This window comes from Phyllobacterium sp. YR620 (assembly GCF_900104165.1).
GTDB lineage: Bacteria > Pseudomonadota > Alphaproteobacteria > Rhizobiales > Rhizobiaceae > Phyllobacterium > Phyllobacterium pellucidum.
In genome coordinates this window covers 338310-427203 of sequence record NZ_FNJP01000004.1, presented here as the reverse complement: position 1 = coordinate 427203, position 88894 = coordinate 338310, and the positions used below count along the sequence as shown (strand labels likewise).

Here is an 88894-nt window from a genome sequence, read left to right as displayed (position 1 = left end):
ATCAGGAAGTTCATGGAAAATTTGAGTTCGAAGATTCCCATGTTTAAGGAGAAAATATCATCGATCCTTTCTCTCTGGAGTCCTTCGGGCAATTGGCCCTCAACTTCGTCCCAAATAATGCCCCCACTCACTGCGCGCAGGGTTTTGATCCGCATTGTTACTCTGCGATTTATAGCCGCCTGGATGAGCGGAACAAAGATCAGTTGCGGCGTTATCATCAGGAGAGCCACAACAGCCATGGAAGGCTGAATGTAAACCATATATCCGGCGACAGTAAGAAGCAGTCCGCCCTGCAGCAGGGGCTCCGACGTGTAAATACCAACGAAGCCACCAATGGCTTCGGCTTCGGCAAGCATCATCGAGTTCTCAATGCCCACGTCCTCGGCCCCAGCGCGGTCTACTGGCATACGACCGGTTAGCGTTTGAACCGTCAATCGCAAACTTCGGACGGCCTTCTCGCCCACCCAGCTGCGATAAATATTCATCAGGAGTTTAACAAAGCCTTGGGTAAGTGCGAGCCCGATATAGATGAGCGATAGCACCAATATCGGACGATAGTCGCCCCCTTTGACAGCCCCATTGATTATGCGGCGCTGGATTTCGAGTGGCGCGGCATCCATGAGGAAAATCAATACCGACATTACCGAGAGCGCAATTTGATGCCAAAGACTGAAGCGACTGACGAATAACAGGAGGGTTTCAGGCATCAACTTTGCCGGGAAGACAGTGGTAAGCCATAATCCATTTCTGGAGACAGGCATTTTCATCCCGCCACACCTTGATTCCCACAGGATATGTCTGATGCGCGACGATCGCGGATCATCTCAACAAAACGGCGATCAGCGTTGCGTGGAAGAGCCATCATGAGAAATTCCCAAAGCGCGCTTCGCCCACAGGCCTTGGGCAGGAGGAGCGTGGCGCCTGCAATGACGCACTCGATAAGAGTTTCTGCATTGGCTGGCTCCAGGAAATTAGCTTCTTCGCCTTTTTGTTGACCCTACTCCCTAAACGGTTCGGCGTCTTGCGCAGATCAAGACGATGGCCTTATGTTTCGCATGCGAACTCAGCCCTTTATGCCGACCCGGGATTCAAGCGACGAAAGCCGAAGTCGTTGACAAAGACGACTACCCAAGTCTGGAGCAATGGCACAGGCTACCACGTCACATGGATTGTTGGCTGCCGGTGCTGTAACCGCTGCGCCCTCCCAGGTTCTCCCCTCACGTTATTGCTATCTGAACACTGGTCAATCCACCCCCACCTCGAAGATATGTGCGTGAGGTGGACCCGAACGACCCAGAATACGATCCAGCGGGGCTGAGACTTTCGACGCTCTTGCTGTCGCTGAATTCCGCGCCCGTGAGGCGTTGTTCTCACACCGGTGCGAGACGCTAGATGCGGCTCAGCAAAAGCTGGCCTATATGATGAAGCGGGGCGTCGTGCATTAAATGATGACCGAAGACGACGTGCAATCGCTCTTGAGTTCGTTCGCATGAGCGATGACGTAACGGTAGCCCGTAGCGACTTAATGTTGCTGAAGGAAGCCGCCAGCTACTTGCACAAATGCTTCAGATGCCGCAATGAGCCCTTCGCGCAAGTTTCTTTCGCGTGCCACTGCCGCGAAAAACGCATCCGGCAACACTTCGCGAGCCGGGCGCAGGCTTGCCAATTCTTCGGCGGTGAGGGCGCGTCGTCGTTATCGCCGTCAATCGGCGGTGTCCCCATGGATTTCAATATTTCTCCATCCGTATCCAAGCCCATCGCTAGGGCACCCGGTAGGGCACGCTAATAGGAACGACATAAAATACAATAAAAACAATGCCAAGTGGCGGAGAAGAAGGGATTCGAACCCTCGAGAGCCTTTTGAGCCCTACTCCCTTAGCAGGGGAGCGCCTTCGACCACTCGGCCACCTCTCCGAGGACGCTGACTAAAGATGAAACCCCTTGTTTGCAAGGGCTTTGTTGGCTTTTCCGTAAAAAATGCCGCAGGCGAGCCGGCGCGTGATCCTGGCAAATCCATCGCCGATAATATTCATGCGAGGTGACCTAGTTCTGACAATTTCCCGGCCTAGCCGCTATTCACCGGGCCATTGTTGCTGATCGTGCCCGCGTCGAATCAAACCTGTGGGTTGTGTGATTTCGGGGACTTGGCGAGCAACTCCCCCTTCTCGTAGTCTCGCGCATCGCTCGCACCGCAGAAAATTGGATGGGTCTCGAATGAAAACAGTCTTTGTTGCGGTCGCGCTTGCCGTTGTGGCATCCCAGCCGGTCTTCGCCATGGATGCGCGCGAAGAGACAGGCCTGCGCAAACTCGATCCGCAAACCCGGCTCGAACAACGTTGCGATGTCGAAGCAATGGAGCGCATTCGCAAAGACGAAGGCAAATTCAACCCGGACAAGGTTCTGGCCTATGCCTTTGCCGAGCCACGCATGCAGGCGCACGGCATCCAGACCCGCGGCGCAGCTTTTCGCAGCGGCGGTGCGTGGTACCACCTCAAATACAAGTGCGAGACGAGCGCCGACAACATGCAGATCGTCGCGTTCAAATATAAGATCGGCGATCTCGTGCCCGAAAAAGACTGGACCACGCATTTCCTCGTTCCCTGATGCTCGACACCACGGCGCTGGTTGACTAGCCTTCATTCGAGAAATGGGGGAATTCGCATGCAACTCAGATCATTAGGCTGCTGCACGTTGGCTATATTCGTGGCGGCTTGCACGACCATGAACGGCAAGACCGCTGGCACGGATCAAGTCGTGGCAGATGCAAGGACCCTGGTTATCGCCTCATATCAATGCCAGGACGCCTTGGGGCGCGAACCGCATTACTCGGCTATCGAGAGCAGCGAAACCGTGTTGAAGGCGCTGGGCAAATCCGCCGATCAAGCAGATCAGACTGTGCGTGGCTGGCTGCGCGAGGTAAACGCGGGGCCGAAGCAACCAGGCGATTTCGACGCGAAGACCTGCAAGGACCGATTGTTGACGCTCGCTGAAAAAGTGCGCGTTGGCTACGAGGCAATCAAACGAACCGGGAATTAGTCCGGATATGAAAAGGGCGGCTTGCGCCGCCCTCGGTGTCAATTACTGATGGCTGCGGCCGCTGCCACCCATCTGGTTTTCGCGCCACCTGCGGTCGCGATAGGTGCGAACATTGCGGCGCTCCCAATCCGACCGGCCCCAATGGGACCTGCCCCAGTTTCGGTTGTAGCGGTGATATGATCTGTTCCAGTTACGGCGATTGTCCCAACCGTGACGATAGTACGGACGGTACCTGTCGCGCGAACGTACCTGCTCAATATTGGACGTTACCTGCACGGGCTGGGAAGGAACCGGCGCGGCAAACGATGATATGGCCGAGCCCAGCAACATCGCCAAACCGACGATTGCGGCCGACAAGGCGGAAAGTGTTCTTTGCATATAAATGCCTCCTGATAAAAGCGGTACAGTTCTCAAATGCACCTCGAAGCATGAACTTGTCGTGAACGGATTGGTTCCCTGTTCACGCAATTGCTACCGCAGATCGCAGACATGCGCGGATCTGTAAATGCCGGTTGCAATTCTTGAATGGCACAGGCGGAACCGAGACCTTATTTGATCGTTATCCGCGAGGCCTAAGGATCACACCCAATCGAATACTGGAGGTTGCAGAATGACGACACCGACCGTTCCGCAGGATGTTTATCAACGCCACGAAAGAGAATGGCAAATGCTGCGCGAGGCGATCGCCAAGTCTCAGGAGTTGCCCGAAAAGGCTGAGAAAAAGCCAGCGGAGATCAAAACCGTTGCGGATACTTACCGCTGGCCGCCCATTCAGATGCATCAATGAGCGGAACGCAGCGCCGAGGCTGTAGCCTCGAGCCCCGCCATGGCAAATCTTTGAAAATGCTCGACGATTTCATTCTGGGTCTGGGGTTCGGCAGGGTTTAGCCCCGGTAGGACGCGCGTGAAGATCTGCTTGTTGCCGACGACCAGCATGGCAAAGGGCGAAATGATGTTGAGTGCACAGCGCGTCACTGCGGGATCGTCATGCGGCAATCCGAGGATCTCACCGACAATCGTCGTAACCACGAGCTTCTTCGGCAAAATTTCCTTGTCGAGAAGCACAGAAAACGCCGGTGAGGGCGAAAGAATCTCACGTCCGAGCACGCCGAGCGCCCATGACGATCGAGCCGAACCCGTCACCGCTCGTGCGAGCAATTCGATGAGGCTACGCAGCTTTTCCCTGGGGTCACCCGGACCTTCCGCTACAGTCACAAGACTTTCATAGGTCAGGAGGCGGCGGTGTGCCTCGAGCAGCACTTGCCCGTAGAGACCGTCGATACCACCGTAATAGTAATTGACGGCGGCAGAGTTGCTGCCTGCCAGTTCGGCAATTTCCTTGCCGGTGGCGCGATCGAAGCCCTTTTCGGCAAAGACTTCCCCTGCAGCCTCCAGAATCTGAGCTTTGGTGGTGGCGCCATCCTCGCGCCTGCCGGGAAGTTTTCGAGTGCTCTGTTTCGCCATGGAATCATTGTAGCGGAGTTTACCGGTTTTTCAAAGTTGAAATTCAAATTGTAATTTGACATAAACGTGCAAGTTGAATATGATCTGCGGCCATGGGCAAAAAAATCCGCATATTGATCATCCTAGTCGTTCTTGCTGCGCTTGGCGTTGGCGCATGGTGGTACTGGCACCGTCCGGCAACCGCCGACGCGCTGACACTCTATGGCAATGTCGACCTGAGGCAGGCCTCCCTCGCCTTCAATGGCTCGGAACGCATCGATCAGGTCCTTGTCGAGGAAGGCGATGTCGTGAAAAAGGGACAGGTGCTGGCCCGCCTTGATACCGGCCGGCTTGCGCCGCAGGTCCGGGAGGCTGACGCGACCGTTGCCTCACAGCGCGCCATGGTCCTGAAACTGCGCAATGGCAGCAGGCCGGAGGAGATCGCGCAGGCCCGCGCCAATCTCACGTCGGCGAAGGCCGATGCGGACAACGCCAACATACAGCTCGAACGGCGGATGAGCCTGACGGTCAATTCCACGATCAGCAAACAGGAACTCGACACCACCAAGGCAGCCGCGGCCGTTGCCGATGCCAAGGTCGAAGTGGCCCAGAGCGCGCTGGAGCTCGCCATCGCCGGTCCCCGCGCCGAGGATCTGCTGCAGGCCGAAGCACAGCTGCGCGGCAGCGAAGCGCAATTGGCGCTAATACGGGAACAACTCAACGATGCGGAATTGATTGCGCCCGTCGATGCCGTGGTGCGCTCGCGCCTGATGGAGCCGGGCGAAATGGCTGCGCCAATGAAACCGGTGCTTGCGCTCGCAGTGATCAAGACGAAATGGGTACGGGCCTATGTCTCCGAGCCCAATCTCGGACATGTGAAACCCGGCATGCGGGCGCGGATCACCACTGACAGCTTCCCGGACAAACCGCAGGATGGCTGGGTCGGATTCATATCACCGGTGGCGGAGTTTACGCCGAAAACCGTGGAGACTGCTGATTTGCGATCGAGCCTCGTCTATGAGGTCCGGGTTTTTGTCGACGACAAGGATGATCTTCTACGGCTTGGCATGCCGGCAACTGTCACGCTTCTGCCGAACGAACCGCTGAAGCCACTGCCGGCCGGCGGCCAGGAGACCGACACCAAGGCAAAGTCATGACAGAAGCCGCGCCTTCCGCACCGGTTGTCGCAAGAAACCTCTTCAAGACGTTTCAGCGCGAAACCGGCGAGACGGTCAAGGCGCTGGAGGACGTCTCATTCGAGGCACGGCACGGCACGTTGACCGCGCTCGTTGGGCCGGACGGCGCCGGCAAGACAACGATCCTGCGCCTGATCGCCGGGTTGATGACCGCTGAAAAGGGCGAGCTTTCCGTGCTTGGCGTCGATGTCGCCGCGGACCGGCAGAACATTCAGAACCGTATCGGTTACATGCCGCAGAAATTCGGCCTCTATGAGGACCTGACCGTTCAACAGAATCTCGATCTCTATGCCGATCTGCACGGTATCGGCCACGACGCGCGCAAGGAAATCTACCCTCGCCTGATGGAAATGACCGACCTCGGCCGCTTCACGGATCGGCTGGCAGGAAAGCTTTCCGGCGGCATGAAGCAGAAGCTCGGCCTTGCCTGTACCCTCGTTCGCGCGCCGGAGCTACTTCTTCTCGATGAACCGACGGTCGGCGTCGATCCCCTGTCGCGGCGTGAACTCTGGGAAATTGTCACCAGACTTGTGCGGGAAGACGGGCTGACAGTCGTCGTCAGCACTTCCTACCTCGACGAGGCGGAGCTTTGCGATCATGCCGTGGTCATGCATCTCGGCAAGGTATTGGCGCAAGGCAAGCCCGAGGAAATCACCGCCAGGGCAAAGGACCAGGTGTTCATCGCAACGCCCGACGCCGGCACGACCGCCAGGTCCCTGCAGGCGCGGCTGTTTCGCCAGGAAGGCGTCGCCGACGCCGTGCCGGAAGCCGGCAGGGTACGCGTCGTGAAGCAGCCGGGTTTCGGCGGCGATATCCGCATCGAAGACAAGCCTGTCGAGCTCGAACCAGTGAAGCCGCGCTTCGAGGACGGCTTCATGATCCTCTTCAGCGCCGTGGCCAGGAAAAGCCAGTCGAGCGCGGTCACTCTCGACAGGCCGAAGCCGGCTGGGGGCAGCGAGATCTCCGTCGAAGTCCATGATCTCGTGCGCAAGTTCGGTGACTTCACTGCCGTCGATCACGTCACGTTCGAGGTAAGGCGCGGCGAAATTTACGGTTTGCTCGGCCCGAACGGCGCGGGCAAGAGCACGACCTTCCGCATGCTGTGCGGCCTGATGCCGGCAACGAGCGGCACCTTGCGCGTCGCTGGGGCGGATCTGCGGACGTCCCGCGCCGAGGCCCGCGAAAATCTCGGCTATGTGGCGCAAAAGTTTTCGCTCTACGGCGATCTCTCCGTGGACGAAAACCTTGATTTCTTTGCCAGCGCCTATGGGCTGCGCGGGGCGAAAAAGCGCCAGCGCATCGAATGGTCAAAAGATCAATTCGAACTCGGCAGCCTGTCGACACTGCCAAGCGGACAATTGCCCGGCGGCTTCAAGCAGCGTCTCGCCATGGCGGCGGCGCTGTTGCACGAGCCGGATATCCTTTTCCTCGATGAGGCGACCAGCGGCGCCGATCCGTTGGCGCGGCGCGAATTCTGGGGCCGCATCACTGCGCTGTCCGAACAGGGCGTTACCGTGATCGTCACCACCCATTTCATGGAAGAAGCCGAGTATTGCGATCGCATCATCATTCTCGATGCCGGACGCAATCTTGCCGAGGGAACGCCCGCCGAAATCCGCGCCCATGCCAAGCCGAAGAAGGGCGAAGAGGCCAACATGGAAGACGCCTTCATCGCCATCGTCGAGGAATCGCGCCGCGAAACGCGCGAAAAGGCAGCGTGATGGCCAAGCAAACCAGCGAGGGCTCGGCCACGAACGCGACCGCTTCGCATCCCGCCAGGAACAGCCTGCGCCGCATCCTGGCGCTGGTGCGCAAGGAATCCTGGCAAGTCGTGCGCGATCCGAGCAGCATCGCCGTCGGCATCGTCATGCCCATGATCCTCCTGATCCTCTTTGGCTACGGTCTTTCCTTCGACCTGAAGAACCTGCCCGTGGCGATGGTGATCGAAGATTCGTCCGCCGAGGCCCGCAATGCCGTCTCCGGCTTCGAACTCTCGCCCTATTTTCAGACGCATCGGGTGATGACCATGGCCGAGGCGCAGCGTCTTCTGATGAACAAGACCGTCAACGGTATCGTTCGTATACCGCCGCAGTTTGCGCGCGATGTCGAGGCTGGGACGGCGGAGATCCAGTTCGTGGTCAATGGCAGTGACGCCAATACCGCCCGGATTGCACTCGGCTATGCGCAGGGTGCCGTCGGTATTGCAGCTGCCCGGCAGATGGCCGAGGGCAAGATGGTCAGCAACGGCGCGACGATCGAACTTGAACCGCGCCTCTGGTTCAACGCGGCCAATGACAGCACCTATTTCCTCGTCCCCGGGCTCATCGTGTTGGTCATGACGCTCATTGGCGCCCTGCTGACGGCGCTGGTCATCGCACGCGAATGGGAACGCGGCACGTTTGAAGCGCTCTTCGTCACCCCCGCCCTGCCAAGCGAGATCCTCCTCGGCAAGACGGTGCCCTATTTCGTGCTCGGCATGCTCGGACTTGCGCTTTCGGTCATCGGCAGCCAGGTTCTGTTCGGCGTTCCGCTGCGCGGATCGCTATGGATCCTGGTCGTGGTTTCGACGCTCTATCTGCTGGTTGCGCTCGGCATCGGGCTCTTGATTTCGTCGCTGACCAAGAACCAGTTTGTAGCAAGCCAGATCACGCTGATCGTCACATTCCTGCCGGCAATGATGCTCTCGGGGTTCATGTTCGACATCAGGAGCATGCCCTACGCGATCCAGGTCATTACCCATATTTTCCCGGCGCGCTATTTCGTCAGCGTGTTGCAGACGCTGTTTCTGGCCGGCGATATCTGGCCGGTCATCCTGCCAAACGCGGCTGTGCTGGCCGCGATGGCGGCGGTGCTGATGACCGCCTCGGTCTTTGCAACACGCAAGAAACTCGGGTGAACCGGTCATGAAGGAATCGTTCTTCCGCATCATCGCGCTGATCCGCAAGGAATTGCTCGCGATCTTCAAGGATCCGAAGAGCCGAATCGTGCTTGTGCTGCCGCCCATCCTGCAGTGCCTGATCTTCGGCTACGCTGCGAGCTATGACCTCAACAATGTTCCCTATGCTATCCTCGACCACGATCACAGCGCGGCCTCCATCGAATTCATCGCAAAGCTCGACGGATCGGGAACGTTCACGCGCGTGGCAACGCTGCAGCGGACCTCGGACATCGCGAAATTCATCGATGAGGGGCGCGTGCTCCTCGTCATCGTCGTCGACGAGGATTTCGAAAAGCGGCTGATGGCGGGGATGCCGGCCAAGCTGCAGGTGATCGCCGATGGCCGCAACTCCAATACGGCGGGCACCGCGCAAAGCTATATCAGCACGATCGCAACGGACTTCGCCACGCGCTGGCGGGCAGATAATGGTCAGGATCCGCCCGGCGGGATGAAGCTCACCACCCGGGCCTGGTACAATCCAAGCCTTGAAACGCGCTGGTATATGATCCCTTCGCTGATCGGCACGATCACGATGATGATGACGTTGATGCTCACCGCAATGTCCGTGGCGCGGGAGCGCGAGGCGGGGACGTTCGACCAATTGCTGGTCACGCCATTTCGGCCCTCCGAGATCATGATCGGCAAGGCCCTGCCCTCGATGCTGGTCGGGCTCAGCCAGGCAACGACGATTCTTCTCGTTGCCCAATTATGGTTCCAGATCCCGTTTACCGGGTCCTATTTCATGCTGTATCTCGGATTGATACTGTTTCTCGCCGCGGCCGTCGGCATCGGACTGTTCATCTCATCGCTTGCCGCCAACATGCAGCAGGCCATGATCTATTCCTTCGTGCTGCTTATGCCGTTCATGCTGCTTTCCGGCCTGACGGCGCCTATCGGCAACATGCCCGAGATCCTGCAGTATATGACGCTCATCAATCCACTGCGCTATGCGATCAGCATCACGCATCAGGTCTATCTGGAGGATGCAGGCGTAAGGGAGCTCTATCCGGAAATGCTGGCGCTGGTCGCGATCGCTGCGGTCACCCTGCCCTTTTCGGCATGGCTGTTCCGCAACCGGCTGACCTGAAACGGTGGCTATTTGCCAGGAAAAGACTTCATCGCGATATCGACGAGCCTGTAGACGTCTTCACGGCTCGCGCCGCTCGACGCCTGCACGGCGGTACCTTGCGCAACCGTCAAAATGTACCGGGCAAGGTCCTCGGGATTACTGTCCTCAGGCAGGTCGCCCTCGCGCTTGGCGCGCTCGAACCGACGCGCCAGCGCCTTCTGACCGACCTGAATACGCTCGACAATGGTCTTGTGGATCTCGAGCGCGGCATCGCTGCAGGAACTTGCGGCGTTGACGACGAGGCAGCCGCCGGGATTGCACGCTTCGGTCTGCGCCCGAACGAATCCGCGCAAAATGTCCAAGGCAACCGTACGCGCCTCCGGCTGTTCGAGAGCGCTCCAGAAGAACGCCATATAGTGCTCTTCGTAACGCTGCAGGGCCATGCGGAAGAGTTCTTCCTTGTTGCCGAATGTGCCGTAGAGGCTTGGTTTTGTTATGCCCATGCCGTCAGTAAGGTCAGTGATGGACGTGCCTTCGTAGCCCTTGCGCCAGAACAGCTCCAAAGCAGTCTGCAAGGCATCGTCCGCATCAAATTCCCTCGGCCGTCCCATGGACAAGACTCCCTAAAAGAATTATACCGCTCGGTATAAAATCGGTTGACAGCTGCTGTACCGCAGCCTTATATCACCGCTTCTATACCGATCGGTATAGAACGTCAATGATCGAGTTCCGATCTGCCATCCTCCCAAGTGGCATATATTTTCAAAGCAGGTGACCACGATGTCAATCAGCACTTTTAAGAAGAGCCTCCTCGTCAGCGGCATTGTTCTAACGCTTGCAACCGTAGGTGGCACAAAAGTTTTTGAATTCTCCAAAGGTCATGCAGAAGTTGAAAAGCAGCAGGCTCCCGCTCAGGCAATGCCGGTGTCGGTAGCGCTCGTCCAGCCGAAAAACGTGACGCAGTGGAACGAATTTTCCGGCCGTCTTGAAGCAATCGATTCGGTGGAAGTGCGCTCGCGCGTTGCCGGCGCTGTCCAGTCGATCCATTTCAAGGAAGGCGCGATCGTCAAGCAGGGCGACCTTCTGGTGAAGATAGACCCGGCGCCGTTCGAAGCAGAGGTTGCGCGGGCGCGCGCCGAGGTGAGCGCTGCACAATCGAAGCTCGCCTTTGCCAAGAACGAGCTTGAGCGCGGCAAGCGCCTGATCGATTCCCGCACCGTATCGCAGAGCGATTACGACCAGCGCATGAACGTGCAGACCGGCGCGCAGGCTGACCTCCAGGCAGCTGAGGCCGTTCTCAAGACGGCCATGCTCAATCTCGACTATACGGATATCCGCGCACCGATCACCGGACGCGTCGGGCGCATCGAGATCACACCCGGCAACCTGATCGCTGCCGGCCCGAGTTCGCCGCTTCTGACGTCGCTCGTCTCGATCAGCCCGATCTATGCAAGCTTCGAGGCCGACGAGAACGTCGTCGCCAAGGCGCTCGCCGATCTGCCGAGCGGTCTCAACGGCCGTGACTTCGTGGATCGCATTCCCGTGCAGATGGATGTGCAGGGGTCGAACGGCGTTGCCGGAAAACTCCAGCTCATCAACAACAGCGTCGATGTGTCGAGCGGCACGGTCAAGGTGCGTGCGGTCTTCGATAATGCCGACGGCAGGCTGATGCCGGGCCAATTCGCCAAGGTGCGCATGGGCCAGGCCAATGAGCGCCAGGAACTGCTCGTCGATGAAAAGGCTGTCGGTACCGACCAGAACAAGAAGTTCGTCATGGTCGTCAATCCGCAGAACATCGTCGAATATCGCGAGATCACGCTGGGCGCGCGGGCCGAAGGCCTTCGCATCGTGACGGCGGGCCTGCAGGCTGATGAAAAGATCGTCGTCAACGGCTTGCAGCGCATCCGTCCCGGTTCACTCGTCGCACCGCAAATGGTGGCGATGGGAGCAACGGCGGCGGCTAACCAGCAAGCGCTTGCGGAACCCGCAAAGCAATAATCCAGAGCCCCTCCGGGCAGGTGGAATGACATGAACATTTCCAACTTCTTCATCGATCGCCCGATTTTTGCGGGCGTTCTTTCTTTCGTCATCTTTCTCGGCGGCCTGATTGCCCTGACGGCGATGCCCGTCTCGGAATATCCGGACGTCGTGCCGCCTTCGATCGTGGTGCGCGCACAGTATCCGGGCGCCAATCCCAAGGTCATTGCGGAAACGGTGGCGACGCCGATCGAGGAATCGATCAACGGCGTCGAAGGCATGCTCTACATGGGCAGCCAGGCGACTGCCGACGGCCAGATGACACTGACCGTCACCTTCGCGCTTGGTACCGATCCAGACAAGGCGCAGCAGCTAGTACAGAACCGCGTCTCGCAGGCAGAACCGCGCCTGCCCGAGGAGGTGCGCAGTCTCGGCATCACCACGGTCAAAAGTTCGCCGGACCTGATGCTGGTCGTGAACCTCATCTCCCCCAACAACCGCTATGACATCACCTATCTGCGCAACTATGCCCTGATCAACATCAAGGACCGGCTTGCCCGCATCACTGGTGTCGGCGATGTGCAATTGTTTGGCTCGGGCGACTATTCGATGCGCATCTGGCTCGATCCGCAGAAGACCGCCGAGCTTGGTCTCTCGGCAACCGACGTTCTTAGCGAAATCCGCGCCCAGAACGTGCAGGCGGCTGCGGGCGTGATCGGTGCTTCACCGAGCCCCAACGACGTCAATCTGCAGCTGTCGGTCAACGCGCAAGGGCGGCTTCAGTCTGAAGAGGAATTCGGACAGATCATCGTCAAGACGGCGGCCAACGGGGCGATCACCCGCCTGAAGGACATTGCCCGCGTCGAGCTTGGCGCGGCGCAGTACTCGTTACGCTCGCTGCTCGACAACAAGCCTGCGGTGGCAATCCCGGTTTTCCAGGCGCCCGGTTCCAATGCGATCCAGATCGCGGACCAAGTCCGCAGCGTCATGGACGAGATGAAGCTGACCATGCCGGAGGGCGTCGATTACGAAATCGTCTACGATACGACGCAGTTCGTGCGCGCCTCGATCGAGGCCGTGGTTCATACGCTGCTTGAAGCTGTCGTTCTCGTCGTCCTCGTGGTCATTCTCTTCCTGCAGACGTGGCGCGCCTCGATCATTCCCCTGATCGCCGTGCCGATCTCGATCATCGGCACATTTGCGGTGATGCATCTTTTCGGCTTTTCGGTGAACGCGCTCAGTCTCTTCGGTCTCGTCCTTGCCATTGGCATTGTCGTCGACGATGCGATCGTCGTCGTGGAAAATGTCGAGCGCAATATCGAAAACGGGCTTGCGCCCCGGCAGGCGACCATCCAGGCCATGCGCGAAGTTTCGGGACCGATCATCGCCATTGCGCTTGTGCTGGTCGCCGTGTTCGTGCCGCTCGCGTTCATCACCGGACTGACCGGCCAGTTCTACCGGCAGTTCGCGCTGACGATCGCCATTTCGACCGTGATCTCGGCGTTCAACTCGCTGACCCTGTCGCCTGCCCTCGCCGCCCTGCTTCTCAAGGGACATGACGCGCCGAAGGACCGGCTGACACGGTTTATGGACGCGTCGCTCGGCTGGCTGTTCCGTGGCTTCAATGCCGTCTTCACACGCGGCGCCAACGGCTATAGCCGGGGCGTGCGCGGTGTCATTTCGCGCAAGACGTTGATGATGGCGATCTATCTCGTCCTCATCGGCGCGACGGCGTTCATGTTCAAAAGCGTTCCCGGTGGCTTCGTTCCGCCGCAGGACAAGCAATATCTGGTCGGCTTCACCCAGCTGCCGGATGGCGCCACCCTTGACCGGACCGAGGCGGTCGTCCGCCGCATCGGCGACATCGCGCTGAAGATCCCAGGCGTCCAGAGCACTATTGCTTTCCCGGGCCTCTCGATCAACGGCTTCACTAACAGCGCCAATGCCGGCATCGTCTTCGTCTCGCTCAAGCCCTTCGAAGAGCGCAAGACGCCGGAACTCAGCGCCGGAGCGATTGCGATGCAGCTCAACCAGCAACTGTTCGGCATCCAGGAGTCGTTCAGCGCCGTGTTCCCGCCTCCGCCGGTGCAGGGTCTCGGTGCGATCGGCGGCTTCAAGTTGCAGATCGAAGACCGTAACGGCCTCGGCTACCAGGCGCTCGACGACGCAACCAAGGCATTCCTCGGCAAGGCGGCAGCGGCTCCGGAGCTGACAGGCCTCTTCTCCAGCTACCAGATCAACGTTCCGCAGCTTTACGCAGATGTCGATCGCGCCAAGGCGCGCCAACTCAACGTATCGCTGCCGGAGATCTTCAACACGCTGCAGATCTATCTCGGTTCCGTCTACGTCAACGACTTCAACAAGTTCGGCCGTACCTATTCCGTGCGGATGCAGGCGGAGTCGAATTTCCGGGCGAAGGCCGAGGATATCGGCGACCTGAAGGTACGGTCGGGAACTGGCGAGATGATCCCACTTTCCGCCCTGATCAAGGTCGATTCCAGTGCGGGTCCCGACCGGGTGATGCGGTATAACGGCTTCCTCTCCGCCGATGTGAACGGCAATGCCGCGCCAGGATATTCGTCCGGCCAGGCACGCGCGGCCGTCGAGAAGATCGCCGCCGAGACGCTTCCGGCAGGCATCGGTTTCGAATGGACCGAACTGACATACCAGGAGATCATTGCCGGCAACTCCGCCTATCTGATCTTTCCGCTGTCTATCCTTCTCGTATTCCTTGTGCTTGCGGCCCAGTATGAGAGCATGGCCTTGCCGCTGTCGATCATCATGATCGTGCCGCTCGGGCTCCTCGCTGCCTTGACCGGCGTCTGGCTGACGGCTGGCGACAACAACGTGTTCACGCAGATCGGGTTGATCGTTCTGGTCGGTCTGTCGGCCAAGAACGCGATCCTGATTGTCGAATTCGCGCGCGAGCTCGAGTTTGCGGGGGCGACACCCTTCAAGGCCGTCGTCGAAGCGAGCAGGTTGCGCCTGCGCCCGATCCTGATGACGTCCCTCGCCTTCATCATGGGCGTCGTACCGCTGGTTACCTCGACCGGGGCGGGCGCTGAAATGCGCAGCGCCATGGGCGTCGCCGTCTTTGCCGGCATGATTGGCGTGACCCTGTTCGGACTGTTCATGACCCCGGTCTTCTACGTTCTGGTCCGGGCGCTCAGCGGGAATCGGCCTTTGCGTCATGCGACGCATGGCAGCCATTTCGAAGCAACATCAGGCCATAATTCGGACGTGATTCGTCCGGCCCCGTCGCCGGCAGAGTAAAAAAACGCGGCGGCGCGGGCTTTTTCGCCACCCGCGCCGCTCGAATCAAAGCATTGATCCAGCATCGATTTTTCCGCCAGAAGGCGACCAGCGCTTATTTCAACTTGGTTATGGAACTTTTTGGGTGACAAAAGGTTTCAAACTGTTACAGTTATGTGACCGCCGAATTCGGCACTGACGATCATGATCCTACCGCCTGTTGCGGGGGTCGTTAAAATCAGGAGAACGCCTTGAGCAGCTTTGCCGCAGCCAATGATAATCGGAAGGTCAGCGACGGATTTATTCCTTTCGTTGTCTTTGTGTTTCTGACCGAAGTCGCAGCAACTTTCCTGCTGACCGTGCCCAATTGGTATTGAGGCCGCAAAACACGTCCCAAGGTTTTTCCATACTGCCGATCCTGGCGGGCGCCATCGTGCTTTTGATGATTGGCGGCTTGTTATTTATCTGAAGACGCCCTCCCCCATCTTATTTCATATGCCCAAAGTCTGACTGTTCAACCTGCCAGCCAAGCGACATAATGGCGGCGGGCCGACAAGTTCGTATTCTGGTGGCCTAGGAGGGACAGATGAGATTTACGGTGTTGTTCGCGCTCTTGCTGCCGCTGTTCGTTGCCGCATGTCAGACCATCACCCCCGAACAGCAGCGGGCCATGGACAACCAGAAGTGTGCCTCCTTCGGCTTCAAGCGCGGTACGACCGCCTTCTCAAACTGCCTGCTCCGCCTCGATCTCGACCGGCGTGCCGATCGTCGTGCGCAGATGCAGTTCAACCAGCCCGTGTTCATTTACGGGCCGCCCTATTAAGGCCCGGGCTGGTGGTAGGAGCGATGGCGAAAGCCAATCAAAACCTCTCCTGAGTCTGTCATCGGACTGAGGCACCAGCAATTCCGGCCATCACGATCTTATGACTCGCGCGTGTGCTTGTACCGCCAAAGCCCGGGGCATAACTTGGCTGTTGAACACGCCGCCGATAACGTGCAGCCTGCATGCAAATTACTCTGACCTGGGAGATTTAAAATGCAGCTTGGCATGATTGGGCTGGGGCGCATGGGCAGCAACATGACGCAGCGCCTGTTGAAACACGGCCACGAGCTGGTGGTCTACGATACAAGAGCCGAGAGCGTAGCCGAACTGCAGCGGCTCGGAGCGGATGGCTCGACCGTGCTCGAGGAATTCGTGGCAAAGCTGTCGCGTCCGCGTGCGGTATGGCTGATGCTGCCCGCAGCTGTGGTGGATACGGTGCTCGCCAAGCTGGTACCGCTGCTCGAGAAGGATGATATCGTCATCGACGGCGGCAATTCCTATTACCACGACGACATACGGCGCGGCGCGGCGCTTAAATCATCCGCCATCCATTATGTGGATGTCGGGACGAGTGGCGGCGTGTTCGGCCTTGAACGGGGCTACTGCCTGATGATTGGCGGGGAACCGGACATCGTGCAGCACCTTTCGCCGATTTTCGCAGCGCTCGCGCCGGGCAAGGGTGATCTGCCCGAGACCGAGAGCCGCCGTGCCATGCCGGCGGGCGAAAGCACGGCGGATCAGGGTTTTCTCCATTGCGGCCCGCACGGCGCCGGTCACTTCGTCAAGATGGTGCATAATGGCATCGAATACGGCCTGATGGCCGCCTATTCGGAGGGGCTGAACATCCTGCGCAATGCCGATATTGGCCTGCGCTCGCACGAGGCGGATGCCGAGACGACACCGCTCAAGAACCCTGAACATTATCAGTATCAATTCAATCTTCCCGACATTGCTGAAGTCTGGCGGCGGGGCAGCGTGATAAGTTCATGGCTGCTCGACCTCACGGCCGACGCGCTTTACGAAGATCCGGGCCTCGCCGGATATGCGGGGCATGTGTCGGATTCCGGCGAAGGCCGCTGGACGCTGATTGCCGCCATCGACGAGGCGGTGCCCGCCCCTGTGCTCGGCGCCGCGCTGATCGAGCGCTTCAGTTCACGTGGCAATGCCGATTTCGCCAACAAGGTTCTGTCCGCCATGCGCCGAGAATTTGGCGGACACGTGGAAAAGCAGGCCAAGCCCGGCGGGCAATAGGGTTGCGCCGGCTGCCTGTCTGACAGGAGCAGAAACATGGCTAGGATATCATCGAGATTTGGCTTCCCGGCAGCGCTGTTGGGAGGATTGCTTTCGCTCGCCTTCCCGCTCGCGGTTCATGCAGAGAACACAATGTCCAAGCAGACGGCAGCAACGCCAGCCACCAAACGCGTCAACGTTCGCGGCGCGATCGAAAGCTTGAGCGACACTGCGATCGTGGTGAAAACTCGCGAAGGACCCGATGCGACCGTTGCCTTGAGTGACGGCTGGCAGGTCGGCGGCGTCGCCAAGGCTTCGATCGACGATATCAAGAAGGGCGATTTCGTCGGCATAACCAATGTGCCGAAAAGCGAAGGTGTTGCGAGCGCCGTCGAGGTCGTGATCTTCCCGGCCGCTCTCAAAGGCACGGGCGAAGGCGACCGGCCCTGGGATCTGAAGCCGAACAGCAGCATGACCAACGCGACGGTCGCCGATGCGGTCAAGGACATCGACGGACGGACGCTGACGGTTGTCTATCACGGTACGGAAAAGAAGATCGCCATTCCTGATGGAACGCCCATCGTTACCCTGGCCAAAGCCAGCAAGGATGACCTGAAGCCCGGCGCCACGGTGTTCATCTCAGCCGAGCGCGGCAATGGCGACAGCCTTTCGACAAAGCGCATCGTCGTCGGGACCAACGGTATCGTTCCGCCGATGTAATGAATGGGATCGCGCGCGTGCGTGGCCCATTATCCGCGGCCGGACAGACTTGTGACTGTCCGTTGCGGGGCTGACCGCGGATGCTCGCGAAAAGCCGCGGTGATGGCCCGAAGCGCTTCCCGGCTCTTCGGATCCGTCAGGGAAGAGTGCAAGACAATCGACAGGGAAGGCAGCGGCGGCAGCGCAAATCTTTCGCTGACGTCCACGACATCGGCCGGCGCCAGCCTGTGTGGAAATGCGGCGACGGCAAGCCCTGCCGAGAGGGCGGCGACAATTGCGGACGTGCTTCCAATGAAAACCTCCGTCCACGAAATCGCCGCCCGATCCAGCAGGCTGGTCGAAACGTCGCGAACGACGCAGCTAGGAGAGATCCCGGCAATGCGCAAGGGTTCACCCTTGCAGTGAACGAAACCCGGCGCGGCGAACCACCCGAAATGCTCGGGCCCCAGGGTTTCGCCATCGCGCCTGTCATCATCGCTGCGGATTATGACCGCATCGAGTGAACCGGCATCGTACAAATCCAAAAGCGACCGCGAACTGTCGACACGAACCTCGATTATCAGCGTCGGATCCAGCGACTTCAGCTTTGCCAATAACGATGATACCTCCGGTCCCATTACATGGCTCGCTATGCCAAGCGCGAAACGCCGGCGGGAGGCGGTCAGATCGGCCACCGCCCTTTCATGCGCAGTAAGAAAGGCCCGCGCCGATTGAATGAACATCTCGCCCTGGGCCGAGAGCCTGACCTGGCGCGGCGTTCGCTCCAGCAATTTTTGCCCCAGCCGGTCCTCCAGCCGTTTCAGCTTCACGCTGATTGCGCCCTGAGTCGTTCCCAGCACCTCCGCAGCACGCGTGAAGCTTTGAAAATCGGCGATGGTTACGAAGGCTCGTACGGCATCCACTTCAAGTGAAATCACTTCAATCATCCAGATTTGTTATCACTGATATGAGTTATCATACGATTGTGTTGTCATCAACTTCGCGACATTTTGCTGGTCGATTTTCCCGCACATTCGATGAAGGCAATCATGACAACCGACGTTTCAAGAAATACGATGGCGCTGGCCGCCGTCTGCTTGTCCGCGCTTATGCTCGGGCTCGAAATCTCCAGCATTCCCTCCATCCTGCCGACGCTCCAGAGCGTTCTGCCGGCAAGCTTCAAGGAGCTTCAATGGATAATGAATGCCTATACGATCGCCATGTGCACGGTGTTGATGGCGATGGGCGCGCTGGCGGATCGTTTTGGCCGCAAGCGTATTTTCCTGATCGGCATATTTGTCTTTGGCGCGGCATCTTTCGTTTGCGGTCTGGCTAACACCCCGTCGCTGCTCATCGGTGCACGCTTTCTGCAAGGTGCAAGCGGCGCCGCAATGCTGGCGTGTCAGGTCGCGGTTCTTTCGGACCAGTTTCGCAGCGGCAAGGAAAGGGCACGCGCATTTGGCTGGTGGGGAATCATTTTCGGTGTCGGGCTCGGCTTTGGTCCCATTATCGGAAGCCTGATCGCGAGCTTTGCAGGCTGGCAGTGGGTATTCCTGATCCATGCGGTGCTTGCGGTCGGCACCGCATTTCTCACGCTCGCAGGCGTGGTCGAGTCCCGCGATCCGCACGCGACGCGGATCGACTTTGCCGGCATGGCGACCCTCTCGCTGTCCGTGTTCTGCCTTGTCTACTTCATCACTCAGGGTCAAGCCATTGGATTGACCAGTCTGCACGGGTTGGCAATTCTGGCAGCGAGCGGCATCAGCCTGCTGGCATTCATCGTCATCGAGAACTCGATTGCCCGGCCGATGTTCGACTTCCGCGTTTTTAAAGTGCGCCTCTTCTCCGGTGCACTCTTGGGATCGAGCGGCATGAACTTCAGCTTCTGGCCATTCGTCATCTACTTGCCGATCTTCCTGCAGGCGGTCCTAGGCTACGACAGTATCGAAGCAGGGTTCATTCTGCTTGCCTACACGGTTCCCAGCCTTGTCGTTCCCCCGCTTGCCGAGCGCCTGCTCCTGCAGCGGGGACCGCGCTTCGTCATTCCTCTCGGCCTCTTTACGATCGGTACGGGCTTTCTGCTGATGCGCTTTGCGACGTTCGGTGATCAAGCTGGCATTGCGATTGTGCCCAGCTGCATTGTTGCCGGGATCGGATTGGGATTGACGAATACGCCCGTCACCAACACCGCCACCGGCGCACTGCCCGTCGAACGCGCGGGCATGGCATCGGGAATGGACATGAGCGCCCGCATGATCTCGCTGGCGGTCAACATCGCTTTGATGGGCTTCATACTCGTTCTGGGCATTTCCGGCGCCCTCGCCCCGAATTTTCCCGCATCTGCGGCCCTGATCGATGCCATAGCCGCCGGCAATTTCTCCGAGGCAGGCGCCGCAGGCGTTTCACACGTAAAAGCGATAAGCGCGTTGAACGATGGTTTTGGCTGGGTGATGCTCTATGGCGCAGCTGCCGCCTGGATTATGGGCGCATTCAGTTTAACGGTTCTCCCCCGACGCTGCGACAAAGTCGGGTTGGCTGCGGCGTCGGGGAGCTAGGTGCGGGCCCGCCTTGCAAGGCGGGCCTCAGGATCTCGTAGACCTTATCGATGTGCCGACGCCTCGCTGTCGAGATGAGCCATCTGGACCGCAGCATAGCGGTCGCCGGCTGCGGCACCCTTCGGCACGGCCTTTTCGATAGCCGCAAGGTCATCGCGGCTGAGGCTTGCATCGAGAGCACCAAGCGTTTCAGCCAGACGCTCGCGGCGGCGCGCGCCAATGACGGGGAAAATATCGCTCCCCTGCGCTACGACCCAGGCAATGGCGATCTGCGCGACTGACACGCCCTTTGCCTCCGCGATCTTCTTCAGCGCTTCGACGAGCGCCAGGTTGGCGTCAACATTTTCCGCCTGGAAACGGGGATTATGGGCGCGCCAGTCACCGGTCTGCGCGCTCTCCTTCGTCCAGTGGCCACTGATCAATCCGCGCGACAGCACGCCATAGGCTGTGATGGCGATGCCAAGTGAGCGGCAGGTCTCAAGGATATTGTCCTCGATACCACGCGAAATCAGTGAATACTCGATCTGCAAATCGACGACCGGATGGACCGCGGCAGCACGGCGGATCGTCTCCGAGCCCACCTCGGAAAGCCCGATATGCCTGACGTAACCAGCTTTCACGAGATCGGCAATTGCGCCTATCGTTTCTTCAATCGGTACGGCCGGGTCGAGCCGTGCGGGGCGGTAAATGTCGATATAGTCGACACCGAGGCGCTGCAGCGAATAGGCTGCGAAGTTCTTGACCGCCTGCGGCCGCCCGTCAAAACCGGTCCAGCCGCCTGCTGGGTCGCGCAGCCCGCCGAACTTGACGCTGAGCACCGCATCCTGACGCCTGACACCCTTAAGCGCCTCGGCAATCAGCAATTCGTTGTGACCCATTCCGTAGAAATCGCCGGTGTCGATGAGGTTGATACCCGCATCGAGCGCGGCGTGGATGGTGGCAATGCTTTCAGCGCGATCGGACGGCCCATACATGCCCGACATGCCCATGCAGCCGAGCCCGATCTGCGATACGCGCGGCCCGGTCTTTCCAAGTTGATGATGTTGCATTTCGTTCAATTCCTTTGCCTCGGTTGAAAGCAATATAGGCTCTCTGCATTTGTGCGATAATCCGCTATATTGTGCATGGGTTGTTCGGAAAATTGCACAATGTCGGATCCTGATCTTTCTGATCTCAGCGCGCTGGTTGCGGTGGCGCAGACGCGGAATTTCCGCGCCGCAGCGACGATGCGCGGCGTGTCCGCCTCCGCGCTGAGCGAAGCCATACGTCGCCTTGAGGCCCGTATCGGCGTGCGGCTTCTCAACCGCACCACGCGGAGCGTTACCCCGACCGAGGCCGGCAAACTCCTCATCGAACGATTAACGCCGGCCCTTGGCGAGATCGCCGGCGCGCTCGACAGCATGAACAGTTTCCGCGACAGTCCGACGGGGACGCTCAAGCTCAATGTTCCGGTCATCGTAGCGGAACGGATCTTGCCGCCAATCATCAACGCTTTTCTTGCGGCCCATCCAGGTATCACGCTCGAGATCACCGCCTCCGACACATTCATCGACGTGCTCGCCGCTGGGTTCGACGCCGGCATCCGTTATGATGAACGTATCGAGCGCGACATGATCGCAATCCCAATCGGGGCCCCGACCCAGCGTTTCGTCGCGGCGGCGGCGCCCTCCTACCTTTCGGCTCACGGCCTCCCCGCCCATCCGCGCGACCTGGTGAACCATGCCTGCATCCGTCACCGCTTTAGCAGTGGCTACATTCCGCATTGGGAATTCGAACGGAATGGTCAAGTCATCAAGGTGACGCCCAAGGGCCCGCTCATCGCGTCGACAGCCGAAATGGAGGTCAAAGCAGCGATCGATGGTCTGGGGCTGGTCTATACATTTGAGGAATTTCTTGCCGAAGCGCTCGCCAGCGGCGCGCTGGTCGCGGTCCTCAGCGCATATTGGCAGAGCTTTACCGGCCCGCGCCTTTACTATCCAAGCCGCAAACACATGCCGGCACCGTTGCGCGCATTCGTCGACTTCATAAAGGCATCCGCTAAATCGCCGTCAAAATAAGGCGGCTTGCCTTGCATCGCAGCGGCGACTATGCCATGACGCGCCTCCCTTGCCGGGTGCGCATTTCGCATCCGCTAAATTCCGACCTTAATGACATCACGCGATAGAAGGAGCGCTGCCATGGCACACGCGCTGGGCTTTGATTTCGGCACGACCAATACGGTCATGGCGCTCGCGGAGGGCCGTACGACGCGGTCCCTTGCCTTCACCAGCACGGCCGGCACCGCCGACAGCATGCGCACCGCCCTCTCCTTCATGAAGGACCCGCGCGCCGGCGCCGCGGCCCTGAAAGTCGAGGCCGGCCACGCCGCCATCCGCCAGTTCATCGATCATCCCGGCGAATGCCGTTTCCTGCAGTCGATCAAGACATTTGCCGCAAGCCCACTGTTTCAGGGCACGCTGATCTTCGCCAAGCGCCAGACCTTCGAAGACCTGATGGAGATTTTCCTGCGTCGGCTCAGGACTTATGCCGGCGATCACTGGCCGGCCGATATATCGCGGATCGTCACCGGACGGCCCGTGCATTTCGCCGGCGCCAATCCCGATCCGCAATTGGCAGTCGAGCGTTACAACACGGCGCTGACCCGCTTCGGCTTTCCAGAAATTCATTTCGTCTACGAGCCTGTAGCCGCGGCCTTCTACTTCGCCCAGAACCTGAAATCCGACGCGACAGTGCTCGTTGCCGATTTCGGCGGCGGCACGACCGACTATTCGATCATCCGCTTCGAAACGACCGGCGGCAAGCTCAGCGCCACTCCAGTCGGACATTCAGGCGTCGGCATTGCCGGCGACCATTTCGACTATCGAATGATCGACCAGATCGTCGCGCCGCAGATCGGAAAAGGCAGCTTCTTCAAGAGCTTCGACAAGACACTGGAAGTACCCGCCTCCTGGTATGCCAATTTCGGCCGCTGGAACCAGCTTTCGATCTTCAAGACCTCGAAGGAATTTTCGGCGCTGAAGAAACTTGTCCGGGATAGCCTCGATCCGGAACGGCTCGAACTTTTCGTCGATCTCGTCGAACATGACGAGGGCTACCCGCTCTACCAGGCAGTCTCCGCCACCAAGATCGCGCTTTCGTCCGGCGATGAAGCGGCGTTCGATTTCGCACCGCTTGGTCGCGGCGGCCACAAGACGATCCGGCGCGCCGACTTCGAGTCGTGGATCGCGGGCGACCTTGCCCGCATTGAAGGCGCGCTCGACGACGTTCTCGAAAAGACGGCGACGCCTGCCGGGGCAATCGACAAGGTATTCCTGACCGGCGGGACCTCGTTCGTGCCCGCCGTGCGGCGCATCTTTACCGAGCGCTTCGATCACAGCCTCATTGAGACCGGCGGTGAACTCCTGTCTATCGCCCATGGGCTCGCACTCATTGGAGAGCGCGACGACGTCAGGCAGTGGGCCGTCTAGACCGCTTTTCGCTCGGTCGCAAAGATCAGCAGAACCAAAAGGCCAAGGGCCGCACCTGACGCTGCCGTCGCCCACCAGCCGCCATAGAAATAGGTTGCCGCCGCAAGCGCGGATCCCGCCGAGCCAAGCAGAAAAACGATCGTCATATAGACGGCATTCAAGCGTCCGCGCGCATGGTCGTTCAGCGAGAAGATGATGCGCTGGCTGAGGATCTGGTTGGTCTGCACGGCGCTGTCGATGAAGATCGCCGAAAGCACCAGCGCAGCGATGGAAATAGCGGTGCCCGCCCAACCTGCCACAAGAAACCAGATCGTCAGCGTGACCATGGCGATCGCAGTCCCGCGTTGCGTGTGGCCGCGATCGGCAAGCCGCCCGGCGATCGGGGCCGCTGCCGCGCCCGCTGCTCCGGCGAGGGCGAAGAGAGCGATCTGACGCTGGCTGTAACCAAATCTTTCAGTCAGCAGCAGCGGGATCGCCGTCCAGAACAGGTTGAAGCTCGCAAAGATAATGCCCTGGTAGATTGCCCGGCGCTGCAGGGCGGGTGTGGTCACCAGCAGATGCGCCATGGATTTCAGGATTGCGCCGTAGCCAATTGAACCGTGGGGACGGCGGAGCGGGAGCGCAATGCGCAGTAGGGCGAGGACGACGAGCATGGCCCCCGCGGAAATCCAGAATATAGCCCGCCAGCCGAACTCCGAGGCAACAAGGTTGGCAAGCGGTCGCGCCAGCATGATGCCGGTCAGCAGACCGGCCATGACGTTGCCGATGGTGCGCCCGCGCGATGCCGCCGGCACCAGATGCGACGCGAAGGGTACGAGCACCTGCGCGCCGCAGGCAAAAAAGCCGATGGCAAAGGAAAAGAACAGAAATGTCGTTGCCGATCCGGACATGGCAGCGCCGGCAAGCCCGATCGCCGTGCCAGCCAGAGTTAGAAGGACGAGGAGGCGATTTTCAACAAGATCGGCAAGGGAGACGAGGAAGAGCAGTCCGGCACCATAACCGAGCTGAGTCACCGTGACGATGAAGCCAGCCATGCCGCCATGCATGTCGAGGTCGGTGCTGATCAGGCCGATCAAGGCCTGCGCATAGTAGATATTGCCTACCATCGCCCCGCAGGCGAAAGCGAACAGAAACGTAAGAGCCGGCGAAAGTCCCGGCAATTCGGGCGTGTCCGTGATGGCAGTTTCAATTTGGGCGGCGTCGCGGGAATGGGGCATCAAAATCGATCTTTCGAGACCGGCGCTCCACCTTCGCCGGTTGTGTGTGGCTTATAGATGTGGCTCGATCAGGGAAAGATCGGCCTGCGACAGGCGATCGGACGCGGTGCGCGCCTGATGCCAATAGGGATAGATCAACGGCAGAAGGCTCACCTTGTCGAGCCTTTCCCGCTCCTCGGAAGTCAGGCTGATTTCAGCGGCCCTGAGATTGTCCGCAAGTTGCTCGTCCGTGCGCGCGCCGACTATCACGGACGTGATGCCCGAGCGCCCGAGCAGCCAGGCTAGCGCGATCTGCGCCGCAGACACATCGCGGCTTTCTGCGATTTCAACCAGCACGTCGACAATATCGTAGAGCCGCTCCTGGTCGCGGATAGGCGGTTCGCCCCAATTGGCGAGTTGCCGCGTGCCTTCGGGCGCGTCCTTGTCGCGGCGATATTTGCCGGAAAGCAGGCCACCGGCGAGCGGGCTCCAGACAAGCACGCCGAGCTGCTGGTCGAGCGTTGCCGGAATGAGCTCATACTCGGCTTCGCGGGCTTCGAGACTGTAGTGAATCTGCTGGCTGATCGGCGCTATGTAGTTCTTGAGCGCCGCGGTGCCGATTGCCTTCATGAGGTGCCATGCCGAGAAATTCGAAACGCCGGCATAGCGCACTTTTCCGGATCGGATAAGCGTGTCGAGCGCCTCAAGCGTTTCATCGATCGGCGTCAGCCCGTCCCACTGGTGCAATTGGTAAAGGTCGATATGGTCGGTGCCAAGCCGCTTCAGGCTGGCCTCGGCCGCGCGGATAATGTGGTAGCGCGACAGGCCGGCATCGTTGATTTCGGAGCCCATCCGGAACCGCGCTTTGGTGGCGATCAGGACGCTGTCGCGCTTGCCTTTCAGGGCCTGGCCCACGATCTCCTCCGAGGCGCCGGCCGAATAGATATCCGCCGTATCGAAAAGGTTGACGCCGGCGTCGAGGGCCATGCCGATCTGACGCTTCGCGCCTTCAAGGTCCGTGTCGCCGGTCTTGGCGAAATTGCCCTTGCCGCCCATGGTCATCGTACCGAGGCTCAAGCAAGACACGATGAGGCCGGAGCGGCCAAGCTGACGATACTCCATGTCGGACTCCCTGATGATGCAGATGGGCTGCGCCGGAACGTGACGAAGGGCCTATCTATAATTGGCGGGCGCGCAGATGTCGCCCCCAGATTGAACCGGATGACGCAAATGTGCACCGTGAGCAACTGCCAAACACGACGAAGCCGGCTGCAGGCGCAACCGGCTTCGGGCCGTGATCGAGAGCTATCGGTTTAACGCACCCAAACGACGCGTCTCGTGCTCCGGTCGATGAGCGCGGGCCTCTGGTCGACATAGACGTAGGAATAGCGCGGCTGGTCCGGGATATCGGTGAGCATCACATCTCCCGGAATGACCGTGCCGCTCGAAACGGGACCATCGATCATCACTGTGTCGACCGGATGTCGCTCAATATAGGTTATCGCATCGTCCGGCACGGCTTTTGAACTTTCGGACAGGTAGACCACCTGGCGGTTGCGCATCGATACGATCACCGGGCGGCCGTTGACGTAGACATAGCCAAAATCGGGATTATCCGGAATTTCATGGATGACGATCCTCTCCGGCACGACATAGCCCTGCGAAACACTGTCGTCGAGCACCACCGGATCGGACGGATTCGCGATCACGTAGTCACGGGCGCCCTGCGGCACTTCCACGAGCACGTCCTGCGCAAGGGCGAAACCGGTCGTTGCAAACAACGCGGCTGCCGTCAGTGTGAGAACCTTGTTCATTGTGACCTCTCCTGTTTCATTCGGAGGGAAAACCCGGCGGGGGCCGATATGGTTCCGAGAAAATGGCAGGCGCATTGGCGCTTTCACGGCTTGTTGTGTTGAACCTTCGGGTCGGTTATGGCCGTAAATGACGCAGACGAAACGCCAAAACAGGATCGCCATGAAGTATCCGTGGAATGATCGAGCCGGTAAGCCATCGGTCATCAAGATCGCAGCGCTGGCGGTCGCTTTTCTGCCTCTGTTGTGGATTGCTGCAAGCTACAAGACCAACATTCTGGGGCCACGGCCAATTACCCAGGCGATCCACGAGACGGGCGATTGGGCCATCCGTTTCTTTCTGGTCTCGCTGACGATTTCACCGCTTCGCGCCATTACGCGTTGGTCGAAGCTCATTCTTGTCCGGCGCATATTGGGGCTGACGGCCCTTGCCTACGCGCTCCTGCATTTCTCGCTCTACATCGTCGATCAGAACTTCAACCTTTCAAGGGTCGCCACCGAAATCTGGCTGCGCATCTACCTCCTCATCGGATTTGTCACCCTCCTCGGATTGGTAGCGCTCGGCGTCACTTCGACGGATGCCACGATCCGGCGCATGGGGAAAAACTGGAACAGGCTGCACCGTCTGGCTTATCCGCTGGCCGCCCTCGGTATCCTGCATTTCTTCATGCAGTCGAAGGCCGATGTGACGGAGCCCACCTTAATGGCGGGGCTTTTGCTCGCGCTTATCGCCTATCGCGTGGCCAAGGTGTGGGATTTTGATATAGCGGCAGTACCGACGCTCATCGCCGTTGCCGTCATCGCGGCGTTTGGAACAGTCCTTATCGAATATGCCTGGTTCGCCATTGCGACGCGGATCCCCCCGTCCCGCGTCCTCCTCGCCAATCTCAGTTTCAGCCACTCGATCCGGCCATCATGGTGGGTCCTGATGGCCTGTCTGATACCCGCGTTCTGGGCGGCGATAAAACCGATGATTGGCAATGACGGCCGCAAGATCAATCCGCTGTCGGCCAAGTAAACGCAGAAGTTTTGCTTTTCACGCACGCAAAAACTGCTATCGCTTTTGCCATGGAACCGCAATTTACCCCCCTCATCGATTCCCTGCCCTCGACAGTGCCATTCGTCGGCCCTGAGGCGCTCGAGCGCAAACGCAACCGCGTTTTCCGGGCGCGCCTTGGTGCCAATGAAAACAGTTTCGGTCCGGCGCCGTCAGTCATTGCCGCCATGCAGGAAAATGCAGCGGATGCCTGGAAATATGCCGATCCGGAGAACTTCGATCTGAAGCAGGCGCTGGCTGCCCATCTCGGTGTCGCGCCGGGCAACGTCGTCGTCGGCGAAGGCGTCGATACGCTGCTCGGGCTTGCGGTGCGCCAATATGTTCAGCAGGGTACGCCCGTCGTCACCTCCCTCGGCGCCTATCCGACATTCAATTTCCATGTCGCGGGATTTGGCGGACGACTGGTCACGGTGCCTTATCGCGATGACAGGGAAGACCTTGACGCTCTGCTTGACGCCGTCGAGCGCGACAACGCACCGCTGATCTATTTCTCCAATCCAGACAACCCGATGGGAACGTGGTGGGCAGCGGCGGATATTGAGCGTTTCATCGCAAGGCTGCCTACCACGACGATGCTGATCCTCGACGAGGCCTATGGCGAAACCGCGCCTGCCTCTGCCATGCCGCCGATCGACGTTTCGCGCCCCAACGTGTTGCGCATGCGCACATTCTCCAAGGCATATGGCCTTGCCGGCATGCGCTGTGGCTATGCCATCGGCGCTGAGCGGCAAATCCTTGCCTTCGACAAGATACGCAACCATTTTGGCATGAACCGGCTGACCCAGGCGGCAGCGCTCGCCGCGTTGAAGGATCAGGATTACCTGACATCGGTCATCGCGCGGATCATAGCCGGTCGCGACCGTATCGCGCAGATCGCCGCCGGAAATGGCTTGAGTGCCATCCCGTCCGCCACGAATTTCGTCACTATCGATTGCGGCCGTGATGGGCCCTTCGCGCTCTCCGTCCTCAACGCGCTGATCGAGCGCGACGTCTTTGTGCGCAAGCCCATGGCGCCCGGGCTCGACCGCTGCATTCGGGTGAGTGTGGGGCTGGAACACGAACTCGATTATTTCGCCGAGCAGCTTCCGCTCGCCCTTGCCTCACTTGCCTGAGCCTCAAAATCACGGAGAAACCCCGGTGGATATCAATCGCGCCTTTGTTGGCCTTGGCGGTCTTTTCGGAGCGGCCGGTATCGCCGCCTATGCGGCCGCCGCTCATAGCGCAAGCGGACATATGGCGACGATTGCGCCGATCCTTTCCATCCATGCGCCGGCGTTTCTTGCCCTCGCTATTCTCGCGAGGACGAGCAAGGCCGCCTATTTCGGCGGTCTGGTGCTGGTGCTCGGGCTCCTGTTCTTTATCGGCGATCTTGCTGCACGCGATTATACCGGCGACCGGCTCTTCGCCTTTGCAGCGCCGCTTGGCGGCTCACTGCTTATTCTTGGATGGCTGATCGTTGCGGCGACGGCTTTTCGCGGGCTGGATTTCAAAAGCCAAAGGTAAACGGCTTCAAACACGATCCTCTGTTCAGGGAGATCGACTGTCCCGCCGCCGAATTTCAAGGAATGCATCGGCAGCAGTTCTGCGGCATCAGTTGCCCTTGAGCCTCGCATTGCACGTCGAGTAATAACCGCCGCCCTGCTGGATCCAGCGCATGCCGCCCAAAGTGCCCTTCTCCTTGTTGGCGTGATATTGCTCGAGACAGGTGTGCATCCTCGCCTTGGCCGGCGTTTCTGAAGCAAATTTCGCCGCCACCGATGAGGGGTACGTCGCCTTGCCGGAGTTCAATGTCGCCGTGGTGTCGGTCTTCTTTGGCGACTTTTTCGGCTTTGCGACAGGTTCCTCCGCTGCGGTGGCATCGGATGGCTGGGCATCGCTTTCAGCTGCCGCTGCCGGCGTCTTTGCGGCATCGGTTGCACAATTGGCCTTGCGAAAATCATTCCACGACACACCAGCTGCTTGACCTGCCGCCTGCGCAGCTTTGTATTTGACGCTGCATTCTTTCATGCTGAGAGCGCTGGCGGGCAAGGCGTAGTTCAAAGGAACGAGGACGGCGACGAGGGCAATAGTTTTGCGGGCGATTCGGTAATCGATCATGAAAACCTGCTCTGAAAATGAATCATCAAAAAGCTCTAACAGTGTGATCCTACATGCACCTTTCGCTCCTTGCCATGCAGACTTTCGTATAGGAAAAGTAGGGTTGAATTAATCGAACGATCGTTTTATTAACCCGCCATGGCACGAACCACAGGATCTGAAGGCGTTAAGACACGCAGCGCGATTGACGCGGCTGCGAAGCGTCTTATTGCGCGCGTCGGCTATGAGGCGATGTCGATGCGCCAGCTTGCTGATGAGGTTGGCGTCCAGTCGGCGGCCTTCTATCACTATTATCCCAACAAGCAGCAATTGCTGTTCTCGCTCATGCGGGCGCACATGGTCCGGCTGATCGACGCATGGGAGGAGACCAGCTCTGGCGTGGAAGAGCCCGTCGAGCGATTCGCCGCTTTCATACGATTCCACATCACTTATCATGCCGATCGACGCGATGACGTGCATATCGGCAATATGGAATTGCGCAGCCTCAGCGCCGACAATCGCGCCGTGATCGTCGCCTTGCGCGGGCGATACGAGAACAGCTTGCGCGAAATTCTCGACGACGGGCTCGATGCCCGGCAGTTCGTCATCGATGACATTGCGCTGATGACACGCGCGATCATTGGAATGACGACCGGTATCAATCTCTGGTTCCGTAGCGATGACAGGCTTACTGTCACCGAGGTTGCGGAAAAATACGTTCAGATGGGATTGCGCCTTGTTGGCGCCAAGAAGATCGAGACAGCTACCACGGGAGGACGCAATGTATCAGTCAGGACTAAGGTTCGGAGTATCTGAAGAGATCGAGGCGCTGCGCGACACCGTACATCGTTTCGCCCAGGAGAAGATTGCGCCGCTCGCGTCGGAGATCGACCGCACCAACCAGTTTCCCATGCAGCTGTGGCAGGAGATGGGTGCGCTTGGCCTTCTTGGCATGACTGCCAATCCTGAATTTGGTGGTTCCGGGCTCGGTTACCTCGCCCATGTGGTGGCGATGGAAGAACTGTCGCGCGCATCGGCTTCGGTCGCCCTTTCCTATGGCGCGCATTCAAACCTCTGCGTCAACCAGATCAATCGCTGGGGCACCGACAAGCAAAAGGCAAAATTCCTGCCGAAACTCTGTACCGGCGAGAATGTAGGCGCACTTGCGATGTCGGAGCCTGGTTCCGGGTCAGACGTCGTTTCGATGAAGCTCCGGGCCGACAAGAAGAACGACCGCTACGTGCTTAATGGCAACAAGATGTGGATCACCAATGGTCCGGACGCCAATACACTCGTCGTGTATGCCAAGACGGATGCTGCTGCCGGTTCGCGCGGCGTCACGGCTTTCCTGATCGAGAAGGAATTCAGGGGGTTCAGCACGGCGCAGAAGCTCGACAAGCTCGGCATGCGCGGTTCGAACACCTGCGAACTCGTGTTCGAGGATTGTGAGGTCCCCTTCGAGAACGTCCTTGGCGAGGAAGGCAAGGGCGTCAAAATCCTGATGTCCGGCCTCGACTATGAGCGCGTCGTTCTTGCCGGCGGTCCGCTCGGCATCATGGCGGCCTGCCTCGATGTGGTCGTTCCATATGTGCATGAGCGCAAGCAGTTCGGCCAGCCGATCGGCGAGTTCCAGCTCATGCAGGGCAAGCTCGCCGATATGTATACGACGATGAACGCCTGCCGCGCCTATGTCTACGCGGTGGCGGCGGCCTGCGATCGCGCCGAAACCACGCGCAAGGACGCCGCCGGCTGTATTCTCTACGCCGCCGAAAAGGCAACGTGGTGTGCGCTCGAGGCCATCCAGGCGCTCGGCGGCAACGGCTACATCAACGACTATCCGACCGGCAGACTTCTGCGCGATGCAAAGCTTTACGAAATCGGAGCCGGCACCAGCGAAATTCGCCGCATGCTGATCGGCAGGGAGATGTTTGCAGAGTCACAATAGCTGCCTGTCGCGTTTCGAGTCCCCGCTGCCAATCAATTGATCCCACAGGAGACCGCATGACGATTCTTTCATCCGAGGTCAGCACCACGTCCGACGTCTTTATCGCGAATCGGGCGCGGATGCAGGCGCTGGTCAGCGAAATCGAGACTAAGGCAGCAAAGGTCAATCTTGGCGGCACCGAAGAGGCGCGCAAGCGCCATACGTCGCGCGGCAAGCTTCTGCCGCGCGACCGCCTGGCCCAACTCCTGGATGCAGGCTCGCCCTTTCTCGAAATCGGTCAGTTTGCCGCTTGGGGCATGTATGACGACGACATTTCGTCTGCCGGGCTTATCGCAGGTATTGGGCGGGTATCGGGCAAGGAAGTCGTGATCGTTGTCAACGATGCCACGGTCAAAGGCGGCACCTACTACCCGCTCACTGTGAAGAAGCATCTGCGCGCCCAGGAAATCGCGCTCCAGAACAACCTGCCTTGCATTTACCTCGTCGATTCCGGCGGCGCAAACCTGCCGAACCAGGATGAAGTGTTTCCAGACCGCGAGCATTTCGGCCGTATCTTTTACAATCAGGCCAATTTGTCGGCGGCGGGCATTCCGCAAATTGCCGTCGTCATGGGTTCGTGCACCGCGGGCGGCGCCTACGTTCCGGCGATGTCGGAAGAAACGATCATGGTGAAGGGGCAGGCAACGATTTTCCTCGGTGGTCCGCCGCTGGTCAAGGCGGCGACGGGCGAGGACGTGTCGGCTGAGGACCTTGGCGGCGCCGATCTTCACACACGCGAATCCGGTGTGGCCGATCACTACGCGATGGATGACGCACATGCGCTCGCCATTGCCCGCCGCATTGTCGCAAATCTCAATCGAAAGAAGACGATAGGGCTCGATCTTCGCAAAGTGAGTCCGCCGCTGTATGACCCGGCCGAACTCTACGGCATCGTTCCGACCGATTTGCGCCAGCCATACGATGTGCGCGAACTGATCGCCCGCATCGTTGACGGCTCGGAGTTCGACGAGTTCAAGCAGAACTACGGCACGACGCTGGTCACGGGCTTTGCCCATCTTTACGGCATGCCTGTCGGCATCATCGCCAATAATGGCGTGCTCTTTTCGGAAAGCGCACTCAAGGGTACGCATTTTATCGAGCTATGCACCCAGCGCGGCATTCCCCTCGTCTTCCTGCAAAATATCACAGGCTTCATGGTCGGCCGCTCCTACGAGGCGCGCGGCATTGCCAAGGACGGAGCCAAGCTCGTCACGGCCGTTGCAACGGCGCGGGTACCCAAGGTCACGATGATTGTCGGCGGCTCGTTCGGCGCCGGCAATTACGGCATGTGCGGACGGGCCTTTTCGCCGCGCTTCCTGTGGATGTGGCCGAACGCCCGCATTTCAGTGATGGGGGGCGAACAGGCCGCTACGGTGCTTGCCCTGGTCAAGCGCGAAGGCATCGAACGCAAGGGCGGTGAATGGACCACGCCTGAAGAGGCTGCGTTCCGCGCGCCGATTCTCGAAAAATACGAGCGCGAGGGTCATCCGCTCTATTCGTCGGCACGGCTTTGGGATGACGGGATCATCGACCCCGCCAAGAGCCGCGATGTGTTGGCGCTGTCGCTCTCTGCCGCGCTGAACGCGCCGGTGGAAGAAACCCGCTTCGGCGTGTTCAGGATGTAGGGGAAAAAGACCATGACGAAAATGTTCTCCAAAATCCTGATCGCCAATCGCGGTGAGATCGCCTGCCGTGTCATTCGCACGGCGCAGAAGCTCGGCATAAGTACGGTGGCGGTCTATTCCGATGCGGACGCCCATGCGCTGCATGTCAGCATGGCCGATGAGGCCGTGAATATCGGTCCGGCGCCGGTCACCGACAGTTATCTTCGCGCCGACCACATCATCAAGGCGGCGCTCGATACGGGAGCCGAAGCAATCCACCCCGGCTACGGTTTCCTTTCGGAAAATCCCGGTTTCGTTGATGCCGTGGTCAAGGCCGGCTTCGTCTTCATCGGGCCCTCGGCGGATTCGATCCGCGCGATGGGTCTGAAGGACGCGGCGAAGCGTCTGATGGAAAAGGCCGGCGTCCCCGTCGTCCCGGGCTATCACGGCGAGGCGCAGGAACTCGTCGTGCTCGCATCCAAAGCGCGTGAAATCGGTTATCCGGTGCTGATCAAGGCCCGCGCTGGCGGCGGCGGCAAGGGCATGCGCAAGGTCGACAGTCCCGACGACTTCGCCGAAGCCCTCGGTAGCGCCCGCCGCGAGGCCAAGAGTGCCTTCGGCGACGACCGGGTTCTCGTCGAAAAATACATCGCGAAGCCCCGGCATATCGAAGTGCAGGTCTTCGGCGACAATCATGGCAATGCCGTTCACCTTTACGAGCGCGATTGCTCGCTGCAACGCCGACATCAGAAAGTGATCGAGGAGGCTCCTGCCCCCGGAATAACCGCGGAAATGCGCGAGGCGATGACCGGCGCCGCGGTCAAGGCGGCGCAGGCGATCAAATATTCCGGTGCAGGCACGATTGAGTTCATCGTCGACGCAACGGAAGGCCTGCGGCCCGACCGCTTCTGGTTCATGGAGATGAACACGCGCCTTCAGGTCGAACATCCCGTGACGGAAATGATCACCGGTCTCGACCTTGTGGAATGGCAATTGCGTGTGGCTGCCGGCGAGAAGCTGCCATTGGCTCAAGAGAATATCCCTCTTAACGGCCATTCCATCGAGGTTCGCCTCTATGCCGAGGATCCGGCAAAGAGCTTCCTGCCTGCCACCGGGACGCTTTATCATCTCGCTTTCCCCAATGCCGTCAAGGACGGCGCGGTACGGGTCGAGACCGGGGTTCGCAGCGGCGACGAGATTTCGCCGTTCTATGATCCGATGATCGCCAAGCTTGTGGTTCACGGCGCGGATCGGGCTGCCGCGCTCCGTGCGATGCAAAACGCGCTGAGCGAGACGGAAGTCGCCGGGACGGTCACGAACACGGCCTTTCTCGCGGCGCTGGTGCGACATCCCGGATTTGCCGCAGGCGATGTCGATACGGGGCTGATCGACCGCGATCTTGCCGGGCTTATCGCGCCAGTCGCGATTGAAGCAGGGGCGAAGGAACTCGCCATCCTCTTTGCAAGCGGCCTGTTCAAGCGCCCGGTTTCCACCGATCCCTGGACCGCCCTGCGCGGCTACAGCCATCATGCGGCCCTCGCCTATCCTGTGATGCTTGAGGAAAACGGAGCGATCACTCGTTACGAGGTGTCGGTTCTCGGCGATGAGCGATACGGGATTTCCAGTCCCGCCGGTACGGAGGAACTGCGCGTTCGCCATGGACCGGCCACGTGGCATGTCACCGGCAAGGGCATAAATCTTCACGCCAAGGCCATGACGATACCGCATGGGGTCGCGGTGCTTGCCAAGGGCGCGGCGGCGGCGTTCAGCGTTGCCGACCCGTTCCTCCTTGCCGAAGCGGCGGGCGGTGGCGGCGATCGCCTTGCCGCGCCAATGCCGGGTCTCGTGAAATCTGTGCGCTTTGCCGCGGGCGATCAGGTCAAGAAGGGGCAGGTTTTGCTCGTCCTCGAAGCCATGAAAATGGAGCACTCGATTACCGCACCGCATGATGGCCGGATTGCCGAAATTGCCAGCGAAGGCACGCAGGTCAAAGAGAAGTCGTCGCTCGTGCGGTTTGAAGACGCGGGCAATGATTCTTCAAAGATTTGAGGCAGCAAGCACGCCTTCGGCATGCTAGGAAAGTGGCGCGGGGCCCGCAGCAGCGGGCGCCGGGCTATGTTCCCGCCTTTAATTCAGGAGATTACCTATGGCCACAAAATCCCTCCAGACGATAAAGCGCGCGCCCCTCGCCACCCCTACCGACCTTGGGGAAAAGGCGACGCGCGATATTTCCGCCGCCGTCAATGCGCTGCTTGCCGATACATTCGCGCTTTACATGAAAACCAAGAATTTTCACTGGCACATGAGCGGCCCGCATTTTCGCGACTATCATCTGATGCTCGACGAACAGGGCGAACAGATCTTCGCCATGACCGACGTTCTTGCTGAACGCGTCCGCAAGATCGGCGGCACCACGCTCAAGTCCATCGGGCAGATTTCGTCGAAACAGCGCCTTCTCGACAATGACGCGAATTTCGTGACGCCTGAAGACATGATCGCCGAGCTGCGCGACGATACAAAGAGCTTCATCGGCTATCTGCGCCAGGTGCATGAGCTTTGCAGCGAATACAATGACAGCGCCACGACCAGCATCATAGAGAACTATATCGACGAGTCCGAGCGGCGCCATTGGTTCCTGTTTGAAGCATCGCGCGTCGGCCCGGCTGGCGTCTGATCGATCCGTTGTGGATAACCCGGCCGTCCCGGCGGCCGGTTTGTTTCTATGATCTCCCCCGGCAGACCGATACTATCTAAACAAGACGTGCTCTAATCGTTTGCCTTGGCCAGCCTTGCCAGCTGCGCGCGGCCTTGCGTCTCAACAATCATGGTCTCGACCGATGAAATGTTGAGGGCCAGCGTTGCGATCTTCTGCAAAGTATTGTTGTCAGGAAATGTCTTGGTCTTGGCTGAGCTCGTTATCAGCTGCCTTTGGGCAGCCGTGAGCCTAGCGAGCAATTCTTCGAGTTCATCCATGAATGTCCGTCCGCCGTGGTTGCAATAAATACAATACCTATAGTTGTAGCGTAGCAGTATGGGTAACTTATACTGTAATCACAATCTTGCGTCCATCCACGGCTGGCAATCTATCCATAGAGTGCAGACGAGAGAATTTTCTACACGCTAAGGTTGTGTCCATTCCGACAGATCAGTGTGCCGTCATCCATTCGCGGGCTTCGCGCAGGGCGGTTGCGAGATCAATCTTGGACATTGTCTTGCCAAGTTCGGCCCGCAGTTCCGCGGCGCGATCGCAGCCCTTGATGGCGGCAATGTTGAACCATTTGTGCGCAGCCACCAGGTCGATGGCGCAATCTCGACCGGTCGCATACATAATGCCCATTTCGAAGAGGATGTCGGTCTGGGCGGAGCCACCGGCGTCGCCGGTTTCGACAGTCTGAAGATCAAAGCGTGCCATTTCAGTCAAACCCCTTGTTGAACCAAATTCGCGTCGAACGAAAAGCCCTGTTAGACTTCTGAGAACCGCCATTCGTTTGTTTCGGCGTGCTCTTTCGATGCTTTCGAGAATGAACGATAGGCTTGAAATTGCTGTTAAAAGCCATGATTAACCGCGCACAAACAAAACAAAAACAACTCGTAAACTTCGCAATTCATTAAATATAGCACGCCAGCAATTGCAGGCATTTGCCGCAAATTTGCCTAAAATCGGATCTGCCGGGCTGAAGGGTTTGATAACCAAACGCGCGGTTTGCGAATTTGAACTTGGCAATTCACCCGCGCGCCACGCGGCTTGAAAACAGGCGGATTTCTGGCTGGGACTGCTTTCTTTCCCTGATTTTTTGAATTACGTTTACGTTTGCGTAAGAAAGGCGATGCTGGAGAGATCGCCGCGTATCGGGAGGAAATTCATGAAGCGCAATATAGTTTTGGCCTGCACCGGCCTTGTCCTTATGGCTGGCCCTGCCCTTGCAGAAGAGGCGATCGTCGGATCGTGGAAGCGGCCAAACGGCACCATCATTCAGTATTCGTCCTGTGGGACAGATACCTATTGCGGCACGGTGATGACCGGCGAATACAAGGGAAAGTCGATCGGCTCGATGTCCGGCAAGAGCGGTTCCTACAAGGGAACGGTCAACAAGCTCGATGAGGGCAAGACCTATAATGGCAAGGCGACGGCGACGGGGGCGACCCTTTCGCTTTCAGGCTGTGTCATGGGCGGCCTCATTTGCAAGAGCGAGAGCCTGACGCGCCAGTAGCAGGTCGGGTGGGGTAGGCAGACCCTTCGGAGGCCGGGTGGCGGCGCTCCTCGCGTGCGTTTACATTATCCACCCTCTCCGAGCTCTTGACCCGAGGACCCATTCTTCCTTCGCGGGGCAAACAGCGTCGACGATGGATCCTCGGGACAAGGGCCCGAGGATGACGGAAGCGAGGGGAGCCAGAGGACGTTCTCCCTCCGTGGCCAAACAGCGTCCGCGGTGACGGCAGTGCAGACTGCTGGAGGATGGAGGAAGCGGAACAGGCCCAAGGTGACGGCAGTGGGGCGGTCTGCCGTCTGCACCTCCCGTCCTACGTTTATCCATCGGACGAAGTCGAACGAGCGGACTTCGATGGCTGAATGGCGGAGCTTCTCGCATAAGTTCCCATTATCCACCCTCTCCGCCGTCATCCTCGGGCGTTAGCCCCGAGGACCCACTCTTCCCTTCGCGGCGCAAACAGCGTCGACGATGGATCCTCGGGACAAGGGCCCGAGGATGACGGAAGTGAGGGGAGTCAGAGGGACGTCCTCCCTCCGTGGCCGAACAGCGCCCGCGGTGACGGCAGTGCAGACTGCCGAAGGATGGAGGAAGTGAGCACGGCCACTGGGGACGGTAGTGGGTCAGTCCGCCGTCTGCACTCCCCCGTCCGATGTTTATCCGTAGGACGGAGTCGAACGAGCGGACTTCGGTGGCTGAGTGGCGGCAGTCCTCGCATAAATTCCCATCATCCATCCTCTCCGCCGTCATCCTCGGGCGTTAGACCCGAGGACCCACTCTTCCCTTCGCGGCGCAAACTTATGCCGGAGGGCCATTCTTCCTCGCGGGGCAAACAAGGCCCAAGAAAGACGGAGGGAGGATCCCGCGGATGACGGAAGTGAGAGAGCCCGTGGATGGCGGAAACGACGGCCCGAGGCGACGCAGTGCAGACGACCTTTAGATGACGCAAGAGGGGACCGCCCAGGGCAACCGCCGTGGGAACTGTGCGGCACACTTGGAACTGATAACAACAGGGGACCACTCTGCCCGCGTTCTGTTTGGACGGCGACCGGATCGCCGCGCGGCAAATCTCAAATGTTCTCAGCGACCAGGCTTGCCACCTTCCGGTGAATTTCATTCCGGCTATCCGCGGTTCCCTTCGGATCGTAGAGATAGACGGCCAGCAGGATCGGCTTGCGGCTTGGAGGCCAGATCACGGCGATATCATTGGCCATGCCGCTGTCGCTGGTACCGGTTTTGTCGCCGACGCTCCAGCCCTTGGGCAAGCCGCCGCGCAGACGTTTGTCGCCGGTCTTGTTCGCAAGCAGCCACTCGATGAGCTGATCGCGTGAGGATTTCGAGAGCGCGTTGCCGAGAACCGTCTTCTGCAGGTCTTTCAAAATGTGTGCTGGCGTGATCGTGTCACGCGGATCGCCAGGCGTCGCCTCGTTCAGTTCTGTCTCGCGCCGGTCCAGTCGAAACGTCGCATCGCCGAGGCTGCGCGCATATTGTGTCAGGCCCTTCGGTCCGCCGAGATTATCCAGCAGGAGATTGCCGGCGGTATTGTCACTCAACGTGATCGCAGCTTCGCAGAGTGCAGCAAGGGTCATGCCCTCGTCGACATGCTTTCCCGTGGCGGGCGAGCCGGCAACAAGGTCGCCCTTGCCATATTTAATGACCCGATCAAGTTTTTCTTCCTTGCGATCGACTTTCGCCAGTACCGCTGCCGCGGCCAGGAACTTGAACGTGCTGCACATCGCAAAGCGCTCATGCGCGCGGTATTCGATCTTGCTGTCGCTCGCCGTGTCGAGTGCTGCAACCCCAAGGCGTGCTCCGGTCTTTTCCTCGAGCCCCTTGAACGCCGCATCGAGATCAACCCTTTCGGCCGGCGCGGCATAGGCCAAAGCCCTCGGCAACGCCAATGCCGGTATCGCCAGCATCGATCCGAGCAATGCTCCGCGGCGGGTAATTGAACCACTCATTTCATATCTCCATGTCTTACGAACTGACTGCGCGATTCACGCGTGGCGAAGCTGCGATCCGAACTGGCAAATTCCGTGGAGAAACTGTGACGAAAAAGAGCGTCTGAACTTGACCAATAGTGAACCTTTAGGTTATTTAACTCCTTGGTAATTTAGAACGCGGGAGTGAACGATGCGAAAGACCTATCATGGGAGCTGTCATTGCGGAGCGGTTCGTTTCGAGGCCGACATCGACCTCACCCAGGGCACCAGCAAGTGCAATTGTTCGATCTGTGCCAAAGGCCGTTTCTGGAAGGTGATCGTCGGCGGCGATGAGCTCCGTGTCGTTACGGGGTCAGAAAAATTGATCGCGTATCGTTTTGGCGGCGGCGCAATTACCCATTTCTTTTGCGACACATGCGGCATGAAACCGTTCGGTCAGGGCGAGATGGAAAGCATGGGAAAGTTCTATGGCGTCAATGTCGCCTGCCTCGATGATATGCCTGTCAAAGACCTGGTAGCGGCGCCCTTGGAGTATCAGGATGGGCTCCACGACCACTGGGAACGGCGGCCGCAGGAAGTGCGCCATCTTTAGATGGAATTTTGAGTTCTAAAAAATGAACGAGCAAAAACAACACTCTACGCCGTGAAAAGCCCTTTATTTACAGCATATTAGACTAATGTCTAATTGTTTCGAACAATTCCCCCGGCTATAAAGAAATCGATTTTAGCGTGTAGTTGTTTTCGAAATGCACTGTTGTTGACGACCTTTATCCTGCGGTTGCTGGTGTCTTAAGTATCCAGTCGTTTATGTGCAAACCCTCCCTGCACATAAAGCCGAAATTTCGGGAGGATCAGGGATAGAATGGTGCGTAGGCCATTCCTTTCTTGAGGCATGTGCCCGAACTTTTGTCGGGCAGGCAACCGCAGGACCAATGCGCTCGAGCAGCTCCTTCGCTGGTTACGGGCAATAAGACAGGCAGCCATGGAAGTCCCCCCATGGCTGCCTTTTTCTTGTGGTGGATGAGTTTCCCGTGCCTGGTCGCAGCGATTTTAGCGGCCGCAAGTTGCCGAGCGCTGGCCGACGCCTTGGCCGAGCCCTGTAGGCGGCAGCAAGTTGCTGAGCACTGCTGGTTGCGGACTTTGTCCAATGTTGGTTGCGACAGCGATCTGCCGAGCACTGGCCGAGCCCTGTAGGCGGCAGCGAGTCGCCCGGCCCTGTTGGTTGGGAAACTTGGCCGAGCCCAGGCGGCGGAAGTGAATTTGCTACGCGAGTTGGCTGAGACGAGTTTGCCTAGCTTTGGTGACGGCACGGCATTCGCCAAACCCTGTCGTTTGCAGACTTCGCCGTGCCTTGGTAGGGGGAGTAAATTTGCTGCGCGAGTTGGTTGCGACGAGTTTACCGAGCCTTCGCAGCGGCAGCGAGCTTGCAGCGCCGTGTTGGCTCAGGACTTTGAGCCTTGATGGCTGAAGTGAATTGGCTATGCACGTTGATTGAGACGAGTTTGCCGAGCCTTGTCAACGGCAGCGAGCTTGCAGCGCCGTGTTGGCTAAGGACTTTAAGCCTTGGTGTCGGAAGTGAATTTGCTACACGAGTTGGTTGAGACGAGTTTGCAGAGCCTCTTAGCTGAGTGCCCGCCGGGACAGCTCCCCGCCTTCGCTCTTGTTGACATAATCCTGTTTCGTGACAATCATAACCTTATGGGGATTGCGATCTCCCCACGAGGCGTCATGCCCAAGTATCGCGTCCAACAACCCCACTTTAGCGGAGGGACGCGAAATGTCTTCGACGACACGAATTTCACACGAAAAACTGGCACGGCTTATCGGAACGCCGGCATGCCCTGTCCTTATCGACGTCCGTACGGACGAGGACTTTGCCCTCGATGAGCGATTGATTCCCGGCTCACGCCGCCGTTCATATGCGGCAATCGAAACCTGGCGCGATGAACTCGTCGGCAAACGGGCGATCGTCATCTGCCAGCAAGGCAGGAAGCTCAGCGAGGGGACCGCGGCGCTGCTGCGCTATCACGGCGTGCCGGCCGAATCGCTCGACGGCGGTTACGAGGCGTGGGTGACGGCATCTCTGCCGCTGGTTCGCGTGTTGCGACTGCCGACGGCAGACCCGAATGGACGAACAATCTGGGTCACGCGGGCTCGGCCGAAGATCGACAGGATTGCCTGTCCCTGGCTGATCCGGCGGTTTGTCGACCCTGATGCCGTGTTCCTGTTCGTCACGCCTGCGGAGGTCGAGGCGGTCGCCGAGCGTTTCGGCGCGACGCCCTTTGATATCGAAGACGTGTTCTGGAGCCATCGCGGCGAACTTTGCACGTTCGACGTGATGATTGAGGAATTCGGCTTGACGTCAGCACCGTTGACGCGCCTTGCAACGATTGTGCGCGGTGCGGATACCGCCCGGCCGGACCTTGCACCCGAGGCACCGGGATTGCTTGCCGCATCGCTCGGCCTGTCGCGGATGTATTCTGACGATCTGGCACAGTTGGAAGCTGGCATGACGCTCTACGACGCATTCTATCGCTGGTGCCGTGATGCGACGGGCGAAACGCATAACTGGCCTAATCGCAAGCTTGGTGCATGAATTGACCGTTTCAGCACCCGATGGCGTGAACGCCGTATCCCAAGGGCGAACGGGCAATGACATCTCGTTCAGCGAAGCCCTGCGCGTCTGGATGCGTGTCGCATCATTGAGCTTCGGCGGGCCCGCCGGGCAAATCGCGGTGATGCATCGCATTCTGGTCGATGAGAAGCGCTGGATCGGCGAGAACAGGTTTCTGCATGCCCTCAATTATTGCATGCTCTTGCCCGGACCCGAGGCGCAACAGCTGGCGATCTATATTGGCTGGCTGCTGCACCGGACCAAAGGCGGACTTGTTGCCGGCACGCTGTTTGTCCTTCCCGGCTTTCTGTCGATCCTCGGCCTCAGCATTATCTACGTCCTGTTTGGCAATGTCGGGATGGTGGCGGGGCTGTTCTTCGGCCTCAAAGCAGCCGTGCTTGCCATCGTGCTGCAGGCGGTGGTGCGGATTGGCGGGCGCGCGCTCAAGAATTGGGTCATGTTGTCAATCGCCATTGCCGCTTTCGTGGCAATTTTCGTCCTGCACGTGCCTTTTCCACTCATCGTTCTCATCGCGGCATTGATCGGCTTCATCGGAGGAAAAACCGGATCGACGCTGTTTCAATTAGGCGGAGGTCATGGCGATGCGGCCTCCGGTCTTGCGGACAGGGACTCGGCGCTCGGCGAAGACACGCCCGAACACGCCAGGCCAAATCTCGCCTGGTCGCTGAAGATAGGCGCCGTCCTTCTCGTTCTTTGGCTTGCGCCGGTCGGTGCCATAGTCCTCGCTCTCGGACCGGACAATGTGTTCAGCCAAATCGGCATTTTCTTCAGTAAAATGGCGATGGTAACGTTCGGCGGCGCCTACGCGGTTCTCTCATACGTCGCCCAGCAGGCGGTCCAGCATTATGGATGGCTGCAGCCCGGGGAAATGCTGGACGGGCTTGGCATGGCGGAGACGACGCCGGGACCGCTGATCATGGTGGTACAGTTCGTCGGTTTCCTCGGCGCCTATCGAGCGCCCGGCTCGTTGCCGCCGCTCACGGCAGCCGTGCTCGCTTCGATCCTGACGACATGGGTGACGTTCGTGCCGTGTTTTCTGTGGATTTTCCTTGGGGCTCCCTTCATAGAGCGCCTTCGCAACAACCGGGCGCTGACAGGAGCGATGACCGCGATTACCGCCGCCATCGTCGGCGTGATCACCAATCTTGCCGTGTGGTTCGCGCTTCACGTGATGTTCACCAGCATCGTTCGCTGGGAGGCATTGGGCATCACGATCGACGTGCCGGTGCTCTCTTCTGTCAACCTCGCTTCCGTCGCGCTGACCGCCAGCGCGATCGCCGCCATTTTCTGGCTGAGATGGGGAATGTTGCCGACACTTCTTGCCACGTCATTGGCCGGCATGGCGTGGTATCTCTTCCACGGGCTGAATTGAAGCCCTGCCCCGTCAGGGCTTCAATTTGTGCAGGGTTCAGCGGGCCCGCTGGCCGAAGAGCACCTTCTTGGCTTCCTCGTCGTCGGCGAGATTGCGCCGCTCTTCTTTGCCGAGTTCGAGCCCCCGCTGCACGGCCGGCCGCGCACCGATCGCTTCGAACCAGCGCTTCAGATTTGGAAACTCGTTCAAATCCTGACCCTGATTGGCATGCGGCACGACCCAGCCATAGGCAGCCATGTCGGCGATGGAATAATCACCGGCAAGATAGTCATGCTCGGCAAGCCGTCGGTTCATCACGCCATAGAGGCGGTTTACTTCGTTGGTATAGCGATTGACCGCATATTCGATCTTCTCGGGGGCATATTGACGGAAATGATGCGCCTGGCCGGCCATCGGGCCGAGACCGCCAACCTGCCAGAACAGCCATTCTTCAACCGCGACGCGGCTGCGTTCCTCCTGCGGATAGAAATTTCCGAATTTCCGGCCGAGATATTGCAGGATCGCGCCGGATTCGAATACCGAGATTGGCTTTCCGCCCGGTCCCTCTGGGTCGATGATGGCCGGCATACGGTTGTTGGGGGCGATCTTCAGGAAAGAAGGCTCGAACTGTTCACCCTTGCCGATGTTGACAAGTTTCAGATCGTAGGGAACGCCGAGCTCCTCGAGCATGATGGATATTTTCCAGCCGTTGGGCGTCGGCCAGTAATAGAGTTCGATCGGTTTGGTTTGGGAGGTCATCGCAGTCTCCATGCGTGGGGGAATGTTCAAGAGAAATAGAACTTCCATGGCCGCGCGCAAGATGGCCCATGCAATTCCGTTGAACGCCAGATGAACAGCGGTCTCAGCTTTGGTTCAGCACGCCTCGCCTAATTTGCGCTCGATACGATGGGTGCCGAAGCGGGCCGAGGAGATTCCGGGACATGATGCGGTCGACAGCAAACTTTTCGCTGATTTTCCTGCGGGCGCTTGTCTTTTCGGCGATCCTCGTCGGGCCGGTCATCGCCTTTGCGGCAAGCTATGAAAGCCGTTCGCCATCCAATGGCGGCGTTGGGCTCGTACTCCTCGTTGCCTTGCAGCGCGTTTGAGACAGGTGCATTTCAACTGTCACCCGGAGCGACTATATTGCGGGGATGGATAAACGAATCGGAACAAGAAAGCCTGTCACGATCAGCATGCCGCCGCATGTTGACCCCGAAGAGTTCATGGATGAGCATGCGGCTGTCGAGGCGCTTCGCCGGATCTATGAGCGCAATACGCAATTCCTGCGCGATGCCTTTGACAAGGTCGCGAAAGGCGAAGCCAAGGACACGCTGCATTTCCGCGCCTTTTACCCCGAGGTGCAGCTTTCCACGTCAAGCTATGCGCAGATCGACTCGCGCCTTGCCTTCGGCCATGTGTCTTCGCCCGGCCAGTATGCGGCGACCATTACCCGCCCGGACCTCTTTGCAAGTTACCTCGAGGAACAGATAAAGCTCTTGATCCGCAACCACGGCGGACCGGTGACAGTGCAGGAATCGACGACGCCCATCCCGATCCACTTCGCCTTCCTCGAAGGAACGCATGTCGAATCCTCGATCGCCGATGCGTTCACCCGGCCGCTGCGCGATCTATTCGATGTGCCGGACCTCAATGCAACCGACGACCGCATCGTCAATGGCGAATACGAGGCGGACGACCTCGACGGCATCATGCCGCTCTCGCCTTTCACGGCACAGCGCGTCGATTATTCCCTGCACCGGCTGTCGCACTATACGGCCACGCATCCGGTGCATTTCCAGAACTATGTGCTGTTTACCAACTATCAGTTCTATATCGATGAGTTCTGCGTGTGGGCGCGCAAGCTCATGGCAGCCGGCGGTGGCGGCTATGAGCGTTTCATCGAGCCTGGCAACCTGATCACCGAGGCAGGCAGCAGCGCGCCGACGTCGGGCGTTCCGGCAGGCCGCATGCCGCAAATGCCGGCATATCACCTCGAACGCCGCAATGGTTCGGGAATCACCATGGTCAATATCGGCGTCGGCCCCTCCAATGCGAAGACGATCACAGACCACATCGCGGTCTTGCGTCCGCATGCATGGCTGATGCTCGGGCATTGTGCGGGCCTGCGCAATACGCAGGCGCTCGGAGACTATGTGCTGGCCCATGCCTATGTGCGCGAAGACCATGTGCTTGACGATGATCTGCCCGTATGGGTGCCGATCCCTGCCCTTGCCGAAGTTCAGGTGGCGCTGGAACAGGCTGTCGCCGAAATTACCGGGCTGGAGGGCTATGATCTGAAGCGCATCATGCGCACCGGCACGGTGGCGACGATCGACAACCGCAATTGGGAATTGCGCGACCAGCGCGGTCCGGTGAAACGCCTGTCACAGTCGCGGGCCATTGCGCTCGATATGGAATCGGCGACGATCGCTGCGAATGGCTTCCGCTTCCGCGTTCCTTACGGCACGCTGCTCTGTGTTTCCGACAAGCCGCTGCATGGCGAACTCAAGCTGCCGGGCATGGCGACGGAGTTCTACAAGCGCCAGGTGGCCCAACATTTGCAGATCGGCATTCGCGCGCTGGAGAAGCTGGCTGAAATGCCACCCGAGAAACTGCACTCGCGCAAGCTGCGCAGTTTCTACGAGATGGCATTTCAGTAGCACCTCAAGCGATCTGGCTCAGCTGCGCATGCCTACCAGGCAGAACATCGCGCCCTGCGGATCAAGGCATTGGAGGATAAAGGCGCCGCCCGGTACCTCCTGCGGCCCGAACAGGACCTTGCCGCCCTTGCTCGTCACCCGTTCCTGCGCCGCATCGATGTTGTCGACGCAGAAATAGAAATTCCACATTGGCGGGACCGACTTGTCCATCCGGTTCATCATCCCGCCGACAGCTTCGGCACCGGCGGCGAAGAGCTGGTAAGTGCCCATATCGCCCATATCAATCGCCTGGTCCTTGGTCCAGCCGAAGAGTTTCGAATAGAAGTCGAACGCGCCCTGCCAGTTCTCGGTGTTAAGCTCATGCCAGCCGATCGTGCCCTGCGTTGGCGGTTTCGGCATATCGCCCTGATCCGTCATGCTTGGCGCAAATAGCTGAAACGTTGCGCCCTGCGGGTCGGCGACAACTGCAAAGCGGCCAACATTGGGGATATCCGCCGGCGCGCGATAGACCTTGCCGCCGAGTTGCTCGACTTCCTTCGCCTTCGCATCGACGTCCTGCGCCCAGATATAGCCAGTCCACGCTGGCTTCATGTCCGGGCCGCAGTCGTCCGGTATCGTCATCAGGCCTGCCACTGGCGCGGCGCCCAGGTTAAGCAACGTATAGCGCATGTCGGGATGTCCGGAATCCTTTGGGTCCCAGCCGACGACATCGCTATAGAAAGCCTCTGCCGCCTCGGCGTCGGTGGTCATTAATTCATACCAAATGAAATTGCCGGGTGTGGTCATGTTAGTACCTCCTCCATGATGGGCCGGACTATATCGGGATCTCGTGATTAAATATTGACATTTAGGTTGATATCAACATATATAGGCCATGTCAAAGCCGATTTCCGTTCCTTTCGAAACCACCCTCTATGTCCGTGATACCTGCATGTGTCTTGCCGTGCAGCGGACGGCGCGCGCCCTTGCCCGTCGCTTCGACGAGGCGATGCGCCCCTACGATGTCACCAACGGGCAGTTCTCCTTGCTCATGTCGCTGAATCGTCCGCAGCCGCCGAACCTGCGTTCGGTGGCATCGCTCCTTGCCATGGACCGCACCACACTGACCGCAGCGCTGAAACCTTTGGAGCGTCGCGGCCTCGTGAAAGTGGAGATCGACCCTGCGGACAAGCGCAGCCGATTATTGGCGCTCACGCCGGCCGGGAGCAAGCTCCTGTCCCACGTTTTGCCGGTATGGACCAGCACGCATAAGGACATTCAGGCGCTTCTCGGCAATGACGAACATGATCGCCTTCTCAGCAATCTGGCAAAGTTGCTTTGATCTTCAAGCATGCGCGAGAATGTTGACGATCCTGCCCGACGGATCGCGTACGTAGAAGCGACGCACGCCCCACGGCTCGTCTGCGATGCCATAGGTGATCTCGTAGCCTGCCGCCACCGCCCGCGCATAGAGAGCATCGACATCATCGACCTCGATGGAAAGGTCGGGCACGGGCGTTCCTGAACCGCCTACGCTGGCAATACTGAGCTCAGGTCTGGTCGTAGCGTCGGACGCGAAGGTCAGGATCCAGCCATGATCCATGACCACATTTAGACCGAGCAAATCTTCATAAAATGCCCGAACGGCGGCAGGATCGGAAACAGCGAGATTGGCGACGATGCGCTTGACGGTCATTAAGTGCTCCGGTTCGACTATACCAGTTGGCTCATGGATATCTAGCTTCGCGAATGATGCAGTGAAAGACCCAATGCGATTCCCGTGCGCCGAAAGTCCAACGCGCTGCATCTTGGAAACCGAGCAGAGGATGCTATACTGTTTTTGGAGTGGGAACGGACTTTCGCCCGTCCCCTTTCTCTGGTTATGTAAAATGAACCCGGACACAGACTTGCCAGCCTGTCCGGGTTCTTTTCACTTCCAGAGTGATGCTAAGTGGTCTGAACCACATAACTTCACCTCCAAGTTTGACAGCAAGGCTGTTGCCTCAGTCGGGGAGCCAATCTTCCCGATGCACCGGCTGGCGTGGTGCCTGCTGCTTTGCCTGCGAACAGTGCAAAACATCGCGGGAAAGGGGCCGCGCGGCAACGAATTCAGGGTTGCAAATGCTGCGCGAAAAAGTTGACACCGATTGCAGGCACGGACGTAACACCCTCTTGGAGTCATCATCTTGATTGCGTCGCAATTGCCGGTTTAATGCGTCCAATGACGACTCCATCATCGCATTCGCGGCTCAGGCTCGCTGCAGTCCTCATACCGAGCCTGATCTCGGTGCCGCTGGTTCTTGGCTTTTTTGGATCGGCGCATCCGCTCTTCGATGCCTTTGCGCATTTTCGCATGCATCTCGCCGTACTGATGGCCATCTCGGCAATTCCTGCACTCATCCTTGGGCTATGGCGCGAGGGGCTGATGTCGATCGTCTTCGCGCTGACGGCGCTGGGGACGGTGTTGATCCCCACACCTGCTCCTTCGGCGGAAGGCGGAAAAGAGCCCGCATCGAATGTCGGGCTGCCCGAATTCAAGCTGATGCAGCTCAACCTTCGCTACGACAATCGCAATCAGTCGGAAGTCATTCGAACGATCGCGCGCGAAACGCCCGATGTCATCACCTTGCAAGAGGTATCCGACGACTGGCGATCCCGACTCAAAGCTGTTGAAGGACGATATCCTCACAAGATCGTCTGCCCAAGCACGAAGCGCGTCGGCGGCGTTGCCATCCTTTCGCGGCGGCCTTTCGCGCTCGGTACGACACCGCAATGCGTTGGAAACAGTTTGATGGCGCTGGCGCGCATCGATTTCGGCGGGCGCAGCGCACTCATAGCCTCCGTGCACCTTGGCTGGCCCTGGCCTTTCGAGCAGGCGGAAAATGTCGAGGAGATGCAGCCCTATCTCGTGCGCCTTGGCGGTCCGATGATCCTTGCCGGTGATTTCAACGCTGCACCGTGGAGCCAGACCATCAGGAACCTCCTCGACGCCAGCAACACGCATCCAGTCGACGGCTTGCGTCCAAGTTGGCTGATCAACGGCACTTTTGCCCATGCCGCGCACTGGATCGGCTTGCCGATCGACCATGTGCTGGTATCAGAGCGCATCGCGGCAAAATCGGTGGATTCGCTTCAGCCGGTCGGCTCCGACCATCTGCCGCTGCTGCTGCGATTTTCAATAGACGGCGTGGATGACAATGGACCGGACGAGCAGACCGTCATGCTCCGCAATCAGGAGCCCGGCACGATGGCCGGGCTTTGAGAACTACATGTTCGTATAGACGGGCCCCTCGCCGCCCTGCGGCGGCACCCAATTGATATTCTGATTGGGGTCTTTGATATCGCAGGTTTTGCAGTGAACGCAGTTCTGGGCGTTTATGACGAATTTCGGACCCGACGCCTCCTCGACCCACTCATATACACCCGCCGGGCAATATCGGGTCGATGGCCCGGCAAAGACATCATGTTCCGAAGACTTCTGCAGCGCGGGGTCCTTGACGATGAGGTGAACCGGCTCGTTCTCCTCGTGGTTGGTGTTCGACAGGAACACTGACGAAAGGCGGTCAAATGTGAGAATGCCATCCGGCTTCGGGTAGGCGACCGGGGTGTATTTGCTCGCGGGCTCGAGCGAGGCAGCGTCGGTCTTGCCGTGCTTCCAGGTTCCGAACGGCGACCAGCCGCCAAAGATCGTGTTGAGCCACATGTCGAGACCGCCGAGCATGACGCCGCCAATGGTGCCGAGCTTGGACCACATCGGCTTGACGTTGCGCACGCGCTTCAGGTCCTTGCCGATTTCACTGGAGCGCCAGGCATTCTCGTAAGCGATAAGTTCATCATTGGCGCGGCCTGCCGCAAGCGCCTCGGCGACATGCTCGGCTGCCAGCATGCCGGACAGCATGGCGTTATGGGAGCCCTTGATACGCGGAACATTGACAAAGCCTGCCGAGCAACCAATCAGCGCGCCGCCCGGGAACGACAGTTTCGGCACCGATTGCCAGCCGCCCTCGGTGATGGCGCGCGCACCATAGGAAAGGCGTTTGCCGCCTTCAAACGTACCGCGAATGGCCGGATGCGTCTTGAAACGCTGGAATTCCTCGAAGGGCGACAGGTAGGGATTCTTGTAGTTGAGGTGCATGACGAAGCCGACGGCGACGGTATTGTCCTCAAGGTGATAGAGGAACGAGCCGCCCCCCGTCTTCATGTCGAGCGGCCAGCCGAAGGAGTGCTGCACGAGCCCGAGCTTGTGCTTGGAGGGATCGACTTGCCAGAGTTCCTTCAGACCGATGCCGTACTTCGCCGGCTCCTTGCCCTCGCTGAGCTTGAAATTGTTGATCAACACTTTGGCGAGCGACCCGCGCGCCCCTTCGGCGATGAGGACATACTTGCCAAGAAGAGCCATGCCGCGCGTATAGGCGGGACCATGCGTGCCATCTTTTTCAATGCCCATGTCGCCGGTGGCTACGCCGATGACTGCGCCGTTATCATCGTAAAGAACCTCAGTGCCGGCGAACCCGGGATAGATTTCAACGCCGAGTTCTTCCGCCTTGGTGCCGAGCCAGCGGCAGACATTGCCGAGCGAAACGATGAAATTGCCATGATTGTTCATCAGCGGCGGCATGGCGAAATTGGGCAGGCGGATAGAGCCCGAATGTCCCAGCACCAGGAAATGATCGGCCGTTACTGGCGTCTTGAAGGGGTGGCCCTCCTCGTCGCGCCAGCCGGGCAGCAGTTTGTCTATGCCGATGGGATCGACGACGGCGCCGGAAAGGATATGGGCTCCGATCTCGCCGCCCTTTTCGAGAACGACGACGGAAAGTTCAGGATTGATCTGCTTGAGCCTGATGGCAGCCGAGAGGCCCGACGGTCCGCCCCCGACGATCACGACATCAAACTCCATGCTCTCGCGCTCTGGAAGTTCTGGTGTCTCGCTCATGCTTTCCTCCTGAATACCTGGTATGTGCCCCGTAACACGATTCCTGCCCGTGTTTTTCCGATTTGTAACGCAACAATAGCCGCAAGACAGTGCCTAGAAAGCATTCCAGATGCGGCCAATTGCCCTCATGTTACGACGAGCGCGGCGATTCATAATTTACCTTGACGTAAACGTCAATCAACTGCCGCCCTGTGACAGTTGCGCGATGCGGCAATTCGTTCATACTTAGCCACGAACATAGCCGAAGCTGGTGCCCATCGTTTGATGATTGGAGACCGGATGACACGACCCCGGGCAATATGGATGCTCAAAGGCCTCCTCGCCGCCGCTTTGCTGTTCGCCGCCGCCGTTTCCACTGCAATCGCAGCCGAGGAACCCGAACTTTGGGTGGCGGGGCCTTATTCATTTTCCGACGAACTCGGCGGCTTTACGATCCGGTCGATCAGCGGAACGGGTACGCTGAAAGACCCCATCATCCTCACCGAGGAGTTTCCTTCCGCAACGCCGACAACCCTTGTCATCCGAACCGACAGGGTCGCTCTTGCAAATCCCAGCGAGGATGCCGGCATTCTCTTCTACTTGCAGGTTCGGGCGATCAACGGCAGCGGCCATCCGTGGATCGAGTTCGAATTCGAACTGCAGGAGCAGCTGAACGTGCCGAGCGACTATGGCGACGGCCTGTCGTTCTATCAACCGGGCGACAAGACCGACCTCGTAAAGTCGCGGGGCTTTGCGCATTACAGCGACGATTTTGAGCCATACGACCGCCTCGTGTTCAGTGGCGGCAAACTCGATCCCGGCCAGAATGCTACGTTCCAGTTTCCAATCGCTGATTTTACGCCGAAGCGTGTGTTCTATCTGGTGCAGGACCCGCGCATTCCATCCTCTTGAACTTGCAATCGCCCGCACAATTTGCGACTTCAGAGTAAAAGGATTGCCCATTGCCCAACCTGCGCGAGCTCTTGCACTTTTATGCCGAGGCCGGTGTCGACACGCCGCTCGAGGATGTGCCCGTCGACAGGTTTTCGCAGATCGAGGCGAAGCGTGCCTCGTCAGTCGCGCCCAATTCCCCTCCTGCGAAGTCCGCATCCGCGCCGGCCCCTGAACGCCCTCAAGCCAATGTAGCCGCGCCGGCGCTCGCCAAGGCGTCCGTGCCTGACGACGCGAAGATCGCAATGGCGCGCCAGCTTGCATTAGGGGCAGGCTCGCTCGAAGAACTGCGCGAGCAGCTCGGCGCCTTCGACGGGTGCAACCTGAAGTTCACAGCCAAGAACCTCGTCTTTTCCGACGGCAATCCAGCCGCACCCGTCATGTTCGTAGGCGAGGCGCCCGGGCGCGAAGAGGATCTGGAGGGCGTGCCCTTCATCGGCCGCTCCGGGCAATTGCTTGACCGCATGTTTGCCGCCATCGGCCTTGATCGCAGCAGTGTCTATATCGCCAATACAATCCCTTGGCGGCCACCGGGCAACCGGACGCCGACGCCGCTCGAAACGGAAATCTGCCGTCCGTTCTTCGAGCGCCAGGTGGAACTCGCCAACCCAAAGATTTTGGTGGCACTCGGCGGCCCTGCTGCCAAGGCATTGACCAATGCCAGCGAGGGCATTTTGCGGCTGCGCGGCAATTGGAAGACCCATCTCACGCCGTCCGGCATCGAGATACCGGTGATGCCAACGCTTCACCCGGCCTATCTCCTGCGCAACCCGGCGCAGAAGCGCTTTGCCTGGCGCGATTTCCTCAATGTCAAAATGCGGTTGCGCAGCCTGGCCGAATAATCCAATGGCTTGGCGCAAAACTGGAAAGGCAGTGTCGTAATTATCGGCTTGCGGACCGAACGAAACTTGTAGCTTTCCAGGCTGACACGCAGGATCCTTCGATGTTTCTCCAGCTCTTGCCGATTACGGCGCTATTGACCAGCACGTTTCTGATGCTGACGGCGGGGGGCCTCGCGGGAATTCTGTTGCCGCTGCGCGCCGGCATGGAGGGCTGGTCGCCTACGACGATCGGCTGGCTCGGAACCGGTTACGCGCTTGCCTTCACCGGAGGCTGCATCGTCGTGCCACGACTTGTGCGGCGTGTCGGCCATGTCCGGGTCTTCGCAGTTCTCCTGACGCTGCTCAGCATGTCGATGCTCCTGCATGGTTTGATCGTCGATCCCTGGGCCTGGACCGTTTTTCGCGCCCTGGCCGGTTTTTCGCTCGCGGGGAGCTACATGGTCATCGAGAGCTGGCTCAACGAGCGCGTCACCAATTCGACGCGCGGCATGGTGTTCTCGATCTATATGATCGTGTCGATGATCGGCCTCCTTGCCGGCCAATATATCCTGCCATTCGGCAATCCCATGACACAGGCGCTGTTCATGATCGGGGCCCTTATCTACGCCGCTGCCCTCATACCGACGGGCCTTTCCAATGCGCAGTCGCCGCGTCCGCTCACTCAGGTCTCGCTGGATTTGCCCGGCCTCTTTCGCAAGTCGCCTGCGGCGCTGGTCGGCTCGCTGCTTGCCGGTATCATCGCGGGTGCATGGAATTTCTTGTCGGCGGTCTACGGCCGCGATATCGGGCTTTCCACCTTCGGCATCGCCACGATGATTGCCACATCGATGATCGGCGGGGCGATTTTCCAGTACCCCATCGGCCGCATGTCGGATTTCATCGACCGTCGCTACGTCATGGTCGTCGCCGGGATTGGCGGTGTCGCCATATCCTTGACGATGATCCTGCTGCAGCCAACGACCCCATGGGTCATCTATACGCTGATGTTCGCTTTCGGCACCGTGCTCTTCCCCATCTATTCGCTGAACGTGGCCCATGCCAACGACTTCGCCGAGCCGAGCGAATTCGTCAAGGTGTCAAGCGGACTGCTCATTGTCTACGGTGTTGGCAGCATGATCGGGCCGCAGATCGCGGGCCGGCTCATGGACTTGAATGGCCCGTCCGGATTCTTCGTGACGATGGCGATTACCTACGCCGCCTACGGATCCTACGCGTTTTGGCGCAGCCTGCGCCGTGCCGCGCAGGCCCCCTCGACGCGTCCGGATTTCGCCATTCGCCCACATGACCGCCCGCAAACGCCCGAAACCTTGCAATTGCACCCGTTGAGCGAAGCGGCTCAGGGCGAGCAGCAGTAGGGCAATCAACCCTGCGGCGTCGATGCCTTGCGAGCCCTTGCGCGGGCAAGGCCGAGCCGGTGCTCGCGGTAGATGATAAAGATGCCGGCACTGATGACGATGACCGCGCCGGTGATCATTTCGGCGGTCGGGATATCACCGAAGAGGAGATAGCCGATAGTAATCCCGAGCAACATGGATGTGTATTCGAACGGCGCAATCGTCGACATGTCGGCGTGACGGTAGCTTTCAGTCAGCAGGATCTGCGCGACGCCGCCGGCGATCCCGGCCATGATCAGATAGGTCGCCTGCAAGCCCGTCGGCCACACCCAGCCGAATGGAAAACTTACGAGCGCGATAAGGCTCGACGCGATCGAGAAATAGACGACGATTGTGGGTGTACGCTCCGTCTGCACGAGCTTGCGCACGAGCAGCATGGCAACGGCAGCAAGCCCGGCGCCGCCGAGCGTGGCAAGCGCGCCGATCGCCTCGCCGCCGCCAAATTCCGTCGCCCCGGTAAAGAAGGACATGCGCGGCCAAAGGATGATCAGGACACCAACGAGCCCGAAGCATACCGCCGACCAGCGGTAAAGGCGGACCGTCTCGCGCAGAAATATCGCGCTGCAGACAACGGTCAGGAGCGGCGTCGCGTAAGAGATCGCAATCGATTCCGGCAGCGGCAGTTTGGTAAGGCCGTAGAAACTGAGGCTCATGGCGCTGACGCCGACGAAGCCGCGCCAGAAATGGCTGAAGGGTTCGCTCGTCTTGAAAGCGACGGACATCTGTCCCTGCCAGGCGATAAAGGCAATGACCGGAAAGATTGCGAAGAAGGAGCGGAAAAAGACGAGCTGGCCGGCGGGAATGCCATCCGATGCCTTGAGCAGGCTCGACATGCAGACGAAGACACAGACGGAGGCGACTTTCAGACCAATCCCGAGCATCGCATTGGTCGTACGCAATTTGTCTGCAACGGGCGGTTCACCTTCTTGCGGGTGAACGATAGTGGTCACAACGGGAATTCCTTGGCGGTAGGCGGCGAGCGATATGATGAGGACTGGAAACTGATATATCTATATGCTTGTTTTCACAGGCACACCAGATGGAATTCCGATCACGTTGCGTTTGGCGCTCAAACAATCGGGTGATCGCTGCCCCCAGGGTTTCCTACCGACGCAACTTGCTCTAGGTTCCGGCACCACACAAAGGATTTTTCGACTATGCGTACCGATACCGGCAAGGTTTTTCATCTGGAAGACTACAAGCCGACCGATTTCCTCATTCCCGAAACACATCTGGATTTCACGCTCGATCCGGAGCGCACGATTGTCAGATCGAAGCTCATCGTCGAACGCCGCGCCGGCGTTGGCGCCGATGCACCGCTCATTCTCGATGGTGACGAACTCAAGCTCGTCGATATCCGCATCGACGGCGCCCCGCTCGGCGACAATGCCTACATGGCCTCGCCGGAGCGACTCGAGATCCGCGGCCTGCCGGAAAGCGGCAGGTTCACGCTTGAAATTACCACGGAGATCAATCCTACTCTCAACCGGCAATTGACCGGCCTCTACCGCTCGAGCGGCGTGTACTGCACCCAGTGCGAGGCTGAAGGCTTTCGCCGGATCACCTATTTCCTCGACCGGCCGGACCTTCTTTCCGTCTATACGGTCCGCATCGAAGCGGCGCCCAGCGAGGCGCCTCTCCTGCTTTCAAACGGCAACCCCAAGGATAAGGGAGCGCTTACGGACGGGCGCCACTTTGCAGTCTGGCACGATCCGCATCCCAAGCCCGCCTATCTCTTTGCGCTCGTCGCCGGCGATCTCGGCGTCATCACCGACAGCTTCACGACGGCTTCCGGCCGCCATGTCGATCTCGGCATCTATGTCGAACATGGCAAGGAAGCGCGCGCGCTTTATGCGATGGACGCACTGAAACGTTCGATGAAGTGGGACGAGGAGGCATTCGGCCGCGAATACGATCTCGACATCTTCAACGTCGTCGCCGTTTCCGATTTCAACATGGGCGCGATGGAGAACAAAGGTCTCAACGTCTTCAACGACAAATATGTCCTTGCCGATCCCGAGACTGCCACCGACGCCGACTATGCCGGCATCGAGGCCGTCATCGCCCACGAATATTTCCACAATTGGACAGGCAATAGAATCACTTGCCGGGATTGGTTCCAGCTTTGCCTCAAGGAAGGTCTGACCGTCTACCGCGATCACGAGTTTTCGGCCGACATGCGTTCGCGGCCGGTCAAGCGTATTGCCGAGGTCAAGGCGCTCAAGGCGCATCAGTTCCCGGAAGACGCAGGTCCCCTCGCCCATCCGGTGCGCCCGCGCCAGTTTCGCGAGATCAACAATTTCTACACCTCGACGGTTTATGAAAAAGGTTCGGAAGTCGTGCGCATGATCCGCACGATCCTTGGACCCGACCTTTTTCGCAAGGGCATGGATCTTTATTTCGAACGCCATGACGGCGATGCAGCGACCATTGAAGATTTCATCAAGGTCTTCGAAGATGCCTCCGGCGAGGATCTCAGCCAGTTCGGCCTCTGGTACGATCAGGCAGGAACACCCAATCTCGCCGTCACTTACGACTATGACCAGGCAACCAAGACATTCGAGATCGAAATCGAACAGTCGCTGAAGCCGACGCCCGGACAGGCGTCGAAGAAGCCGATGCACATTCCCATCAAGTTCGGCCTGCTCGGTGCCAAGGGCCGCGAACTCAAGCCGCGATCGGCGAAGGGCGGGCTCGTTGATGGCGACGTGATCCATCTGCGCAAGCGCAAGGAACGTTTCACCCTTTCGGGCATCGCCGAGCGCCCGGTGCCATCGCTGCTGCGCGGCTTCTCCGCGCCGGTGACGATGACGAGTGAGCTGACCCGGACTGACCTCATCTTTCTTGCACGCAACGATGGCGACGAGGTCAATCGCTGGCAGGCATTGACCGAGCTTCTCAACAGCAAGCTCACCAGCAACGCCAAACGTATTCGCGGCGGCAAGCCGGCGACCATCGAAAGCTCATCGATCAAACTTCTCGGGGAGATCGCGGCCAATGTTGCACTGGACGAGGCTTTCCGCGCGCTTTGCCTGAGCGTTCCATCCGAGAGCGATATTGCGCGCGAGCTCGGCGCCAATATCGACCCCGACGCGATCCTCGCGAGCCGCGACGCGCTGATCAAGACTGTTGCCGAAGCCAATGAGGAAAAGTTCACCCAGATTTACGAGCAACTTGCCGATGACGGGCCGTTCCAGCCCGATGCCGCAAGTGCGGGGCGGCGTGCGCTGCGCAACGTCCTCCTCGATTATCTGAGTGTCGCGGAAGCGGATCCGAAGCGGGCGGCTGCTCAATTCAACGGCGCCGACAACATGTCGGACCGTGCAGCGGCGTTGCATGTGCTTGTCCAGCGCTTCAGCGGCAGCGATGCGACAAGCCAGGCGCTCAAGGCGTTCGAGGAACGCTTCGGCAATGACGCGCTGGTCATGGACAAATGGTTCATCGTCCAGGCGATGCAACCCGGCGTCGGAGCGCTTCAGCGGGTGCAGCGCCTGATGAAGCACAAGCTGTTCTCTCTCGACAACCCCAACCGCGCGCGTGCGCTCATCGGCGCATTTTCGAGCGGCAACCAGACCGGTTTCAACCGAGCTGATGGCAATGGCTATGTCTTCTTTGCCGAAACGATTCTGACGATCGAAAAGAAGAACCCGCAGCTTGCCGCGCGCCTGCTGACGGCAATGCGCTCTTGGCGCTCCTTCGAGCCGGTACGACGCGAACATGCGCGCGAAGCGCTGGCAAATATCGCCAAAGTCGGCGGTCTTTCGGCGGATGTTCGCGATATTGTGGAGCGAACGCTGGCTTAGGCCGGGTCTCTCGGCAACCTGCGATCAGGGAATTCGAGTCATTTCAAGGTGTTACGATCCGTCGTTCATCGGAGGCCTCGAATTGCCTAAACTATTGATAAATATTTAATAAAGGGACTAGACACAAAGAATCAGTTTTGATTCACTGTAGCTGCTTCGGATGTGCGGCGTGCCGGAGCAAATCACGGGACACAACGACAATTCGAGGGGGCCATTCAATGGCAAATGCGGACGCGTATCGCGCGCCGACGGGGAAGGTTTACGCCAAGGAGCGGACGACTGCGCGGGGACGCAACCGGCTCTCGGGCCACGTAAAGCTTCTTGCTGACCCCGCCTATGGCAAGCTTCTCGCCACCGAACCCTACCTGCGCCGCGCCATTCCGCCGCTCATCGTCGTCTTTCTCATCGTGCTCGCCGTCATCCGCTCGATGTCACTGCTCGCCTGGCGCGACGATGCCGAACGGACGGCCCGCGCTACCCTTTCGATGGCTGCCATCCATATGGCGAGCATCATCGACAATCGGATGAACGGCGGCCAGAAACTCGGCCGCGGCGATCTTCAGAACATCATCGCCGAGACCCGCGCCAGCGACCTCATCCCTCAGGGCATGTGGTTTGCAATTGCCGATGCGGATGCGCGCATTATCGCCTCGTCCGAAGGCGGCGAGCGCTGGCGCGAACGCAATCTCGAAACCTTCGTCACCGAGGGGCAGCCGCTGTTCTTGTTTGGCGAGCGTGCCGGCACCATGCCCGTCAAGGTCGAGGGAACGCCTGCCTTTGCCGCCTATAGCCGAACAGCCAATGCGGCGCATTCTGTCTTCGCCATGCAGCCGGTCGGGGACGTCTTTGCCGAGTGGCGGCGCACCGTCTCAGTCAATGTGACGATGTTCGCAGGAACAGCGACGATCATGCTGATCGTGCTCTACGCCTATTTCAGCCAGTCGGCGCGGGCCCAGGATGCAGACGAGCTCTACCAGCACACGCAGGCACGGGTCGATACAGCCCTCGCCCGCGGGCGTTGCGGTTTGTGGGACTGGGACATGGCACGCGGGCGGGTCTACTGGTCACGTTCCATGTATGAAATGCTGGGTTATGAGGCGCATGATGCGATCCTCTCGCTCGGCGACATTTCGTCGATCATCCATCCGGACGACGACAAGCTCTATCATGTCGCCTCGCAGGTCGCGGCCGGCGAAATCAACCAGATGGATCGCGTCTTCCGCATGCGCCATGCCGAGGGCCATTGGGTATGGATGCGGGTGCGCGCCCAGGTGGCGGGCGAAGGCGACCTGCATCTCGTTGGCGTCGCCGTGGATGTGAGCGAGCAGCATCGCTTTGCCCAGGCGACGGCGCAGGCCGACCAGCGCATCCGTGAAGCGATCGAAAGCATCTCCGAGACCTTCGTTCTCTGGGACGCCGACAACCGGCTCGTCATGTCGAACGGCAAGTTCAACGAGTATTCGGGACTTGCGAATGAGTGTCTTTTGCCCGGTATCGGCCGTGACGAGCTGGAGCCGCGCATCCGCGCCGTCGCCTTCGAAAAACGCATGGCCAATGAGAATGGTCGCAACGGCGCGCTGACCTTCGAAAGGCAGCTTGCCGACGGACGCTGGCTGCAAGTTAACGAGCGCCGGACACAGGATGGCGGGCTTGTCTCAGTCGGCACAGACATCACTCAATTGAAGGTGCACGAGGAACGGCTGGTCGACAGCGAGCGCCGCCTCATGGCGACCATTCACGACCTCAGCCTCGCCCGCAAATCCGAAGTCGAGCGTACGCTCGAGCTTACGGAGCTCAACAGCAAATACGTGGTCGAAAAGGAACGTGCCGAGGCGGCCAACCGCGCCAAATCCGAGTTCCTCGCCAACATGTCACACGAACTGCGCACGCCGCTCAACGCCATTATCGGCTTTTCCGAGATCATGCATTCGGGTACCTTCGGCGAACTCGGCTCCGATCGCTATGTCGAATACGTGCACGACATCCACACCAGCGGCAATTATCTGCTCAATGTCATCAACGACATCCTCGACATGTCGAAGATCGAAGCGGGACATTTCTCGCTCGACCGCGAGGAAATCGATCTCTGCCCGCTCATCCACGAGACCGTCCGGGTCATCTCGCTGCAGGCGCAGGAGAAGGACATCAAGGTCGATACGCGCATCGCCGACAGTGTCACGATCGACGCCGACCGCCGCGCGATCAAGCAGGTGCTGCTCAATCTTCTCTCCAACGCCGTGAAATTCACCGATACGGGCGGGCGCATAGCGGTGCGTGCGCGCAAAGTTTCTGGCGCGTTAGTCTTCACAGTGGAGGATACGGGCTGCGGCATCCCGAAATCGGCGCTGAAGAAAATCGGCCAGCCCTTCGAGCAGGTGGAAAACCAGTTCACCAAGTCGCATGCGGGCTCCGGACTTGGCCTCGCCATCTCGCGTTCGCTCACGGAGCTTCACGGCGGCGCGCTGAAGATCCGTTCGACCGAGGGCGTCGGCACCATTGTCTCGGTGCGCATCCCGACGCGGGCACTGGAAACCTAATTCACCATCCTAATATAAAAAATTCTCTCCAAATCCGCTTGCTAAGTCGATACTTGCATGTTTCAAACGATCATATTGTTTTTGCATATTTCAACATGGTGATGTTTATGACACTTTCAACGAACGAACAGATTTTGATTGAACAGCGCATTTCCAATGACGCCAAGTCGATGTTTGCCGCCTATTTGCTTTGGTTTTTTTTGGGCGGTTTTGGAATTCACCGCTTCTACCTTGGAAGAGGCGGCAGCGGTGCCCTCATGTGCTTCATGTGCATTGCCGGGATCGTAACTTACTTGGTGGTTATTGGCATTTTTCTGCTTATTTTTGTCGGCATCTGGTGGTTGATCGACATTTTCCTGATACCAGGCATGATTTCCAAGCAAAAAGGGGATATTCGCGCTCGCCTTACAGCCGAAGCTCTGGCGAGACAGAGTCCAATAGAAACCCGTAGCGAAGACATAGTACGCTAGATCTTTTTCACCCGAGCACTCCCCAGCAGACCCTCGAAAGTATGCCTGACGGTTTGCGCTGTCTCCTGAAGTTGCGCCTCCACGCGATCAAGATCGGGAAGGTCGGAGGCCTTGCAGAGAAGATCGCCAAGCCCCGGCGGGAAATCCTCGCGCTTGACATCACCGTCGAGGCACAGGCGGATGATCTGGGTAACGCCGGTATAGAGGTTCGCGGCCTCGACAAGACGGTCCGCTGTTGCGGGATCGACGAACTCGGGCTTCAGCTTGCGCAGCACTTCTGCCGTGGAAAGGGCCACGACGGGCCCTTCGACATTGCCGGTGAGCACCGCAAACTGGGCGATGAATTCGAGATCGATGATGCCGCCGGCGACAAGTTTCAGGTCCCAGGCGTCGCTCGGGGGTTTCTCAGCTTCAATCAGAGCCCGCATTTCGGCGGCATCCTTGGCGATTTTCGCCGCGTCGCGTGACATCGCAAGGATGCCGGCCACGTCTTCCTGAATCTCGGGGAAGAAAGAGGCATCGCCGGCGACCGGGCGCGCCCGGGTCAGGGCCATATGCTCCCACGTCCAGGCATCATTGCGCTGGTATTTGCGGAAGGCGTCGATGTGCGTGGCGACCGGGCCCTTGTTTCCGGACGGCCGCAGACGGAAATCGACTTCATAGAGAACGCCTTCCGCCGTCGGCGCCGAAAGAGCCGCTATGAGGCGTTGCGTCAGGCGCATGTAGTATTGCGATGGCGCCAGGCCTTTTTCGCCATCTGACTCGTCCGCGTCCTCGTCATGGTCGTAGAGCAGGATGAGATCGACATCGGAGCCGGCGGTCAATTCGCGGCTGCCGAGCTTGCCCATGCCAAGAATGGCGATGCGTCCACCTTTGATCGAACCATGTCTTACGGCGAATTCGTCCATCACCGCCTGCAGGGCGCGGTCGATAACGAGATCGGCGAGGTCCGAAAATGCCTTGCCAGCGCGCGCGCCGTCGATCGCGCCGGTGAGCAGGCGGATGCCGATGAGAAAACGGTGCTCGGCGGCGAAGATGCGCAGCCGGTCGAGAATATCCTCGTAAACCTTGGAGGGCCCGAGAAAGTTCTCCAGCCGCTCCGCAAGATAGCTGCGCGTTGGAACATCGGCGAAGATCGCCGGGTCGAGCATGCCGTCGAAAATATGCGGCTTGCGGGTGATGATCCCGGCAAGTCTTGGCGCCGCGCCCATGATCAACACCAGAAGGTCGAGGAGGCGCGGATTTGACTGCAGCAGGCTGAAGAGCTGTATTCCCGCCGGCAAGCCCTTGATCATTTCGTCAAAGCGCATCAGCGCCTCGTCGGCACGGCTCGTCGCGCCGAAGGCCTTCAGCAGGACCGGCGTCAATTCGGTGAGGCGCTCGCGCGATTCCGCCGACTGCGTGGCACGGTAGCGGCCGAAATGCCAGGTGCGGATGACGCGGCAAATATCGCTCGGGCGCTCGAAACCAAAATTGGCGAGCGTCTTCAATGTGTCCGGATCATCTACATCGCCGGTGAACACGAGGTTTCCGGCCTCGCCGGTAAGTTCCTGCGCCTGTTCGAACAGCGCGGCATAGTGGGTCTCGACGGTCGTGAGCGCCGCGCGGAAATCCGCCGCAAAGCTTTCGCCATCGCGATAGCCCATCAGATGCGCAACGCGCAGGAACTCCTCGTCGTCTTCCGGCAGCATATGCGTCTGCTCGTCGGCAATCATCTGGATGCGATGCTCGACATCGCGCAGGAACCAGTACTCTCGCGTAAGCGTGTCGCGCGCTTCCTCGCCGATCCAGCCGAGATCCTCCAGCGCCGCAAGCATATCGACGGTGCGCGAGCCTCTGAGCTTGGGAAAACGGCCGCCAGCGATGAGTTGCTGCGTCTGGACGAAGAATTCGATCTCGCGAATACCACCGCGGCCGAGCTTCACATTGTGGCCACGCACGGCAATTTCACCGTGGCCCTTATGCGCGTGGATCTGCCGCTTGATCGAATGCACATCGGCAATCGCGGCATAATCGAGATATTTTCGCCAGACATAGGGTGCAAGTTCCGCAATCACCCGCTCGCCGGCGGCGATATCGCCGGCGACGGGCCGCGCCTTGATCATTGCAGCGCGTTCCCAGTTCTGACCCCGACCCTCGTAGTAATTGAGGGCGGCGCCGACGGGAATTGCCAGCGGCGTCGAACCCGGGTCGGGACGCAGCCGCAAGTCGGTGCGAAAAACGTAACCGTCCGCCGTACGGTCCTGAAGGATGCGCACCAGGCGGCGCGTCAGTCGCGAGAACGTTTCAACGCAGTCATAGGGGTCGGGAATGGCCGGGCTGTGCTCGTCGATGAAGACGATGAGATCGATATCGGAGGAATAGTTCAGTTCGAACGCGCCGAATTTCCCCATGGCGAGGATGATCCAACCCGAATCAACCTCCGGATGCTTCAGATCGGAGAGCTTCAATTTGCCGGCGGCATGGGCGTCGCGAAGGAGGAAGCGCGCGGCCGCTCCAACACTCTCTTCGGCCAGGCGCGAAAGCCAGAACGTGGCATCATTGGCCGAAAACACGCCTGACAGATCGCCGAGTGCGATAAGCAGATGCCCTTCGAGCTTGTGCTGCCGCAGTGCCGTCATCAGATCGGCTTCGGTGAGGTCTTCCGCATCGCTGCCCGCCGCGATCTCATGCAACAGCGCTTCAAGCCGCTGGGGGAGCGAACGCTCGAACAGTGGATCGAGCAATTGCGGACGCTGCAGGAGCGTACCGCGCAGATAGGGCGAAAGATCAAGAACGGCAGACAGAAAACCGGCAGCGGGCTTGTTGTCGTTCAGCGCGCTGCTGAAGCCGCAGCCTTTTTCCGCGGCATGGGCAAGAAACTCGCGCAAGAGAGCCGCAGCATTCTTCTTATCCAAGGGCGCCAGTTCCCGCAGTACCTGCGAAAAGAATGGCGCATCAGCATTCGCCGCCTTGGATATTCCGCTCATCCGCTTTCCTCTCCCGCCGGAAATGTCAGGACCGCCCGTAACCCCGGCGCGTTGTCTGCTAGTTCCAGGGAACCACCGTGCAATTTCATGACCGCCTTGGCAAGGCTGAGACCAAGACCGGAACCGGGCTGCGAACGGCTTTCCTCGAGTCGCACAAAGCGTTCTGTCGCGCGCTCCATCTGATCGGTGGGAATGCCTGTTCCATTGTCCGCAACGATGACTTTCACCTTGTCATCCGCTCTCACGACGGAAAGCGAAACCTCGACGGGACGGTCGATGCCGCTGGCATATTTGATCGCGTTGTCGACAAGATTGGACACGGTCTGCGCGACAAGTTCGCGGTTGGCCCTGACAGGCGTTGCATCAACGGGTCCGAGCAAGAGCTGGACACCGGCTTCCTCGGCGGAAGGCTCATATAGCTCGAACACGTCCTCGGCGATCACCGAGAGCGGGATTTGTTCGAGCGCTTCCGTGGAATATCCGGATTCCAGGCGCGAGATCATCAGGATCGCATTGAAGGTGCGGATAAGCTGATCGGAGTCGCTGATCATGCCTTCCATGGCTGCACGCCATTGTTTCGTCGTCCTCGCGCTGGCGAGGGCAGATTCGGCGCGATTGTGCATGCGCGTCAGCGGCGTCTTCAGATCGTGGGCGATGTTGTCGGAGACATGCCGAACGCCTTCATTGAGTTCCTGAATGCGCGCGAGCATGCCGTTGAGATTCTCGGACAAGCGGTCGAACTCGTCACCGGACCCGCTGACCGGCAGGCGGCCGGCGAGATCGCCGCCCATGATCCGCTGCGATGCGACGGAAACCTTGTCGATGCGCTGCAACGCGCGGCGGCCGACGAAGAACCAGATCAGGAACGCGCCAATGCCCATGGTACCGAGAGCGGCCATGAGCGCGCGGCGTACAACAAGGCGAACCTGCTCGGGCTCCCCGAGGTCACGCCCGACCATGACGCGAATCCCGTTCGGCATAACGATGACGCGGGCAATGGCGGTGTGGGTCTTTGCCTCGTTGCCCTCGCCGTAACGCTCATAGGTGATGGGACGTTCGATCCAGCCTTCCGTCTGGAGGACGCCGATTTCAATGCTCTGGACGTTTCCGGCGACAATCCGCCCGGCGGGGTCGGTCACCAGATAGAGATAGGCGCCCGGCTGGCGGCCACGACGGTCGATCGAGCGGACAAGCCCGGCAATGCCGCCGCGCTCATAGGACTGGCCGATGCTTTCGATCTCTTCGTTGACGGCGGTCTCAGTTTGCGTGGTCAGAAGACGCACGGAAAGGCTGGTCATGTAGAATACGAGGCCCAGCGCGCAAACGGTAAAGAGCAGGAGGTAAAGTGCCGACAGCCGGACGGCCGTCATCTTCATCATGGCGGAGAAACGGCTCATGCACCGGTCTCGGCTGCCTTGAGCATGTAGCCGGCACCGCGCACCGTATGCAGGAGCGGCGTACCGAAATCCTTCTCGATCTTGCCGCGCAGGCGCGAGACATGGACATCGATTACATTGGTCTGCGGATCGAAATGGTAGTCCCATACATGTTCAAGCAGCATGGTACGGGTGACGACCTGCCCGGCATGGCGCATCAGATATTCGAGCAGGCGAAATTCTCGCGGCTGCAGGATGATGACCTGGCCGGCGCGCTTGGCCGTATGGGAAAGACGGTCGAGTTCGAGATCGCCAACCCGGTAAACGGTCTCTGCCTCTTTTGGGCTCGAGCGGCGCTGAAGCACCTCGATCCGTGCGAGAAGTTCGGAGAAAGCATAGGGCTTGGTGAGATAATCGTCGCCGCCGGCGCGAAGACCGGTAACGCGATCATCGACCTGGCCGAGGGCAGAGAGGATCAGGGCCGGCGTGTCATTGCCGCGCGCCCGAAGCGCCGCCACAACGGAAAGCCCATCGCGACGCGGCAGCATCCGGTCGACGACGAGCGCATCATAGCTGCCCTGCTCCGCCAGCGCGTAACCGGTTTCGCCATCGCCGGCGACATCGGCCGTGTGGCCAGCCTCAGCAAAGGCCTTTTCCAGATATCGGGCCGCTTCGCGGTCATCTTCAATGACGAGAATCTTCATGGCGCAATTCTAAGCCGGTTTTGGTGAATGCGTTAAGTGGTGCCCCAAAAGAAGTGGGCGGCAGATTAATCGAAGGAGATCTGCCGCCCTTGTTTGCGTTGGCGCTTGCGGGGTGGGGGGTGTGAAGCGCCGCCGCAACCTTTAGATCAGGATCAACCCTGATTGATCGGCAGCGCCACGAAGCGCGACTGATCGTTGGTCTGGACCTGCAGGAGGACCGCCTTGCGGCCGGCCTTCGTTGCAGAGGTGATCGCCGTCTCAATGTCCGCGCCGCTCTTTACCGGTAGGTTGTTGACCGAAACGATGATGTCACCCGTGGTGATGCCCTTGTCGGCTGCGTCGCCCTGGCGGTCTACGTCGGTAACCACGACACCCTTGCCGTCGTCGGAAGGCATGACGGTCAGGCCGTAGTCATCAAGAGCCGAAGGCTTTGCAGTCTCCTGGTCCGGCTGCGTGTTCTTCGAGGCCAGCTGATCGTCGCCCGGCATCGCCTTGATCGCAACGTTCAGGGACTTTGCTTCACCCTTGCGCCATACAGTCAGCTCGACATCCTTGCCCGGATTGATCGCAGCGATCTTCTTGGCAAGATCACGTGGGTCGGAGACGGTCTCGCCGTTCACGGCCGTGATCACGTCGCCTGCCGATACGCCAGCCTTTGCGGCGGGGCCATCAGCCTGCGGTTCGGCAACGAGAGCGCCCTTCTCTTCGGCTAGGCCAAGGGACTCAGCGATCTCCTTGTTGACCGGCTGAATCTGTACGCCAATCCAGCCACGCGAAACCGATCCGGTCTTGATGAGCTGATCGACAACGTTCTTTGCTGTCGTCGAGGGGATGGCGAAGGCAATGCCGACGCTGCCGCCCGACGGGGAGAAGATAGCGGTGTTGATGCCGACGACTTCACCGTTGAGATTGAAGGCCGGGCCACCGGAGTTGCCGCGGTTGACGGCAGCATCGATCTGCAGGAAGTCGTCATAAGGGCCTGCGCCGATATCACGGCCGCGAGCAGAGACGATGCCCGCCGTAACGGTACCGCCGAGGCCGAACGGATTGCCCACAGCAACGACCCACTGGCCGACGCGGATCTTGTTGTCGTCGCCGAACGAGACATAGGTGAACTTGCGCTTGTCATCGACCTTGAGGACGGCGAGATCGGTACGCTTGTCCTTGCCGATCAGCTTGGCGTCGAGTTCGGTGCCGTCATTGAGCACGACCGAATAGGCGCTGCCGTCTTCAACAACGTGGTTGTTCGTGACGAGATAGCCGTCTTCAGAGATGAAGAAACCGGAACCCTGGGCAGTCGGACGGATGCGGTCCGGACGGCTGTGATCACGTGGGCCACCCTTGCGCGGCTCCATGCGCTGGCCGCCCTGGCCACCGAAATCATAGAAGAAGCGCTTCAACGGATGGTCGTCCGGCAGCTGATCAAGGCCCGGCATGCCCCCCGAACCATCGTCGGCGGTCTGGTGAACGGCGCTCTTGACGCGGACGCTCACAACCGCGGGGCTGACCTTCTCGACAACGTCGGCAAAGCCGGGCTGCTGGGGAGCATCGACACGCACGGCTTCAGCCTGAGCCGGAACGATAGCGGCGAGCGGACCCGTTGCCAGAAAGCCCCCGACGAGCGCCGAGGACAACATTGCGGCAGCGATGCCCTTGCGGAAGTGTGAGGACTTGCGAATATTCGGCATGAATGTATCTCCTTGAAAGTCCGATCGTGAGGAGGACGATCGCTTTATAGCAGTAGTGATACAGATAGGAACGTTACCCCGCTATTTCCGCAACATGACAAATTTGTAAGATTGACGTTGGACGACATGTGGAAAGCTGGCTACAAACCGCAGGCGCTTCCACTTCTGTTACATGGAGACACCCATGCCGCCGCTTGGCTCAACGCTGCGTATCCATAAGCCTTACGAAGGCGTTTATGCCTTCTATGATGGACGGATTGACGGGGTGCGCGCCTATTCCGAACGTCCCAACTGGCTGGATGACGGCGCTTATTCGCTTGGCGTATGTTCCTATGCACTGCTGTCCGGAGATGAGGCGCTTGTCTATGACACGAGCATTTCTCTTCCCCACGCCCGAATAATTCGCAAGACCCTCAAAGATGCCGGAGCACGCAGGATTACAGTCGTGCTGAGCCACTGGCATGTGGATCACGTTGCCGGCAACGAAATTTTCGCCGATTGCGAGATCATCGCCAATAGCCTGACGGAAAAGGCGTTGCGCAATCATCGCGACAATCTGGAAAACAGGGAACCGCCAATCCGGCCGCTGGTCATGCCCAACCGCATTTTCGAGGGTGAATTGAGCTTGAAGATCGGTGCGCTCGACATCGATTTGCGCGTCGTCGATATTCACAGCCACGATGGCACGATGATGCTGCTGCCGGCAATGGAACTATTGTTTGCCGGCGATGCGCTCGAGGATCCGATAACCTATGTCGCTGAACCCACCCGGCTGAAAGAGCATCTTGCCGATCTCGCCCGCATGGCGGCCTGGGATTTCTCGAAGATCCTGCCCAATCATGGCGCAGAGGATATCATTGTCGCGGGCGGTTATGGGCGGGGCCTGATCGATGCAACAAGAAACTATGTCGAGAAGCTGATCACGGTGCGCCAAAACAGGGATCTCCCGAGCGGCGACCTAAAGGCATTTGCAGAAGAGGATTTTCGTTCGGGCGCGATCAATTATTTCGCTCCCTACGAGGTCGTGCACCGCGAGAACATCAAGGCAGTTCTCTCCGGAGAGGCGGAAGAATAGTCCGCCTTATTCCTTCGGAGCGGCGAAGATCTTTTTCAACTCGCGTTTTTCGCCATCCGTAAGCGGTGCGATCTGCGCGGGATTAGCCCGGCGCCGCCGTATCGAAATGAGAATGGCAAATCCTCCGGCAATAAGCGCAGCGATGGGAAAGCCCCAAAGCAGGAGCGTTGAGAACTGCAGCCGCGGCTTCAGGAGCACGAACTCCCCATAGCGCGCGACAAGAAAGTCGAGCACCTGCTGGTCAGTATCGCCGGCGACCAGCCGCTCGCGCACCAGCAGCCGCAAGTCCTTGGCAAGATCGGCGTTCGAATCGTCGATCGACTCGTTCTGGCAAACCATGCAGCGCAATTCTGCCGAGATGGTACGCGCACGTTTCTCCAGGGCCGGATTGCTCAACATTTCGTCAGGCGACACCGCCTGCGCTGCGCCAGCCAGGCACAGTGAGAGGCCGAGGATAATTAAGGCAAGCAGGCGCTTCATGCCGTAGCCCGCGCCTTCGATATCTTCGCTTTCGCGGGAGCACCAATGCGAAGACGCCGGTCGAACAGCGAGAGACAGCCGCCAGCCATCATCGCAACGCCGCCGAGCCAGATCAGAGTGACCAACGGTTTCCACCACACCCTCACAACGACGCCGCCATCCTTGGCCGCATCGCCGAGCGAAACATAGAGCTGGCTGAACCAGAACGTCTTGATGCCCGCCTCCGTCGTCTGCATCTTGCGGACGGGGAAGAAACGCTTTGACGAAAGGAGATCCGTCACTTGCGCACCCGAACTGTTAAGGACCGTAAAGTGATCCTGATCTTCGGTGTAGTTGGACGATTTCACGGACTCGGTCCGGTCAAAACGCAACGTATAACCGCCCGCGGCGATGGTATCGCCGGGCTTCATCACGAGAACGCTTTCCGTTGCAAAAGTCGACACCGCCACAATGCCGAGCAGAGTGACGCCGAGTCCGAAATGCGCGAGCGTCGTGCCGAAAACCGAACGCGGCAGACCGACGAGGCGCTGGAAGGCAGTGCTTGCAGAGGTCTTGCCGAAACCGGTCTTGAGAACGAGATCGGTGATCGCGCCAAGCATCAGCCACACTGCAAGACCGATACCAAACGCCGCGAGAACGCCGGACGCCGACGTCTGGTAGAGCACGAGACCAACGGCAATGAGCGCGATAAAGAACGCGGCCATCAATCGTTGCGCTACGGCGAGAATATCTCCGCGCTTCCAGGCAAGGAGCGGTCCGAACGGCACCGCGGCCAGCAACGGTAGCATCAGCGGGCCGAAGGTGAGATTGAAGAAGGGCGCACCCACCGAAATCTTCTCGCCGGTCAGCGATTCGAGCAGTAGCGGATAAAGGGTGCCGATCAGAACAGTTGCCGCTGCCGTTGTCAGGAAGAGGTTGTTGAAGACGAGCGCCCCTTCGCGCGAAATCGGCTGGAACAGGCCGCCGGGTTCCAGCGTCTGCGCCCTCCAGGCGAAAAGCGCCAGCGATCCGCCGATGAAGAGCACAAGGATCGCCAGGATGAACAGGCCGCGTCCCGGATCGGTCGCAAAAGTGTGAACCGACGTCAGCACGCCGGAGCGAACAAGGAATGTGCCCAGCAATGACAGCGAGAACGTGAGGATCGCGAGCAGTATCGTCCAGATTTTCAGCGCCGAGCGCTTCTCCATGACGAGCGCCGAGTGCAGCAGTGCCGTTCCCGCGAGCCACGGCATGAACGAAGCGTTCTCGACCGGATCCCAGAACCACCAGCCGCCCCAGCCAAGTTCGTAATAGGCCCAGTAGGAGCCCATGGCGATGCCGCCGGTCAGGAATAACCAGGCGGTCAAGGCCCATGGGCGCACCCAGCGCGCCCAGGCGGCGTCGATCCGGCCGTCGATCAGGGCCGCAACGGCGAAGGAAAAGCAGACCGAGAACCCGACATAGCCGAGATAAAGCATGGGCGGATGAATGGCGAGGCCGATATCCTGCAGGATCGGATTGAGATCCTGGCCTTCGATCGGCGCAGGATTGATGCGGGTGAAGGGGTTGGAAGTTGCCACGATAAACAGCAGGAAGGCACTGCCGATCCAGGCTTGCACACCCAGAACGTTGGCTTTGAGCGCCGGCGGCAAATTATTGCCGAAGAAAGCGACGAGCGCGCTGAAGAAGCTGAGGATCAGAACCCAAAGCAGCATGGAGCCTTCGTGGTTGCCCCATACGCCGGTGAATTTGTAGAGCAGCGGCTTTTGCGAATGGGAATTCTCAAAGACGTTCTGCACCGAGAAATCGGAAAGGACATAGGCTGTCGTCAACGCAACGAAGGAGAGCGCGATCAGGGCGAAGACCGTGAAGGCCGCGGGAACTGCGACCGCCATCATCCGCTCGTCGTTGCGGCGCGCGCCCAGAACAGGCAGGACCGCCTGCACTATCGACAAGGCAAGGGCGAGTACCAGCGCGAAATGTCCAAGTTCCACTGTCATTGCTGCTTTGCCTCCCCTTGCCAGACACCCTTGGCTTTCAGACTGTCTGCAACCTCCTTGGGCATGTAGTTCTCATCATGCTTGGCGAGGACGCTATCGGCAACGAATGCACCGCCCGGCGTGAACCTGCCCTCGATCACCACCCCCTGGTCCTCTCGGAAGAGGTCCGGCAAAATGCCCTCAAACGTCACAGGCACGCTTTTGATGTGATCGGTAACGGCGAAACTTACTTTCGCGCCCTCACCGCGCACGACGGTGCCCTTTTCGACGAGCCCGCCCAGCCGGAAGCGCGACTCCGACTGCATATCGGTTGCCTGAATATCCGACGGCATGCGAAAGAAGGCGATCTTCTGCTGAAGCGCAAACAGCACGAGCGCTGCCGCGACGCCGAGAACGAGCAGCCCGCCGCCGATCACCGAAAGCCGTTTCTGTTTGCGCGTCATCAATTTTTCTCCGGCGTCCCGGGCTCGTCTTCAAGCCCGAGGTCCTTGGCAACCGCATCGAGCTGAGCGACCTTGTCGGCACTCAGTACCAACTTTGCACGCCCAAGCGCTTCAATCGCATCGTTTGGGCGGTTGAGAACCACGTAGGAGCGAACCAGCCGTTCCCAGCCCTCCACATCATCAGGCGATTGTTTCAATTTTTCGGCAAGCCCGGCGACCATCGTTTCGATCATCTCGGCACGATCCTGGCTGCTCATGCCGGCTGCCGCTTCGACCTGCGAGGCATCGGGGCCCGTCTTTTCCACATTGCTGACGTCGGGCGCATCACCGGAGATTTCCTGGTCCAACCTGGTCAACGCGGCCTGCGCCTGATCGCGCCATGGAACGTCCGCGGGTGCTTCGACCAAAAGCTTCCTGATCAGATCGCGGGCTTCCGTGAGGCGACCCTGCTGCATCCACCCGTCAATGATGAAGAATTGCGGACGCATGTCCTTTGGATCGAGTTCAAGCGCGTGCTTGAAGACGGCCTCCGCCTCAGGCGTGACCTTGCCGTCGGCGGCAGCCGTCATCGCCTGCCCGAGGCCCAGTTGCCGCGTCGCGGTGTCGCCATTGAGGCGGATTGCGTTCTGGAACGCGGTTATCGCATCGGCAGGCCGGCCAATGCGAAGATAGATTGGCGCCAGCACCTCCCAGCCCTGCCCATCGTCCGGATTGAGCGTGAGGTGAGCCTCGGCGCGCGCTATTAGCTCGGCGGGCGTGCTTTGATCCGGCGGGCGCGACAGACGCTCGGCCAGCGGCTGTGCCGGAAGATCAGGCGAGCCCGTCTTCGTATAAATGCCCCAGGAAATCAATGGAATGGCAATTACGGTTGCGAGCGTGAGCCATTCGCGCAACGCGCTTTTCTGCGGACGAATGCTTGTCCTGTCGACTTCGACGGCCTTTGCAGATTTCAGCAGGCGACGGCCGATCTCGGCCCGCGCCTGTTCGCTGCTCACATGGTCGATGAGCCCTCGCCGCTCGTCCGCGTCAAGTTCAAGCAGCTGATCGCGGTAGACTTCGACATCATATTGACTGTCCGATGCCGATGGCTTGACGCGGCGCGTCAAGGGCAGAAGCACGAGCAACGTCGCGCCCACGGTTAAAATTGCAGCGGATATCCAGAAAACCATGGGTTGAGACATAGACTCCCATCCGCCTAAAATCCAAGGGATTTCGCAGATAGGGCATTTCGCCGCAAAACTAAAATGTGATCAGATTACTGCTATGTAAGCGGTGTCCAGCTGCCGTCTTCATTTCGGCAAGCCGTCCCGCGCGCTGATTGCGGCGTGCCATCTATCCTCACGGTATGCGTGTACTGGCGGCAATTTTGCGATCCCACCTGATAGGGCTGCGCGGCAACGACCTCCCCGGAGCGAGTGCCAGTGCTGTTCTTCCACTCGACGGTCTTGCCGGCGGGAGAATACTCCAATGCCTGGTACTCGGCTTGCAGGGCGCGCTTGCGATCGGAGGCATCGAGCGACGCATTACCGACCAGCCCGTTGCCGAGAGCGGCAATCACGCCGGAGGCCGGCGCCTTTGCGCCTCCTGTGAGGCCGCTGATCGTTCCGCCGCCGCTTTTCGATGCTGAGGTCGTCGAGCAGCCGGCGAGGAGTGCGACCACTAGGAGGGAAATGGCAATCTCGAGTTTCATCATCTGTCCGTCTACAAATACATCAAATACATGGGCAGCAATCGTTTATGGCCTGATTGAGCGCCGTCTTGCAAGCCTCATTCAGGTTCCGGCGACGGGCAGTGTCAAACGGGCGCTCAAGCCGCCAAGATCGGCACTGCGTTCCAGCCGAAGCGTGCCGCCGTATTCACGCACGGTGTCGTGAACGATGGAAAGCCCAAGACCGGTGCCCGGCTTGCTCTCGTCAAGACGCTTGCCTCGCGTCAGGGCATCCTTGATCTGTTCGGGGGCGAGCCCCGATCCATCGTCATCGACGCTGATCTCGAATCCGGCATCTACCTGGCTGAGCCTAAGCCTGATGACGCTATTTCCCCATTTGCCGGCGTTCTCAAGCAGATTGCCGACCATTTCTTCAAGGTCTTCCTGTTCGCCTGCAAAGATGACATCGTCCATGTAGTTGTCGAAGCGTACCTCCTTGTCGGGATTGAGCTTCGCAGTTACGCGCACCAACCGTTCGAGAATCGGCGTCACCGGCGCTCGAAACACCACGCTGTCGCGCTGCGCCGCGACGCGGGCGCGTTGCAGATAGTGCTGGACCTGTACCTGCATAGCCGCGCTCTGCTCGGCGATGAGGCGCCCCTCGGTGCCGCCGATCGTGCGGCTTTCATTGACGAGGACGGAAAGCGGCGTCTTCAGCGAATGGGCGAGGTTTCCGACCTGGGTTCGCGACCGTTCCATGATGCGGCGATTGTTGTCGATCAGCGCATTCATCTCGCGGGCAAGCGGCGCAATTTCATCGGGCAGGTTCTCATTGAGGCGTGTTACCTTGCCCTCGCGAATGTCGGTAAGGCTCCTTCGTACACGGTCGAGGGGTCTCAGGCCGAATAGGATGACGGCAGCGTTGATCAGCGTGCCGCCCAAGCCGAAGATACCGAGGTAAAAATACAGCGTATGGCGAAAATTGGCGATTTCGCCTTCGACTTCGCTGAGATTGCCCATGACGCGGAACCGGGCGACACGGTTCTCCGCGTCGAGGACGACCTCGGTTTCGACAACAGAGAGCTGTTGCCCATTTGGCCCCTCTTCCGTGTATGAGCGCTGAAACGAGGTGTCGAAGGGAACGAGGAGCGTGGACGGCGAGTCGATGCTCTTGTCGCCAAGCGAAATTGAGCGGAGCGAGCCCTTGAGGTTGTCACCCACTGGCTCGACCGACCAGTACCAGCCCGACATGGGGCTCGAATAGCGCACTTCTCCAGGATCGGGACGACCTGCAAGGGTGCCGTCGTTGACGCTGACCGACGCGATGACGCTGAAGAGATGGGCCGAAAGCAATTGCTTGAAGCTTTGCAGGCGCGCCTCGCCATAGAGCGCCGAGATGATCGTGGCGATCGCGAAAAACGAAATGATGGTCCAGAGCGTCGACAGGGTGATGACGCGCAGGGAAAGCGAACGCAGGCTGGGAAGAAAGCTGCTCAGGCGGATGTTCACGCGTCGCCCTTTGTCCTAGTGGTGATCGAAAAGTGGTCGGCAGCCGGCCGGCGGGACACGATCAGGACTTGCTGTCCTGCGATTTGATCCGGTAACCCATGCCGCGGATCGTTTCGATCAGATCCATGCCCATCTTCTTGCGCAGACGTCCAACAAAGACTTCGATCGTGTTGGAATCGCGGTCAAAATCCTGGTCGTAAAGATGCTCGACGAGTTCGGTGCGCGAGACCACTTCGTCCATATGATGCATCAGGTAGGATAGAAGGCGAAACTCGTGCGAGGTCAATTTCAGTGGCGTACCGTTGACCGTGGCTTTCGATGTCTTCGTGTCCAGCCGCAACGGTCCGCATGTAATCTCTGACGAAGCATGTCCTGCGGCGCGGCGGATAAGGGCACGCAGGCGCGCTAGAACTTCCTCGATGTGAAAGGGCTTGGCCACATAATCGTCCGCGCCGGCATCGATGCCGGCAACCTTGTCGCTCCAGCGATCGCGCGCAGTGAGCAACAGCACCGGCATGCTGCGGTTGTCCCGCCGCCACTTTTCAAGAACCGTCAGGCCGTCCATCTGCGGCAGACCGATATCCAGCACTGCCGCGTCATAGGGCTCCGTATCCCCCAGGAAGTGCCCCTCCTCGCCGTCAAAAGCCTTGTCGACCACATAACCGGCCTCGGTCAGCGCTTCGACCAATTGGCGATTGAGGTCACGATCATCTTCGACGACGAGTATTCTCATCCATTGTTTCCCAAGCGCAAACTCAGTTTGCCGGTACGGCCACTTCGACGCGGCGTGGCCGTTCGCCATCCCGGCCTGGAATGAGCACCACGACAACGCATACTTCCTTGCCGTTCTGCACAACGGACGTGGCGCGCGCAAGGGTGCCGCCTTGCGAGTCCGCGACCTGTTGGCCGACAGACGAACAATCCGCGGCTTGGGCGCTGCCGGCCCCAAGGACGCCAGCGACCGATATAAGGCCCGCAAGGGGCAGGGAGAAAATCAGGTGTTTCATCATGGCGTTATTAGTATCGCTTGGTGTCTGAACGATGCATGAACAGTTGGGATGCAAAGGGCAGGATTGCCACTACGTCACGCCTTTTAACACTATATTTCTTTACGTGAAATGAGCGACGTCGCACTTATGCGGCCAAATAGCGCTGCGATTCCGCTGAGCGCGGTCATGAACTGTACGATGGTTTCGGTGAGCTCGGCCGGTTGGACATGCTCAACGGAAATGTTGAAGAAGCCCGAGCAGGACAGCAAAACCGTAACGATCGATGCCCATATCGTCTTCGAAAGGTACCAGGGTTTTTCATTGGTCATAATCAAATCCCTTTTAAAAATGGCTATATTTCAATAGTTTATGGCGAATTGCCAGATGAGCCTGCCGGCTGGGTCCCGTGACGGCCGAAATCATCGCGACGTAGAAGTCAAAGTCTGCATCAGGATTGCCCAAGTCGTCCCGGCGCTGCGGCAAGCCATAAAGCCAGCTCGGACCAGCAACCTCCACGGAACGCACCACGCGCTCGCCAAGGCGAATCTCGATGCGGTAGGCCTCTCGTTCCTCGCCGAGTGGTATGTCGGCGGCCAGCCAACTGTCTGCATCGATTCGGCCGCGCCTGATCCAGCGGAACCGCAATTCGCCATTGGCCTCAAGGCTTGCTTGCAAGTGCACGGGTTCAAGCGGTTGCAGAGCGCGCAGACCAGCCGTCGCCGCGACGGTCGTATAGAATTGGTCGGTAAATTCCTCGCCGGACGCTCCGATGCGCCAATTCAGGGTAAGCCCCGCCTCCTGCGGTTTCAGTCCGATCGGCGCGACGGCACGGTCGAGCAGGATCAATGTCGTTCCTGCCGGCCTTGCTTCGCGCGCTTCCCGCTCAGTTCCGCACTGCCCACGCAACAGCCCGGACAGCCGCCAGCGATCGCTCTCAACCTCTTCGGCGTTCTGAAACTGCAGCATTTCCCAATGGCCGTCGGCGGTCGCCAGCAAAGCAGTGTTGCCGCCGTTGAGCATTTGGGAAAGGGAAATTGACCGCAGTTCGCTGGAGTGGAGATGAACTTCGAGGAATTGGCCGAAAATGAGCCGCCCGCTTGCGCCACTGCCGGGGAGAGGAACAGTCAGTTCGCCCATTATGGCCTGGTCTGCCAGTTTGGCCCGGGCTTCGAAGCCCGACATTTCCGGTGACGCGAAGGCGCTGACCCCACGCCAGGGCTTGGCGAGAGCCGCAATCCGGAATTGATCCGCAGGCTTTTCAATCCCAGGCCACATCGGCAGATCGATGAGTTCGAAATGCGGCTTCCCGACAATCATGACGCTACCGGCAACTGGGGCCGCAGGAAGGTCTGCCTTGACGGGGTAGCGGACGTGGCGCGACATGGCTCTCGCGGCAACGCGGCGTGTTCCGCCATCCTCGATGGAGGTGACCACGAAAACCGATCCGGCATTCTCGCCGGCGAGCCTGATCTTGTCGCCGGGTTTCAGCGCCGCGTGCTTCCAAGGGAGTTCGCATACGAGCGAACGGCGTGCGGCGCGGCGCGCTTGCAGCCGTTCCTCGGCCAGCGAAACGGCCTGTCCCTCATCGATCATTCCTGCAAAGGTGAGGTTTTCCGTGCCTTTGCCGTCGGGTCGTTCGGCGAAGGCCACTGCCCCCTGAAAGTCGAGCAAGGGATCGCGATAGGCAATTTCGACGCGTGACGGCTGGTCCATCAACTCGTCCAACCGCCATTTGACCGGGCCGGAATCCTCCTGTTCCACTAACTCGTCGATGAGACCCGCTTCGCCGCTGAGCCGCGAACTGCTTCTGAAGATGAGCCGCCCGCCATCCTCGAAAGCGTCGATCCCGAAAAGCGTCAACAACGGTTCGATCGCCGCCCGCACGCTTGTGGGCTCATCAATGACGTAGCCACCGACGAAGCCATCGACGGCGCTTGTGTCAAAATTTGTCGCCCCAAAATCGCTGAGGATCGCCGAGAGGAGCTCGTCGAGCGCCACGCCCGAGAGCCGTCCGTTCAACCAGTGACCGGTGGTCCAGTTGCCTCCGTCTGCCCACAGCTTGCGATTGAGCGGGAACTCCGGAAACGGCCGCGTGTCCCAGGCCCAGACATAGAGGCGCTCCTTGTCCAGCATCTGGCCACCGCCGCCGGCAATCCAATGACTGAAGTGTGCGCGCAAATAGCGGTTCTGGGCAAGATCATTGCGCCCGTGTTCCGAGAAATAGGGAAATGCGCCTTCAGAAGATTTCATGTCCGGAAAGACATTCGGCTGGTTCGGCCCCTTGTCGACAGCCGGACATCCGAGCTCCGTAAGCCAGACCGGCTTCATCATCGGCCGCCAGGCGGTCGGTGTGGCGCTTTCAACCCCGCCAATGCGGTTGAAATGCAGGTTCTGCCACCAGTTCGGAATGTCCTTGTAGCGGTAGATCCATGGCTTGCCTCGCCCATCGGTGATCGGCGTCCGCTTTCGCGTCGTCCGGTCGGCGCTGGATGCATAGTACCAATCAAACCCTTCACCGGAAGCAATCTGCGATCGCAAGGCGGCGACGTCGTAAGGTGCCGCGAAACCGTCCGGCCCTGGCACGCTATAGTCCTCGTCGCGCCAATCGCTGAGCGGCATATAATTATCTATGCCAACGGCATTGATGTCGGGATGCGCCCAAAGAGGGTCCAGATGGAAATAGACATCGCCGGACCCGTCCTGCGGATGGTGGCCGAAATACTCGGTCCAGTCGGCGGCATAGGTCAGTTTGCAGCCGGCGCCGACCACCTGACGGACATCGGAAGCGAGTTGGCGCAGCCCGTCGACAAAGGGAAAGCCGTTCGACTGGTCCCTGACGATGGTCAGTCCGCACAATTCCGAGCCGATGAGGAAGGCGTCGACACCGCCCGCCAGTTCAGCGAGATGCGCCATGTGTAATATCATGCGGCGATAACCCCAGTCGTCTGCATCTCCCTTGAACTCAACCTGCCCCTTCTTTACGCTGAAGTCTTTTGCCTTGCCGAGAAATGCCGCGATCTGGGCCGCCGCGTTGGCCGTCCGATTGGCGGTGGCGGGCCGCAACGGCGCCGGGTGGCAGGTTATGCGGCCCCGCCACGGAAAGGTCGCTTGACGGCTGCCCCCGTAGGGATCGGGCAGTTGGTTACTGTCCAAAATATCAAGCATGATGAAGGGGTAAAGCGTCACCCCGAGCCCCCTCGCCTTCGCACCCATAATCGCGGCGATCACGCTCGCATCGGACGGCGTGCCGCCGTAGGCCGCGCCCTCAGCAGTCCGCGAGATCAGATGAGCATCGGATCGAGCGATGCCGCCGGCGTGCCAAGGTTTGCTTTCGCCACGCGCCTTGCGCTCCATCACGCCCGGCTTGATCCGGCACTCACCGGCGCGCAGGTCCGTCCCGAACCACGGGACCACGATCGCGACATGCTTCAGCGAGGGGCAAAGCGCCTGTAGCTCGTCCATCGAGGCCTGCCAGTCGCTATGTGCGCGCAGGCAATTGCGATTGAGCGATCGCGTCTCGCCCTTGCTCGGCTCGTCTGTCACAGGTTGCGGCGATAATCCAAACTCGGTCGCGCCAGGTATCAAGGCGACTGCCGGTAGATCACGAGCGGCAGCACCGACGGCGCGCACCACCTCAAACTGGAACTGCGGAATACGCCCGCCAAACTCATCGACAGGCATGCGCTCGAAGACCACATAGGCCGTGCCGCGATAGGCGGGGGCATTGCCGGCTCCCTGCTTGGCTTCGATCAAGGGATCGGGCGGCTGTATCTCGCTGCCCTTATAGACGCGCATCGTGCATTTCGTCTGGTCGAATTCCTTGCCGTCGGCCCACATGCGGCGGATCAGGCTGATCTCGCCACTGGCCACAGCAATGGCAAAATTGGCGAAATAGGAATATTCCGTGACTTTCGGGCCGCCCTTGGAGCCGCGCCGATCGCTCTTGACCTCTTCGAAACGTGTCGCCCAGATCAGCGTGCCAGGCAGACGCGCCGTTCCGTAGAGACGCGGCAGCCCGGCACCTTCTTCTGCAACGGTCGGCCGCATCGACGACATCCGCCCTGTCTCGATGCGCTCACCAAACAGGGCCTGATCGATGAGGTAGCCACCGAGCGAGGCGGCCGCGGTCCCGATTGCGGCTGCCACCGTACCCTGGCCCAGCAGCCATCCCGCCGCAGTTGTCAGAACAATTGTTGCCATCTAATTGGATCTTTCAGCAATCTTCTGCCGGTTCAGGAAATGCGAAGGCGCCGGCAATCCGGCGGCGCCATTGCGGCACGAGCGTCGATTCCAGTACCGCATGTCCTTCATAGGCGTGGATGAAGCGCTCAGGACCGGCCAGGATACCGAGATGCTTCGCAGCGACATTGTCTCGCCAGCGAAAGACGAGCAGATCGCCGGTGCCTGCTTCGCAAGGCGGCTTTTCGATCATGTGCCGCTGCGCGGCTTCAAGCAGCGGATCGCCACCGCCCGCGTCTGCCCAATCCGCCGAATAGGGTGAGACCTGTTGCGGCTCGCTGCCATATAGCGCACGCCAGATGCCGCGTACGAGGCCCAGGCAGTCGCATCCGACCTGGCAACGTGATCCCGCATGGCGGTAGGGTGTGCCGATCCAGCGGCGCGCTTCGGCAACAGCAAGGTCAGCAGCCGTCATGGTACCAACGGCCCGCCATCAAAATTGCCCTTGCCGTCGGCGTAATTGTAGGCGGCATCGTTGCCCGGCAGATGCGGGAAGCCGCGAAAGTTGACGCTGTTGCCAAACTTCGCCTTACATTGGGCAAAACTCTTGTCGCATCCCGGCAAAAGTTCGAACCGGTCGCCGACCTTCGGATCCGGAAACTGGGCGTCGCGCAGGCCGAGCCGTATTCCGCCGCCATATTGCCCGCTGCTTAGAACAATATTTGACGTGCCGTTCATCCAAGTGAGCGCTCCATTGTCAAACCACTGGCCAGTCGGCGGCTGCAAACCCGAGACCACGATTTCGCGATCAGATAAAATCTGGATGACTACGCCGGCCTGTTTATCCGCACCGTGGCCGCAACGACGGTCTCCGAGTTGGGCGTCGCATCGACGCGTGACGCGCCTGCCGCTGATCTTATCGAGGTCGGCGGCGCTGCTTTTCAGTTCCGCCACAAAACGCCCGCCGGAGCGGGTAATCGCGCCAATTCGAGAACTTCGCAGAAGGGTGCACTGGTCGGGAGCGCTCCAGTTGACGAGCCAGGTTTCTACCACCGCAAGATCGAACGCCCCGCGTTCGATGTCCGCATCCGCAATGCTCAAGGACGAAAGCGCGCCCTCCACTTCCGCGCTGTCGACGCTGAGCCCCAATGAGGTCGTTGCCTCGCTGCCGCTGAGGCCCGTCTGGGGCTCGCAGGCAACGCCGGCGACGGAGAGTGTCTGGTCGTGATCTGTGAAGCCGAAGACCACTGCATCGCGCCGGCGGATAATCCAGCAGAAACAATGCGTTGTAATCTCACCTGCAAGATGTGATTCCAGCAATGGCGAAATTTGCGTCATGCCTTCACCTCAATGATCGGTATGGAAGGAATTTCGCCCGCCTTGAATGATCTCAGGCTGATCGCCAGACGATCCGTATCGAAGCGGGCCGGCACGTCGAAGCTGAAACCGGCGGTGATGCTTGCTCCCGCAGGCGGGACCTTTCCCTGCTGGAAACTGACGCGTCCGCTCATGGTATCGACGGCGAAATCGCCGCTACTTCGCTCTACCCCATTGACCGCGACGCGCACGCTGCCGGGCTCTGGCTTGGTAATGGGCCTCGCATATTCACCGTATCGCTTGGTCAACTGGAATATGGGGTTAACGCCATCGCCATGCCCAAGCCACTGATCGGCAGGCGAAACCGACTGTCCAGACTTGCATGACAAATGATCGAAAGGATCGCGAAACCGGAAAGCGTAAAGCGAGCCGCGGCGCGCCTCGAAAAATGTCATTACGCTTCCGAGATCGGCGAGCGACCGAACGCCGGTGCCCGCATCATAGTGACGCCGCGATTGGGCCCAGCGCGCATTGCGCTGTTCGAAACCGGAGGTCAGCGGAACGATCTCATTGCGCCATTCGGGGCCGCCCGTCGCGCCGAACGACACGCCGGTTGGAAAACGCACGTCATGGAAACCAGTCATGGTTGACCGCCTTTAAAGGGTTCGCGCCCCGCGTTGAACCGCACGCGCCAGCATGCCGGTCATCTGCGCTTCCGATTTGCGGAAGGAGGCGGCATCCGGCGTCGTCACATTGAAGGTGACATGGAGGGGTGCGCCGCCACCCTGGGATACGACACCAAGCTTGCCGTCGGCACCGCGCGCCAGCGGCATGATCGCCTCGGCGCCGGCTTCGCCCATCAATCCCAATGCACCGCCATCGTTGAAGTAAGTAGGACTGTTGACGACACCGCCCTTCGCATGCGGCTTTGCCCCCTGGAGACCGTTGAACAGCCCTTCAAACCAGCCGGACGCCATTTTCTGCAAGGGTGCAAGACCGGCGCCGAGGGCCATGTTGGCAAGGCTCATTCCGAGGTTGCGCAAGACATCCTCAAAACTCCTGCCGCTGACGGCCGCACCCTTCAGCGCGTCGCTTATGGAGCGGCCGAATTGCTTTGACCTCGCTTCAAGGTTGGAGAGAACGTTTTCAACGGACTTCGCATCGGCCGTAATTTTCAACGGCACGGCAAATTCTTCGGTGGCCATTCATTGCTCCACATCATCGGGAAACATGCGCATAAGTTGTTCAATTTCGGATCGTGTAGGTGCCAGGAGCGCGCGCGGCCGCGCGAAGGCGGCGTTGAGCTCGCGCAAGGTCATGGCCCAGAACGCCGATGGCGTCAGCCGCAGCAGGCCCAATCCCGCCTTCATGATGGCGTCCCATGGAAAGGCGTCGACCGGCTGATCTGCTGCGGCTTTCAAGGGTTTGGCGGCACTTGCTCCGATTTTGAATCACCGAAGGTCGCGCTCAGCAGTTCGCTCACGATGGTTGCAAAGCCGGCGGCTGCGCCCTCCGTGCGCATCAGAGCCACTGCCTCTGGCCCTACGTCGTTCCCGCCGCCTCTAAGTCCAGCAGCGATGATCTTTATGAGATCGCCGGCAGAAAGCGCGCCGCCGGCAAAGCGTCTCAGCAATGCGCCAAGGTCCTGCGCCCCAAAGGCGTCCTCGAGCTCGGCAAGGGCGCCAAGCGTCAGGCAAAGCGTAAAGTCGCGTCCGTCGAGATTGGCGCTGATCTCACCACGGCGGCGGTTAGGCATGGGCCGCCTCCGTGAATTCTACCGGACCCGCGGATTCCAGCGCGATCTCGAAGGTCACCTCGCCGTCATGCGCGCCACCATATTCCAGCGCGATGATCTGGAACAGTCCGCGCAGGATGCCGAAATCCGGCAGGACGACCTGCCAATTGGCGATGGTGCCGTCGAAGAAGGCCTGGCGGATAAGCGCGTCGGACTGTGCATCCTTGAACAGCCCGGAGCCGCCGATCGAGGCGCGCTGCACACCGCTTCCGCCGAGCAGTTCGCGCCAGCGGCCGATGGCGTCGGCATCCGTCACGTCGACGGCTTCGGCGTTGAAGGCGATGCGCTTGGAGCGCATGCCGGCAACGGTGATATAGCTGCCGGCGGCGTTGGCGATCTTCAACAGAATGTCTTTGCCTCTTTGGGCACCCATCTCGTGTCCTTTCTTATGGCTGTTCTTCGGTGACGGCGCGGTAGCGGAGCACACCGAGGTAGCCGTCTCGATTGTCTTCGGGCCGCGCCAGCGACGATTGCGGAATCAGGTTGATCAGCCGGTGGCCGGTGAGCGTCAGTTGCGTCCCGGTCAAAAGCCGATCGATTGCATGCATGATCTGCATCACGGATTTGCGGCCGCTCGCCCGATCCCAGACATTCAGCGTGAAGATATGTTCGCTGCCACGCTCGCTCGCCGTGCTCCAGTCGTAAGTCGTCGAGGCGCCAAGCGTCACATAGGGAAATTCCGTCTGCGCCGGCACGCGGTCGTAGACACGGGAATCTATCAAGTTCTTTAGTGACGGATCTGCTTTCAAGAGTATTAGAACCGCCTTCTGGAGTTCCAGTCCGGCGCTCGTCATCGCTTCGGCTCCGGCTTGGGCTGGCTTGAGACGCGCACCGGTGTCTCAGGCTTCGGTGCTGCGATTTCCTTCTCGGATAAAGCGATAGCTTGCCAGCGCAGGGTCCTTATGAGATCGGCGACCGTCAGCTCCATGGTGATTTTCATTGAACCTCCTCGCGCACGCGGCAGACAAGATAGCGGCCGCTCTCATCCGGATCGTGCAGTGTCAAAATCTGGAAAATGCGGTTGCCTTTGCGCAGGCGCATGGCGCTCGTGATATCGCGGCGCATGCGCAGGGTTATGCGATGCGTCGCCTCGGGAAGCGCCTGTTCGCCCAGCCAGCGCACCCCTGCGTCTATGGGCTCGACCTGCGCCCAAAGCGTGCCGATTTCGGTCCAGGCGACGAGAAGGCTGCCGGTATCGTCCGTGTCGTACCCGGGCTCCTGAAGCGACAGTTCCTGCGACAATCGTCCAGGATCGATGAACAGCGTCGGCATCAAAGGGATATCCTGCGCCAAAGTCCGACCGTACGCTCGAAGGCTGGCGGATAGGAGACTGGCTGCTGCGAGACATCGAAGACGCCGCGAAACTCATACCAGTGCGCGACAAGGGTCATGATTGCGTGGCGCAAGGCATCGGGGACGTCCGTGCCGGCCTCCCCGAAACCGGCCTCGAAATCGATCTCGAGGCCGGAGAGCGCCGCATGGCTCGGTGCAGCAAGGTAAAACCGCGCTGGACGGGTCGAACCGTTCAAGTGAATAGAGTCTTGTGCAAGAGCGACCGGCGTCCCGTCGTCCTGGTATGCTGTGACCGAAACAATGGAGCGCAGGGGATATTTGGCAATCTTGATCAAGCCATGCCTCGGCCAGCGATCGGCATAAAGTCGCCAGGTCTGGGTGACGAGCGCAAGACCAGTCTGTTGCTCCAGCGTTTCGCGCGCCGCCTTGATCAGACCAATCAGGAGCGCGTCCTCGCTGCCATTGTCGAGACGCAAAAACTGGCGCAGTTCCGCCAGCGTCACCGGCTCGAGCGCCGGCGCCGTCAAAATTGCAAGAGTCATGGAAGTGTCCTGATTGGAATGGGTTTTTGGTGCCACACGGCACCCTTCCGCGCGGGAAGAGTGCCGCCGTGCCGGGGTTCCTTATGAGGCCGCGAACTTCAGCAGCTTGATCGCTGCAAAATCCTGAACCCCGCCGCCGACGCGCTTGGTCGTATAGAAAAGCACGTAGGGCTTGGCTGAGTAAGGATCGCGGAGAACACGCACGCCCATGCGATCCACGACCAGATAACCGCGCGCGAAATCGCCAAAGGCGATGGCAAAGCCGCTGCTGGAGATATCCGGCATGTCCTCGGCCTCAGTCAAACCAAAGCCGAGCAGAGACGCCTGCTGGCCCGGTGCGGCAGGCGGTACCCAGAGATAGTTGCCGTCATTATCCTTGAGCTTGCGCACTTCCGCTTGCGTCTTGCGGTTCATCACCCAATTCGCATTCTGGCGATAGCCGGCCTTTATCGAATAGATCGTATCGAGAAGAATGTCGGAGGCGGCAGTTGCCGGAAACTTCGCGGCGACGCCAGTCGCGAGGAAGCCGATCTTGCCCCAGGCCCAGGCATTTTCCGCCACCGTGTCGTAGTTCAGAAACCCGCGCGGCTTGTTGACGCCGTCGCCGGAGACAAATGCCTTGCCCTCCTGCTCGGCAAAGGCGGTTTCCACCTCCGCCGAGATCCACTGTTCGACGTCGACCGCGCCATCGTCAAGCAGCGATGCAGTCGCCGCCGGCATGGCGTAGAGTTCCATGGTCGGGAACTGCAGTTCTGCCAGCTTGGAGGCATCGGTCTGCGGCCTCGCATCGGTTTCGCCAACCCAGCCTACTGCCGGCCCCTTGATCGAGAAAGGCTTCTTCAGCAGCGAGCTCGAAACCTGCCGCACCGAGGCAAGGTTGCGGATTGGCGAGATTGCGGCCAGCCGTGTGCCGATCTCGCGTTCCATCTCCGGGGGCACTAGGTAGCCACCATCGGTGGCGGAGCCGATCGACAGCGCCTTGGCTTCGATCGGGCGCAGACCGCTTTCGTCGCCGCGCCGGACATAGTTGTCAAAAGCCGTCTTGTGCTCGAGCGAGACCAGAGGGGCAAAACCACCATCGAGGTGGGGCCGTGCCCGCTTCAGCAGCATGTGGTCGATGACCCGCTTTTGCTCGTCAAGCGCGTCATTGATGCGGTCGAGCTTCTCATTCGTCAGCACGTCCGTGCCGCCCCGGCGCTCTATTTCCGCAAGCCGGTACTCGTTGGTGCTTTTATACTCGTCGAACGAGCGCATGAACGCATCGAAGGAATCGTCCACACTGCTCGCGTTTTTCGTCTCAAGATCAGGCATTGATGTCTGTTGCGTCATCGTTTTTCCTTTGGTCATTGAAATGGCGTTGCGGCTCTGATGTATCTGGCAGCGGCACGAAGCTTGGCCGAGAGGCGCTCCGCTTCGGTATGAGCCTGCCGGGCGAGGCTCTTCACCTGCCCGACGCGGGCCGAGGGCAGCATCGGGAATGTCACCACCGAGATCTCCCAGAGGTCGGCTTCCTGGATATGGCGGATGCCGGCCCTGCCGGATCTGGCGCGCACCGTTCGAAATCCGATGGAAAGGCCATCGATCGCCCCCGTTCGCATCAGTTCGAGGATTTCCCCGGCACGGGCGACTCCCTTGGTCAGCCGGCCCTCTACATAAAGACCGCGGCTGTCTTCCCTTATCTCGGTCCATACCCCTATCGGCTGGTTGGGATCATGCTGCCAGAGCATGCGGATGCCGAGCGCGCCGCGTTCGCGTACGGATTTGGCAAAGGCGCCGGGTTCTATGGCGTCCTTGCCTAGATCGACCTCGCCAAAGAGGCTGGCGTAACCGGAGAAGCTGCCATCGGGCGTAACCTTTTCGATGGAAAGCCCGGCAAATTTCTTCTCGATCACTGGAGATATCGCTTTAGCGCGCATCCGCGATATCCTTTTTGTTTCCATTGCTTGCGTGACAATGCGGAGTTTTCGATTCACCCGTGCGGGCGGCAAGCCGCGCAAACAGGCCGAGCGCCGTCCAGGCCGCGAGACTTGCGGCCGTTGCGCCCATCAGCATCAGTTCGCCGTCACCGAGCTGACCGCGAATATCGAGCTCCACCGCGATCTTGACGCCTGCGGCACCGCCGAAAGCGAGCCCGCAGACAATACCGACGATAAAGCGGATCGCAGCTTCGCTCTTGTCCTTCGGCAACATGTAGGCAAGCGAAACAGCCGATCCTGCTACGGCGCCGACCGCTTTCGCCGCGAGTATCCAGGCGGCGTCCGACCAATGTGTCATAGTCAATCTCCCGAAGTTTTCTGCGTGTAGCCGACAGCCTCGCGCTTTTCCTCGTCGCTGAGGAACGGCGCCGCCGCGATGCGCTGCCAGAGGGCGTCGCGCTCCTGCGCCAATCCGTCGACGCGGTCGAGATCAGGTTCGAGCCTGAATTTGCCGCCATAGGCGGGGCCGAGCCAATTGCTGAAAGCCTTCGCCGTTCGCACCACCAGCGGGATAACGCTGAGGCGATAGAATGCGCGGTTGGCTTCCGCATAATTGGCGTAGGTGTTGTCGCCCGGAATGCCCAGCAACATCGGCGGGATGCCGAAGGCGAGCGCTATGTCGCGGCTTGCCGTATTCTTGGCGGCGACAAAGTCCATGTCGCGTGGCGACAGACCCATCGACTTCCAGTCGAGTCCGCCCTCAAGCAGGAGCGGGCGCCCCGCCTTGGCGGCGCCCGTATAACCTTCTTCAAGCTCGGCCTTCAGTCGGTCGAACTGCTCTTCGCTAAGGTGGCTCTTTTCGCCGGGCGCATAGACAAGGGCGCCCGACGGGCACGCCGAGTTATCGAGCAACGCCTTGTTCCAGGTCGCAGAAGCATTGTGGATGTCGAGCGCCATCGACGCCGCTTCGAGCGGCGCAAAGCCGTAATGATCGTCAAGCGGGTGGAACAGCTTCAAATGCAGGCTGCGGCCTTCGCCGAGCGGAACCGTCCGCTTCTGCAAGCCGGCGCTATAGGTGAGCGCCGTCGGCCAGCCGCGATCGTCCGCGACGATACGCACGCGGTCGGGTCTGAGAAGATAGAGTTCGCTCGCGCCGCTGCCGCTCTCCACCCGCTCCACATAGGCATTGCCCGACAGAAGGAGGTGACCATAGAGCTCTTCGAAAAAGCTCGACCCATCCATCCCGCGATGCGGATCGGCGAGAAGCTGGAGGGCGGGATGGTGGCTGTCTTCAGCATGGCTTTCATAGAGCAGCCAGGGGATCGAACTTGCAGCTTCGGCGAGATGGCGTACGCAGCGATAGACGACAGCGTTGCGCATGAAGCCTTGTCGCGACAGTCCGCAATAGCCGCTCTGCGACCAACGCGCTTCGCGCTCGAGCTGCAGTGCCACCAGGCCCGGCGCGGATTTACGCTGGAGATGCGGGTTCTCGTTCGCGGCGCCGCGGCGCCACGGCCATTGAATTGCCATTTGACTATTGCTCTCCGTCTGACGGATTGAATTGAGGCAGTCGCCGTTAGGCCACGACGCGCACGCGCGGACTGCCGTCGCGGCGACGAAACAAATCGCCCAGCGCCCAGACAAGGGCGTCCACACGATCGGGCGAACGTCCGCTCGATAGACCGGAGGCGGTGAAATCGCACATCTCGTCCTCCAATTGCCGGAACCGCCCGGCGTGACGCACCCTGCCCTGTTCGTAGAGCGCGGCGATCGGTTCGGCGCGCAAAGCCTTGCCGCGATTGGCCCGTACGGAACGGACCGGCACCGCTGCATCCTCGGCTGCGATAACCGCCGCGACCATATCGCCACCCTGGTTGACCTCGGCGATGATGAG

General features: G+C 59.7%; 87 protein-coding genes and 1 tRNA gene (1 of these 88 running past the window's edge). 39 read left to right on the top strand and 49 right to left on the bottom strand.

Going from position 1 to position 88894, the window contains the following annotated elements; translation table 11 throughout:
* Positions 1-767 (bottom strand): ABC transporter transmembrane domain-containing protein (locus tag BLR72_RS16240; RefSeq protein WP_139202542.1); only part of this gene is annotated, 767 nt, incomplete at its 3' end.
* Between the two features lie 1056 nt (positions 768-1823).
* Positions 1824-1914: transfer RNA gene (locus BLR72_RS16235), tRNA-Ser, on the bottom strand.
* A gap of 300 nt (positions 1915-2214) precedes the next feature.
* On the opposite strand from BLR72_RS16235, the gene BLR72_RS16230 reads away from it, so the two are divergent.
* Both BLR72_RS16230 and BLR72_RS16225 read left to right on the top strand, forming a co-directional pair.
* Positions 2215-2604 carry a DUF930 domain-containing protein gene (locus tag BLR72_RS16230; protein ID WP_091919158.1) on the top strand — a complete coding sequence of 130 codons (390 nt, stop codon included), beginning with the start codon at positions 2215-2217 and terminating at the stop codon, positions 2602-2604.
* A 117-nt stretch (positions 2605-2721) separates the two neighbouring features.
* A complete protein-coding gene (locus BLR72_RS16225) occupies positions 2722-3036 on the top strand; it encodes a hypothetical protein (RefSeq protein ID WP_091950242.1) in 315 nt (104 codons plus the stop codon).
* A 42-nt stretch (positions 3037-3078) separates the two neighbouring features.
* Here BLR72_RS16225 and BLR72_RS22300 read toward each other — a convergent pair whose 3' ends face one another.
* Positions 3079-3414 carry a hypothetical protein gene (locus BLR72_RS22300; RefSeq protein WP_139202541.1) on the bottom strand — a complete coding sequence of 112 codons (336 nt, stop codon included), beginning with the start codon at positions 3412-3414 and terminating at the stop codon, positions 3079-3081.
* A 232-nt stretch (positions 3415-3646) separates the two neighbouring features.
* On the opposite strand from BLR72_RS22300, the gene BLR72_RS22525 reads away from it, so the two are divergent.
* A complete protein-coding gene (locus BLR72_RS22525; RefSeq protein WP_162737274.1) occupies positions 3647-3823 on the top strand; it encodes a hypothetical protein in 177 nt (58 codons plus the stop codon).
* On the opposite strand, the gene BLR72_RS16220 is transcribed toward BLR72_RS22525, so the two are convergent.
* A complete protein-coding gene (locus tag BLR72_RS16220) occupies positions 3817-4500 on the bottom strand; it encodes a TetR/AcrR family transcriptional regulator (protein WP_091950240.1) in 684 nt (227 codons plus the stop codon). The two genes, BLR72_RS22525 and BLR72_RS16220, sit on opposite strands and share 7 nt — an antisense overlap.
* A 92-nt stretch (positions 4501-4592) precedes the next feature.
* On the opposite strand from BLR72_RS16220, the gene BLR72_RS16215 reads away from it, so the two are divergent.
* Genes BLR72_RS16215 through BLR72_RS16200 form a run of 4 tightly spaced genes read left to right on the top strand, consistent with a single transcriptional unit; the run spans position 4593 to position 9700 of the window.
* Positions 4593-5636 (top strand): HlyD family secretion protein, encoded by a 1044-nt coding sequence (locus BLR72_RS16215; protein ID WP_091950238.1) that lies wholly within the window; start codon positions 4593-4595, stop codon positions 5634-5636.
* Complete coding sequence (locus BLR72_RS16210; RefSeq protein ID WP_091950236.1) at positions 5633-7396, top strand: ATP-binding cassette domain-containing protein; 1764 nt, start codon at positions 5633-5635, stop codon at positions 7394-7396. The genes BLR72_RS16215 and BLR72_RS16210 overlap by 4 nt, the downstream gene beginning before the upstream one ends.
* Positions 7396-8571 carry an ABC transporter permease gene (locus tag BLR72_RS16205; protein ID WP_091950234.1) on the top strand — a complete coding sequence of 392 codons (1176 nt, stop codon included), beginning with the start codon at positions 7396-7398 and terminating at the stop codon, positions 8569-8571. The genes BLR72_RS16210 and BLR72_RS16205 overlap by 1 nt, the downstream gene beginning before the upstream one ends.
* A gap of 7 nt (positions 8572-8578) precedes the next feature.
* On the top strand, positions 8579-9700 hold the full coding sequence (locus BLR72_RS16200; protein ID WP_091950232.1) for an ABC transporter permease: 1122 nt from the start codon (positions 8579-8581) through the stop codon (positions 9698-9700).
* Positions 9701-9708: 8 nt separating this feature from the next.
* On the opposite strand, the gene BLR72_RS16195 is transcribed toward BLR72_RS16200, so the two are convergent.
* Complete coding sequence (locus BLR72_RS16195) at positions 9709-10293, bottom strand: TetR/AcrR family transcriptional regulator (RefSeq protein ID WP_091950230.1); 585 nt, start codon at positions 10291-10293, stop codon at positions 9709-9711.
* Between the two features lie 169 nt (positions 10294-10462).
* Between BLR72_RS16195 and BLR72_RS16190 the strand changes: the two genes are divergently transcribed.
* From BLR72_RS16190 to BLR72_RS16170, 6 genes are all read left to right on the top strand, one after another.
* Positions 10463-11680, top strand: a complete 1218-nt coding sequence (locus BLR72_RS16190) for an efflux RND transporter periplasmic adaptor subunit (RefSeq protein ID WP_091919170.1) — start codon at positions 10463-10465, stop codon at positions 11678-11680.
* A gap of 30 nt (positions 11681-11710) precedes the next feature.
* A complete protein-coding gene (locus BLR72_RS16185) occupies positions 11711-14932 on the top strand; it encodes an efflux RND transporter permease subunit (protein WP_091950228.1) in 3222 nt (1073 codons plus the stop codon).
* Between the two features lie 230 nt (positions 14933-15162).
* Complete coding sequence (locus BLR72_RS22830) at positions 15163-15288, top strand: hypothetical protein (protein ID WP_255453099.1); 126 nt, start codon at positions 15163-15165, stop codon at positions 15286-15288.
* Positions 15289-15497: 209 nt separating this feature from the next.
* On the top strand, positions 15498-15734 hold the full coding sequence (locus tag BLR72_RS16180) for a hypothetical protein (protein WP_091950226.1): 237 nt from the start codon (positions 15498-15500) through the stop codon (positions 15732-15734).
* Between the two features lie 213 nt (positions 15735-15947).
* Positions 15948-16985: a phosphogluconate dehydrogenase (NAD(+)-dependent, decarboxylating) gene (gene gnd / locus BLR72_RS16175; RefSeq protein ID WP_091950225.1), complete on the top strand. Its 1038-nt coding sequence runs from the start codon at positions 15948-15950 to the stop codon at positions 16983-16985.
* 132 nt (positions 16986-17117) lie between these two features.
* Complete coding sequence (locus BLR72_RS16170) at positions 17118-17684, top strand: hypothetical protein (protein WP_228019513.1); 567 nt, start codon at positions 17118-17120, stop codon at positions 17682-17684.
* A gap of 29 nt (positions 17685-17713) precedes the next feature.
* Here the strand turns inward: BLR72_RS16170 and BLR72_RS16165 are convergent, their stop codons facing one another.
* Positions 17714-18610 (bottom strand): LysR family transcriptional regulator, encoded by an 897-nt coding sequence (locus BLR72_RS16165; RefSeq protein WP_091950221.1) that lies wholly within the window; start codon positions 18608-18610, stop codon positions 17714-17716.
* Positions 18611-18712: 102 nt separating this feature from the next.
* Between BLR72_RS16165 and BLR72_RS16160 the strand changes: the two genes are divergently transcribed.
* On the top strand, positions 18713-20218 hold the full coding sequence (locus BLR72_RS16160) for an MFS transporter (protein WP_244506725.1): 1506 nt from the start codon (positions 18713-18715) through the stop codon (positions 20216-20218).
* Between the two features lie 44 nt (positions 20219-20262).
* Here the strand turns inward: BLR72_RS16160 and BLR72_RS16155 are convergent, their stop codons facing one another.
* Positions 20263-21267 (bottom strand): aldo/keto reductase, encoded by a 1005-nt coding sequence (locus tag BLR72_RS16155; RefSeq protein WP_091950320.1) that lies wholly within the window; start codon positions 21265-21267, stop codon positions 20263-20265.
* A gap of 99 nt (positions 21268-21366) precedes the next feature.
* On the opposite strand from BLR72_RS16155, the gene BLR72_RS16150 reads away from it, so the two are divergent.
* Positions 21367-22275: a LysR family transcriptional regulator gene (locus BLR72_RS16150; RefSeq protein WP_091950219.1), complete on the top strand. Its 909-nt coding sequence runs from the start codon at positions 21367-21369 to the stop codon at positions 22273-22275.
* A gap of 120 nt (positions 22276-22395) precedes the next feature.
* Positions 22396-23685 carry an Hsp70 family protein gene (locus BLR72_RS16145; RefSeq protein ID WP_091950218.1) on the top strand — a complete coding sequence of 430 codons (1290 nt, stop codon included), beginning with the start codon at positions 22396-22398 and terminating at the stop codon, positions 23683-23685.
* On the opposite strand, the gene BLR72_RS16140 is transcribed toward BLR72_RS16145, so the two are convergent.
* From BLR72_RS16140 to BLR72_RS16130, 3 genes are all read right to left on the bottom strand, one after another.
* Positions 23682-24902: an MFS transporter gene (locus tag BLR72_RS16140; protein ID WP_091950216.1), complete on the bottom strand. Its 1221-nt coding sequence runs from the start codon at positions 24900-24902 to the stop codon at positions 23682-23684. The genes BLR72_RS16145 and BLR72_RS16140 overlap by 4 nt on opposite strands.
* Positions 24903-24953: 51 nt before the next feature.
* Positions 24954-26003, bottom strand: coding sequence for an aldo/keto reductase (locus BLR72_RS16135; RefSeq protein WP_091950214.1), 1050 nt, complete (start codon positions 26001-26003; stop codon positions 24954-24956).
* A gap of 191 nt (positions 26004-26194) precedes the next feature.
* Positions 26195-26695, bottom strand: a complete 501-nt coding sequence (locus BLR72_RS16130; protein WP_091950211.1) for a DUF1236 domain-containing protein — start codon at positions 26693-26695, stop codon at positions 26195-26197.
* A gap of 127 nt (positions 26696-26822) precedes the next feature.
* On the opposite strand from BLR72_RS16130, the gene BLR72_RS16125 reads away from it, so the two are divergent.
* The 3 genes from BLR72_RS16125 to BLR72_RS16115 are packed head-to-tail and all read left to right on the top strand — an operon-like array spanning position 26823 to position 29252.
* Positions 26823-27710 (top strand): protein-methionine-sulfoxide reductase heme-binding subunit MsrQ, encoded by an 888-nt coding sequence (locus BLR72_RS16125; protein WP_091950209.1) that lies wholly within the window; start codon positions 26823-26825, stop codon positions 27708-27710.
* A gap of 50 nt (positions 27711-27760) precedes the next feature.
* Positions 27761-28861: a pyridoxal phosphate-dependent aminotransferase gene (locus BLR72_RS16120; RefSeq protein ID WP_091950318.1), complete on the top strand. Its 1101-nt coding sequence runs from the start codon at positions 27761-27763 to the stop codon at positions 28859-28861.
* A gap of 25 nt (positions 28862-28886) precedes the next feature.
* Positions 28887-29252, top strand: coding sequence for a DUF423 domain-containing protein (locus BLR72_RS16115; protein WP_091950207.1), 366 nt, complete (start codon positions 28887-28889; stop codon positions 29250-29252).
* Between the two features lie 87 nt (positions 29253-29339).
* On the opposite strand, the gene BLR72_RS16110 is transcribed toward BLR72_RS16115, so the two are convergent.
* Complete coding sequence (locus tag BLR72_RS16110; RefSeq protein ID WP_175492378.1) at positions 29340-29846, bottom strand: hypothetical protein; 507 nt, start codon at positions 29844-29846, stop codon at positions 29340-29342.
* Positions 29847-29984: 138 nt separating this feature from the next.
* On the opposite strand from BLR72_RS16110, the gene BLR72_RS16105 reads away from it, so the two are divergent.
* From BLR72_RS16105 to BLR72_RS16085, 5 genes are all read left to right on the top strand, one after another.
* On the top strand, positions 29985-30641 hold the full coding sequence (locus BLR72_RS16105; RefSeq protein WP_091950205.1) for a TetR/AcrR family transcriptional regulator: 657 nt from the start codon (positions 29985-29987) through the stop codon (positions 30639-30641).
* Positions 30607-31770 carry an isovaleryl-CoA dehydrogenase gene (locus BLR72_RS16100; RefSeq protein WP_091950203.1) on the top strand — a complete coding sequence of 388 codons (1164 nt, stop codon included), beginning with the start codon at positions 30607-30609 and terminating at the stop codon, positions 31768-31770. The genes BLR72_RS16105 and BLR72_RS16100 overlap by 35 nt, the downstream gene beginning before the upstream one ends.
* Before the next feature lie 56 nt (positions 31771-31826).
* A complete protein-coding gene (locus BLR72_RS16095) occupies positions 31827-33434 on the top strand; it encodes a carboxyl transferase domain-containing protein (RefSeq protein ID WP_091950201.1) in 1608 nt (535 codons plus the stop codon).
* A gap of 21 nt (positions 33435-33455) precedes the next feature.
* Positions 33456-35462, top strand: coding sequence for an acetyl-CoA carboxylase biotin carboxylase subunit (locus BLR72_RS16090; RefSeq protein ID WP_091950314.1), 2007 nt, complete (start codon positions 33456-33458; stop codon positions 35460-35462).
* Positions 35463-35559: 97 nt separating this feature from the next.
* Positions 35560-36087, top strand: a complete 528-nt coding sequence (locus tag BLR72_RS16085; protein ID WP_027229911.1) for a Dps family protein — start codon at positions 35560-35562, stop codon at positions 36085-36087.
* A 92-nt stretch (positions 36088-36179) separates the two neighbouring features.
* Here the strand turns inward: BLR72_RS16085 and BLR72_RS16080 are convergent, their stop codons facing one another.
* Together BLR72_RS16080 and BLR72_RS16075 are read right to left on the bottom strand one after the other, a co-directional pair.
* Positions 36180-36386: a hypothetical protein gene (locus BLR72_RS16080; protein WP_027229912.1), complete on the bottom strand. Its 207-nt coding sequence runs from the start codon at positions 36384-36386 to the stop codon at positions 36180-36182.
* Positions 36387-36558: 172 nt separating this feature from the next.
* Positions 36559-36825 (bottom strand): SEL1-like repeat protein, encoded by a 267-nt coding sequence (locus BLR72_RS16075; protein WP_027229913.1) that lies wholly within the window; start codon positions 36823-36825, stop codon positions 36559-36561.
* Between the two features lie 451 nt (positions 36826-37276).
* Here BLR72_RS16075 and BLR72_RS16070 point away from each other — a divergent pair, with 451 nt between their 5' ends.
* On the top strand, positions 37277-37624 hold the full coding sequence (locus BLR72_RS16070) for a DUF2147 domain-containing protein (protein WP_091919208.1): 348 nt from the start codon (positions 37277-37279) through the stop codon (positions 37622-37624).
* 1067 nt (positions 37625-38691) lie between these two features.
* Here BLR72_RS16070 and bla read toward each other — a convergent pair.
* Complete coding sequence (gene bla, locus BLR72_RS16060) at positions 38692-39582, bottom strand: class A beta-lactamase (protein WP_244506724.1); 891 nt, start codon at positions 39580-39582, stop codon at positions 38692-38694.
* Positions 39583-39754: 172 nt separating this feature from the next.
* Here bla and BLR72_RS16055 point away from each other — a divergent pair, with 172 nt between their 5' ends.
* The 3 genes from BLR72_RS16055 to chrA all read left to right on the top strand — a co-directional run bounded on the left by BLR72_RS16055 (position 39755) and on the right by chrA (position 43571).
* Complete coding sequence (locus BLR72_RS16055) at positions 39755-40156, top strand: GFA family protein (RefSeq protein ID WP_091950197.1); 402 nt, start codon at positions 39755-39757, stop codon at positions 40154-40156.
* A 1185-nt stretch (positions 40157-41341) separates the two neighbouring features.
* Positions 41342-42160 (top strand): chromate resistance protein ChrB domain-containing protein, encoded by an 819-nt coding sequence (locus tag BLR72_RS16050; protein ID WP_091950195.1) that lies wholly within the window; start codon positions 41342-41344, stop codon positions 42158-42160.
* Positions 42161-42185: 25 nt separating this feature from the next.
* Positions 42186-43571 (top strand): chromate efflux transporter, encoded by a 1386-nt coding sequence (gene chrA, locus BLR72_RS16045; protein ID WP_244506732.1) that lies wholly within the window; start codon positions 42186-42188, stop codon positions 43569-43571.
* 36 nt (positions 43572-43607) lie between these two features.
* Here the strand turns inward: chrA and BLR72_RS16040 are convergent, their stop codons facing one another.
* A complete protein-coding gene (locus BLR72_RS16040) occupies positions 43608-44309 on the bottom strand; it encodes a glutathione S-transferase N-terminal domain-containing protein (protein WP_091950310.1) in 702 nt (233 codons plus the stop codon).
* A gap of 182 nt (positions 44310-44491) precedes the next feature.
* Here BLR72_RS16040 and BLR72_RS22520 point away from each other — a divergent pair, with 182 nt between their 5' ends.
* Together BLR72_RS22520 and BLR72_RS16035 are read left to right on the top strand one after the other, a co-directional pair.
* Positions 44492-44656 carry a hypothetical protein gene (locus BLR72_RS22520; protein ID WP_153667852.1) on the top strand — a complete coding sequence of 55 codons (165 nt, stop codon included), beginning with the start codon at positions 44492-44494 and terminating at the stop codon, positions 44654-44656.
* A gap of 45 nt (positions 44657-44701) precedes the next feature.
* Positions 44702-46210 (top strand): AMP nucleosidase, encoded by a 1509-nt coding sequence (locus tag BLR72_RS16035; protein WP_091950191.1) that lies wholly within the window; start codon positions 44702-44704, stop codon positions 46208-46210.
* 18 nt (positions 46211-46228) lie between these two features.
* Here BLR72_RS16035 and BLR72_RS16030 read toward each other — a convergent pair whose 3' ends face one another.
* Positions 46229-46996, bottom strand: coding sequence for a VOC family protein (locus tag BLR72_RS16030; RefSeq protein WP_091950189.1), 768 nt, complete (start codon positions 46994-46996; stop codon positions 46229-46231).
* Between the two features lie 88 nt (positions 46997-47084).
* Between BLR72_RS16030 and BLR72_RS16025 the strand changes: the two genes are divergently transcribed.
* Entirely contained in the window at positions 47085-47531 is a 447-nt protein-coding gene (locus BLR72_RS16025) for a MarR family winged helix-turn-helix transcriptional regulator (protein ID WP_091950187.1), read from the top strand.
* A 3-nt stretch (positions 47532-47534) separates the two neighbouring features.
* On the opposite strand, the gene BLR72_RS16020 is transcribed toward BLR72_RS16025, so the two are convergent.
* On the bottom strand, positions 47535-47885 hold the full coding sequence (locus BLR72_RS16020) for a VOC family protein (protein WP_091950185.1): 351 nt from the start codon (positions 47883-47885) through the stop codon (positions 47535-47537).
* Positions 47886-48410: 525 nt separating this feature from the next.
* Between BLR72_RS16020 and BLR72_RS16015 the strand changes: the two genes are divergently transcribed.
* Positions 48411-49451: an endonuclease/exonuclease/phosphatase family protein gene (locus BLR72_RS16015; RefSeq protein ID WP_175492377.1), complete on the top strand. Its 1041-nt coding sequence runs from the start codon at positions 48411-48413 to the stop codon at positions 49449-49451.
* 3 nt (positions 49452-49454) lie between these two features.
* Here the strand turns inward: BLR72_RS16015 and BLR72_RS16010 are convergent, their stop codons facing one another.
* Positions 49455-51122, bottom strand: coding sequence for an electron transfer flavoprotein-ubiquinone oxidoreductase (locus tag BLR72_RS16010; protein WP_091950181.1), 1668 nt, complete (start codon positions 51120-51122; stop codon positions 49455-49457).
* A gap of 279 nt (positions 51123-51401) precedes the next feature.
* Between BLR72_RS16010 and BLR72_RS16005 the strand changes: the two genes are divergently transcribed.
* The 3 genes from BLR72_RS16005 (at position 51402) to BLR72_RS15995 (ending at position 54249) form a co-directional block, all read left to right on the top strand.
* Entirely contained in the window at positions 51402-52013 is a 612-nt protein-coding gene (locus tag BLR72_RS16005) for a hypothetical protein (RefSeq protein ID WP_244506723.1), read from the top strand.
* 50 nt (positions 52014-52063) lie between these two features.
* Positions 52064-52894 carry a uracil-DNA glycosylase gene (locus tag BLR72_RS16000; RefSeq protein WP_091950179.1) on the top strand — a complete coding sequence of 277 codons (831 nt, stop codon included), beginning with the start codon at positions 52064-52066 and terminating at the stop codon, positions 52892-52894.
* Between the two features lie 101 nt (positions 52895-52995).
* Positions 52996-54249 carry an MFS transporter gene (locus BLR72_RS15995; protein WP_091950177.1) on the top strand — a complete coding sequence of 418 codons (1254 nt, stop codon included), beginning with the start codon at positions 52996-52998 and terminating at the stop codon, positions 54247-54249.
* A gap of 5 nt (positions 54250-54254) precedes the next feature.
* Here BLR72_RS15995 and BLR72_RS15990 read toward each other — a convergent pair whose 3' ends face one another.
* The gene (locus BLR72_RS15990) at positions 54255-55169 is read right to left on the bottom strand and encodes a DMT family transporter (RefSeq protein ID WP_091950308.1); all 915 of its coding nucleotides are present in this window, start codon (positions 55167-55169) and stop codon (positions 54255-54257) included.
* A 276-nt stretch (positions 55170-55445) separates the two neighbouring features.
* On the opposite strand from BLR72_RS15990, the gene pepN reads away from it, so the two are divergent.
* The 3 genes from pepN to BLR72_RS15975 all read left to right on the top strand — a co-directional run bounded on the left by pepN (position 55446) and on the right by BLR72_RS15975 (position 61098).
* The gene (gene pepN / locus BLR72_RS15985) at positions 55446-58091 is read left to right on the top strand and encodes an aminopeptidase N (RefSeq protein ID WP_091950175.1); all 2646 of its coding nucleotides are present in this window, start codon (positions 55446-55448) and stop codon (positions 58089-58091) included.
* 218 nt (positions 58092-58309) lie between these two features.
* Complete coding sequence (locus tag BLR72_RS15980) at positions 58310-60628, top strand: PAS domain-containing sensor histidine kinase (RefSeq protein WP_091950174.1); 2319 nt, start codon at positions 58310-58312, stop codon at positions 60626-60628.
* A gap of 107 nt (positions 60629-60735) precedes the next feature.
* Positions 60736-61098 carry a TM2 domain-containing protein gene (locus tag BLR72_RS15975; protein WP_091950306.1) on the top strand — a complete coding sequence of 121 codons (363 nt, stop codon included), beginning with the start codon at positions 60736-60738 and terminating at the stop codon, positions 61096-61098.
* Here the strand turns inward: BLR72_RS15975 and BLR72_RS15970 are convergent.
* From BLR72_RS15970 to BLR72_RS15955, 4 genes are all read right to left on the bottom strand, one after another.
* Positions 61095-64067 (bottom strand): bifunctional [glutamine synthetase] adenylyltransferase/[glutamine synthetase]-adenylyl-L-tyrosine phosphorylase, encoded by a 2973-nt coding sequence (locus BLR72_RS15970; protein ID WP_091950172.1) that lies wholly within the window; start codon positions 64065-64067, stop codon positions 61095-61097. The two genes, BLR72_RS15975 and BLR72_RS15970, sit on opposite strands and share 4 nt — an antisense overlap.
* The gene (locus BLR72_RS15965) at positions 64064-65464 is read right to left on the bottom strand and encodes a sensor histidine kinase (RefSeq protein ID WP_091950170.1); all 1401 of its coding nucleotides are present in this window, start codon (positions 65462-65464) and stop codon (positions 64064-64066) included. The genes BLR72_RS15970 and BLR72_RS15965 overlap by 4 nt, the downstream gene beginning before the upstream one ends.
* Positions 65461-66147 carry a response regulator transcription factor gene (locus BLR72_RS15960; protein ID WP_027229934.1) on the bottom strand — a complete coding sequence of 229 codons (687 nt, stop codon included), beginning with the start codon at positions 66145-66147 and terminating at the stop codon, positions 65461-65463. The genes BLR72_RS15965 and BLR72_RS15960 overlap by 4 nt, the downstream gene beginning before the upstream one ends.
* A gap of 152 nt (positions 66148-66299) precedes the next feature.
* Positions 66300-67835: a Do family serine endopeptidase gene (locus BLR72_RS15955; RefSeq protein ID WP_091950168.1), complete on the bottom strand. Its 1536-nt coding sequence runs from the start codon at positions 67833-67835 to the stop codon at positions 66300-66302.
* Positions 67836-68019: 184 nt separating this feature from the next.
* Between BLR72_RS15955 and BLR72_RS15950 the strand changes: the two genes are divergently transcribed.
* On the top strand, positions 68020-68910 hold the full coding sequence (locus BLR72_RS15950; protein ID WP_244506722.1) for an MBL fold metallo-hydrolase: 891 nt from the start codon (positions 68020-68022) through the stop codon (positions 68908-68910).
* A 6-nt stretch (positions 68911-68916) separates the two neighbouring features.
* Here BLR72_RS15950 and BLR72_RS15945 read toward each other — a convergent pair whose 3' ends face one another.
* The 26 genes from BLR72_RS15945 to BLR72_RS15825 all read right to left on the bottom strand — a co-directional run.
* A complete protein-coding gene (locus BLR72_RS15945) occupies positions 68917-69390 on the bottom strand; it encodes a cytochrome c-type biogenesis protein (RefSeq protein WP_091950165.1) in 474 nt (157 codons plus the stop codon).
* Positions 69387-71369, bottom strand: coding sequence for a heme lyase CcmF/NrfE family subunit (locus BLR72_RS15940; protein WP_091950163.1), 1983 nt, complete (start codon positions 71367-71369; stop codon positions 69387-69389). The genes BLR72_RS15945 and BLR72_RS15940 overlap by 4 nt, the downstream gene beginning before the upstream one ends.
* The gene (gene ccmE / locus BLR72_RS15935) at positions 71366-71812 is read right to left on the bottom strand and encodes a cytochrome c maturation protein CcmE (RefSeq protein ID WP_027229939.1); all 447 of its coding nucleotides are present in this window, start codon (positions 71810-71812) and stop codon (positions 71366-71368) included. Before ccmE ends, BLR72_RS15940 begins: the two co-directional genes overlap by 4 nt.
* Positions 71812-72993, bottom strand: coding sequence for a c-type cytochrome biogenesis protein CcmI (ccmI, locus tag BLR72_RS15930; protein WP_091950161.1), 1182 nt, complete (start codon positions 72991-72993; stop codon positions 71812-71814). Before ccmI ends, ccmE begins: the two co-directional genes overlap by 1 nt.
* Before the next feature lie 80 nt (positions 72994-73073).
* Entirely contained in the window at positions 73074-73502 is a 429-nt protein-coding gene (locus BLR72_RS15925) for a hypothetical protein (protein ID WP_091950304.1), read from the bottom strand.
* 81 nt (positions 73503-73583) lie between these two features.
* Positions 73584-74885, bottom strand: a complete 1302-nt coding sequence (locus BLR72_RS15920; RefSeq protein WP_091950302.1) for a sensor histidine kinase — start codon at positions 74883-74885, stop codon at positions 73584-73586.
* 145 nt (positions 74886-75030) lie between these two features.
* On the bottom strand, positions 75031-75702 hold the full coding sequence (locus BLR72_RS15915) for a response regulator transcription factor (protein WP_027229943.1): 672 nt from the start codon (positions 75700-75702) through the stop codon (positions 75031-75033).
* 22 nt (positions 75703-75724) lie between these two features.
* Positions 75725-75976 carry a hypothetical protein gene (locus tag BLR72_RS15910; RefSeq protein ID WP_051614801.1) on the bottom strand — a complete coding sequence of 84 codons (252 nt, stop codon included), beginning with the start codon at positions 75974-75976 and terminating at the stop codon, positions 75725-75727.
* A 92-nt stretch (positions 75977-76068) separates the two neighbouring features.
* A complete protein-coding gene (locus BLR72_RS15905; protein WP_091919251.1) occupies positions 76069-76287 on the bottom strand; it encodes a hypothetical protein in 219 nt (72 codons plus the stop codon).
* Between the two features lie 13 nt (positions 76288-76300).
* Positions 76301-80158 (bottom strand): baseplate multidomain protein megatron, encoded by a 3858-nt coding sequence (locus BLR72_RS15900; protein ID WP_091950159.1) that lies wholly within the window; start codon positions 80156-80158, stop codon positions 76301-76303.
* Between the two features lie 13 nt (positions 80159-80171).
* The gene (locus tag BLR72_RS15895) at positions 80172-80612 is read right to left on the bottom strand and encodes an NlpC/P60 family protein (protein ID WP_091950157.1); all 441 of its coding nucleotides are present in this window, start codon (positions 80610-80612) and stop codon (positions 80172-80174) included.
* Entirely contained in the window at positions 80609-81475 is an 867-nt protein-coding gene (locus BLR72_RS15890; RefSeq protein WP_091950155.1) for a DUF2163 domain-containing protein, read from the bottom strand. The genes BLR72_RS15895 and BLR72_RS15890 overlap by 4 nt, the downstream gene beginning before the upstream one ends.
* Entirely contained in the window at positions 81472-82098 is a 627-nt protein-coding gene (locus tag BLR72_RS15885; RefSeq protein ID WP_091950154.1) for a DUF2460 domain-containing protein, read from the bottom strand. Before BLR72_RS15885 ends, BLR72_RS15890 begins: the two co-directional genes overlap by 4 nt.
* Before the next feature lie 12 nt (positions 82099-82110).
* A complete protein-coding gene (locus tag BLR72_RS15880) occupies positions 82111-82659 on the bottom strand; it encodes a phage tail tape measure protein (protein ID WP_091919259.1) in 549 nt (182 codons plus the stop codon).
* Entirely contained in the window at positions 82660-82875 is a 216-nt protein-coding gene (locus BLR72_RS15875; RefSeq protein ID WP_228018831.1) for a rcc01693 family protein, read from the bottom strand.
* Positions 82872-83210, bottom strand: coding sequence for a gene transfer agent family protein (locus tag BLR72_RS15870; protein ID WP_091950152.1), 339 nt, complete (start codon positions 83208-83210; stop codon positions 82872-82874). The genes BLR72_RS15875 and BLR72_RS15870 overlap by 4 nt, the downstream gene beginning before the upstream one ends.
* Positions 83203-83622, bottom strand: coding sequence for a phage major tail protein, TP901-1 family (locus BLR72_RS15865; protein WP_091950150.1), 420 nt, complete (start codon positions 83620-83622; stop codon positions 83203-83205). Before BLR72_RS15865 ends, BLR72_RS15870 begins: the two co-directional genes overlap by 8 nt.
* A gap of 13 nt (positions 83623-83635) precedes the next feature.
* The gene (locus BLR72_RS15860) at positions 83636-84043 is read right to left on the bottom strand and encodes a DUF3168 domain-containing protein (RefSeq protein ID WP_091950148.1); all 408 of its coding nucleotides are present in this window, start codon (positions 84041-84043) and stop codon (positions 83636-83638) included.
* Complete coding sequence (locus tag BLR72_RS22515) at positions 84040-84189, bottom strand: hypothetical protein (RefSeq protein ID WP_175492376.1); 150 nt, start codon at positions 84187-84189, stop codon at positions 84040-84042. The genes BLR72_RS15860 and BLR72_RS22515 overlap by 4 nt, the downstream gene beginning before the upstream one ends.
* Entirely contained in the window at positions 84186-84521 is a 336-nt protein-coding gene (locus BLR72_RS15855; protein ID WP_091950146.1) for a phage head closure protein, read from the bottom strand. Before BLR72_RS15855 ends, BLR72_RS22515 begins: the two co-directional genes overlap by 4 nt.
* Positions 84521-85084: a head-tail connector protein gene (locus BLR72_RS15850; RefSeq protein WP_139202540.1), complete on the bottom strand. Its 564-nt coding sequence runs from the start codon at positions 85082-85084 to the stop codon at positions 84521-84523. The genes BLR72_RS15855 and BLR72_RS15850 overlap by 1 nt, the downstream gene beginning before the upstream one ends.
* Before the next feature lie 81 nt (positions 85085-85165).
* Positions 85166-86413: a phage major capsid protein gene (locus BLR72_RS15845; protein ID WP_091950142.1), complete on the bottom strand. Its 1248-nt coding sequence runs from the start codon at positions 86411-86413 to the stop codon at positions 85166-85168.
* Between the two features lie 14 nt (positions 86414-86427).
* Positions 86428-87000: an HK97 family phage prohead protease gene (locus tag BLR72_RS15840; RefSeq protein ID WP_036813238.1), complete on the bottom strand. Its 573-nt coding sequence runs from the start codon at positions 86998-87000 to the stop codon at positions 86428-86430.
* Positions 86990-87358, bottom strand: coding sequence for a DUF6107 family protein (locus BLR72_RS15835; RefSeq protein ID WP_091919270.1), 369 nt, complete (start codon positions 87356-87358; stop codon positions 86990-86992). Before BLR72_RS15835 ends, BLR72_RS15840 begins: the two co-directional genes overlap by 11 nt.
* A gap of 2 nt (positions 87359-87360) precedes the next feature.
* Positions 87361-88530, bottom strand: coding sequence for a phage portal protein (locus BLR72_RS15830; RefSeq protein ID WP_091950140.1), 1170 nt, complete (start codon positions 88528-88530; stop codon positions 87361-87363).
* Between the two features lie 46 nt (positions 88531-88576).
* Positions 88577-88894, bottom strand: partial view of a DNA-packaging protein gene (locus tag BLR72_RS15825; RefSeq protein ID WP_091950138.1) — the end only. Its footprint extends 897 nt past the window's final position; 318 of the gene's 1215 nt are visible here — the last part of the coding sequence; its start codon lies off the right edge, out of view — the gene reads right to left on this strand; the stop codon is at positions 88577-88579.

Excerpts from the sequence above, each read along its gene's own strand:
- BLR72_RS16230 (WP_091919158.1), top strand. The coding sequence starts at position 2,215 with ATGAAAACAGTCTTTGTTGCGGTCGCGCTTGCCGTTGTGGCATCCCAG.
- BLR72_RS16225 (WP_091950242.1), top strand. The coding sequence starts at position 2,722 with ATGAACGGCAAGACCGCTGGCACGGATCAAGTCGTGGCAGATGCAAGG.
- BLR72_RS22300 (WP_139202541.1), bottom strand. The coding sequence starts at position 3,414 with ATGCAAAGAACACTTTCCGCCTTGTCGGCCGCAATCGTCGGTTTGGCG.
- BLR72_RS22525 (WP_162737274.1), top strand. The coding sequence starts at position 3,647 with ATGACGACACCGACCGTTCCGCAGGATGTTTATCAACGCCACGAAAGA.
- BLR72_RS16220 (WP_091950240.1), bottom strand. The coding sequence starts at position 4,500 with ATGGCGAAACAGAGCACTCGAAAACTTCCCGGCAGGCGCGAGGATGGC.
- BLR72_RS16215 (WP_091950238.1), top strand. The coding sequence starts at position 4,593 with ATGGGCAAAAAAATCCGCATATTGATCATCCTAGTCGTTCTTGCTGCG.
- BLR72_RS16210 (WP_091950236.1), top strand. The coding sequence starts at position 5,633 with ATGACAGAAGCCGCGCCTTCCGCACCGGTTGTCGCAAGAAACCTCTTC.
- BLR72_RS16205 (WP_091950234.1), top strand. The coding sequence starts at position 7,396 with ATGGCCAAGCAAACCAGCGAGGGCTCGGCCACGAACGCGACCGCTTCG.
- BLR72_RS16200 (WP_091950232.1), top strand. The coding sequence starts at position 8,579 with ATGAAGGAATCGTTCTTCCGCATCATCGCGCTGATCCGCAAGGAATTG.
- BLR72_RS16195 (WP_091950230.1), bottom strand. The coding sequence starts at position 10,293 with ATGGGACGGCCGAGGGAATTTGATGCGGACGATGCCTTGCAGACTGCT.
- BLR72_RS16190 (WP_091919170.1), top strand. The coding sequence starts at position 10,463 with ATGTCAATCAGCACTTTTAAGAAGAGCCTCCTCGTCAGCGGCATTGTT.
- BLR72_RS16185 (WP_091950228.1), top strand. The coding sequence starts at position 11,711 with ATGAACATTTCCAACTTCTTCATCGATCGCCCGATTTTTGCGGGCGTT.
- BLR72_RS16180 (WP_091950226.1), top strand. The coding sequence starts at position 15,498 with ATGAGATTTACGGTGTTGTTCGCGCTCTTGCTGCCGCTGTTCGTTGCC.
- gnd (WP_091950225.1), top strand. The coding sequence starts at position 15,948 with ATGCAGCTTGGCATGATTGGGCTGGGGCGCATGGGCAGCAACATGACG.
- BLR72_RS16170 (WP_228019513.1), top strand. The coding sequence starts at position 17,118 with ATGTCCAAGCAGACGGCAGCAACGCCAGCCACCAAACGCGTCAACGTT.
- BLR72_RS16165 (WP_091950221.1), bottom strand. The coding sequence starts at position 18,610 with ATGATTGAAGTGATTTCACTTGAAGTGGATGCCGTACGAGCCTTCGTA.
- BLR72_RS16160 (WP_244506725.1), top strand. The coding sequence starts at position 18,713 with ATGACAACCGACGTTTCAAGAAATACGATGGCGCTGGCCGCCGTCTGC.
- BLR72_RS16155 (WP_091950320.1), bottom strand. The coding sequence starts at position 21,267 with ATGCAACATCATCAACTTGGAAAGACCGGGCCGCGCGTATCGCAGATC.
- BLR72_RS16150 (WP_091950219.1), top strand. The coding sequence starts at position 21,367 with ATGTCGGATCCTGATCTTTCTGATCTCAGCGCGCTGGTTGCGGTGGCG.
- BLR72_RS16145 (WP_091950218.1), top strand. The coding sequence starts at position 22,396 with ATGGCACACGCGCTGGGCTTTGATTTCGGCACGACCAATACGGTCATG.
- BLR72_RS16140 (WP_091950216.1), bottom strand. The coding sequence starts at position 24,902 with ATGCCCCATTCCCGCGACGCCGCCCAAATTGAAACTGCCATCACGGAC.
- BLR72_RS16135 (WP_091950214.1), bottom strand. The coding sequence starts at position 26,003 with ATGGAGTATCGTCAGCTTGGCCGCTCCGGCCTCATCGTGTCTTGCTTG.
- BLR72_RS16130 (WP_091950211.1), bottom strand. The coding sequence starts at position 26,695 with ATGAACAAGGTTCTCACACTGACGGCAGCCGCGTTGTTTGCAACGACC.
- BLR72_RS16125 (WP_091950209.1), top strand. The coding sequence starts at position 26,823 with ATGACGCAGACGAAACGCCAAAACAGGATCGCCATGAAGTATCCGTGG.
- BLR72_RS16120 (WP_091950318.1), top strand. The coding sequence starts at position 27,761 with ATGGAACCGCAATTTACCCCCCTCATCGATTCCCTGCCCTCGACAGTG.
- BLR72_RS16110 (WP_175492378.1), bottom strand. The coding sequence starts at position 29,846 with ATGATCGATTACCGAATCGCCCGCAAAACTATTGCCCTCGTCGCCGTC.
- BLR72_RS16105 (WP_091950205.1), top strand. The coding sequence starts at position 29,985 with ATGGCACGAACCACAGGATCTGAAGGCGTTAAGACACGCAGCGCGATT.
- BLR72_RS16100 (WP_091950203.1), top strand. The coding sequence starts at position 30,607 with ATGTATCAGTCAGGACTAAGGTTCGGAGTATCTGAAGAGATCGAGGCG.
- BLR72_RS16095 (WP_091950201.1), top strand. The coding sequence starts at position 31,827 with ATGACGATTCTTTCATCCGAGGTCAGCACCACGTCCGACGTCTTTATC.
- BLR72_RS16090 (WP_091950314.1), top strand. The coding sequence starts at position 33,456 with ATGTTCTCCAAAATCCTGATCGCCAATCGCGGTGAGATCGCCTGCCGT.
- BLR72_RS16085 (WP_027229911.1), top strand. The coding sequence starts at position 35,560 with ATGGCCACAAAATCCCTCCAGACGATAAAGCGCGCGCCCCTCGCCACC.
- BLR72_RS16080 (WP_027229912.1), bottom strand. The coding sequence starts at position 36,386 with ATGGATGAACTCGAAGAATTGCTCGCTAGGCTCACGGCTGCCCAAAGG.
- BLR72_RS16075 (WP_027229913.1), bottom strand. The coding sequence starts at position 36,825 with ATGGCACGCTTTGATCTTCAGACTGTCGAAACCGGCGACGCCGGTGGC.
- BLR72_RS16070 (WP_091919208.1), top strand. The coding sequence starts at position 37,277 with ATGAAGCGCAATATAGTTTTGGCCTGCACCGGCCTTGTCCTTATGGCT.
- bla (WP_244506724.1), bottom strand. The coding sequence starts at position 39,582 with ATGAGTGGTTCAATTACCCGCCGCGGAGCATTGCTCGGATCGATGCTG.
- BLR72_RS16055 (WP_091950197.1), top strand. The coding sequence starts at position 39,755 with ATGCGAAAGACCTATCATGGGAGCTGTCATTGCGGAGCGGTTCGTTTC.
- BLR72_RS16050 (WP_091950195.1), top strand. The coding sequence starts at position 41,342 with ATGTCTTCGACGACACGAATTTCACACGAAAAACTGGCACGGCTTATC.
- BLR72_RS16040 (WP_091950310.1), bottom strand. The coding sequence starts at position 44,309 with ATGACCTCCCAAACCAAACCGATCGAACTCTATTACTGGCCGACGCCC.
- BLR72_RS22520 (WP_153667852.1), top strand. The coding sequence starts at position 44,492 with ATGATGCGGTCGACAGCAAACTTTTCGCTGATTTTCCTGCGGGCGCTT.
- BLR72_RS16035 (WP_091950191.1), top strand. The coding sequence starts at position 44,702 with ATGGATAAACGAATCGGAACAAGAAAGCCTGTCACGATCAGCATGCCG.
- BLR72_RS16030 (WP_091950189.1), bottom strand. The coding sequence starts at position 46,996 with ATGACCACACCCGGCAATTTCATTTGGTATGAATTAATGACCACCGAC.
- BLR72_RS16025 (WP_091950187.1), top strand. The coding sequence starts at position 47,085 with ATGTCAAAGCCGATTTCCGTTCCTTTCGAAACCACCCTCTATGTCCGT.
- BLR72_RS16020 (WP_091950185.1), bottom strand. The coding sequence starts at position 47,885 with ATGACCGTCAAGCGCATCGTCGCCAATCTCGCTGTTTCCGATCCTGCC.
- BLR72_RS16015 (WP_175492377.1), top strand. The coding sequence starts at position 48,411 with ATGACGACTCCATCATCGCATTCGCGGCTCAGGCTCGCTGCAGTCCTC.
- BLR72_RS16010 (WP_091950181.1), bottom strand. The coding sequence starts at position 51,122 with ATGAGCGAGACACCAGAACTTCCAGAGCGCGAGAGCATGGAGTTTGAT.
- BLR72_RS16005 (WP_244506723.1), top strand. The coding sequence starts at position 51,402 with ATGACACGACCCCGGGCAATATGGATGCTCAAAGGCCTCCTCGCCGCC.
- BLR72_RS15995 (WP_091950177.1), top strand. The coding sequence starts at position 52,996 with ATGTTTCTCCAGCTCTTGCCGATTACGGCGCTATTGACCAGCACGTTT.
- BLR72_RS15990 (WP_091950308.1), bottom strand. The coding sequence starts at position 55,169 with ATGCTCGGGATTGGTCTGAAAGTCGCCTCCGTCTGTGTCTTCGTCTGC.
- pepN (WP_091950175.1), top strand. The coding sequence starts at position 55,446 with ATGCGTACCGATACCGGCAAGGTTTTTCATCTGGAAGACTACAAGCCG.
- BLR72_RS15980 (WP_091950174.1), top strand. The coding sequence starts at position 58,310 with ATGGCAAATGCGGACGCGTATCGCGCGCCGACGGGGAAGGTTTACGCC.
- BLR72_RS15975 (WP_091950306.1), top strand. The coding sequence starts at position 60,736 with ATGACACTTTCAACGAACGAACAGATTTTGATTGAACAGCGCATTTCC.
- BLR72_RS15970 (WP_091950172.1), bottom strand. The coding sequence starts at position 64,067 with ATGAGCGGAATATCCAAGGCGGCGAATGCTGATGCGCCATTCTTTTCG.
- BLR72_RS15965 (WP_091950170.1), bottom strand. The coding sequence starts at position 65,464 with ATGAGCCGTTTCTCCGCCATGATGAAGATGACGGCCGTCCGGCTGTCG.
- BLR72_RS15960 (WP_027229934.1), bottom strand. The coding sequence starts at position 66,147 with ATGAAGATTCTCGTCATTGAAGATGACCGCGAAGCGGCCCGATATCTG.
- BLR72_RS15955 (WP_091950168.1), bottom strand. The coding sequence starts at position 67,835 with ATGCCGAATATTCGCAAGTCCTCACACTTCCGCAAGGGCATCGCTGCC.
- BLR72_RS15950 (WP_244506722.1), top strand. The coding sequence starts at position 68,020 with ATGCCGCCGCTTGGCTCAACGCTGCGTATCCATAAGCCTTACGAAGGC.
- BLR72_RS15945 (WP_091950165.1), bottom strand. The coding sequence starts at position 69,390 with ATGAAGCGCCTGCTTGCCTTAATTATCCTCGGCCTCTCACTGTGCCTG.
- BLR72_RS15940 (WP_091950163.1), bottom strand. The coding sequence starts at position 71,369 with ATGACAGTGGAACTTGGACATTTCGCGCTGGTACTCGCCCTTGCCTTG.
- ccmE (WP_027229939.1), bottom strand. The coding sequence starts at position 71,812 with ATGACGCGCAAACAGAAACGGCTTTCGGTGATCGGCGGCGGGCTGCTC.
- ccmI (WP_091950161.1), bottom strand. The coding sequence starts at position 72,993 with ATGTCTCAACCCATGGTTTTCTGGATATCCGCTGCAATTTTAACCGTG.
- BLR72_RS15925 (WP_091950304.1), bottom strand. The coding sequence starts at position 73,502 with ATGAAACTCGAGATTGCCATTTCCCTCCTAGTGGTCGCACTCCTCGCC.
- BLR72_RS15915 (WP_027229943.1), bottom strand. The coding sequence starts at position 75,702 with ATGAGAATACTCGTCGTCGAAGATGATCGTGACCTCAATCGCCAATTG.
- BLR72_RS15910 (WP_051614801.1), bottom strand. The coding sequence starts at position 75,976 with ATGAAACACCTGATTTTCTCCCTGCCCCTTGCGGGCCTTATATCGGTC.
- BLR72_RS15905 (WP_091919251.1), bottom strand. The coding sequence starts at position 76,287 with ATGACCAATGAAAAACCCTGGTACCTTTCGAAGACGATATGGGCATCG.
- BLR72_RS15900 (WP_091950159.1), bottom strand. The coding sequence starts at position 80,158 with ATGGCAACAATTGTTCTGACAACTGCGGCGGGATGGCTGCTGGGCCAG.
- BLR72_RS15895 (WP_091950157.1), bottom strand. The coding sequence starts at position 80,612 with ATGACGGCTGCTGACCTTGCTGTTGCCGAAGCGCGCCGCTGGATCGGC.
- BLR72_RS15890 (WP_091950155.1), bottom strand. The coding sequence starts at position 81,475 with ATGACGCAAATTTCGCCATTGCTGGAATCACATCTTGCAGGTGAGATT.
- BLR72_RS15885 (WP_091950154.1), bottom strand. The coding sequence starts at position 82,098 with ATGACTGGTTTCCATGACGTGCGTTTTCCAACCGGCGTGTCGTTCGGC.
- BLR72_RS15880 (WP_091919259.1), bottom strand. The coding sequence starts at position 82,659 with ATGGCCACCGAAGAATTTGCCGTGCCGTTGAAAATTACGGCCGATGCG.
- BLR72_RS15870 (WP_091950152.1), bottom strand. The coding sequence starts at position 83,210 with ATGCCTAACCGCCGCCGTGGTGAGATCAGCGCCAATCTCGACGGACGC.
- BLR72_RS15865 (WP_091950150.1), bottom strand. The coding sequence starts at position 83,622 with ATGGGTGCCCAAAGAGGCAAAGACATTCTGTTGAAGATCGCCAACGCC.
- BLR72_RS15860 (WP_091950148.1), bottom strand. The coding sequence starts at position 84,043 with ATGACGAGCGCCGGACTGGAACTCCAGAAGGCGGTTCTAATACTCTTG.
- BLR72_RS22515 (WP_175492376.1), bottom strand. The coding sequence starts at position 84,189 with ATGAAAATCACCATGGAGCTGACGGTCGCCGATCTCATAAGGACCCTG.
- BLR72_RS15855 (WP_091950146.1), bottom strand. The coding sequence starts at position 84,521 with ATGCCGACGCTGTTCATCGATCCTGGACGATTGTCGCAGGAACTGTCG.
- BLR72_RS15850 (WP_139202540.1), bottom strand. The coding sequence starts at position 85,084 with ATGACTCTTGCAATTTTGACGGCGCCGGCGCTCGAGCCGGTGACGCTG.
- BLR72_RS15845 (WP_091950142.1), bottom strand. The coding sequence starts at position 86,413 with ATGACGCAACAGACATCAATGCCTGATCTTGAGACGAAAAACGCGAGC.
- BLR72_RS15840 (WP_036813238.1), bottom strand. The coding sequence starts at position 87,000 with ATGCGCGCTAAAGCGATATCTCCAGTGATCGAGAAGAAATTTGCCGGG.
- BLR72_RS15835 (WP_091919270.1), bottom strand. The coding sequence starts at position 87,358 with ATGACACATTGGTCGGACGCCGCCTGGATACTCGCGGCGAAAGCGGTC.
- BLR72_RS15830 (WP_091950140.1), bottom strand. The coding sequence starts at position 88,530 with ATGGCAATTCAATGGCCGTGGCGCCGCGGCGCCGCGAACGAGAACCCG.